General features: G+C 65.7%; 94 protein-coding genes, 1 tRNA gene, 3 rRNA genes and 1 pseudogene (1 of these 99 running past the window's edge). 63 read left to right on the forward strand and 36 right to left on the reverse strand.

What is annotated here, in order from left to right; genetic code table 11:
• Window positions 1-408: 408 nt before the first annotated feature.
• From A5753_RS11680 to A5753_RS11705, 6 genes are all read left to right on the forward strand, one after another.
• Complete coding sequence (locus tag A5753_RS11680; protein WP_067127489.1) at window positions 409-933, forward strand: general stress protein; 525 nt, start codon at window positions 409-411, stop codon at window positions 931-933.
• A 24-nt stretch (window positions 934-957) separates the two neighbouring features.
• Entirely contained in the window at window positions 958-2,370 is a 1,413-nt protein-coding gene (locus A5753_RS11685; protein ID WP_067127492.1) for an extracellular solute-binding protein, read from the forward strand.
• Between the two features lie 62 nt (window positions 2,371-2,432).
• Complete coding sequence (locus tag A5753_RS11690; RefSeq protein WP_067128001.1) at window positions 2,433-3,320, forward strand: carbohydrate ABC transporter permease; 888 nt, start codon at window positions 2,433-2,435, stop codon at window positions 3,318-3,320.
• Window positions 3,310-4,149 (forward strand): carbohydrate ABC transporter permease, encoded by an 840-nt coding sequence (locus A5753_RS11695; protein WP_067127495.1) that lies wholly within the window; start codon window positions 3,310-3,312, stop codon window positions 4,147-4,149. Before A5753_RS11690 ends, A5753_RS11695 begins: the two co-directional genes overlap by 11 nt.
• 4 nt (window positions 4,150-4,153) lie before the next feature.
• Window positions 4,154-5,332, forward strand: coding sequence for an ABC transporter ATP-binding protein (locus A5753_RS11700; protein WP_067127499.1), 1,179 nt, complete (start codon window positions 4,154-4,156; stop codon window positions 5,330-5,332).
• A gap of 2 nt (window positions 5,333-5,334) precedes the next feature.
• Complete coding sequence (locus A5753_RS11705; RefSeq protein WP_067128004.1) at window positions 5,335-5,916, forward strand: suppressor of fused domain protein; 582 nt, start codon at window positions 5,335-5,337, stop codon at window positions 5,914-5,916.
• Between the two features lie 14 nt (window positions 5,917-5,930).
• On the opposite strand, the gene corA is transcribed toward A5753_RS11705, so the two are convergent.
• Complete coding sequence (gene corA / locus A5753_RS11710; protein WP_067127502.1) at window positions 5,931-7,031, reverse strand: magnesium/cobalt transporter CorA; 1,101 nt, start codon at window positions 7,029-7,031, stop codon at window positions 5,931-5,933.
• Between the two features lie 190 nt (window positions 7,032-7,221).
• Here corA and A5753_RS11715 point away from each other — a divergent pair, with 190 nt between their 5' ends.
• The 3 genes from A5753_RS11715 to A5753_RS11725 all read left to right on the forward strand — a co-directional run bounded on the left by A5753_RS11715 (window position 7,222) and on the right by A5753_RS11725 (window position 10,361).
• A complete protein-coding gene (locus A5753_RS11715) occupies window positions 7,222-8,211 on the forward strand; it encodes a malate dehydrogenase (protein ID WP_067127505.1) in 990 nt (329 codons plus the stop codon).
• Between the two features lie 75 nt (window positions 8,212-8,286).
• Window positions 8,287-9,495 (forward strand): NADP-dependent malic enzyme, encoded by a 1,209-nt coding sequence (locus A5753_RS11720; protein ID WP_067127508.1) that lies wholly within the window; start codon window positions 8,287-8,289, stop codon window positions 9,493-9,495.
• A complete protein-coding gene (locus tag A5753_RS11725; protein WP_067127511.1) occupies window positions 9,492-10,361 on the forward strand; it encodes a glycine betaine ABC transporter substrate-binding protein in 870 nt (289 codons plus the stop codon). The genes A5753_RS11720 and A5753_RS11725 overlap by 4 nt, the downstream gene beginning before the upstream one ends.
• Window positions 10,362-10,364: 3 nt before the next feature.
• On the opposite strand, the gene A5753_RS11730 is transcribed toward A5753_RS11725, so the two are convergent.
• The 3 genes from A5753_RS11730 to A5753_RS11740 form a co-directional block, all read right to left on the reverse strand.
• Window positions 10,365-11,192, reverse strand: a complete 828-nt coding sequence (locus tag A5753_RS11730) for an SDR family oxidoreductase (protein WP_067127514.1) — start codon at window positions 11,190-11,192, stop codon at window positions 10,365-10,367.
• A gap of 88 nt (window positions 11,193-11,280) precedes the next feature.
• Window positions 11,281-15,006 carry a multifunctional oxoglutarate decarboxylase/oxoglutarate dehydrogenase thiamine pyrophosphate-binding subunit/dihydrolipoyllysine-residue succinyltransferase subunit gene (locus A5753_RS11735; protein ID WP_067127517.1) on the reverse strand — a complete coding sequence of 1,242 codons (3,726 nt, stop codon included), beginning with the start codon at window positions 15,004-15,006 and terminating at the stop codon, window positions 11,281-11,283.
• Window positions 15,007-15,189: 183 nt separating this feature from the next.
• A complete protein-coding gene (locus A5753_RS11740; protein ID WP_197694666.1) occupies window positions 15,190-15,969 on the reverse strand; it encodes a hypothetical protein in 780 nt (259 codons plus the stop codon).
• A 278-nt stretch (window positions 15,970-16,247) separates the two neighbouring features.
• On the opposite strand from A5753_RS11740, the gene A5753_RS11745 reads away from it, so the two are divergent.
• On the forward strand, window positions 16,248-18,227 hold the full coding sequence (locus A5753_RS11745) for an MFS transporter (protein ID WP_197694667.1): 1,980 nt from the start codon (window positions 16,248-16,250) through the stop codon (window positions 18,225-18,227).
• A 4-nt stretch (window positions 18,228-18,231) separates the two neighbouring features.
• Here A5753_RS11745 and A5753_RS11750 read toward each other — a convergent pair whose 3' ends face one another.
• Window positions 18,232-21,645 (reverse strand): TM0106 family RecB-like putative nuclease, encoded by a 3,414-nt coding sequence (locus tag A5753_RS11750; protein WP_067127526.1) that lies wholly within the window; start codon window positions 21,643-21,645, stop codon window positions 18,232-18,234.
• 51 nt (window positions 21,646-21,696) lie between these two features.
• The gene (locus A5753_RS11755) at window positions 21,697-22,281 is read right to left on the reverse strand and encodes an LppP/LprE family lipoprotein (protein ID WP_369829310.1); all 585 of its coding nucleotides are present in this window, start codon (window positions 22,279-22,281) and stop codon (window positions 21,697-21,699) included.
• A gap of 174 nt (window positions 22,282-22,455) precedes the next feature.
• Between A5753_RS11755 and A5753_RS11760 the strand changes: the two genes are divergently transcribed.
• Both A5753_RS11760 and A5753_RS11765 read left to right on the forward strand, forming a co-directional pair.
• Window positions 22,456-24,159 carry a DEAD/DEAH box helicase gene (locus tag A5753_RS11760; RefSeq protein WP_067127532.1) on the forward strand — a complete coding sequence of 568 codons (1,704 nt, stop codon included), beginning with the start codon at window positions 22,456-22,458 and terminating at the stop codon, window positions 24,157-24,159.
• Window positions 24,156-25,334 carry an acyltransferase gene (locus A5753_RS11765; RefSeq protein ID WP_067127535.1) on the forward strand — a complete coding sequence of 393 codons (1,179 nt, stop codon included), beginning with the start codon at window positions 24,156-24,158 and terminating at the stop codon, window positions 25,332-25,334. The genes A5753_RS11760 and A5753_RS11765 overlap by 4 nt, the downstream gene beginning before the upstream one ends.
• On the opposite strand, the gene A5753_RS11770 is transcribed toward A5753_RS11765, so the two are convergent.
• The 4 genes from A5753_RS11770 to A5753_RS11785 form a co-directional block, all read right to left on the reverse strand.
• Entirely contained in the window at window positions 25,309-25,890 is a 582-nt protein-coding gene (locus tag A5753_RS11770; protein ID WP_067127538.1) for a TetR/AcrR family transcriptional regulator, read from the reverse strand. The genes A5753_RS11765 and A5753_RS11770 overlap by 26 nt on opposite strands.
• Entirely contained in the window at window positions 25,890-27,131 is a 1,242-nt protein-coding gene (locus tag A5753_RS11775) for a cytochrome P450 (protein ID WP_197694668.1), read from the reverse strand. The genes A5753_RS11770 and A5753_RS11775 overlap by 1 nt, the downstream gene beginning before the upstream one ends.
• A gap of 110 nt (window positions 27,132-27,241) precedes the next feature.
• Window positions 27,242-28,609 (reverse strand): FAD-binding oxidoreductase, encoded by a 1,368-nt coding sequence (locus A5753_RS11780; protein WP_067127545.1) that lies wholly within the window; start codon window positions 28,607-28,609, stop codon window positions 27,242-27,244.
• Entirely contained in the window at window positions 28,606-29,871 is a 1,266-nt protein-coding gene (locus A5753_RS11785; RefSeq protein WP_067127548.1) for an MFS transporter, read from the reverse strand. The genes A5753_RS11780 and A5753_RS11785 overlap by 4 nt, the downstream gene beginning before the upstream one ends.
• 59 nt (window positions 29,872-29,930) lie before the next feature.
• Between A5753_RS11785 and A5753_RS11790 the strand changes: the two genes are divergently transcribed.
• From A5753_RS11790 to A5753_RS11800, 3 genes are read left to right on the forward strand one after another with little or no spacing between them, the layout of a single operon-like run.
• Window positions 29,931-30,758 (forward strand): uracil-DNA glycosylase, encoded by an 828-nt coding sequence (locus tag A5753_RS11790; RefSeq protein WP_067128007.1) that lies wholly within the window; start codon window positions 29,931-29,933, stop codon window positions 30,756-30,758.
• Complete coding sequence (locus A5753_RS11795) at window positions 30,755-31,885, forward strand: FAD-binding protein (RefSeq protein WP_067127551.1); 1,131 nt, start codon at window positions 30,755-30,757, stop codon at window positions 31,883-31,885. Before A5753_RS11790 ends, A5753_RS11795 begins: the two co-directional genes overlap by 4 nt.
• 43 nt (window positions 31,886-31,928) lie before the next feature.
• Window positions 31,929-32,960: an LLM class flavin-dependent oxidoreductase gene (locus A5753_RS11800; protein WP_067127554.1), complete on the forward strand. Its 1,032-nt coding sequence runs from the start codon at window positions 31,929-31,931 to the stop codon at window positions 32,958-32,960.
• A gap of 33 nt (window positions 32,961-32,993) precedes the next feature.
• Here the strand turns inward: A5753_RS11800 and A5753_RS11805 are convergent, their stop codons facing one another.
• Complete coding sequence (locus A5753_RS11805) at window positions 32,994-33,428, reverse strand: HIT family protein (RefSeq protein ID WP_067128009.1); 435 nt, start codon at window positions 33,426-33,428, stop codon at window positions 32,994-32,996.
• Between the two features lie 84 nt (window positions 33,429-33,512).
• On the opposite strand from A5753_RS11805, the gene A5753_RS11810 reads away from it, so the two are divergent.
• A complete protein-coding gene (locus A5753_RS11810) occupies window positions 33,513-34,898 on the forward strand; it encodes an amidase (protein ID WP_067127557.1) in 1,386 nt (461 codons plus the stop codon).
• A 4-nt stretch (window positions 34,899-34,902) separates the two neighbouring features.
• Here the strand turns inward: A5753_RS11810 and A5753_RS11815 are convergent, their stop codons facing one another.
• Window positions 34,903-35,415 (reverse strand): DNA-deoxyinosine glycosylase, encoded by a 513-nt coding sequence (locus A5753_RS11815; RefSeq protein WP_067127560.1) that lies wholly within the window; start codon window positions 35,413-35,415, stop codon window positions 34,903-34,905.
• A gap of 40 nt (window positions 35,416-35,455) precedes the next feature.
• Here A5753_RS11815 and A5753_RS11820 point away from each other — a divergent pair, with 40 nt between their 5' ends.
• Window positions 35,456-36,577 (forward strand): adenylate/guanylate cyclase domain-containing protein, encoded by a 1,122-nt coding sequence (locus A5753_RS11820; protein ID WP_197694669.1) that lies wholly within the window; start codon window positions 35,456-35,458, stop codon window positions 36,575-36,577.
• Window positions 36,578-36,910: 333 nt separating this feature from the next.
• Entirely contained in the window at window positions 36,911-37,492 is a 582-nt protein-coding gene (locus A5753_RS11825) for a hypothetical protein (protein ID WP_067127563.1), read from the forward strand.
• Between the two features lie 32 nt (window positions 37,493-37,524).
• Here A5753_RS11825 and A5753_RS11830 read toward each other — a convergent pair whose 3' ends face one another.
• The 5 genes from A5753_RS11830 to A5753_RS11850 form a co-directional block, all read right to left on the reverse strand.
• The gene (locus A5753_RS11830) at window positions 37,525-39,387 is read right to left on the reverse strand and encodes a serine/threonine-protein kinase PknH/PknJ (RefSeq protein ID WP_067127566.1); all 1,863 of its coding nucleotides are present in this window, start codon (window positions 39,385-39,387) and stop codon (window positions 37,525-37,527) included.
• A 173-nt stretch (window positions 39,388-39,560) separates the two neighbouring features.
• A complete protein-coding gene (locus A5753_RS11835) occupies window positions 39,561-40,700 on the reverse strand; it encodes a BTAD domain-containing putative transcriptional regulator (protein WP_067128015.1) in 1,140 nt (379 codons plus the stop codon).
• 228 nt (window positions 40,701-40,928) lie between these two features.
• Window positions 40,929-41,273 carry a DUF732 domain-containing protein gene (locus A5753_RS11840; protein WP_067127569.1) on the reverse strand — a complete coding sequence of 115 codons (345 nt, stop codon included), beginning with the start codon at window positions 41,271-41,273 and terminating at the stop codon, window positions 40,929-40,931.
• A gap of 135 nt (window positions 41,274-41,408) precedes the next feature.
• A complete protein-coding gene (locus A5753_RS11845; protein WP_067127572.1) occupies window positions 41,409-43,322 on the reverse strand; it encodes an ABC transporter ATP-binding protein in 1,914 nt (637 codons plus the stop codon).
• Window positions 43,319-45,085, reverse strand: a complete 1,767-nt coding sequence (locus A5753_RS11850) for an ABC transporter ATP-binding protein (RefSeq protein WP_067127576.1) — start codon at window positions 45,083-45,085, stop codon at window positions 43,319-43,321. Before A5753_RS11850 ends, A5753_RS11845 begins: the two co-directional genes overlap by 4 nt.
• Before the next feature lie 182 nt (window positions 45,086-45,267).
• Here A5753_RS11850 and A5753_RS11855 point away from each other — a divergent pair, with 182 nt between their 5' ends.
• Together A5753_RS11855 and A5753_RS11860 are read left to right on the forward strand one after the other, a co-directional pair.
• Complete coding sequence (locus A5753_RS11855; protein ID WP_067128018.1) at window positions 45,268-45,825, forward strand: DUF3558 domain-containing protein; 558 nt, start codon at window positions 45,268-45,270, stop codon at window positions 45,823-45,825.
• Between the two features lie 8 nt (window positions 45,826-45,833).
• Window positions 45,834-46,394 carry a DUF3558 domain-containing protein gene (locus tag A5753_RS11860; RefSeq protein WP_067128021.1) on the forward strand — a complete coding sequence of 187 codons (561 nt, stop codon included), beginning with the start codon at window positions 45,834-45,836 and terminating at the stop codon, window positions 46,392-46,394.
• 7 nt (window positions 46,395-46,401) lie between these two features.
• Here the strand turns inward: A5753_RS11860 and A5753_RS11865 are convergent, their stop codons facing one another.
• On the reverse strand, window positions 46,402-46,905 hold the full coding sequence (locus A5753_RS11865) for a histidine phosphatase family protein (RefSeq protein WP_156656071.1): 504 nt from the start codon (window positions 46,903-46,905) through the stop codon (window positions 46,402-46,404).
• A 1,085-nt stretch (window positions 46,906-47,990) separates the two neighbouring features.
• Here A5753_RS11865 and A5753_RS11870 point away from each other — a divergent pair.
• The 3 genes from A5753_RS11870 to A5753_RS11880 all read left to right on the forward strand — a co-directional run bounded on the left by A5753_RS11870 (window position 47,991) and on the right by A5753_RS11880 (window position 53,100).
• Window positions 47,991-49,142, forward strand: coding sequence for an exonuclease SbcCD subunit D (locus A5753_RS11870; protein WP_067127579.1), 1,152 nt, complete (start codon window positions 47,991-47,993; stop codon window positions 49,140-49,142).
• A complete protein-coding gene (locus A5753_RS11875; RefSeq protein ID WP_067127582.1) occupies window positions 49,139-51,757 on the forward strand; it encodes an ATP-binding protein in 2,619 nt (872 codons plus the stop codon). The genes A5753_RS11870 and A5753_RS11875 overlap by 4 nt, the downstream gene beginning before the upstream one ends.
• Before the next feature lie 98 nt (window positions 51,758-51,855).
• Window positions 51,856-53,100, forward strand: coding sequence for an alpha/beta hydrolase (locus tag A5753_RS11880; RefSeq protein WP_067127585.1), 1,245 nt, complete (start codon window positions 51,856-51,858; stop codon window positions 53,098-53,100).
• Here the strand turns inward: A5753_RS11880 and A5753_RS11885 are convergent.
• The 4 genes from A5753_RS11885 to A5753_RS11900 are packed head-to-tail and all read right to left on the reverse strand — an operon-like array spanning window position 53,087 to window position 58,497.
• Window positions 53,087-54,772 (reverse strand): ABC transporter family substrate-binding protein, encoded by a 1,686-nt coding sequence (locus A5753_RS11885; RefSeq protein ID WP_067127588.1) that lies wholly within the window; start codon window positions 54,770-54,772, stop codon window positions 53,087-53,089. The two genes, A5753_RS11880 and A5753_RS11885, sit on opposite strands and share 14 nt — an antisense overlap.
• Window positions 54,765-56,600: an ABC transporter ATP-binding protein gene (locus A5753_RS11890; RefSeq protein WP_067127590.1), complete on the reverse strand. Its 1,836-nt coding sequence runs from the start codon at window positions 56,598-56,600 to the stop codon at window positions 54,765-54,767. Before A5753_RS11890 ends, A5753_RS11885 begins: the two co-directional genes overlap by 8 nt.
• Window positions 56,597-57,523 carry an ABC transporter permease gene (locus A5753_RS11895; RefSeq protein ID WP_067127592.1) on the reverse strand — a complete coding sequence of 309 codons (927 nt, stop codon included), beginning with the start codon at window positions 57,521-57,523 and terminating at the stop codon, window positions 56,597-56,599. The genes A5753_RS11890 and A5753_RS11895 overlap by 4 nt, the downstream gene beginning before the upstream one ends.
• A complete protein-coding gene (locus tag A5753_RS11900; RefSeq protein ID WP_067128026.1) occupies window positions 57,520-58,497 on the reverse strand; it encodes an ABC transporter permease in 978 nt (325 codons plus the stop codon). Before A5753_RS11900 ends, A5753_RS11895 begins: the two co-directional genes overlap by 4 nt.
• Before the next feature lie 201 nt (window positions 58,498-58,698).
• On the opposite strand from A5753_RS11900, the gene A5753_RS11905 reads away from it, so the two are divergent.
• Window positions 58,699-59,190, forward strand: a complete 492-nt coding sequence (locus tag A5753_RS11905) for a carbonic anhydrase (protein WP_067128029.1) — start codon at window positions 58,699-58,701, stop codon at window positions 59,188-59,190.
• Between the two features lie 77 nt (window positions 59,191-59,267).
• On the opposite strand, the gene A5753_RS11910 is transcribed toward A5753_RS11905, so the two are convergent.
• Window positions 59,268-59,705, reverse strand: a complete 438-nt coding sequence (locus A5753_RS11910; RefSeq protein WP_067127595.1) for a PaaI family thioesterase — start codon at window positions 59,703-59,705, stop codon at window positions 59,268-59,270.
• Window positions 59,706-59,904: 199 nt separating this feature from the next.
• Here A5753_RS11910 and cysD point away from each other — a divergent pair, with 199 nt between their 5' ends.
• Genes cysD through A5753_RS11925 form a run of 3 tightly spaced genes read left to right on the forward strand, consistent with a single transcriptional unit; the run spans window position 59,905 to window position 63,219 of the window.
• Entirely contained in the window at window positions 59,905-60,834 is a 930-nt protein-coding gene (cysD, locus tag A5753_RS11915; RefSeq protein ID WP_067127598.1) for a sulfate adenylyltransferase subunit CysD, read from the forward strand.
• Window positions 60,834-62,675: an adenylyl-sulfate kinase gene (cysC, locus tag A5753_RS11920; protein ID WP_067127601.1), complete on the forward strand. Its 1,842-nt coding sequence runs from the start codon at window positions 60,834-60,836 to the stop codon at window positions 62,673-62,675. Before cysD ends, cysC begins: the two co-directional genes overlap by 1 nt.
• Window positions 62,676-62,733: 58 nt before the next feature.
• On the forward strand, window positions 62,734-63,219 hold the full coding sequence (locus A5753_RS11925; protein ID WP_067127604.1) for an RrF2 family transcriptional regulator: 486 nt from the start codon (window positions 62,734-62,736) through the stop codon (window positions 63,217-63,219).
• Window positions 63,220-63,237: 18 nt separating this feature from the next.
• Here the strand turns inward: A5753_RS11925 and A5753_RS11930 are convergent, their stop codons facing one another.
• Both A5753_RS11930 and A5753_RS11935 read right to left on the reverse strand, forming a co-directional pair.
• Window positions 63,238-63,627 carry a VOC family protein gene (locus A5753_RS11930; RefSeq protein ID WP_067127606.1) on the reverse strand — a complete coding sequence of 130 codons (390 nt, stop codon included), beginning with the start codon at window positions 63,625-63,627 and terminating at the stop codon, window positions 63,238-63,240.
• Window positions 63,628-63,671: 44 nt separating this feature from the next.
• Window positions 63,672-64,085: a VOC family protein gene (locus A5753_RS11935; protein WP_067128032.1), complete on the reverse strand. Its 414-nt coding sequence runs from the start codon at window positions 64,083-64,085 to the stop codon at window positions 63,672-63,674.
• 66 nt (window positions 64,086-64,151) lie between these two features.
• Between A5753_RS11935 and A5753_RS11940 the strand changes: the two genes are divergently transcribed.
• Window positions 64,152-65,030, forward strand: coding sequence for an LLM class flavin-dependent oxidoreductase (locus A5753_RS11940; protein WP_067127609.1), 879 nt, complete (start codon window positions 64,152-64,154; stop codon window positions 65,028-65,030).
• 33 nt (window positions 65,031-65,063) lie between these two features.
• Here A5753_RS11940 and A5753_RS11945 read toward each other — a convergent pair whose 3' ends face one another.
• The gene (locus A5753_RS11945; RefSeq protein WP_082971285.1) at window positions 65,064-66,794 is read right to left on the reverse strand and encodes an NAD-binding protein; all 1,731 of its coding nucleotides are present in this window, start codon (window positions 66,792-66,794) and stop codon (window positions 65,064-65,066) included.
• A 435-nt stretch (window positions 66,795-67,229) separates the two neighbouring features.
• Here A5753_RS11945 and A5753_RS11950 point away from each other — a divergent pair, with 435 nt between their 5' ends.
• On the forward strand, window positions 67,230-68,135 hold the full coding sequence (locus tag A5753_RS11950; protein WP_067127612.1) for a sensor domain-containing protein: 906 nt from the start codon (window positions 67,230-67,232) through the stop codon (window positions 68,133-68,135).
• Window positions 68,136-68,167: 32 nt separating this feature from the next.
• Here A5753_RS11950 and A5753_RS11955 read toward each other — a convergent pair whose 3' ends face one another.
• Entirely contained in the window at window positions 68,168-68,539 is a 372-nt protein-coding gene (locus A5753_RS11955) for a nuclear transport factor 2 family protein (RefSeq protein WP_067127615.1), read from the reverse strand.
• Window positions 68,540-68,573: 34 nt separating this feature from the next.
• Here A5753_RS11955 and A5753_RS11960 point away from each other — a divergent pair, with 34 nt between their 5' ends.
• Both A5753_RS11960 and A5753_RS11965 read left to right on the forward strand, forming a co-directional pair.
• Window positions 68,574-69,140 (forward strand): NUDIX hydrolase, encoded by a 567-nt coding sequence (locus A5753_RS11960; protein ID WP_197694671.1) that lies wholly within the window; start codon window positions 68,574-68,576, stop codon window positions 69,138-69,140.
• A 143-nt stretch (window positions 69,141-69,283) separates the two neighbouring features.
• A complete protein-coding gene (locus A5753_RS11965) occupies window positions 69,284-69,724 on the forward strand; it encodes a hypothetical protein (RefSeq protein WP_082971294.1) in 441 nt (146 codons plus the stop codon).
• 14 nt (window positions 69,725-69,738) lie between these two features.
• Here the strand turns inward: A5753_RS11965 and A5753_RS11970 are convergent, their stop codons facing one another.
• Entirely contained in the window at window positions 69,739-70,425 is a 687-nt protein-coding gene (locus A5753_RS11970; RefSeq protein WP_067127624.1) for a glycoside hydrolase, read from the reverse strand.
• Window positions 70,426-70,511: 86 nt separating this feature from the next.
• Between A5753_RS11970 and A5753_RS11975 the strand changes: the two genes are divergently transcribed.
• Together A5753_RS11975 and A5753_RS11980 are read left to right on the forward strand one after the other, a co-directional pair.
• A complete protein-coding gene (locus A5753_RS11975) occupies window positions 70,512-71,012 on the forward strand; it encodes a nitroreductase family deazaflavin-dependent oxidoreductase (RefSeq protein WP_067128038.1) in 501 nt (166 codons plus the stop codon).
• Between the two features lie 360 nt (window positions 71,013-71,372).
• Window positions 71,373-71,702, forward strand: coding sequence for a hypothetical protein (locus A5753_RS11980; protein WP_067127627.1), 330 nt, complete (start codon window positions 71,373-71,375; stop codon window positions 71,700-71,702).
• Between the two features lie 176 nt (window positions 71,703-71,878).
• Here A5753_RS11980 and A5753_RS11985 read toward each other — a convergent pair.
• A tRNA-Arg gene (locus tag A5753_RS11985) sits at window positions 71,879-71,951 on the reverse strand.
• A 127-nt stretch (window positions 71,952-72,078) separates the two neighbouring features.
• On the opposite strand from A5753_RS11985, the gene argS reads away from it, so the two are divergent.
• The 21 genes and pseudogenes from argS (at window position 72,079) to A5753_RS12090 (ending at window position 93,815) form a co-directional block, all read left to right on the forward strand.
• A complete protein-coding gene (argS, locus tag A5753_RS11990; protein WP_067127630.1) occupies window positions 72,079-73,731 on the forward strand; it encodes an arginine--tRNA ligase in 1,653 nt (550 codons plus the stop codon).
• On the forward strand, window positions 73,728-75,146 hold the full coding sequence (gene lysA, locus A5753_RS11995) for a diaminopimelate decarboxylase (protein WP_067127633.1): 1,419 nt from the start codon (window positions 73,728-73,730) through the stop codon (window positions 75,144-75,146). Before argS ends, lysA begins: the two co-directional genes overlap by 4 nt.
• Window positions 75,147-75,149: 3 nt before the next feature.
• Entirely contained in the window at window positions 75,150-76,475 is a 1,326-nt protein-coding gene (locus tag A5753_RS12000; RefSeq protein WP_067127636.1) for a homoserine dehydrogenase, read from the forward strand.
• Window positions 76,472-77,554, forward strand: coding sequence for a threonine synthase (gene thrC / locus A5753_RS12005; RefSeq protein ID WP_067127639.1), 1,083 nt, complete (start codon window positions 76,472-76,474; stop codon window positions 77,552-77,554). Before A5753_RS12000 ends, thrC begins: the two co-directional genes overlap by 4 nt.
• Before the next feature lie 142 nt (window positions 77,555-77,696).
• Window positions 77,697-78,641: a homoserine kinase gene (gene thrB / locus A5753_RS12010; protein WP_231990063.1), complete on the forward strand. Its 945-nt coding sequence runs from the start codon at window positions 77,697-77,699 to the stop codon at window positions 78,639-78,641.
• A 327-nt stretch (window positions 78,642-78,968) separates the two neighbouring features.
• Window positions 78,969-80,768 (forward strand): transcription termination factor Rho, encoded by a 1,800-nt coding sequence (gene rho, locus A5753_RS12015; RefSeq protein ID WP_369829312.1) that lies wholly within the window; start codon window positions 78,969-78,971, stop codon window positions 80,766-80,768.
• A 178-nt stretch (window positions 80,769-80,946) separates the two neighbouring features.
• On the forward strand, window positions 80,947-81,174 hold the full coding sequence (gene rpmE / locus A5753_RS12020; RefSeq protein WP_067127645.1) for a 50S ribosomal protein L31: 228 nt from the start codon (window positions 80,947-80,949) through the stop codon (window positions 81,172-81,174).
• A gap of 99 nt (window positions 81,175-81,273) precedes the next feature.
• Window positions 81,274-82,347, forward strand: a complete 1,074-nt coding sequence (gene prfA, locus A5753_RS12025; RefSeq protein ID WP_067127649.1) for a peptide chain release factor 1 — start codon at window positions 81,274-81,276, stop codon at window positions 82,345-82,347.
• On the forward strand, window positions 82,344-83,222 hold the full coding sequence (prmC, locus tag A5753_RS12030; protein WP_067127652.1) for a peptide chain release factor N(5)-glutamine methyltransferase: 879 nt from the start codon (window positions 82,344-82,346) through the stop codon (window positions 83,220-83,222). Before prfA ends, prmC begins: the two co-directional genes overlap by 4 nt.
• Window positions 83,215-83,874: an L-threonylcarbamoyladenylate synthase gene (locus tag A5753_RS12035; RefSeq protein ID WP_067127655.1), complete on the forward strand. Its 660-nt coding sequence runs from the start codon at window positions 83,215-83,217 to the stop codon at window positions 83,872-83,874. The genes prmC and A5753_RS12035 overlap by 8 nt, the downstream gene beginning before the upstream one ends.
• Before the next feature lie 28 nt (window positions 83,875-83,902).
• A pseudogene (locus A5753_RS12040) lies at window positions 83,903-85,112 on the forward strand (glycosyltransferase family 4 protein); the annotation flags it as partial.
• A 215-nt stretch (window positions 85,113-85,327) separates the two neighbouring features.
• Window positions 85,328-85,819, forward strand: a complete 492-nt coding sequence (locus A5753_RS12045) for an ATP synthase subunit I (protein WP_067127661.1) — start codon at window positions 85,328-85,330, stop codon at window positions 85,817-85,819.
• Window positions 85,816-86,577, forward strand: coding sequence for a F0F1 ATP synthase subunit A (atpB, locus tag A5753_RS12050; RefSeq protein WP_067127664.1), 762 nt, complete (start codon window positions 85,816-85,818; stop codon window positions 86,575-86,577). The genes A5753_RS12045 and atpB overlap by 4 nt, the downstream gene beginning before the upstream one ends.
• Window positions 86,578-86,664: 87 nt before the next feature.
• Window positions 86,665-86,910, forward strand: a complete 246-nt coding sequence (locus A5753_RS12055) for a F0F1 ATP synthase subunit C (protein WP_065052998.1) — start codon at window positions 86,665-86,667, stop codon at window positions 86,908-86,910.
• Between the two features lie 9 nt (window positions 86,911-86,919).
• Window positions 86,920-87,450, forward strand: coding sequence for a F0F1 ATP synthase subunit B (locus A5753_RS12060; protein ID WP_067127667.1), 531 nt, complete (start codon window positions 86,920-86,922; stop codon window positions 87,448-87,450).
• A gap of 6 nt (window positions 87,451-87,456) precedes the next feature.
• On the forward strand, window positions 87,457-88,797 hold the full coding sequence (locus A5753_RS12065; protein WP_067127670.1) for a F0F1 ATP synthase subunit B/delta: 1,341 nt from the start codon (window positions 87,457-87,459) through the stop codon (window positions 88,795-88,797).
• Between the two features lie 57 nt (window positions 88,798-88,854).
• Window positions 88,855-90,558, forward strand: a complete 1,704-nt coding sequence (gene atpA / locus A5753_RS12070; protein WP_067127673.1) for a F0F1 ATP synthase subunit alpha — start codon at window positions 88,855-88,857, stop codon at window positions 90,556-90,558.
• 6 nt (window positions 90,559-90,564) lie between these two features.
• On the forward strand, window positions 90,565-91,473 hold the full coding sequence (locus A5753_RS12075) for a F0F1 ATP synthase subunit gamma (protein ID WP_067127676.1): 909 nt from the start codon (window positions 90,565-90,567) through the stop codon (window positions 91,471-91,473).
• A 21-nt stretch (window positions 91,474-91,494) separates the two neighbouring features.
• Window positions 91,495-92,964: a F0F1 ATP synthase subunit beta gene (gene atpD, locus A5753_RS12080; protein ID WP_067127679.1), complete on the forward strand. Its 1,470-nt coding sequence runs from the start codon at window positions 91,495-91,497 to the stop codon at window positions 92,962-92,964.
• A gap of 35 nt (window positions 92,965-92,999) precedes the next feature.
• The gene (locus tag A5753_RS12085; protein WP_067127682.1) at window positions 93,000-93,365 is read left to right on the forward strand and encodes a F0F1 ATP synthase subunit epsilon; all 366 of its coding nucleotides are present in this window, start codon (window positions 93,000-93,002) and stop codon (window positions 93,363-93,365) included.
• Between the two features lie 6 nt (window positions 93,366-93,371).
• A complete protein-coding gene (locus tag A5753_RS12090) occupies window positions 93,372-93,815 on the forward strand; it encodes a DUF2550 domain-containing protein (RefSeq protein ID WP_067127686.1) in 444 nt (147 codons plus the stop codon).
• Between the two features lie 32 nt (window positions 93,816-93,847).
• On the opposite strand, the gene A5753_RS12095 is transcribed toward A5753_RS12090, so the two are convergent.
• Window positions 93,848-94,432 carry a cob(I)yrinic acid a,c-diamide adenosyltransferase gene (locus tag A5753_RS12095; protein ID WP_067127689.1) on the reverse strand — a complete coding sequence of 195 codons (585 nt, stop codon included), beginning with the start codon at window positions 94,430-94,432 and terminating at the stop codon, window positions 93,848-93,850.
• A gap of 68 nt (window positions 94,433-94,500) precedes the next feature.
• On the opposite strand from A5753_RS12095, the gene murA reads away from it, so the two are divergent.
• The 4 genes from murA to rrf all read left to right on the forward strand — a co-directional run bounded on the left by murA (window position 94,501) and on the right by rrf (window position 101,244).
• The gene (gene murA / locus A5753_RS12100; RefSeq protein ID WP_067127692.1) at window positions 94,501-95,754 is read left to right on the forward strand and encodes a UDP-N-acetylglucosamine 1-carboxyvinyltransferase; all 1,254 of its coding nucleotides are present in this window, start codon (window positions 94,501-94,503) and stop codon (window positions 95,752-95,754) included.
• 372 nt (window positions 95,755-96,126) lie between these two features.
• Window positions 96,127-97,657: ribosomal RNA gene (locus A5753_RS12105) — 16S ribosomal RNA — on the forward strand.
• A 283-nt stretch (window positions 97,658-97,940) separates the two neighbouring features.
• Window positions 97,941-101,050 (forward strand): 23S ribosomal RNA (locus A5753_RS12110).
• A gap of 81 nt (window positions 101,051-101,131) precedes the next feature.
• A 5S ribosomal RNA gene (gene rrf / locus A5753_RS12115) occupies window positions 101,132-101,244 on the forward strand.
• Together the 16S, 23S and 5S rRNA genes form the textbook arrangement of a ribosomal RNA operon.
• Window positions 101,245-101,304: 60 nt before the next feature.
• Here the strand turns inward: rrf and A5753_RS12120 are convergent.
• The 3 genes from A5753_RS12120 to A5753_RS12130 form a co-directional block, all read right to left on the reverse strand.
• Window positions 101,305-101,808, reverse strand: coding sequence for a methylated-DNA--[protein]-cysteine S-methyltransferase (locus tag A5753_RS12120; protein ID WP_067127695.1), 504 nt, complete (start codon window positions 101,806-101,808; stop codon window positions 101,305-101,307).
• Complete coding sequence (locus A5753_RS12125) at window positions 101,805-103,292, reverse strand: DNA-3-methyladenine glycosylase 2 family protein (protein ID WP_067127698.1); 1,488 nt, start codon at window positions 103,290-103,292, stop codon at window positions 101,805-101,807. The genes A5753_RS12120 and A5753_RS12125 overlap by 4 nt, the downstream gene beginning before the upstream one ends.
• Before the next feature lie 280 nt (window positions 103,293-103,572).
• Complete coding sequence (locus A5753_RS12130) at window positions 103,573-105,183, reverse strand: adenylate/guanylate cyclase domain-containing protein (protein ID WP_067127701.1); 1,611 nt, start codon at window positions 105,181-105,183, stop codon at window positions 103,573-103,575.
• Window positions 105,184-105,228: 45 nt separating this feature from the next.
• On the opposite strand from A5753_RS12130, the gene nucS reads away from it, so the two are divergent.
• Window positions 105,229-105,900 carry an endonuclease NucS gene (gene nucS / locus A5753_RS12135; RefSeq protein ID WP_067127704.1) on the forward strand — a complete coding sequence of 224 codons (672 nt, stop codon included), beginning with the start codon at window positions 105,229-105,231 and terminating at the stop codon, window positions 105,898-105,900.
• A 22-nt stretch (window positions 105,901-105,922) separates the two neighbouring features.
• Window positions 105,923-106,231, forward strand: coding sequence for a hypothetical protein (locus tag A5753_RS23820; protein ID WP_082971289.1), 309 nt, complete (start codon window positions 105,923-105,925; stop codon window positions 106,229-106,231).
• 11 nt (window positions 106,232-106,242) lie between these two features.
• Here A5753_RS23820 and mce read toward each other — a convergent pair whose 3' ends face one another.
• The gene (mce, locus tag A5753_RS12140; RefSeq protein WP_082971290.1) at window positions 106,243-106,710 is read right to left on the reverse strand and encodes a methylmalonyl-CoA epimerase; all 468 of its coding nucleotides are present in this window, start codon (window positions 106,708-106,710) and stop codon (window positions 106,243-106,245) included.
• Window positions 106,711-106,799: 89 nt separating this feature from the next.
• Here mce and A5753_RS12145 point away from each other — a divergent pair, with 89 nt between their 5' ends.
• Both A5753_RS12145 and A5753_RS12150 read left to right on the forward strand, forming a co-directional pair.
• Entirely contained in the window at window positions 106,800-107,981 is a 1,182-nt protein-coding gene (locus A5753_RS12145) for an acetyl-CoA C-acetyltransferase (RefSeq protein WP_067127711.1), read from the forward strand.
• 178 nt (window positions 107,982-108,159) lie between these two features.
• Entirely contained in the window at window positions 108,160-109,077 is a 918-nt protein-coding gene (locus A5753_RS12150; RefSeq protein WP_067127714.1) for a co-chaperone YbbN, read from the forward strand.
• A gap of 8 nt (window positions 109,078-109,085) precedes the next feature.
• On the opposite strand, the gene glgB is transcribed toward A5753_RS12150, so the two are convergent.
• Together glgB and A5753_RS12160 are read right to left on the reverse strand one after the other, a co-directional pair.
• Complete coding sequence (glgB, locus tag A5753_RS12155) at window positions 109,086-111,281, reverse strand: 1,4-alpha-glucan branching protein GlgB (protein ID WP_067127717.1); 2,196 nt, start codon at window positions 111,279-111,281, stop codon at window positions 109,086-109,088.
• Between the two features lie 23 nt (window positions 111,282-111,304).
• Entirely contained in the window at window positions 111,305-113,398 is a 2,094-nt protein-coding gene (locus A5753_RS12160) for an alpha-1,4-glucan--maltose-1-phosphate maltosyltransferase (RefSeq protein WP_231990064.1), read from the reverse strand.
• A 224-nt stretch (window positions 113,399-113,622) separates the two neighbouring features.
• Here A5753_RS12160 and glgP point away from each other — a divergent pair, with 224 nt between their 5' ends.
• Window positions 113,623-115,343: the 5' portion of an alpha-glucan family phosphorylase gene (gene glgP, locus A5753_RS12165; protein ID WP_067127723.1), read on the forward strand. 928 nt of this gene lie beyond the right edge of the window; 1,721 of the gene's 2,649 nt are visible here — the first part of the coding sequence; it begins with the start codon at window positions 113,623-113,625; its stop codon lies beyond the right edge, outside the window.

Genomic DNA, 115,343 nt, shown 5'->3' on the forward strand with positions numbered 1-115,343 from the left:
GGGGTAGGGCGGCGGCGCCGATTCGGTCGGCGGTGGCGATTCGGGCGGCGGCGGCGCGGCGGGTGGATGCCAGGGCGCGGTCGCATCCGGCGGCTCGCCGGGTCCGCCGCCGGCGGGCGAGTCGGCCTTGTCGTCGTGGCCGCTCTCGCCGAAGCCGCGCCCGGGAGCTGTCATGGTGTTCAACCTAGCCCATGCGCAGGTGGCGGGTGCCGCCGCGAATCGCCGACGGACACACGAAAATGCCGCGACGGTTTCGGCTCTGGCAGTGACGAAGCCGCGGCTCGTCGTGGCACCGGCGCGACATTGCACCGCAGGCGCACCAGGTTTTCGCAGGTGGCGAAAGATCGGTGGATAGGGTGGGGAGGCCTGAGATGAAACGACGGCCGACGCGGAGGACAATGAGCGGCGATGACTAATCCTTTCCAGCCAGGGCAGGTTCCCGGCGCAACGCCTTCGGGTGCGGCGGGGCGCCGTGGGACGCCCGGACTGCCGACGCCGCCGCGAGGCTGGCCGGTCGGGTCCTATCCCACCTACGCCGAGGCGCAGCGCGCCGTCGACTATCTCTCCGACCAGCAGTTCCCGGTGCAGCAGGTAACCATCGTCGGCGTCGACCTGATGCAGGTGGAGCGGGTCACCGGCAGGCTGACGTGGCCCAAGGTGCTCGGCGGCGGCGTGCTGAGCGGAGCGTGGCTGGGGTTGTTCATCGGGCTGGTGCTGGGTTTCTTCAGCCCGAACCCGTGGGGGGCGCTGGGCACGGGTCTGGTCGCCGGTGTCTTCTTCGGCCTGATCACTTCCGCTGTCCCCTATTCGATGGCCCGTGGCACAAGGGATTTCAGCTCGACCATGCAGTTGGTAGCCGGGCGCTACGACGTGCTCTGCGATCCACAGAACGCGGAGAAGGCGCGGGACCTGTTGGCGCGTTTGGCGATCTGAGGCGCGCGCGAGAGGTGTGAATCAGTGGTGAGTCGGCGCGGGCGCGTGCGCCGGACGGGCGCAATCGCGCTGGCGACTGTGCTCATCGCCGGGACGATAGCGGCGTGCGGTTCCGGGGGTCACGGGCTGGTCATCAGCTTCTACACGACGGCCGCCGACGGTGCGACGTTCACCGCCGTGGCCCAGGACTGCACGAAACAGTTCAATGGCCGCTTCGCCATTCACCAGATCAGCCTGCCCCGGGCCCCCGGCGAGCAGCGTTTGCAGCTGGCCCGCCGGCTGACCGGACACGACCGCACGCTCGACGTGATGTCGCTTGACGTGGTGTGGACGGCCGAGTTCGCCGAGGCAGGTTGGGCGGTGCCGCTGTCCGGCGATCCAGAAGGGCGAGCCGAGGCCGACGCGACGGTCGACGCGTTGCCGGGCCCTCTGTCGACGGCGCGCTGGCAGGGCAAGCTGTTCGGAGCGCCCGTCACCACCAACACCGAATTGCTTTGGTATCGGCCCGATTTGGTGTCTCAGCCGCCGCACACCTGGGACGACATGGTGTCCGAGGCCACCCGATTGCACGACGCGGGACAGCCCAGCTGGATCGGCGTACAGGCCAACGAGGGCGAAGGTCTGGTGGTCTGGTTCAACACGCTGCTGGTGAGCGGGGGCGGCCAGGTGCTCTCCGAGGATGGCCGCCGCGTCACGCTCACCGACACGCCGGTGCATCGGGCGGCCACCGTCAACGCGCTGCGCATCCTCAAGTCGGTGGCCGTCGCGCCCGGCGCCGATCCGTCGATCAGCCGGACCGACGAGAGCACTGCCCGGTTGGCGGTCGAACAAGGTCGGGCCGCGCTCGCCGTCAACTGGCCGTATGCGCTGGCGTCCATGCTGGAGAACGCGGTCAAGGGCGGGGTGCCCTTCCTGCCGCTCAACCGGAATCCTGAGCTGGCCGGCAGCATCAATGGCGCCGGCACGTTCATGCCGAACGACCAGCAGTTCCGTATCGCATTACAAGCCAGCCAGAAGGTCTTCGGCTTCGCGCCGTATCCCGGTGTGGCGCCGGGCCGTCCGGCCAAGGTGACGATCGGCGGGGCGAACCTGGCGGTGGCGAGCACCACCCGTCACCGCGCCGAAGCATTCGAAGCCATTCGCTGCCTGCGTAATCTGGCGCATCAGAAGTACGTATCGATCGAAGGCGGCCTGCCGCCGGTACGCACCTCGCTGTATTCCGATCCGCAATTCCAGAGCAAATACCCGATGTACACCATCATTCGCCGGCAGCTCACCGATGCCGCGGTGCGCCCGGCGACGCCGGTCTACCAGGGTGTGGCCATCCGGCTCGCCGCGACGCTGAGCCCGATCGCCCAGATCGACCCCGAGCGGACCGCTGACGAGCTCAGCGCCCAGGTGCAGAAGGCGATCGACGGCAAAGGGTTGCTGCCGTGACGCGCACCGCCACTGAAACACGCACCGTCACTGAAACGCGCACCGGGCGAACATCTTCCGCGATGCCACGATTGCGCGGGCGGACGCCCGAACAGCGGCTGGCGCTTCTTCTGGTCGCACCGGCGGCGACCTTGATGCTGGCGGTGACGGCCTATCCGGTCGGCTACGCCGTGTGGCTGAGCCTGCAGCGCAACAACCTTGCCGTTCCCAATGACACCGCGTTTGTCGGCCTGGACAACTACGTGACGATCCTGACCGACCGTTACTGGTGGACCGCGCTGGCGGTGACGCTGGGCATCACGGTGGTTTCGGTATCCCTGGAATTCGTGCTGGGCCTGGCGCTGGCGCTGGTCATGCACCGCAGCCTGATCGGAAAAGGTTTGGTGCGCACCGCCGTCCTGATCCCGTACGGCATCGTCACCGTGGTCGCGTCGTACAGCTGGTATTACGCATGGACGCCGGGCACCGGTTATCTGGCGAACCTACTGCCGCACGGCAGTGCGCCGCTGACCGATCAGATCCCGTCGCTGGCGATTGTCGTCCTCGCCGAAGTGTGGAAAACCACGCCGTTCATGTCGCTGCTGTTGCTGGCCGGCTTGGCGCTGGTCCCAGAAGATCTGCTGAAAGCCGCCCAAGTCGACGGGGCCGGCGCGTGGCGGCGGCTCACCCGAGTCACGCTGCCCATCATCAAGCCGGCGGTGGTGGTCGCCCTGTTGTTCCGGACACTGGACGCGTTTCGCATCTTCGACAACATCTACGTGATCACCAACGGCGCCAACAACACCGGCTCGGTGTCGATGCTCGGCTATGACAACCTGTTCAAGGGCTTCAACGTCGGCCTCGGCTCGGCCATCAGCGTGCTGATCTTCCTCTGCGTCGGCCTGATCGCGCTACTGTTCGTCAAGGTATTCGGTGCGGCGGCGCCCGGCTGTGACGTCGATGGCCGCTGACGGGGCGGGCGCCCGGCGCACTGCGATCTGGGCCGTCATCGACACCCTGGTGGTGGTGTATGCGCTCCTTCCGGTCTTGTGGATCTTCAGCCTGTCATTGAAGCCGAGCTCAGCGGTCAAGGATGGCAAGCTGATTCCGTCGTCGGCCTCCCTGGACAACTATCGCGGCATCTTTCGCGGCGACTTCTTCACCTCGGCGCTGATCAACTCCATCGGGATCGGGTTGATCACCACGGTGATCGCGGTGGTACTCGGTGCGATGGCGGCGTATGCGATTGCCCGCCTTGACTTTCCTGGCAAGCGGTTGCTGGTCGGGGCCGCCTTGTTGATCAGCATGTTTCCCGCGATCTCGCTGGTGACGCCGCTGTTCAACATCGAACGATTCATCGGCTTATTCGATACGTGGCCGGGTCTGATCCTGCCGTACATCACCTTTGCGCTGCCGCTGGCGATCTACACGCTGTCGGCCTTCTTCCGGGAGATCCCCTGGGATCTGGAGAAGGCGGCGAAGATGGACGGTGCCACGCCGGCTCAGGCATTCCGTAAGGTGATCGTGCCGCTGGCGGCACCGGGCGTGGTGACGGCGGCGATCCTGGTCTTCATCTTCGCCTGGAACGATCTGCTGCTGGCGTTGACGCTGACGGCCACCAAAGCGGCCATCACCGCACCGGTGGCGATCGTGAACTTCAGCGGCAGTTCACAGTTCGAGGAGCCGACCGGCTCGATCGCGGCCGGCGCCGTCGTGATCACGGTCCCCATCATCGTTTTTGTTTTAATCTTTCAACGACGAATAGTCGCCGGGTTGACCTCTGGCGCGGTGAAGGGATAACTCGATGGCCGAGATTGTGCTGGACCACGTGAGCAAGAGTTACCCCGACGGCGCCACGGCGGTGCACGACCTGAACCTCACCATCGCCGACGGCGAATTCCTGATCTTGGTAGGCCCTTCCGGTTGCGGCAAGACCACTACGTTGAACATGATCGCGGGGCTGGAGGACATCTCGTCCGGCGAGCTGCGCATCGGCGGCGAACGGGTGAACGAGAAGGCGCCCAAAGATCGCGACATCGCGATGGTTTTCCAATCTTATGCGCTGTACCCGCACATGACGGTGCGGCAGAACATCGCCTTTCCATTGACGCTGGCCAAGATGAAGAAGTCCGAGATCGCCCAGAAGGTCGAAGAGACCGCGAAAACGCTTGACCTAAGCGATCTTCTGGACCGTAAGCCATCTCAGTTGTCGGGCGGTCAGCGGCAGCGGGTGGCGATGGGCCGCGCCCTCGTGCGCCACCCCAAAGCGTTTCTGATGGACGAGCCGCTATCCAACCTGGACGCGAAATTGCGCGTCCAGATGCGCGGCGAGATCGCCAGGCTGCAGAAAAGGCTGGGCACCACGACGGTATACGTCACCCACGATCAGACCGAGGCCATGACGTTGGGCGACCGCGTGGTGGTGATGCATTCCGGTGTTGCGCAACAGATCGGGGCACCGGACGAGCTGTACGAGCATCCGGCCAACCTGTTCGTCGCGGGCTTCATCGGTTCGCCGGCGATGAATTTCTTCCCCGCCACCTTGACGCCCGTCGGGCTCAAGCTGCCGTTCGGCGAGGTGATGCTGAGCCCGGAGGTCCAAGAGGTGATCGTCCGGCATCCGCAGCCCACAAACGTCATCGTCGGGGTCCGGCCTGAGCATCTGTCCGACGCCGGGCTGATCGACGGTTACCAGCGCATCAGGGCATTGACCTTCGAGGTGAAGGTCGACCTGGTGGAGTCGCTGGGCGCGGACAAGTACGTCTACTTCTCCACCGCGGCGTGGGCCGCGCACTCGGCCCAGTTGGACGAGCTGGCCGCCGAGTCGAATGCCCACGAAAACCAGTTCGTCGCAAGGGTTCCCGCCGAATCGAAGGCGGCCATCGGGCAACCGATCGAGTTGGCGTTCGACACCACCAAACTGGCGGTCTTCGATGCGGATTCCGGCGCCAACCTGACCCTCGCGCCGTCGGAGACGCCGTGACGTTGGATCGGGTGCGCGCGCATCTGCGGGCTCACTTCACCGATGCCGAGCCCGATGCCGCGAGCGTGACATTTCTGGGCACCGAGACCATCGAGGTGCTGCGTTTCCGTGAGCCAGACGCAACGGTGCATTACGTCACGCTCGGCTGCTCGCGCCACCCGATGACCGAACCGGCGCTCGACCTTGCCGATCCGTTGCGCGGCCCGCGCGCCGAAATCGTGCTGCAGTTGCGCGATCCCGGCCCGATCACCGGCATCGCGCGCAGCCTGGCGATCCTGGCGGCGGCGCCCACCGTCGACGGTGTGGTATTGGGGCCCGACGCGCTGATCGATCTCGGCTCGCCGCTGTGGGCGTCCCCGTCGTCGCGGGTGCCGTTCACCGCTGTGCTGTTGGGCCGCAGTGGGATTGACGATCTGCCACTGGACCCGCCGCGCGACCCGGTGCAGTTCCTGTCGGCGACGCCGATCACCGCAACCGAAGCGGCGTGGGTGCGGCTCAAGGGTGCCGACGCGATGCGTCAGGCGTGGGACAACGACGGCGTCGATGTCCTGGATCCGAACCGCCCAGCCGCACAGCCGAATTGACGCTCGCCGAAACGCTACAGCCAGTTGTTGCGGCGGAACTGGAAATACAACCCGACGCAGGTGACAGCCATCACGGCCATGATCGCCGGATAACCCCACGTCCAATCCAGCTCGGGCATGAAATGGAAGTTCATCCCGTAGATGGCGGCAACCATGGTGGGAACCGCCAAGATACCGGCCCAGGCCGCCATCTTGCGCATGTCGTTGTTCTGCTGCATGCCGACCCGAGCGAGCGCCGCCTGGATCAGCGAATTGAGCGTGTCGTCATAGCTGGCGATCTGGTCCGCCGCCTCGGAGTGGTGGTCGGCGACGTCGCGCAGATAGCGCCGCAGCTCTTTGGAGATCACATCCTTGTTGTCCATCTGGATGCGATGGAACGCCGCCGACAGCGGATTGACGCACCGGCGCAGTTCGACCACCTCGCGCTTGAGCAGATAGATCGGTTCGACGTCGATCTTGCTGCCCGGAGCGAACGCCAACCCCTCGATACCGTCGATGTCGGACTGCATCAGACTGCTCACCCCAAGGTAGTGGTCCACCACATGGTCGGCGACCGCGTGCATCACCGCGTAGGGGCCCAGCCGCATCTGCTCCGGGTCGCCATCCATCCGCTTACGCACGTCGGACAGTCCGCCGTGTTCGCCGTGGCGCACCGTGACCACGAAATCCCTGCCGACGAAGACCATGATCTCGCCGGTCTCGACGATCTCGCGGGCCAGCACCACCGATTCGTGGGGCACGTAATTGACGGTCTTGAGGACCAGGAACAGGGTGTCGTCGTAGCGCTCCACCTTGGGCCGCTGATGGGCGCACACCGCGTCTTCCACGGCCAGCGGGTGCAGCCCGAAAACGTCGGCCACTTCCTGCATCTCGGACTGGTTGGGTTCGCGCAAGCCAACCCACACGAACGCGTCGTGCCCCGACGTTTCGATCTCACGCACTTTGTCCAGGGCGGCCGCGTAGCCGAGCTTGCCCGGCAACCGCTCGCCGTCGGCGTAGACGGCGCAGTCAACCAGTGTCTCCTTGGGCGGCTCGGGAGTCGGGTCCGGCTTGGGATGCGGTTCGTGCGCAAGGGGCCGAAGCGCTTCGGGCAATGCGTCAAATCCTTGGAACACATTTACCTCCCACCGCGCGCGGGTCCGACCAGGCGGTGGTCCATGGTACGCGTTCCGGCTGTTCAAAACGCGACGATCAGGCGTCGGGAAAGGCCTGGTAGCGGACCGGAGATTGGCTGCGCAGCGCGGTGCGCTAGTTTCGAGCCGAAACCCGAATCTGCACGACCTTCTTTACGAGGAGTACATCGACGTGAGCGCAAGTCCCCTCAAGGTCGCCGTCACCGGCGCCGCCGGCCAGATCGGCTACAGCCTGTTGTTCCGCCTGGCGAGTGGCTCGTTGCTGGGTCCCGACCGCCCGATCGAGCTGCGCCTCCTTGAGATCGAGCCCGCCCTCAAGGCGCTGGAGGGCGTCGTGATGGAACTCGACGACTGCGCGTTCCCGTTGCTGTCCGGCGTCCAGATCGGAGCGGACGCGAACAAGATCTTCGACGGCGTGAACCTCGCGCTGCTGGTCGGGGCGCGGCCGCGCGGCCCGGGCATGGAGCGCAGCGACCTGCTGGAGGCCAACGGCGCGATCTTCACCGCGCAGGGCAAGGCACTGAACTCCGTCGCCGCCGACGACGTCCGCATCGGCGTGACCGGCAACCCGGCGAACACCAACGCGCTGATCGCGCTGAGCAACGCCCCCGACATCCCGAAGGAGCGGTTCTCCGCGCTGACCCGCCTGGACCACAACCGGGCGATCTCGCAGCTGGCCAAGAAGACCGGCGCCGCGGTCACCGACATCAAGAAGGTGACCATCTGGGGCAACCATTCGGCCACCCAGTACCCCGACATCTTCCACGCCGAGGTCGGCGGCAAGAACGCCGCCGAGGTGGTCAACGACCAGAACTGGATCGAGAACGACTTCATCCCGACGGTCGCCAAACGCGGTGCGGCGATCATCGACGCGCGCGGCGCCTCCTCGGCCGCCTCGGCCGCCTCGGCCACCGTCGACGCCGCCCGCTCCTGGCTGCTGGGCAGCCCGGACGGCGACTGGGTGTCGATGGCGGTTTACTCCGACGGCTCCTACGGCGTGCCCGAGGGCATCGTGTCGTCGTTCCCGGTGACCACCAAGGACGGCAACTGGTCGATCGTGCAGGGGCTCGAGATCGACGAGTTCTCCCGTGGCCGCATCGACAAGACCACCGCCGAGCTGGTCGACGAGCGCAGCGCAGTCACCGAGCTCAAGTTGATCTGAACAGGGGCGGGTCGGCCTGGTATGACCCACCTCACTAATTAGGGCTACTACTGGGTAGTCAGTACGCTGAAGCGCGTGTCCGAATTGCTTGAATCGATACAGACGCAAGCCGTGAACGGCGTGATCACCGACGCGGAGATCTTCGAGGCACATGTGGGCGGCAAGCTTTCCGTAGGTCTGAGGTCCCCGCTGGACACCCAGCGCGCACTGTCGATCGCTTACACACCTGGCGTGGCACAGGTAAGCCGTGCGATCGCCGCCGACCACGCCCAGGCTGCGCGGTACACCTGGGCGAACCGGCTGGTGGCCGTGGTCAGCGACGGCAGCGCGGTACTGGGCCTGGGCGACATCGGGCCGTCGGCGTCGCTGCCGGTGATGGAGGGCAAGTGCGCCCTGTTTCAGGCGTACGGCGGGCTGAACGCCATCCCCATCGTGCTGGACACCAAGGATCCCGACGCGATCGTGGAAACCCTGGTGCGCCTGCGCCCGACGTTCGGCGCCGTCAACCTCGAGGACATCTCGGCGCCGCGTTGTTTCGAGATCGAGCGTCGCCTCATCGAGGCGCTGGACTGCCCGGTGATGCATGACGACCAGCACGGCACGGCGATCGTGGTGCTGTCCGCGCTCATGGGCGCCAGCAAGGTGCTCGGTCGCGACATGGGCTCGCTGAAGGTGGTGGTGTCCGGGGCCGGTGCGGCCGGTGTCGCTTGCGCCAATCTCCTTATGGTGATGGGTGTTTCGGATATCACCGTGCTCGACTCGCGCGGAGTTCTGCACACAGGTCGCGACGACATGAACGACGTCAAGGTGGCTCTGGCGCGGCGCACCAACCCCGCCGGCGTGACCGGCAGCCTCGCCGAAGCCATCCGGGGCGCCGACGTGTTCCTGGGATTGTCGGGGGGCGTGGTTCCCGAGGAGATGATCGCCACCATGGCGCCCGACGGGATCGTGTTCGCGCTGTCCAACCCCGATCCGGAGATCCACCCACAGATCGCGGCCAGATACGCCGCGGTGGTGGCCACCGGCCGTAGCGATTTCCCGAATCAGATCAACAATGTGCTTGCCTTCCCCGGGGTGTTCCGCGGCGCGCTGGAAGCCGGCGCCCGCCGGATCACCGAAAAGATGATGGTCGCGGCGGCCGAGGCGATCTTCTCCGTCGCCGGCGCCGACCTCGCGCTCGACCGGATCGTCCCGAGCCCGCTGGACACCCGGGTCGGGGAAGCGGTCGCCAAGGCGGTGGCACTTGCCACGGAAGCCTCAGACACTTCCGTCGCCGGGGGGTGAGAACCGGCAGGCTGGCGGTGCCGCTGCTCGCCGCCGCACTCGCTGTTGCCGGTTGCGCACCCGCTACCGGCGACCGTCGTGCCGGTGCCGAAGTGGTGGTCGGATCCCGCGCTGACGCCGATTCGGCACTGCTGGCCGGCGTCTACGTCGCCGCCCTGCGCTCATACGGTTTCGGTGCGCGGGCGGCGACGGCGGCCGACCCGAAACCCCAATTGGATTCCGGCGCATTCACCGTCGTCCCCGCCTTCACCGGCCGCACGTTGCAAGCCTTGCAGCCCGGCGCGACCGCCATGTCGGACAAAGACGTCTACCGCGCGATGATCGCGGCGCTGCCCGAGGGAGTGGTGGCGGGCGATTACACGACGGCCGCCGAAGACAAGCCCGTGTTGCTGGTCAGTCGGCCCACGGCCAAGGCGTGGGGAGGTAGTGATGTCAGCGCGGACTTGAGCACGCTGCCCCGCCACTGCGACGGCCTCGTTGTCGGGACCGTCGCCGGGCATCAGGAACCGTCGACGGTCGGTTCCTGCCGGCTTGCTCAGCAGCGCGAATTTCCCGATGGCGCAACAATGTTCGCCGCAATTCGGGCCGGGCAGCTGACGGCGGGATGGACCACATCGACAGATCCGGACATTCCCGGTGACCTGGTCGCGCTGACCGACGGCAAACCCGCACTGATCCGTGCCGAGAATGTGGTGCCGCTTTATCGCCGTAACGCGCTCAGCGAGCGGCAGTTGCTGGCGATCAACGAAGTGGCCGGCGTGCTGGACACCGCGGCGCTGGTCGAGATGCGACGGCAAGTGCGTAGCGGTGCCGACCCGCAGGCGGTGGCGGGCGGCTGGCTGGCCGAGCACCCGCTCGGCCGCTGAGGCTCAGACTTTCGGCATCAACCGGCCCATGACCGGGCCGAAGAGCTGCTGGTAATACGGGCCCGCCACCCGCACCATCACGTCCAGGAGTTTGGCATCCGTGCCGACCAGGACCCGGGCCTTCTTCTTGCGGACCGCGTCCAGGATGATCTCGGCGGCGCGTTGCGGGCTGGTCCTGGCCAGCCGCTTGTCGAACAGCTTCGCCAGTTGCTCGGGGTCGAGCCCCTCGGCGGCCGTCGCGTTGCGCGCGATCGCGGTCTTGATGCCACCCGGGTGCACCGTGGTCACCGCCACCGGGTGGCCGGCCGCGGCCATCTCCTGGCGCAGCGCCTCGGTGAAGCCGCGCACGGCGAACTTGGCCGAGTTATAGGCCGCCTGCCCGGGCACCGAGAAGAGCCCGAACACGCTGGACACGTTGACGACGTGCCCGTCGCCGGAGGCGATCAGGTGCGGCAGGAACGCCTTGGTGCCGTTGACGACGCCCCAGAAGTCGACGTCCATCACCCGTTCGATGTCCTTGAACTGACTGACTTCGACGTCACCGGTGAACGCGATACCGGCGTTGTTGTAGATCTGGTTGACCTTGCCGAAGTGCTCCTTGACGCCGTCGGCGTAGGCCAAAAATGCCTCCCGCTCGGTCACGTCGAGGCGATCGGACTTGAACGACGCGCCGATCGCCTTGAGCTGTTCCTCGGTGTGGGCCAGGCCCTCCAGGTCGACGTCGCTGATCGCCACTTTGGCGCCCGAGCGGGCCAGCTCCACCGCCAGCGCCTGCCCGATACCTGATCCCGCGCCCGTCACCACCGCGACCTTGCCGGCGAACCCTTGCATGAGCACCCTTCCTTATCGGCACGTTTGCGTCGAGGCTAGCCGGTACCAGCGGTCCCCGATTCCCGCGGGGTCGCAGATCCAGCCCCGGTCAGCCGAAGGCCGTGTCGATGATCTCCTGCTGCTCGACCGCGTGCACCTTCGATGAGCCCGACGACGGGGCCGACATCGCCCGGCGCGAGATCCGCTTGATCCCGGTCAGCCTGTCGGGCAACAGCTCCGGCAGCTCGAGCCCGAACCGCGGCCACGCACCCTGGTTGGCCGGCTCCTCTTGCACCCAGAAGTATTGGTTGACGTTCGGGTAGCGGTCCAGCGTTTCGCCCAACCGGCGCTTGGGCAGCGGGGCGAGTTGCTCGATCCGCACGATCGCCACGTCTTCGCGGTTGTCCTTGGCCTTGCGGGCCACCAACTCGTAGTACAGCTTGCCGCTGGTCAGCAGGACCCGGGTGACCTTGCTGCGATCACCGATGCCTTCCTCGTAGGTCGGCTCTTCGAGCACCGAGCGGAATTTGATCTCGGTGAAGTCGCGGACGTCGCTGACCGCCGCCTTGTTGCGCAGCATCGACTTCGGCGTGAACACGATCAGCGGCCGCTGCACACCGTCGAGTGCGTGGCGCCGAAGCAAGTGGAAGTAGTTCGACGGCGTAGAAGGCATCGCGATCGTCATCGAACCCTCGGCCCACAGCTGCAGGAAGCGCTCGATGCGGCCCGAGGTGTGGTCGGGGCCCTGGCCCTCGTGACCGTGCGGCAGCAGCAGCACGACATTGGACAGCTGTCCCCACTTGGCCTCACCCGAGCTGATGAACTCGTCGATGATCGACTGTGCGCCGTTGACGAAGTCGCCGAACTGGGCCTCCCACAACACCAGAGCGTCCGGATTACCCACCGTGTAGCCGTACTCGAAGCCGACCGCGGCGTACTCCGACAGCGGTGAGTCATAGACCAGGAACTTGCCACCGGTGGGGGTGCCGTCCGCGTTCGTCGCCAGCAGTTGCAGCGGCGTGAACTCCTGGCCGGTGTTGCGGTCGATGATCACCGAGTGCCGCTGGGAGAACGTCCCGCGCTTGGTGTCTTGACCCGACAGCCGCACCAGCTTGCCTTCGGCTACCAGCGAGCCCAGCGCCAGCAGTTCACCGAAGGCCCAGTCGATCTTGCCCTCGTAGGCCATCTCCCGCCGCTTTTCCAGCACCGGCTGCACCCGCGGGTGTGCGGTGAAGCCGTCCGGGGTGCCCAGGAAGGCGTCACCGATGCGGGCCAGCAGCGCCTTGTCCACCGCCGTGGCCAGGCCCGCCGGCAGCATCTGGTCGGCCTCGACGGATTCGCTCGGTAGCGCGCCGTGTTTCTCGAGCTCGCGGACCTCGTTGAACACCCGCTCCAGCTGGCCCTGGTAGTCGCGCAGCGCGTCCTCGGCTTCTTTCATCGAGATGTCGCCGCGGCCGATCAGGGCTTCGGTGTAGCTCTTGCGGACGCCGCGCTTGATGTCGACGACGTCGTACATCGCCGGGTTGGTCATCGACGGGTCGTCGCCCTCGTTGTGCCCGCGCTTGCGGTAGCACAGCATGTCGATGACGACGTCTTTCTTGAACTCCTGCCGGAAGTCGACGGCCAGCTTGGCCACCCACGCGCAGGCTTCCGGGTCGTCGCCGTTGACGTGGAAGATCGGCGCCCCGATCATCTTCGCGACGTCGGTGCAGTACTCACTGGACCGCGAGTACTCCGGCGCGGTGGTGAAGCCGATCTGGTTGTTGGCGATGATGTGAATGGTGCCGCCGACGCGGTAGCCGGGCAGGTGGGTCAGGTTAAGGGTTTCGGCGACCACACCCTGACCGGCGAACGCGGCGTCGCCGTGCAGCATCATCGGCACCACCGAGAACGCCTTTTCGTCGCCTTGGTCTTCGGCGCCGTGGTCCAGCAGGTCCTGCTTCGCCCGGACCAGGCCCTCCAGCACCGGGTCAACGGCTTCCAGGTGCGACGGGTTGGCGGTCAGCGAGACCTGAATGTCGTTGTCGCCGAACATCTGTAGGTACACGCCGGTGGCGCCCAGGTGATACTTGACGTCCCCGGAGCCGTGCGCCTGTGCCGGGTTGAGGTTGCCCTCGAACTCGCTGAAGATCTGCGAATATGGCTTGCCGACGATGTTGGCCAGCACGTTGAGCCGGCCGCGGTGCGGCATGCCGATAACCACCTCGTCGAGTCCGTGCTCGGCGCACTGGTCGATCGCAGCGTCCATCATCGGAATGATGCTTTCCGCACCTTCCAGCGAAAACCTTTTCTGGCCAACGTATTTGGTCTGCAGGAAGGTCTCGAAAGCCTCGGCCGCGTTCAGCTTGCTCAGGATGAACTTCTGCTCGGCCACCGTCGGTTTGACGTGCTTGGTCTCGACGCGCTGCTGCAGCCATTCCTGTTGCGACGGTTCGAGAATGTGGGTGTACTCCACGCCGATGTGGCGGCAGTAGGCGTCGCGCAGCAGTCCCAGCACGTCGCGCAACTTCTTGTATTCGCTACCGGCGAAGCCGTTGACTTTGAACACCCTGTCGAGATCCCACAGCGTCAGACCGTGGTTGAGGATCTCCAGATCGGGGTGGCTGCGGAACCGGCTGCCGTCCAAGCGCAGCGGGTCGATGTCGGCCATCAGGTGACCGCGATTGCGGTAGGCCGCGATCAACTCCATCACCCGGGCGTTCTTGTCGACGATCGAGTCGGGGTTGTCGGTGCTCCACCGCACCGGCAGGTACGGGTTGCCCAACTCGCGGAAGATCTCGTCCCAGAAGGCGTCCGACAGCAGCATCTCGTGGATGGTGCGCAAGAAGTCGCCGGACTCCGCACCCTGGATGATGCGGTGGTCATAGGTGGAGGTCAGCGTGATCAGCTTGCCGATGCCCAGCTCGGCGATGCGTTCCTCGCTGGCGCCTTGGAACTCCGCGGGGTACTCCATGGCGCCGACACCGATGATGGCGCCCTGGCCGTTCATCAGCCGCGGCACCGAGTGCACGGTGCCGATGGTGCCCGGGTTGGTCAGCGAAATGGTAACGCCGGCAAAGTCTTCGGCGGTCAGCTTGCCGTCGCGGGCGCGCCGCACGATGTCTTCGTATGCGGTGACGAACTGTGCGAACCGCATGGTCTCGCAGCCCTTGATCCCGGCCACCACCAGGGAACGCTTGCCGTCCTTGCCCTGCAGATCGATGGCCAGGCCGAGGTTGGTGTGCGCCGGCGTCACCGCGGTGGGCTTGCCGTCGATCTCGGCGTAGTGCCGGTTCATGTTCGGGAACTTCTTGATCGCCTGCACCAGCGCATAGCCCAGCAGGTGGGTGAACGAGATCTTGCCGCCGCGGGTGCGCTTGAGCTGGTTGTTGATCACGATCCGGTTGTCGATCATCAGCTTGGCAGGGACGGCGCGGACGCTGGTCGCCGTCGGCACGTCCAGCGACGCCGACATGTTCTTGACGACGGCCGCCGCGGCGCCGCGCAGCGTCTGTAGCTCGTCGCCTTCCGCCGGCGGGGGAGTTGCGGCTTTCGACGGTCGTGGCGCGACACCATTGCCCGCGACAGGGGCCGTGGGTTTGGCCGTCTCGGTGGTCTGCGGGGTTGCCGGAGCCGGCTTTGCCGGGGCCGGTTTCACCGGGGCGGGCGCGACGGCCGGCTGGCCATCACCGCTGGTCGGGGCGGCAGGCGTGGGTTCGCCTGCGGGCTCGGGGTTGTAGTCGACCAGGAACTCGTGCCAGCTCGGATCGACTGACGAGGGGTCGTCGCGGAACTTGCGGTACATCTCCTCGACCAGCCATTCGTTCTGCCCGAATGGTGAACTTATGTTGCTCACGTCCGCAGTTCGCCTCAATCCTTCTGTTCCGCAAGCGCATTCCCGCGGCGCCTGCACCCTTGTCGGCCACGGATGGCCTGGCACCTCACACCCATGCCGGTACCCATTGTTTCCGCCCTATAAAGGCTAACCTTTCGCCACCGATCCGCGAGGCTGACCGGGAGACACGAGGACGGCCCAGCGCTAGCCGGCTTCGTGGGCCGGAGGCACGAGGTGCAGCGCGCGGGGCCACCTTGCGGGCGGGGCGCCGAACGCACGGTTGGCGTTGCGGATCATCTTCTTGCCGGCGAGGTAGTTGCCGATGGCGCCCACCACGACCCCGATGCCGACCGGCAGCAGTTTGCCGAACAACAGGGCGCCGCGCCGCACGGTGTACTTCCGGACCCACGACTTGAGTAGGCGTGAGTTCAGCTTCGACATCGACGACAGGGGCAGGGCGGCCAGGCCCTCGGAAATCCAGCCGCCGTTGGTGCGGCGCGGACCGATCAGCTCGGCGACGGCGTGCTCGCTGTTGTCGCCGGCGAGGACCGCCAGCACCAGCGCGCGGCGGCGTTCCCGGTGATCGGCCGGGATGTCGTGAACCACCGCCACCGCCAACACGAAGAACGCGGTGGCCTCCAGGAACGTCACCGTTTCCGCGGCGGCCGCGGACAGGGCGCTGATGGTGCCGATGCCGGGGACGGTCGCGGCGGCGCCCACCGCAACACCGCCCGCGGTCACGATGGCCAGGTATCGCTTCTGCAGCTTGGCCAGGATCTCCGCCGGACTGGCATTCGGGTTCGCGTTGCGTAGCCGGGTCACATAGGCCTCGGCGGCCGGGCCCTGCAACCACGAGCTACGCTCGATGACCTGCGCCAATGCCCGCGCGGACATCTTGGGTCGACCGTTGTTGGCGGTCGGCTGCTCGTCCGCGTTGGACATGGTGAAGAACCGGTTCGGCGACCTTTTCCGTCGACCCCGCATATTCTCTCTCCTGCAAATGGCGTTACCCCAGGCTAACGCGCCCGTGGCAAATCCTGACGCGCCATGCACCCCGACCGGGTCCTTGGCTGCCGGCCTATTGCCTCACCGGGAATAATGCAGGCTGGATGTCTGCGACGGTCCTTGCCGTTCGCCGGTCCTCATGCCGTTTAGCGCGCCGCGCGTGGTGTATCACCTTGCGTGGGTCGGACCGGTCGACGCACCGGGTCGATACGGCTGAGCAGCATCTGCGGGAGCGACAGCGAAACGAGGTGGGGTGGATGACGACGGCTACGCCCCGCATGCCCGGGGGGCGCGCGAGACCGGGGCCGGCCCGGGCCGCCAACCGCTGGGACTTTCTCACCCGGAGCTCACCGCAGTCGCAGAACCCCTGGAACCCACTGTGGGCGATGATGATCGGCTTTTTCATGATCATGGTCGATTCGACCATCGTCGCCATCGCGAACCCGACCATCATGACCAGCTTGCGCATCGGCTACGACACCGTGGTCTGGGTGACCAGCGCGTACCTGCTGGGCTACGCCGTCGTGTTGCTGGTGGCCGGGCGGTTGGGTGACCGGTTCGGCCCCAAGAACCTCTATTTGATCGGCCTGGTCGTGTTCACCGCCTCCTCGGTGTGGTGCGGGTTGGCCGGCAGCGCCGCCGTCCTGATCGCGGCGCGCGTCGTCCAGGGCGTCGGCGCGGGGCTGCTCACCCCGCAGACCCTGTCGACCATCACCCGGATCTTCCCGTCCGAGCGACGCGGCGTCGCGGTGAGCCTCTGGGGTGCCACCGCCGGTGTCGCCAGCCTGGTGGGCCCGTTGGCGGGCGGTGTCCTGGTCGACGGGCTGGGCTGGCAGTGGATCTTCTTCGTCAACGTCCCCATCGGCGTCATCGGGCTGGCGTTGGCGTATTGGCTGATCCCGGTGCTGCCCACCCAGTCGCACCGCTTCGACCTGATCGGGGTTGCGCTTTCCGGCGTCGGCATCTTCCTCATCGTGTTTGGGCTGCAACAGGGACAGGCCGCGCACTGGCAGCCATGGATCTGGGCGTTGATCGTCGCCGGCGTCGGATTCATGACGGCCTTCGCGTTCTGGCAATCGCTCAACGCCCACGAGCCGCTGATTCCGTTGGTCATCTTCAGCGACCGCGACTTCACTCTGTGCAACGTCGGGGTGGCCATCATCTCGTTCACCGCCACGGCGATGATGCTGCCGCTGACGTTCTACGCGCAGGCCGTGTGCGGGCTCTCACCGACGCGCTCGGCCTTGTTGATCGCGCCGATGGCGATCGCCAACGGAGTCTTTGCGCCCTTTGTCGGCAAAATCGTCGACAAATACCATCCCCAGCCCGTCCTCGGTTTCGGTTTCTCGGTGCTGGCCATCGCGCTGACCTGGATCACCTTCGAGATGACACCGACGACGCCGATCTGGCGGCTGGTTTTGCCGTTCTTCGCGATGGGCGTCGGGATGGCTTTCGTGTGGTCACCGTTGACGGCTACCGCGACGCGCAACCTGCCGCCGCAGTTGGCCGGCGCGGGCTCCGCGGTGTACAACTCGGTGCGCCAGCTCGGCGCGGTGCTCGGCAGCGCGGGCATGGCCGCGTTCATGACGTGGCGGATCACCGATGAGATGCCGCGCCAGCCGTCCGGCGACGCCGTCGGCGAGGACGCGCTCACCCTGCAGCTGCCCGGGTTCCTGCGCGATCCGTTCGCGGCCGCGATGTCGCAATCGGTGCTGCTGCCGGCGTTCATCGCGCTGTTCGGCATCATCGCCGCGCTGTTCCTGGTGGGCTTTGCGCCGCGGCCGGGCAAGGGCGATGGCAGGGGCGGCGACGGTCCGCTCGGCCCTGACGACGACGTCGTCGACGACGACTACGACGACGACGAATACGTCGAATTCGTTCTGGTGCGCGAATCCGACGTCGAGCGAAGGAGCGGTTCCGAGCCGCCCCGGCAACCGGTCGAACGTCCGCGCCCAGCGTCCACCGCAGCGCCGCGCAGTGACCCCCCCGCGCAGGCTCAACCGATCGGCCACGCCCACAACGGGTCTCGCGTGGACAGCGGCAAACGCCTTCGCCAGGTGGCGGTGCGGCGCCCGACTAAATCCGCCCCGCCCGGCGATCGGCTCACCCGGCCGCCGCGCCGCCAGCACCCGACGGGGCGGCACTTCTCCGAGCGTGAATCGCTGCGAGGCCAGCATCATCGCCCCGATCCGGACGACGACCCCACCGGTTCGGGCCGGCACTCGTCAACCGGTTAGCCGGTCACCGCAGGTCGGGCTGCGTGAGCGCCAGGAAGGCGCCCAGGTCGATCAGACCCTCGGGGCTGGACGGCAGATATTCCGTCAGCGCCGGGGAGCGCACGATCACCGCCGCGTACTGAGCCCGGCTTACCGCGACGTTGAGCCGATTCCTGTTGAGCAGGAAGGAGATTCCGCGGGGCACGATGTCCATGGACGACACCGTCATCGAGATGAAAACCACCGGTGCCTGCGCGCCCTGGAATTTGTCGACCGTACCGACCCGCACTCCAGCGAGCCCCGCGGCGGTCAACCGGTGACGCAGCAGCGCCACCTGGGCGTTGTAGGGCGCCAGCACCAGCACATCGGTGGCGGCCAACGCCCGCGTGCCGTGTTCGTCGGTCCACGACGCGCCGAGCAGCCGGTTGATCTCGGCGATGATCGCGTCGGCCTCCTCAGGGCTCTCGGTCGAATTGCCCTGATGCTCAACCAAACTCAACTGCACGCCGGGCTGACGGCGGTCGAGGCGGCGGCTGGCGGTGCACTCATGGGAACGCAGCCTGTCCTCGTAGGACAGCGCCGAAACCGCGGCGCAGACCGCCGGATGCATGCGGTACGAGAGGTCCAGGAAGTAGCCGCGTTCGTCGGGCAGGGTGCGCTGGCCGTCGACCAGCCACTCCAGCGCAGAGGCGTCCACCGGCTCGGGATGAGTGCCCTGGCTGACTTGCGGCAACTGTTGGGGATCCCCGAGCAGCAGCAGGCTTGCGGCGGCCGGGGCCACGGCGATCGTGTTGGCCAAACAGAATTGGCCCGCTTCGTCGACTACCAGCAGATCCAGGCTCCCCGGCGGTATTCGATTGGCGTTGGCGAAATCCCATGCCGTTCCGCCGATCACACAGCCCGGCGTGTCGGCGAGGAACGCGGCGTAGGCGCCGCCGTCGATCTCCCGCCAGCGCGGTGCCCGGTGGTCGTTGCGCTTCTTGGCGATCCGTTGCGGATCCAGACCGGCGTCGATCACACAGTCCAACACGTTCTCCACGGTGGCGTGCGACTGCGCGACCACACCAACCCGCCAGCCGTGTCCGATCACCAGGTCGCGAATCACACGGGCCGCGGTGTGCGTCTTGCCGGTGCCGGGCGGACCGTGCACCGCCAGGTATGACGAATCCAGATCCAGTAGCGCGGCGGTGATGTCGGCAACCGTGTCGTCGCTACGGGGGAGTGGAGTGCCGCTTCGCGTTCGGGGCGCGCGGCGCAACAGCACGTCGACGATGGCGCTGCGGGGCAGTTGCGGCAACCCGGCCGCCACCCGCGTCGCGGTCGCCTCGATCGACTCCCGCAGGGCCGTCGTCGGAATGGGCGGGCCCGGGGTCAGCGCGAACGGCAGCTGGTGAAAAGTCTTGCCGTCGCTGCCAACTCGTTCGAGCATCACGACTTCGGTGGGGACCGCCGGATCGTCGGCCTCCATGAGCGAGACCCGCCCGGCCGCCCGCCGGTCCGGGCTGTCGGTCATGGCCGGCGGCGCCGGCGGGTGGTAGAGCGCAAAGACGTCGCTCTTCAAGTCGCCGCGCGCCAGCTCGCCGCGCAGCCGCAGCCGCCGCTGCGGTTTGCGCGCGCGAGGAGGCGTGTGCCAGTCGACGCTGACCGACGCGTGCTCGGCGACGAACACATCGGTGTTATCCGCCCACTCGTCGATGGGAAAGTTCAGCCGATCGAAGTGCGCCCACCAGAAGGGTTTGTCCTCGCGCCGGTGGTAACCGCGCGACGCGGCCAGCAGCGCCACCGCCGTCTGTTCAGGCGTGCGGTCGTCGACGCCGGCGGCTCCGGCGAACGCCGACAACGTCACCGCCAACTGGTCGCGATCATCGACGGTGTTGCCCTCGGCAACGGCCTGGGCGCCAATCGGCAGCACGCCGGATTCGTAGGCGCGCAACATCAGCCAGTTCCGCAGTTCCTGAGTCGACCGGCAGTCGTAGTGGTTGTAGTCCTCGATCTCCTTGAGCACCGATGCGGCCTCGTCACCGCGGCCGTCCGCTTGGAGTTCGCAGTAGCGTGCGTAGGAGGTGATCGATCCGGTGGCCGTGGTCACGTCACCTACCCGCAGTTGGGCTCCCATGTAGAGCGGCTCCAGCGCCTTGAGGCTGAATGACTCGGCGCCGGTGCGAATGCTCCTGCGTACCAACGGGTAAAGGTCGACCAACGTACCGCTGCGCAGCAGCTCGTCGACTTGGTCCTCGCCCACTCCATAGCGTCCGGCGAGTCGCAACAACGCGGTCTTCTCGTAGGGCGCGTAGTGGTAGATGTGCATGTTGGGGCGGCGCTTGCGGCGTTTGGCCACCAACGCCAGAAAGTCGATCAGCGCCTTGCGTTCGTCGGCCCGGTTGTGCGCCCACAACGGGCGGAACTTCCCCGTCGGCCCGGCTTCCAATACACCGAACAGATATTCCAGGCCCCACTCGCGGCCATCGACGGTCCACAGCGGGTCGCCTTCGAAGTCGAAGAACAGGTCCCCGGGGTCGGGCTCGGGGAGCAGGGTCAGCGGCTGCGGGTCTATGACCTCGACCTGCGGAATGCCGGTTTCACGTTGGCGGACTTGCAGTTTGGCCTGGACGGCCAGTTTGTTCAGCACGCTGGCCGCCAGGCCGGGAACGGGTGCGCGAAGATCGGCCAGGTCGGCGACGGTGATCACGCCAGCGTCAAAGAGCTTGTCGCGCTGGCTCACTCGCATTCCGGCCACCAGTAGCACGTCGTCGGCCGCCCGCAGCTGCTCGAGGCATAGCGGACAGTGAAAGCAGGCGGCCACGCCCTCGTCGTCCCAGCGCACCGCCGCCCCGCCGGCGTAGTGGTCGTCGAGGAGGCGCTGCAGCCGGGCGCGCTGGGAGCGGTAGACGGGGATCAGGTCGCAGACCCGGTGCCGCACCGCGGTCCCGTCGCCCAGTCGCAGTTCGGCCTCCGGCGCGACCGGGACGCCCGAGGCGGCCAATGCGTCGGCGTAGGCGGCCACCTGCAACAGCGCGGTGACCTTGGCTGAGCGGGCCAGTTTGGTGTCCACGACCCGATATCGCTCGCCGTCGCGGACCAGAAAGTCGGCGAAGCCGGCGAAGCGGCCGTCGAACATGGCGGCTTGATAAATCACCGGCGCGCGGTCGGAGACGGCGCGGCGGGTGGCGTCCGCGGCCGCGGTCAGGCCGGCGGGCGTGTAGGCGGGGCGGCCGATAATTGCGACGTCCTGCCCCAACCGGTCGCGCAGCGAGGCCAGTTCGCGCCGCTCGTGTTCGCTACCGAGGGCGGCCGTCCGCGTGAGCAGTTCGTCCTCGACGGTGACCGCGGGGCCGCGGCCCAGCTTCGCGTCGAAATCCCGCAGCAGCGCGTATTCGCAGCGGGCGGCCGCGGCCAGATCCGATGCGCTGTAAACGATGCTGTCGCCGGAGACCAACACGCGAGCCACAGTAGGCCAGCGCCCCGACAGGAGGGCGGCGCGCGCGCCGAATCAGTGGGCGGGCGTGTTGCCGATGAGTTCGACGGCGTTGCCGTTCCAGTGGAATTTCACATTGGTGTTCAGGCCGTTGATCCCGCTGGGGTAGGTCAGCGCCACGGTGTCGCCCGTGGTCTGCGCCGGGTCGACGCCGTTGAATCCGTAGGTGTCGGGCACGCCCTGGGGAATGAATTGGCCGAGGTGAAAAAGCACTGCACGGGTGGTCGGGCTGACCGCGTTGGTGTTGGCCTTGATGATGACCGCCGACAGCTGCGCGCACTGGTTGTAGTTGCCAGCCAGCGGTTCGGGGTTCCAGGGCTGCTGGCTGCGCGGGTCGCGGGGTAGCTCGGACACCACCTTCGCGATGGTCGGCGCGGCGAGGTTGACCGCGCAGGGATCGGCCGGTGGGGCGTTTCCGGGTGGCGCGGCCGCCGACGGGGTGGCCGGAGCCGTGATTGACGCCGTCTCCGAAGTCGTCCGGGCCGGCGGCGTCTTGGCGACGGTCGAGTCCCCCGATCCGCAGCCGGTCATGGTGAGGGCGATCAAGGCGACAGCGGCCGAGCAGGTCAGTGGCTCGGTACGACATGGCGGCGACCACACATCGGGCACCGTACCTTCAACCGGTCCGGGACTGTGGCAGGCAGGCCGGGTGTGCCCATGATCACCCGCAGCGCTCAGCGTCCGCTGAGCTCGCGATCACACTGGGTCTTATGGTGGTGACCCGCAGCGCTCAGCGTCCGCTGAGCTCGCGATCACCACTAGACTCCTTGGACGATGACCCTCTCGGACAGCTCGACTGAAGCTGCCTCAACGACGTTTGCCGACCTGCAGATCAATCCCTCGGTCTTGCGGGCGATCGCTGACGTCGGCTACGAGTCGCCCACCGGCATTCAGGCGGCGACGATCCCGGCGCTGATGGCCGGCTCCGACGTCGTCGGGTTGGCCCAGACCGGCACCGGCAAGACCGCCGCGTTCGCGATCCCGATTTTGTCCAAGATCGACGTCACCAGCACCGCCACCCAGGCCCTGGTGCTCGCCCCCACCCGGGAACTGGCCCTGCAGGTGGCCGAGGCGTTCAGCCGGTACGGGGCCCACCTGCCCAAGATCAACGTGCTGCCGATCTACGGCGGCTCCTCCTACGGCGTGCAGCTGGCCGGGCTGCGCCGGGGCGCCCACGTGGTGGTCGGCACGCCGGGCCGGGTCATCGACCATCTCGAGCGCGGGACGCTGGACCTCTCCCACGTCGACTACCTGGTGCTTGACGAGGCCGACGAGATGCTCGCCATGGGCTTCGCCGAAGAAGTCGACCGCATTTTGTCCGAGACCCCGGAATACAAACAGGTGGCGTTGTTCTCCGCGACGATGCCGGCCGCGATCCGCAAGATCACCACCAAGTATTTGCACGATCCGCTCGAGGTCAGCACCAAATCGAAAACCGCTACCGCCGAGAACATTTCGCAGCGCTACATTCAGGTTGCCGGCCCGCGCAAGATGGACGCGCTGACACGGGTCCTGGAAGTCGAGTCGTTCGAGGCGATGATCATCTTCGTCAGGACCAAACAGGCCACCGAGGAAGTCGCGGAAAAGCTCAGGGCCCGAGGGTTTTCCGCGGCCGCCATCAACGGGGACATCCCACAGGCACAGCGCGAGCGGACCGTCGCCGCCCTGAAGGACGGCAGCATCGACATCCTGGTTGCCACCGACGTGGCCGCGCGCGGGCTGGACGTGGAGCGGATATCGCACGTGCTCAACTACGACATCCCGCACGACACCGAGTCTTATGTGCACCGGATCGGGCGCACCGGCCGGGCCGGCCGTTCGGGAACCGCGCTGCTGTTCGTCTCCCCGCGCGAGCGCCACCTGCTCAAGGCGATCGAAAAGGCCACGCGGCAAACCCTCACCGAAACCGAATTGCCCACCGTCGAGGATGTCAACGCGCAGCGGGTGGCCAAATTCGCCGATTCCATCACCACCGCGCTCGGTTCGCCCGCAATCGACCTGTTCCGCAAGTTGGTCCAGGACTACGAACGCGAGCACGACACACCGATGGCCGACATCGCCGCCGCGCTGGCCGTGCAGTCCCGCGACGGCGACGAATTTTTGATGTCGCCCGAACCACCACCGGAGCAGCGCGAGCGCCGCGCAGAACGGCGTGATCGCCCCGAAAGGCCAAGGAATGCACGGCCATTGGCCACCTATCGCATCGCGGTGGGCAAGCGGCACAAGATCGGGCCGGGCGCGATCGTCGGCGCCATCGCCAACGAGGGAGGGCTGCATCGCAGCGATTTCGGCCACATCTCGATCGGGCCGGATTTCTCGCTGGTGGAACTGCCGGCCAAGCTGGGCAAGGCCACGCTAAAAAGGCTTGAGCACACCCGCATTTCGGGGGTGCTGATCAACCTGCAACCCGAGCGGTCGTCCACCAACAAGCCCCGCGGCCGAGACGGTGGGAAGCCGCGCAGGAAACACGGCGGATGACGCTGTCCGAAGAGCAAGACGCGCAGGGCGGGCTCGAGCAGACCTCTCGCGTCGACCGGATCGCCTCCCTGACGGGGATCCGCGCGGTCGCGGCGCTCCTCGTCGTCGGCACCCATGCGGCATACACCACCGGCAAATACACCCACGGGTATTGGGGTCTGGTCGGTTCCCGGATGGAGGTCGGGGTGCCGATCTTCTTCGTGCTCTCCGGCTACCTGTTGTTTCGCCCGTGGGTGAAGTCGGCGGCGGAGAGCGGCGCACCGCCGTCGCTGAGTCGCTATGCGTGGCACCGGGTTCGGCGCATCATGCCCGCCTACGTGATCACCGTGTTGTTCGCCTATGTGCTCTACCACTACCGGGATGCGGGGCCAAACCCCGGGCACAGCTGGCTGGGGCTCGCGCGCAACCTGACGCTGACGCAGATCTACTGCAATGGCTACCTCGGCAAGTATCTGCACCAAGGGTTGACCCAGATGTGGAGCCTGGCGGTGGAGGGCGCGTTCTACGTCGTGCTGCCGCTGCTGGCGTACCTGCTGTTGGTGGTGATCAGCCGACGGCAGTGGCAGCCGAAACTCGTGCTGGGCGCCCTGGCGGGGATGGCGTTGATCAGCCCGGCCTGGTTGGTGCTGGTGCATACCGATCACTGGTTTCCCGACGGCGCAAGGCTATGGCTGCCCACCTATCTGGCGTGGTTCCTCGGCGGCATGATGCTGACCGTGCTGCAGGAGATGGGCGTGCGCGCCTATGGGTTCGTGGCCGTACCGCTGGCGGTCGTCTGCTATTTCATTGTGTCCACGCCGATTGCCGGCGCGCCCACGACATCCCCGGCGTCGCTGAGCGAAGCGTTGTTCAAGACCTGCTTCTACGCCGTCATCGCCGCACTCGCGGTGGCGCCGCTCGCCCTGGGTGGCGCTCCCAGTATCCAAGGCTGGTATTCCCGAATGCTGGCCAGCCGCCCGATGGTGTGGCTGGGCGAGATCTCCTACGAGATCTTCCTGATCCACCTGATCACCATGGAATTCGCGATGGATTACATCGTGGGCGCTCGTGTTTACACGGGTTCGATGCTGTACTTGTACGTCGCGACGCTGGTTGTGACGATCCCGCTGGCGTGGCTGCTGCACCGGTTCACCCGCGTGACTGAGCCGCCTAGCCGCTCGCGGCGACCGGCGTGACGATCGGGACGACGAACTCTTCGATCATCGCTCGCTCGTCGGCTTCGTCGTGGCCCGGGTGGGTCAGCAGCGAAACGATCACTCGCACCATCCAGCGACCGCGACGTTCGATGACGGCGGGATCGTCGGGTCCCAGCGAATGAAGGAACGCCACCGCCAACGCCGCGATGACTTCGGACTGTCCGGCCAGTTCGCCACCCACCGGCGGGCGGGTGGTGGCGAACCAGGAAGCCAGCGCCGGGCTTTCGCGAACCATCCTCAGTGTGACCAGGATGCTCGCGATCAGCCGTTCGCGCGGGTCCTCGATGTCGCCGGTGCGCGCGATGATTTCGCGACCCAGCCGGTGGGTTTCGCGGTGGACGTAGGCGGTTCGCAGCGCCTCGCGGTTCTCGACATACCGGTACAACGTCGCGCGGGAACAGCCCGCCGCACGGGCGATTTCGTTCATGCCAATCGAGTCGGAATCGCGCTGGGTGTAGAGCCGCTCGGCGGCGTCGAGGATCCGGTCCGCTGCCGCCTCGGTCCGGTGCGTACCCAGCCAGTCGCTCCCGGGCATCAGGGCTTCATCCGAATCGGCACCGACAGCGGTCGCCGGACGTAGCTGCCGCCGGCCCAGATGATGCCGGATTCGTCCACCTCGAAGCTCGGGCAGCGGGTCAAAAGTTCGGTCAGCGCCACGCGGGATTGCATCCGCGCGGCGGCGGCGCCCAGGCAGTGATGTGCGCCATGGCTGAAAGTCAGGATGTTGCGGGGGCAGCGAGTCACGTCGAGTTCGCCTGCGTCCGAACCGTATTGGCGTTCATCGCGGTTGGCCGAACCGTACAGCAGCAACACTCGGCGGCCGGCCGGGATGGTGGTCTCCTCGACGGCCACGTCACGGGTGACGGTGCGCGCGAGTCCCTGCACCGGTGAGGTCATCCGCAGCAATTCCTCGACCGCATCCGGGATGCGGTCGAGGTCGTCCACCAGCAGCTGACGTTGGTCAGGTCGTTCGTGCAGCAGCGGCATCGAGCCGCCGAGCATGCCGGTGACGGTGTCGTTGCCGCCGGTGACCATCGTGAACGTGAATGCCAGGATCGACAGCGTGCCGGCGATGTCGCCGTCGGCCCCGACGCCGGCGGACACCAGGTGGGAGATGGTGTCGTCCTCGGGTTCGGTGCGCCGCCGTTCGATCAGCGCGGTGAAGTAGGCCATCATCGACCCGACCGCATCGCCGACGGTTTCCAGCGCACCGGCGACGCCGCCGTCGGCGGTGTTGGCCGCGACGATCGCCTGGGTCCAGCCGTCGAATTGGGCCCAGTCTTCCTCCGGCACACCGAGGTAGTGCGCCACCACCATCGACGGCAGCGGCTTGAACAGCTCCGCGACGATGTCGCCGCCGCCGGCCGAGCGCAACCCCTCGATGCGCTCAACGACGAACTCCCGCACCTTGGGCTCCACGGCCTCGACCTGCCGCGGCGTGAAGCCGCGCGAGACCAGCTTGCGGAATTGCGTGTGCACCGGAGGATCCTGCATCACGAACGGTGGATTATCCTGCAGCCCAATCATTTCCAGGTCGCCGTAGTTGACGGTCAACCCCTGAGCGGAGGAATAGGTTTCGTGGTCCCGAGCCGCGGCCCACACGTCGGCGTGCCGGGACAGCACGTAGTAGTCATCCTCGGGATGGTTAGCCGGCACGACGTGGTGCACGGGATCGCGGTCGCGCAACGCGCGGTACATCGGCCAGGGATTGGGCCAGGTGTCGGCGGTGGCCAGCTCGAACTTGACCGGCGCGTCGTGAGACATAACGGCAACCATGTCTCATTCGTACGACAGCGCCAGCAATATGTCAAGAACTCCCGACACCGAGCGCCCCGCCGGGGCTATCGACACCGACTCCCCGGCCAGCCGGGCGCCCGACAACGAAACTAGATAGCCGCGCCGGGGTTGAGGATGCCGTCGGGATCCAGCGCCTGTTTGATGCGCCGGTTGAGCTCCATCACGTCGGGGCCGAGATACCCGGCCAGCCACGGCCGCTTCAACCGGCCGACGCCGTGTTCCCCGGTGATGGTGCCGCCCAGTCCGACGGCCAAGTCCATGATCTCGCCGAACGCCAGGTGGGCGCGTTCGGTCATGTCGGCGTCGGCGGGGTCGTAGACGATCAGCGGGTGGGTGTTGCCGTCGCCGGCGTGCGCGATCACCGAGATCATCAGGTCGCGCTCGGCGGCGATGCGCGCGATCCCGGTGACCAGCTTGTCCAGCGCCGGAAGCGGCACCCCGACATCCTCGAGCAGTAACGATCCCTTGGCCTCGACGGCCGGGATGCAAAACCGCCGTGCGACGACGAACGCCTCGCCCTCGTCGGGGTCGTCGGTCGAAAATACTTCCGTCGCAGCGTGTTCCGCGAAAACCTTGGCCATGATTTCGGCGTCCTCGCTGCCGGCGCGGCCGCGCTCGTCGGACCCGGCCACCAGCATGGCGGCCGCTCCGCGGTCCAGATCCATGCGCAGGGTGTCCTCGACGGCGTTGATCGCCACGGAATCCATGAACTCCAGCATCGAGGGGCGAAGCCGCGCGGTGACGCCGAGCACCGCCTCGACCGCGTCCTCGACGGTCGCGAAGCTGGCCACGACGATGCTGGACGCGTTCTGCTTGGGCACCAGCCGCAGCGTCACTTCCGTGACGACGCCCAGCGTGCCCTCGCTCCCGACGAACAGTTTGGTCAACGAAAGCCCCGCGACATCCTTGAGACGCGGGCCGCCCAGCCGCACCGCGGTGCCGTCGGCCAGCACCACCTGCATGCCCAGCACGTAATCGGTCGTTACGCCGTACTTGACGCAGCACAGCCCGCCGGCGTTGGTGGCGATATTGCCGCCGATGCTGCAGATTTCGAACGACGACGGATCCGGCGGATACCACAGGCCGTGCTCGGAGGCGGCCTTCTTCACCTCAGCGTTGAACAGCCCGGGCTGGCATACCGCGGTGCGCGTGACCGGGTCGACGGCGATGTCGCGCATCTTCTCGGTGGAAAGCACGATTCCGTTGTCCAATGCGGTCGCCCCGCCGGACAGGCCGCTGCCGGCGCCGCGCGTCACGACGGGCACTCGGTGTGCGGCGGCCCAGCGCAGCACGGTCTGCACCTCTTCGGTGTGCCGCGGCCGCACGACGGCCAGCGGCTTGCCCGCCGACGGGTCGAACGCGCGGTCCTGGCGATAGCTCTCGGTCACTGTGGGGTCGGTGACGACCATCCCGTCCGGCAGGTCGGCGATCAGGCTGGCGAGGGCGTCAGAGCTCACGGCCCGATACTAAGCCCGCCCGACTGGCCCGCGTCTTCCGCGAGCTCCGGCGCACGGTCCAGTTCGTGCAGCGACGGCAGCCGGCACGCGACGAGGCCGATCAGCAAAATCGGTACCGCCAACACCAGGAATGTCACCTTCAGCCCGGCCGCGTCGGTCAGCGGACCGGCCACCAGCAGGCCCAACGGGCCCGCCGCGTAGGTCAACCCCGTCATCACCCCGACCACTCGGCCGCGCAGCCGGTGCGGTGCCCGCGTCTGCATCATGTAGTTGTAGATCGGCTGGATCGGTCCGTAGACCACGCCGGTGACCGCGCACAGCACCAGGATCACCGGCAATGGCGGCAGGAACGCGACCCCGACGGTCGCCGCCCCGAAGGTGAGGGTCGCCATCAGCACGGCCGTGCGCCGTCGCAGCCGTCTCGACAGCGCGGCATAGCCGAGCGCTCCCGCTACGCCGCCGAACCCGATCGCCATCAACGCCCACCCGAGTTGCGCGGGTTGGTGGTGGTCGGAGAAGTACTTCGGAAACAGCACGCTTTCCATCGGCAGGTACAGCGCGGTGACGGCCAGGTCGATCAAGCCCAACGTCCGGAGCACCCGGATGTGCCAGACGAACCGTAACCCTTCGGCGATGCCGGACATCCAACCGCCGGACCGGGTCTCACGCTCGGGCTTTCCGCTGCCCTCGAGCCGCAGCGAAGCGATCGTCAGGATGGACAGCCCGAACAGCCCGGCCGTCGTCCACATGGTGTTGATGCCGCCGACGGTAGCGATCATCAGGCCGCCGATGCCCGGGCCCACGATGAACCCCAGGTTGAGAATCGCCTCGTAAATGCTGTTGGTGCGGGCCAGCGACCAGCCCGCCCGGGCGGCGGCCTCGGGCAGCATCGACTCGCGGGCCGTCGTCCCGGCCGGGTCGAACGCGGCCGCGAAGAAGGCCAGGACGGCCAGCACCGCGAGGTTGAGCGCGTCCGCACCGAGCCCCCACGAGATCAGCGGCACGGCAATCACCGCCGTCCCGGACAGTGCATCGGAGATCAGCGACACCCGGCGGCGTCCGAAGAAGTCAACGGCGGTGCCGGCGACGAGAGTCGACAGCACCAGCGGCAGCGTCATCGCCAGGGCCACGGCCGAGGCGTCGCGCGCGCTGTTGTGGTGCTGCAACGCCAGCCAGGGGAACGCGACTATCGAGACGCCGCTACCCGCCGTCGCCATCAACGTGGCGAACAGGATCAGGAATGCTGGGCCGCCGCTTTTCATCGGAATATCGCCGCTGAATGTATGCCAATGCGGTATTTGCGGCGACCGATTTTTTACTCATGCAGGATGTTCATGTGCTCGCCCATCCACGTACCGGCCAGGCGTTCAGCTCTCCGGTTGGCGCCGGCACCGGATGGCCGGGCGATCCGGCAACACCGCAGACACCGGTGGCCGCCGATGCCGGCGCCGTCGCCGACCTCGCCGAGCACGCCGGCTCGATTCCCGAAATCGACGCTCTGGTCAGCGTCTGCCGGGCCTGTCCGCGGTTGATCAGCTGGCGCGAGGACGTCGCGGTCGTCAAACGCCGAGCCTTTGCCGACCAACCGTATTGGGGGCGACCGGTGCCCAGTTGGGGGTCGGCGCGCCCACGGCTGCTGATCGTCGGATTGGCGCCCGCCGCGCACGGCGCCAACCGCACCGGACGGATGTTCACCGGCGACCGCTCGGGCGACCAGTTGTACGCGGCGCTGTACCGGGCCGGGCTGGTGAACCAGCCGACCAGTGTCGACGCCGCGGATGGGTTGCAGACCAAGAAGATTCGCATCGTCGCCCCGGTGCGGTGCGCGCCTCCCGCCAACGCGCCGACGCCGGAGGAGCGAGACGCCTGCTGGCCGTGGCTGCGGGCTGAATGGCGGTTGGTGTCCGAGGATGTTCGCGTGGTCGTGGCCCTGGGCGGGTTCGGCTGGCAGATCGCGTTGCGGTTGCCGGGCACCTCGACCGGGCGCAAGCCTCGGTTCGGCCACGGCGTCGTTGCCGACCTGGCGCCAGGTGTGCGGTTGCTCGGCTGCTACCACCCGAGCCAGCAAAACATGTTCACCGGTAGGTTGACACCAGCAATGCTTGACGACGTCTTCCGCAACGCAAAGGAACTGGCAGGGATCAAGTGACGGAGGTTCTGGTATCCGGCGCCAGCGTGGCGGGTGCGGCGGCCGCTTTTTGGCTTGGGCGGCATGGTTTTTCGGTGACCGTGGTCGAGCGCCATCGGGGGCCGAGGCCGGGCGGTCAGGCGATCGACGTGCGAGGGCCGGCGCTGACGGTGCTCGAGCGCATGGGCCTGTTGGGCGCCGCCCAGAAGCGCAAGACGCAAATCCAGGGCTCCTCGGTGGTGGACCGCGACGGCAACGAGTTGTCCCGGGACACCGAATCGACACCCACCGGTGGGTCCATCGACAACCCGAACATCGAGCTGCTGCGCGACGACCTTGTCGAATTGCTTTACGGCGCAAGCCAATGGACAGCCGAATATCTTTTCGATGACACCATCACTGCCGTGGAGGACGATGGTGCGGCGGTTCGCATCACCTTCGAGCGCGCCGCGCCGCGCAGTTTCGACCTCGTCATCGGCGCCGACGGATTGCACTCCAATGTGCGGCGTCTGGTGTTCGGGCCGGAAGAGAACTTCATCGAGAGGCTGGGCACGCACGCGGCGATCTTCACCGTGCCCAACTTCTTGGACCTGGACTATTGGCAGATGTGGCACTACGGCGACTCCACCATGGCCGGCGTCTACAGCGCCCGCAACAACGCCGAGGCGCGGGCGATGGTCGGGTTCATGGATACCGACCTGCGCATCGACTACCGCGACACCGCGGCGCAATTAGCCGAGCTGGAGCGGCGGATGGCCGGTGACGGCTGGGTGCGCCCGCAGTTGCTGGAGTACATGCGGGCCGCACCGGACTTCTACTTCGACGAGATGTCGCAGATCAAGATGGATCGCTGGTCGCGGGGCAGGGTGGCGCTGATCGGCGACGCCGGATACTGCTGTTCGCCCCTGTCGGGTCAGGGGACCAGCGTTGCGCTGTTGGGCGCCTACATCCTCGCCGGTGAGCTCAAGGCGGCCACCCGAGACGAGACGGTCGACTACGAAGCCGGCTTCGCCAACTATCACCGTGAGTTCAGCGACTACGTCAAGCGCAATCAGTGGCTGGTCGTGGACAACATCCCGGGCGGCGCGCCGATACCGCAAGAGGTGTTCGACCGCATCGTCGCCTCGATAACGCTCAAGGAGTACTGAGCCGAGCGGGAACGTTTGCCGCCCCGCACGCGTTGACGCCATCGTGCGTCTTTCCGTCCTTGATCTCATTCCGGTGCGCACCGACCAGACGACCGGTGGCGCGCTGGCGGCCACCGTGCAGCTCGCGCAGGCCGCGGATCGGCTGGGTTTCACCCGCTACTGGGTGGCCGAGCACCACAACATGCCGTCGGTGGGTGCCACCAGCCCGCCGGTGGTGCTTGCCTACCTGGCCGCGCAGACCTCGCAACTGCGGCTCGGCTCGGGTGGTGTGATGCTGCCCAACCACGCACCGCTGGCGGTGGCCGAGCAGTTCGCGCTCCTGGAGGCCGCCGCCCCGGGCCGGATCGACCTGGGCATCGGCCGGGCGCCCGGCTCCGATCCGGTGACCTCGTACGCGCTGCGCGGCGGCCGGGACGATCGCGACATCGAGAACTTCCCGGAATATCTCGACGACGTGGCCGCGCTGATGAGCGCACGCGGCGTTAGGGTTCCGTTGCGCTCGGGTGATTACACGCTCAAGGCCACCCCGGCCGCCGCGGGCGAACCGCGCCTGTGGCTGCTGGGTTCGTCGATGTACTCGGCGCACCTGGCCGCCGCCAAGGGATTGCCGTATGTGTTCGCGCATCACTTCTCCGGCAACGGAACCGACGAGGCGCTCGAGGTCTACCGTTCGCGATTCAAGCCGAGCGCGCTGACGGCCCAGCCGCTGACCTTTTTGACGGTGAACGCCGCAGTGGCCGAAACCCGGGAAGAGGCAACGGCATTGATGTTGCCGAACCTGCAGATGATGGCCCGGCTTCGGACCGGGCAGCCGCTCGGGCCGGTTCCGCTGGTCGAGGAGGCCTCGGTTGCCGAGTTGACCGGACAACAACAGCGGATCGTCGAAAGCGGCTTCCAGCGTGCCGTTTTGGGGGCGCCGGCCGAGGCCGCCGACCAGATCCGAGCACTGGCCGACCGGTTCGGGGTCGACGAAGTCATGGTGAACCCGGTGGCCTCGGCCCGCCGCGGAACCGATCAAGACACCGCGCCGGGGCGGGTCGCGACGCTGGAGCTACTGGCCAAAGAGCTGTTCTAGCCCGCGTTCTATCGCGCCCGCCGAACGATGGACTCAATCAGACTGATTCGCATCGATGCGGGCCAGCGCGGTGCGCAGGATCTGGCCCGTACCCTCCCGGTCGGGGTCGCGGCGCAGCAGCAACCCCTTGGCCACCGACAGCTTGTCGCCGTTGCGTCGGGGCAAAACGTGCAGGTGAATGTGGAACACGGATTGGAAAGCGGCGTTGCCGTCGTTGACGGCGATGTTGGTCGCGTCGGCCAAGTCGGTGGTGCGGGCGGCCCGGGCGATGCGCTGGCCCAGCGTGACCATCCCGGCCAGTGTTTCCGGCGCAGTGTCGGTGAGGTCGACGCTATGGCGTTTCGGCACGACCAGCGTGTGACCTCGGGTGAACGGGCGAACATCGAGGATGGCCAGGTAGTCGTCGTCTTCGTAGATCCGGATGGCCGGGGCCTCGCCGGCGACGATCGCACAGAACACGCAGGACATGTCGCCCACGGTACTGGTTGCTGCGTTATAGCCGCGCCGAGACTTAATCGGGGCCTGCCACGAATGGGGGGATACGCTGCCGCGATGAACGATCTCGCGTTCGCAGGCGCGGCGGCACACGCACGCATGCTCGCCGACGGTGAACTGACCGCACCGGAGCTGCTCGAGGTCTACCTGGAGCGGATCGCGCGGCTGGACAGCCAGCTGCGCTGCTACAGAGTGGTGCTCGCCGATCAGGCTCGCTATGAGGCCGCGGTGGCGCAGGAGCGCCTGGATGCGGGCGAGCGGCTACCGCTGCTCGGGGTGCCGATCGCGATCAAAGACGATGTCGACGTCGCCGGCCAGGTGACGACGTTCGGCAGCGGCGGTCATCGGCCCGCCGTCACCTCCGACGCGGAGGTGGTCCGCCGGTTGCGTTGCGCGGGTGCGGTCATCATCGGCAAAACCAATGTGCCCGAGCTGATGATGCTGCCCTACACGGAGTCGACGTCCTTCGGAGCCACCCGGAATCCGTGGAATCTGACCCGCACTCCGGGCGGCAGCAGCGGAGGGAGCGCCGCCGCGGTCGCTGCCGGCTTGGCTTCGCTGGCACTGGGATCCGATGGGGGCGGGTCGATTCGCATCCCGGCAACCTGGTGTGGCCTGTTCGGTCTGAAGCCGCAACGCGATCGCGTTTCGTTGGAACCGCACGACGACGCGTGGTACGGGCTGAGCGTGAACGGCCCGATCGCGCGAACGGTGATGGACGCGGCCGTGTTCCTGGATGCGACGTCGACCGTGCCCGGACCCGAAGCCGAGTTCGTGAGCGCGGCGGGCCGCAGTCCCGGCAGGTTGCGAATTGCCTTGAGCACCAAGGTCCCAACCCCACTGCCGGTCAGGGTCGGCAAGGCGGAGCTGGCGGCGGTCGGCCAGGCCGGTGCCTTGCTTCGCGACCTCGGCCATGACGTCATCACTGCCGACCCCGAATATCCGATTTCGACGATGCTCACCAACTACCTGCCCCGCTATCTGCGCGGAATCTGTGACGATGCGGACGCGCTCGCCCACCCGGAGCGGCTGGAACCGCGCACCCGCACCATGGCCCGCTTGGGGTCGTTCTTCTCAGACCGGCGAATGGAGGCCATCCGGGCGAACGAGGATGCGGTGGTCTCGCGGATTCAGGCGATCTTCGACGATGTCGACGTCGTCATCACACCCGGGACCGCGACAGGCCCGTCCCGTATCGGCGCCTATCAACGCCGCGGCGCCGTGTCGACGCTGCTGAGGGTGGGACAGTACGTTCCCTATCAACAGGTTTGGAACCTGACCGGACAGCCCGCAGCGGTGGTGCCGTGGGACTTCGACGGGGACGGCATGCCGATGTCGGTTCAACTCGTCGGCAGGCCATATGACGAAGCGACCCTATTGTCGCTGTCGGCGCAGATCGAAGCGGCTCGCCCGTGGGCCCTTCACCGGCCGCCGGTGTCATAGGCGTCTACGCTTCGCCTGCCTGCGCCGCGCTCGCGATCACCCGCCAGGCCGCCAGCTTGGCACCCGGCCGCATCGCGTTGGCCGGGCTGGTCGACGGCAGGCGCTGATACCCGATGCGATCGGGCGCCGTCGCCAGCCGAGCGAACAGGTCGGCGGCCTTGGCTCCGTTGAAGTACACCGTCGTGACGGTGGGGTACTGCGCGAACAACTCGCCAAAATCGTTGACTGCCAGACTTTTCAGGTCAATCGCCGAGTCGGCGCTGCCGACCCGGCGGCACGCGTGAAGCACATCCCAAAGAGCGACACCATGGGACTGCAGGGCAGCCAGCCGTGCGTCGTAGCGTGCGGTCGCCTCGAAACCGTACAGCTCACCGGTTATCGACCAGAACGCGTTGCGCGGATTGGCGTAGTACTGGCACACCTCCAGCGATTGGGCACTGGGAAACGAACCCAGGATCAGCGTCTCAGCGCGCTCATCGACGACCGGCGGGAATCCTCGCAGCAGTGGTGTGCTCATCACCTCACATCATTGCTCGCCCGCGTTGTACGTTGGCGACGTGCAGGACGGGGCCGACGACACCATCGACGATCTGCTCGAGGGGCTCGAGGGAAGTGCACGCACCGAACGGGCCGAACTCGTGAAATGGCTGTTCGAGCAGGGCGTGACCGCCGAGGAGATCCGCACGACGAATCCGCCCCTGCTGCTGGCCACGCGCCACCTCATCGGCGACGACGGCACCTACGTGTCTGCCCGCGAGATCAGCGAGTCCCATGGCATCGACCTCGGGCTGTTGCAACGCGTGCAACGCGCAATCGGCCTGGCCCGCGTGGACGACCCAGACGCGGCGGTGCACATGCGCGCCGACGGTGAGGCCGCCGCCTTCACCCAGCGGTTCGTGCAGCTGGGACTGGATCCCGAACAGCTGGTTCTCGTGGTCCGGGTGCTGGCCGAGGGCCTGTCGCGGACGGCCGAAGTCATGCGGTACACGGCGCTTTCGGCGATCATGCGTCCCGGGGCCAGCGAGCTCGAAATCGCAAAGGCGTCAAAGGCTTTGGTGACCGAGATCGCGCCCATGCTGGGCCCGATGGTCGAGCACATGTTGTTCATGCAGCTGCGGCACATGATGGAGACCGAGGCGGTCAACGCCGCGGAGCGCGCGGCCGGTAAGCCGCTGCCGGGGGCGCGCCAGATCACCGTCGCCTTCGCGGACCTCGTCGGCTTCACCCGGATCGGCGAGGCGGTGACGCCCGAAGAGCTTGGCCACCTTGCCAACCGGCTGGCCATCCTCGCCCGGGACATGACCGTCCCACCGGTGCGATTCATCAAGACCATCGGTGATGCGGTGATGTTCGTCTGCCCCGATCCGCTGCCGTTGCTCGACGTCATCCTCAAACTCGTCGAAGCCGTCGACACAGACAACGACTTTCCCCGATTGCGAGCGGGATTGGCCTCCGGCATGGCGGTGAGCCGGGCCGGCGATTGGTTCGGCAGCCCGGTCAACGTGGCAAGCCGCGTCACCAACGTGGCTCGGCCGGGCACCGTCGTGGTCGCGGATTCGGTTTGGGACGACATCGGCGACAGCGGTGAGTTCTCCGCGTCGTACGCCGGCGCCCGCCACCTCAAGGGCATCAAGAACGAGGTAAAACTCTTTCGCATCCGGCGGGGCGGTGGTGACTGACTAGCACGCTGACCGGCGAGCGAAGGGTTGTTGGCACATGGGCAGGCCCGGCGCGACTCCAGGGGGCGTCTGACTCCGTCTTACGCGTGTCCTACGCGGCCGGATTCCTACCCCGTACTCCGGCGCTTCGAATTGGTCGCTTCCGGGCCTGCTTCGCTACCCAAACTACGCCGTCGAACAGCCCAGATCAACGGGTTTCCGCGGCCGGCTTGTGCCCTCGGAAACGCCCAACACCGGAGCCGGACCGCGGGAGGAGGCTCTTCCTCTCGTCCGTTGTTTCGCCGCCGGAGAAACACCTTTCCCTGGCTCGTGCAACAGTGTAATCATGTAATCATGAAGGCTCATCACACTCAGAGGCGCTACGGACGTCCCGGAGGCTGGCAGCAAGCCCAGCAACCCGATGCCACCGACGCGGCAGAATGGTTCGCCGGACGTCTGCCGGATAGTTGGTTCGACGGCGACCCCACGGTGATCGTGGACCGCGAAGAAATAACCGTCATCGGCAAGCTCCCGGATTCGGCGAGCACCGAAAGCGAAGCGAGCGAGGCCCGCGCGGCCGGGCGAGCTTCACGATTCCGCGAGGACACCCGGTCGGAGCGAATGCGTATCGCCGACGAAGCGCAGGATCGCTATGGACGCAAGGTTTCCTGGGGCGTGGAGGTCGGCTCCAAGACAGGCCCCGAGCGAATCCTGTTCACTCACATCGCGGTACCGGTCATGACGCGGCTGAAGCAATCCGAGCGCCAGGTGCTGGATACGTTGGTCGACGCCGGCGTGGCCCGCTCCCGCGCCGACGCCCTCGCGTGGTCGGTGAAGCTGGTTGGTGAACACGCCGACGAGTGGCTGGCCCGATTGCGCGACGCGATGTCGGCGGTCGACGACCTACGCGCCCAGGGGCCCGACCTTCAGTCGTGACCAAGCCGCCAGCGCTTTGACCGTGCGGTCGGTCAGCCTTCCGGCTTCTCGCCGTCGATCTTGGTGACGATCTTGTCGGCGATCTGGCCGCCCTGATCGCTGATGTGGTAGCCGCACGCGTTGATGTCGACGACCACGTTGTTGGCCACGCTGAGCGCGCGCTGGCACTCCCAACCGTCCGCTGCCTCTTGGGTGTCCATCAGCGTGACCTTCGGTGGGGCGCCCTGAACCTGGGCGAACGTCCACCGATAGGTCTTGCTCTTGTTCGTGACGGTCACCGTCTTGCCGGCGCAACCCTTCCACTTCTCCGCGGAGTTCTCCACGAAACTCTTGGCCTTGTCGGCGGACGGAAACAACACCACGGCCTGGTTGACCCAGTGATCGTAGTTATCGCCCGCCTCCGAAGACACCAGTCCGCTCACTGCCGAGTAGCCGGTGCCCGCATATACCGGATCCTGGGTGGTGTAGAGGGCGCTCTGGCAATCGGGCACGGACACCGTCACCGAGGAGGTGTCCGTCGACGTGATCGGCTTGCCCGGTTGCATCGATGACGAGCCCATCACGGTATTGATATCCGCCGGGCTCAGCAGCAGCGCGCTGAGGCGGTCGGGTCCCAAGGGCGCGGCCTGCGGTGGTGCTGGTTTGGGTCGAACGGCCAGCCAGATACCGACCCCGCTCGCGATGACCACGAGCACCACGGCGACGGCCGCAATGATGGGCCAGACGTTGCGGTGCGGCTTGGGCGCGGGCTGACCCCATGGCGTCGAGTTGGTGAACTGTGGCGGGCCGCCCCAATTGGCATTGCCGCCTTGGTAATAGGGCGGCGCGGGTTGTCCGGCCGCCGGGATCGGGCCGCTGGTCGGGGTCCACGCGTGCGCGCTCTGTGACGGTATTGGACCGGAACTGGGCGCCGACGGCGGGTCGAATGGTGATGGTGGCGGCGTGTTGAACGTGGGCTGGTACGCCGGTGTGGCGTGGGCCTGCGCGTTGGGATATTCCGCGGTGGGCAGTGCGGCTTCCTGGCTGCGGCGCAGGATGGTGGCGGCGCGGTCTTGGTCGGGGTTGCTGAGCGCTTCCTTGGCGGCCAGGGCCAGGTCACCCGCGCTGGCGTAGCGGTCCTCGGGCTTTTTGGCCATGCCGCGCGCGATCACCGCATCGAAGGCTTTGGGGACGCCCGGGCGCAGCTCGCTGGGCGCAGGGATGGGGTCCATCATGTGGGCGGAGACCAGGACGCCGGCGCTGTCGGCCCGATAGGGCGGCGACCCGGTCAAGCACTCGAACAGGACGCAGGCCAGCGCGTAGATGTCGGCACGGTAGGTGACCTCTGCATCGGAAAACCGTTCTGGCGCCATGTATTTCCAGGTGCCGACCGCGGTGCCGAGCTGCGTGAGCTTGTCGTCGGTGGTTGCGCTGGCGATGCCGAAGTCGACCAGGTAGGCGAAGTCGCCACGGGTGACCAGAATGTTCTGCGGTTTGATGTCGCGGTGCATCACTCCGGCGGCGTGGGCGGCGTCGAGCGCGGACGCGATCTGGGTGATGATGGCGACCGCGCGGGGAGGGGTCAGCGGGCCGAAGCGTTTGAGCACGCTGTCCAAGTCGGTGCCCTCGACCATGCGCATCTCGAGGAACATCTGGCCATCGATTTCGCCGTAGTCGTGCACCGGCACGACGTGCGGTTCCTGCAAACGACCGGCGGTGCGGGCTTCGCGTTTCAATCGTTCGCGAAACACCGGGTCTCTGCTGAAACTTTCGGAGAGGAGTTTGACCGCGACCGTCCACTCCTTAACGGTGTGTTCGGCCTCGTAGACCTCACCCATCCCCCCGCGGCCCAGTAGCCGCTTCAGGTGGTAGGGGCCGAACATCGACCCCGCCCGTGAGGACTGCTCGTCACTCATTCCTCATCCTTCCAACCCAACCCCTGGCCTGCCGGTCTCATCCAAGACTTGCGGACAGACACATGATCGCAACCCGTGACTGAGCAATCATGACGGTAAGCGCGTAGGCGTCCCACCGCACGATAACGGGAACAATTGCCGCGCGTGTCAGCGCGGGTCGGCTTGCCGAGGTCTCATCCCTCGTTGCCGTCGTCAGCGGCGATTTGGAAGGTGAATACGCGGTCGCAGATCCGGACGCGGTCGCCGTCTCGCAAGGTCGCGGCCGAGCGTATTCGTTGGTCCTGCACGTGCACGCCGTTCGAGGACCGCAGGTCGTCGATGATGTAGCCGGTTCCGGTGTCAACGATGACGGCGTGGCGGCGGCTCACCTTGGGGGAATCTAGGACGATGTCGTTGTCGCCAAGCCGCCCAATCGTTGTCGATTCTCGCAGCGGATACCGGCGCCCGGACGCGTCGTGCAGGTAGGCGACCGCCTTGTTGTCTGACGTGTACTGCTCGAGGACGGTGATCGCGACCGCCGCGGTCGTCATGGCGTTCTTCTCGGCGTCCAGCGGTTCTTGGCGCAGGATCCGGTCATTGAGGGCACGCAAGTTCTGGCCCGGGTCGATTCCGAGGTCGTCGGCAAGCGATTTTTGCACGCGGCGGTAGGCCGCCAGCGCGTCCGATTGGCGATCGGTGAGGTAGTAGGCGGTCATCAACTGAGCCCACAGCTGCTCGCGGTAAGGATGTTCGACAGTCAGGGCTTCCAATTCGGTGATCACCATGAACGCACGTCCGCAGGCGATTTCGGCCTCGGCCAGCGCCGTGTGGGCCAGGATCTTCTCCTCGACGAGGGACGTGGTGAATGCGTTGACGAACTGGAAATCTTCCAGGTCGCCGAGCACCGGCCCGCGCCATTCGGCCAAGGCGGCCGACAGGTGCCGGGCGGCCAGCTCGAAGCTGCCCGCGGCCGCCGCATGCACACCGGCGGTCTTCTCGGCGGTGAAGCGGCCGAGATCGCAGGCGTCATCGGGGATGTTGAGCCGATAACCCGGCGGCGCCGCGATCAATACGGTGCGCGAGTCGACACCCGCACCGGTCAGCAGTTTGCGCAAATTGGACACGTAAGAGTGAATGCTCGCCCGCGCCCCCGACGGCGGCGACTCGTCCCACAGTGCGCAGATGAGCCGGTCGACGCCGACCGGCCTGTTGCGGTTCATCAGCAGCATGGCCAGCACCGCTCGCTGTTTGGGCGTGCCCAACGGCACCAGAGCACCGTCAACGCTCATCTCCAACGGTCCAAGCAAACCGAATTCGAGACGTTGGTCCGCCATCGCGCCTACCAGCCTGTCCGCGTCCGCGGCGTCGGATGCCATGAGGTCACATTTGTGATTGTGACGCCAAGCGCGCGGATTCGTTGACGATCCCGACAAACCGTCGGGCTCTGACGGCAGGTCGTCGAATTGATCGGCCCGCCGGGGCACCGGGTTGGGATAGCTGATGACTGAAATGTGTTCTGACGCAGCGTGAGGCGCGGGTTTGCTCTAGTGCCCGTTGATCGCCTAGGCGGGCTGTCCGGAGAATTGCGGGCAGTAGGCGTTGGTCGCCGCGGTGACCACGTTTGCCGCCTGCGGCGGAGTCAGGTTGGTGTGACGAAAGATTTGGACGGTGACGGCGATCCGGCTCTGGCCGGCGGCCAGGTCGGTGCACACCTGGTGGCCCGCTCGCACGGCATCTTGCGTCGACGGGAAAGTGACGCCGAGGCTCTGCATCTGAGTGAGGAACGCCTCGTCGCCGGTCTGCACCGAACTCGCTGCGGCGGTGTCTGCCGTGCTCACGGCGGAAAGCCCGATGGCGACGGCGCCGAGGGCGGTAGTGGCAATCGTCGTGATGCGGCCTCTGGACATTGCTGCCATCCCTTCAGGTGATCTGTCTTGAAAAGACAACGCAAGCGTCTCACCTATTCCTGCAAGCATTCTCGGGCTCTTGGCAATGGCGCGGCCGTCCTCGGGGTCCGCGCGGCACGGTGCGATGCGCCGGCGCTAGGCCTGGGTCATCGCGTAGTACGCGCCGCGCCGGGCCAGCAACTCGGCATGATCGCCCTGTTCGACAATCCGGCCGGCCTCGACCACCAAGATTCGGTCGGCATCGCGGATCGTTGAAAGCCGGTGCGCGATGAGGAAACTCGTGCGATCGCGACGCAGTTCACACATCGCGTGCTGAATAAGCGCTTCGGTGCGGGTATCGACCGAACTGGTTGCCTCGTCGAGGATCAACAATTGTGGGCGGGCGAGAAATGCGCGTGCGATGGTGATCAGTTGCTTTTCTCCGGCGCTGATGTTGCCTCCATCGCCGCTGATTCGGGTCTGATAGCCGGCCGGTAACGTCCGCACAAAACGGTCGACGTAGGCGGCCTTGGCGGCGTCGAGAACCTCGTCTTCGCCGGCGTCGGGACGTCCGTAGGCGATGTTCTCCGCGATCGTCCCTTCGTAAAGCCAGGTGTCTTGCAGCACCATGCCGATTCGCGACCGCAGCGTCTGGCGCTCCATCGTGGTGATGTCGACACCGTCGAGCAGGATCTGGCCCGCGTCGACGTCATAGAACCGCATCAGCAGGTTCACCAGTGTGGTCTTGCCCGCTCCGGTGGGCCCGACGATGGCGACCGTGCTGCCGGGTTCGGCGACCATGGACAGGTCCTCGATCACCGGCGTGCCCGGGCGGTAGGCGAAGCTCACGTGCGCGAATTCGACGCGTCCACCCCGCTGCGGCGCGGTGCCGCCCGGGCTGGGTTGGGCGGCAGATGCGGCATCCGGCGATTCCTCGGGTTCGTCGAGCAGCGTGAAGACGCGTTCGGCGCTGGCCGCCCCGGATTGCAGGGTGTTGTACATCCCGGCCAGCTGGCTCAGCGGTGAATTGAATTGCCGCACATATTGAATGAACGCCTGGATGTTGCCCAGGGTGATCTGGCCGGTGGCCACCTGCAGGCCGCCCCCCACGGCGACGGCGACGTAGCCGAGGTTGCCGATGAACGTTGTCGCCGGTGCCACCAACCCGGAGAAGAATTGAGCGCCGAAGCTCGCGTTGTAGACGTCCTCGTTGAGGGCGCGGAATTGCTCGCGCGCCGCCGCCTGGTGGCCGAACGTCCTGACCACGGTGAAACCGCTGTAGGTCTCCTCGATGTGGGCGTTGAGGCGGCCGATGCTGGTCCACTGGGTGACGAACAGCCGCTGGGAACGTCGCGCGATCGCCCGCGTCGCCAACAGCGACAACGGCACCGTCAGCACCGTGATCACCACCAGCAGCGGCGAGATGGACAGCATCATCGCCAGTACCGCCACCACCGTCAGAACAGATGTCAGCAGCTGGCTGATCGTCATCGACAGCGACGATTGGATGTTGTCGATGTCGTTGGTGACGCGGCTCAGCAGCTCACCGCGCTGGCGGCCGTCGAAGTAGGACAACGGCAACCGATGGATCTTGTCCTCGACATCGGAACGCAGCGCCACCATGGTGCGCTGCACGGTGACGTTGAGTAGCCGCGCCTGCGCCCAAATCAGCACCGCGGAAACGAGGTAGAGGCCCAGCGCCAGCGTCAGGGTTCGGGCAACCGCCCCGAAGTCCACGCCTTGGCCCGGTACCACGTTCATTCCGAAAAGCAAGTCGGCGAAAGTGTTGGCGCCCCGGCTGCGTGCGGCGGCGACGGCCTGCGCCTTGGTGATTCCGGCGGGGAGCTGGCGTCCGATGACGCCGTTGAATAGCAAATCGGTGGCATGCCCCAGGATCCGCGGCACGACCACCCCGATGGCCGTGCCGGTGATTCCCAGGATGATCACCGCGACGCACAGCCGTCGTTGCGGCGCAAGCTGTTTGACCAGGCGGGTGGACCAGCTCCAGAAGTCATGCGAGCGGGTGGCGGGCGCGGGCCGGCGGCTCGCTTGGGCGGTCGCTCGGGTCACGGCGGGCCCCCGAGTTGACCCGACCGCACGGCGCCGACCGACTGCGAGTCGGCGAATTCGGCGTAGGTCGTGCAGTCGGCCAGCAGTGACTCGTGCGTACCCGCGCCCACCAGGTTCCCGTTGTCGATCACGATCACCTGGTCGGCTTTGGCCGCGATCGAGATACGTTGTGTGACAACGATGATGGTGGCATCGCCGGCGGCCGCCTGCAGGGAGGCGCGGACCCGGGCATCGGTGCGCGCGTCGAGCGCGGCGAATGAGTCGTCGAATAAATAGATCGCCGGGCGGCGGATTACCGCCCGGGCGATGGCGAGTCGTTGCCGCTGCCCGCCGGAGAAGTTGATCCCGCCCTGGGCCACGCGCATGTGCAGCCCGTCATCGTGGGCTCGCACGAAATCGTCTGCGGCGGCTAGCCGTAACGCCTCCCACATCTGTTCGTCGGTGACTTGCTGGTGTGGGGCGGCGCCATAACGCAGGTTGTCGGCGATCGTCCCGGAAAACAGGTAGCCGCGCTGGGGAACCAGTCCGATCGCCGACCACAGCCGCTCGGTCTGGTAATCGCGGACGTCGATGCCGTCGACCGTGACGGCACCGCCGGTCACGTCGTAGAGCCGGCAGATCAGCGAGACCAGCGTCGACTTGCCCGAGCCGGTGCTGCCGACGATCGCGGTAGTGGTTCCCGGCAGCGCGGTCAGGGAAATACCTTGCAGCAGTGGCCGATCGGCGCCCGGATAGGTGAACGTCGCCTCGTCCAAACGCACCGTTCCGGTGATCGCGCCGCGTGGGGATCGCGGATTCGAAGGGTCGGTGACGGCGGGGTGGGTGGCAAGCACCTCGGTGATCCGCTCGGCGCAGACGGAGGCCCGCGGCAACACCACCAGCGTCATCGTCGCCATCAACACCGCCATCAGGATCTGGGTGAAGTAAGCCAGGAACGCGGTCAACGAGCCGACCTGCATCTGGCCGCGGTCGATGCGCAACCCGCCGAACCAGATCAGCGCGACGCTGGACACGTTGATGGTCAGTGTGGTGACGGGCAGCATCAACGCCTGCCAGTTGCCCGCGGTCAGTGCGGTCTTCGACAGCGCTGTGTTGGCGCGAGCGAAGCGGTCCCGCTCGAAATCCTCCCGGGCGAACGCCCGGACGACCCGGACGCCGGCCAACTGGTCACGCATCACTCTGTTGATGCCGTCGATCAGGCCCTGCATGCGGCGTAACAGGGGCAGCATGTGCGACATCACCCAGTAGTTGGCCACCGCCATGATCGGCACGCTGACCAACAGCAGCCACGTCAGCGCGGCCTCCTGGCGGATGGCCATGTAGATCCCGCCGAGGCACATGATCGGGGCGGTCACCAGCACCGTGCCCGTGATCTGGACCAGGTATTGGATCTGCCGCACGTCGTTGGTGCTGCGCGTCAGTAGCGTCGGCGCTCCGAATCGGGCGGTCTCGCGCTCGGAAAAGCTGGTGACGTGTTCGAACATCGCCGCGCGCAGGTCGCGTCCGAAGCCCATCCCGGTGCGGGAGCCGAAATACACCGCCCCGACCGAGCACAACACTTGCAATGCGGTGATCCCGAGCATCGCCATGCCGAGCCGGACGATTGTGGTGGTGTCGCCCTTGGCAACGCCCTCGTCGATGATTGCGGCGTTCACGGTCGGCAGATACAGCGACGCGAGGTTGCTGATCAGCTGCAGCGCCATCAGCACCGCCACCAGCCGTCGGTACGGCCGGATGTACTGGCGCAGCAGTGCCAGGAGCATTGGGTAACTGTCGCATACCGCCCGCCCGGCCGTCCCCGTCAACCGCCGGACGGTCAAAGTCCGCGCCGCACTTGTTGGCGGCTTCGAATTGCCTGCTCAGGCGCGTCGGTGGTTGACCCGCTGGGCTGCCGCTACAGTGCATCGTGTGGACCAGCAGCGGGCGGAACGGAAGCAGGGCAGCGGTGCGGCGTGACACGAGGGCGCTGGCCCTTGTGGCGTCAGCATTGACGATCCTGATCCCCGCGGCCGCGGGTTGCTCGGATTCCGGCGACAACAAACCGGGGGCGTCGGCGTCGTCGACGCCGCAGAACGGCCAGGGCAGCCATGGTGCGATGTTCCCGCAATGCGGCGGGATCAGCGACCAGACCGTAGCGGAGCTCACCAAGGTCACTGGACTGATCAACACCGCCCGCAACTCCGTCGGATGCCAGTGGCTCGCGGGCGGCGGCATCCTCGGGCCGCACTTCTCCTTCTCTTGGTATCGCGGTAGCCCCATCGGACGCGAACGCAAAACCGAGGAACTCTCGCGTGCCAGCGTCGATGACATCAACATCAACGGCCACGGCGGTTTCATCGCCGTCGGCAACGAACCCAACCTGGGCGACTCGCTGTGCGAGGTGGGCATTCAGTTCCAGGACGACTTTATTGAATGGTCAATCAGCTTCAGTCAGAAGCCGTTCCCGCCGCCGTGTGACATAGCGAAAGAACTGGCTCGTCAATCGATTGCGAACTCGAAATGATGGCCGCGATGCGTGCCGAATCGCGCAGCAGGCGGACTGCCCGCATTGCCGCGGCCGTAGTGGTCGCCGCGCTGCTGGTGTTGACTGGCTGTTCCCGCTCGATCGGGGGCAACGCGGTCAAGGCGGGTGGCAATGTGCCCCGCAACAACAACTCCCAGCAGCAGTATCCGAACCTGCTCAAGGAATGCGAGGTCTTGACCAGTGACATCCTGGCCAAGACCGTGGGCGCCGACCCGCTCGACATTCAGAGCACGTTCGTTGGTGCGATCTGCCGCTGGCAGGCGGCCAACCCGGCCGGCCTGATCGACATCACCCGGTTCTGGTTCGAGCAGGGCAGCCTGTCCAACGAGCGCAAGGTCGCGGAATTCTTGAAATACAAGATCGAGACGCGTTCGATCGCCGGCATCGACTCGATCGTGATGCGGCCCGACGACGCGAACGGTGCGTGCGGCGTGGCCAGCGACGCGGCCGGGGTGGTCGGATGGTGGATCAACCCCCAGGCTCCGGGCATCGACGCGTGCGGACAGGCCATCAAGCTGATGGAGCTGACGCTGGCCACCAACTCCTGATCGAGGCTCATCGCGGCACCTCGAAGTCGATCAGCGTCGCCACGCCGAGTTCCACGTCTTTCCAGGCGCCCGGCACGGTAAGCACCGCGATCGCAGACGTCGGAAATTTGGCCGAAATCCGTTTCGCGGCGCCGACATTCGTGTCTCCGGCGTCGCGCAACCCCAGCGCCAGGGTTGACATCGTCGGCTCGTGTCCGATGACAAGCAGCGTGCTGACGTCGTCGTCCACCGTGTTGATCTCGTCGATCAGCGTGCCGGGAGTGCTCGCATAGAGGCGCTCGCTGTAGCGCACCGGCGCATCGATGCGGGTGTTCAGCAGGGTCTCGCGGGTGCGTGTCGCCGTGGAGCACAGCACGTGGTCAATGGTGGGTGCGTGGGCACGCAGCCAGTCGCCCGCCAGCCCGGCCTGCCGGATGCCGCGCGGCGCCAACGGCCGATCATGGTCGGCGACGCCGGGCGGGTAATCGGACTTCGCGTGCCGCATCAACAGCAAGGTGCGCTGGTCAATCACGAGCAATCAGATTAATCAGTGCGGCCGCGAGTTGTCGCCATCACCAATGGGGACGAATCCTAAATCCTCTGCGAATTTGTCCCGGGCGTTGTAGAACTTGGAATAGCAGTCCCCGCTCGAGGCACGCGCTGCCATTGCCGAAGCCAGAAGGCGTTTACAGTGAAAGAGTCGTTGCGCACGGGAATTAGATTACTTGCGGCACTGGGGGTCGCCTTGTGGGCAATCCTCGATTCGCCGGTGGCCTGGGCCGGGCCGGGCGGCAACCTTCCGGGCCCCGGCGTGTGCGACTATCCCGGTGTTGGCGGAAGCACTTTCGAGGCGGGGGCCACGACGTACTACTGTGATTTTCCCGTCGAAGAGAACAGCACGCACTGGCACTGCGAATATGGCGGATGGAATATGGGTGGCCCAGGTGGCAATGCCCCCATCGGGGGAAGTTTCATGGGCTTCGGGTTGACTATTCCTGCAGGCGATTTCGGGGGTGCTTCCGGTAGCTGTTCATGGCGCTGGCCGGATAACACTATCGGCCCCGCACCGAATCCGCCGGGGGCGTGGAAGAACTACTTGGTGCCCAAGCCGCCACCGCCCGAACATCGGGCACCCCCGACTCCACCGGCTGAGCCAGAGTCCGGACCACCACCGGTAATGAACCCGATTCCCAGCGATGAGCCACAGACGCCGGCCTACACCAACCCGGCGTTTCCGAATCCCGGCCGGCCTCAGAACCCGCCAAGTTAGCTTGTCGCAGCCACAACGGCCTCAAGCTCGTTGGGTTTCGTGGGATCGTATCGGAAGTGTTGTTCGCCAATGTGGTTCGAAGCGGGCCCCGGATGCTGAGCTTGGCTGATTGCAGAGGCTTGTACATGACGCGACGTAGATTCGTACTCGCACAACTCATTTGAAGAATGGGTCGCGAGCAGTTCCCGAAGGTTGCCTTCGGCCGGTGTTGCCCGATTCGGCGCGTTTATCAAGAGCTAGATTTCTCAGACCAAGACCTGCCGGCCGAGGTCCCGCGTCTTGTCGGTGCGCAGACCTAAACTCGCGATGCCCTGGTAAACACGCACTTCGAAGGGGGTCAAGCGGGCATGCGATTCCTGCACACAGCCGACTGGCAGCTGGGCATGACCAGGCACTTCCTCGCTGGTGACGCGCAGCCGCGCTATTCGGCGGCGCGCCGTGACGCGGTTGCCGGTCTGGGAGTGCTGGCCGCGGAAGTCGGCGCCGAGTTCGTCGTGGTCTCGGGTGATGTCTTCGAACACAATCAGCTTCCGCCCAAGGTGATCGGGCAATCTCTGGAAGCCATGCGCGCCATCGGAATTCCGGTGTACCTGTTGCCGGGCAACCACGATCCCCTGGATGCCTCATCGGTGTATACCAACGCATTGTTCACCGCCGGACGTCCCGACAACGTCGTTGTGCTCGATCAGGGCGGGGTGCATCAGGTGCGCCCCGGGCTGGAGATCGTCGCCGCCCCGTGGCGGTCGAAGGTGCCGACCGCCGACCTGGTCGCCGACGTCCTCGAGGACCTGCCCGCGGGTGCGAGCACTCGCATCCTCGTCGCGCACGGCGGTGTCGACGTGTTGGATCCCGATCGGGACAAGCCCTCGCTGATCCGGCTCGCCAAGGTCGACGGCGCGCTGTCCCGCGGCGCGGTGCACTATGTGGCGCTGGGGGACAAGCACTCACTCACCCAGGTCGGCGGCAGCGGTCGGGTGTGGTACTCCGGCTCCCCGGAAGTCACCAACTTCGACGATGTCGAATCCGACCCCGGTCATGTCCTGATCGTCGACATCGACGAAGACGACCCGCAGCGGGCGGTCGCCGTCACACCACGGCACGTCGGACACTGGCGGTTCGTCACGATGCACCGGCAGGTCGACACCAGCCGCGACATCGCCGACCTCGACATGAATCTGGACCTGATGACGGAGAAGGAGCGAACCGTCGTGCGCCTGGGGCTGACCGGTTCGTTGACAGTCACCGACCGCGCCGCACTGGACGCCTGCCTGGACAAATACGCGCGGTTGTTCGCCTGGCTGGGCCTGTGGGAACGCCGCACCGAACTGGCGGTGATCCCGGCCGACGGCGAGTTCAGCGATCTCGGCATCGGAGGCTTCGCCGCCGCGGCGGTCGAGGAGCTGGTGGCCACGGCGCGCGAGGAGGGCTGCGCTACCGCCTCCGATGCGCAGGCGGCACTGGCGTTACTGCTGCGCCTCACCGAGCGGGGCGCGGCGTGAAGCTGCACCGGCTGACCCTGACCAATTACCGCGGCATTTCGCACCGCGAAATCGAATTCCCCGACCATGGCGTCGTGGTGGTGTGCGGCGCCAACGAGATCGGCAAGTCGTCGATGATCGAAGCTTTGGACCTGCTCCTGGAAGCGCGGGACCGCTCGACGAAGAGGGAAGTCAAGCAGGTCAAACCGACCCACAGCGATGTTAGTTCGGAAGTATCCGCGGAAATCAGTTGCGGGCCTTATCGTTTCGTCTATCGCAAGCGGTTCCACAAGAAGTGCGAAACGGAGCTGACGGTCATCCGGCCGTGCCGCGAACAACTGACCGGCGACGAAGCCCACGAACGGGTCCGGGCGATGCTGGCCGAGACGGTGGACAGCGACCTGTGGCACGCCCAGCGGGTGCTGCAGTCAGCCTCGACGGCAGCGGTGGACTTGTCCGGGTGCGACGCGCTCTCGCGGGCGCTTGATGTGGCCGCCGGCAACAGCGGGGGGCTGTGCGGCACCGAGCCTTTGCTGATCGAGCGCATCGACGCCGAATACGGGCGTTACTTCACCGCGACCGGACGGCCGACGGGCGAGTGGGCCGCCGCGATCACCCGCCTGGCCGACGCCGAGGCCGCGGTCGCCGAGTGCGCGGCGGCCGTCGCCGAGGTCGACGACCGGGTGGCTCGCCATGCCGTGTTGACCGAGCAGGTGGACGACCTCTCGCAGCGCCGAATTGCCGTCGGGCCGCGGGTTGCCGCCGCGCAGGAAGCCGCCGACAAAATCGCGGCGCTAACCGCGCAGCGGCGCGAAGCTGAGCTTGTCGCCGGGGCCGCTGCCGCCACCGCGGCGGCGGCGAACGGCGCCCACACCGCGCGCCGGCAACTGCTCACCGAAATCGACACCCGCGCGAGCGCTGTGGCCGAAATACGAACGCAGACAATGGAAGCCGTGGAAGCCCAAGCCGCCGCGAGCGTGGAGGCGGAAGCGGCCGGCGCCGCTCTGCAACAGGCCACCGAGGCCCTTGCCGAGCTGCAACGCCGAACCGAATCTGCGCGGTGCACGGTCGACCAACTCGCCAACCGCGATGAGGCCGAGCGGATAACCGCCCGCCTAGCCAAGATCGATGCCATCAAGCGGGAGCGCGAGCGGATTGGCGCCGAGCTCGGCGCCATCGCCGTCACCGCGGCGGTGCTGCGACGAATCGAGGATGCCGCGGCCGCCTTTGATCGCACCGGCGACCAGCTGACGCTGACCTCGGCGGCCGTCGAATTCAGTGCTGCCGCAGACATTCAACTGGTCGTCGCCGGCCGGCAGATCTCGCTGCCGGCCGGGAAGAGCTGGTCGATCACCGCCGCCGGACCCACCGCGGTGGAGGTGCCCGGCGTCCTGACCGCCAGGGTCACCCCGGGCGCGACCACACTGGACATCCACGCCAAACACGCCGCGGCACAAGAGGAGTTGGCAGCGGCGCTGGCGGCCGGTCAGGTGTCCGACCTCGCCGCGGCGCGATCCGCCGATCAGCGTCGTCGCGAGCTGCAGAGCACACGCGAGCAGCTCACCGCGACCCTGGCCGGTCTATGCGGTGACGAACGGGTCGAGGAGCTGCGGTCGCGGCTGGCGCAGCTGCGCGCCGACGTCGCCGGGGCCGAACTCGTTCTCACCGATATCGGTGCCGCCCGCGCCGAGCTCGCCGCGGTCCTTCAGGCCCACGCGGCCGCATCGAAGGAATGCGACGCCCTCCGTCAGGCCGCCACCGCCGCCGCGAGCGGGCTCGCCGAGTTGTCCACGCGGGCAACGGTTCTGCAGAACAGCTTACAGACTCAGCGCGCCGAGCTGGACGCCGCTGCCGGCCGGCTGGCGACCGAGCGCGCGTCGGCCGGTGACGACGAACTCGCGGCCTCTTCAGCCACTGCGACGGGTGCTGCGCAGGCCGCGCAACAACGAGTCACCGAACTCGCCGACGCGCTGGCGGCGGCCGCGCCCGATGCGGTCGCCATCGAATTGGCCGATGCCAAGAAGGAAGCCGACTCGGTGTGCGAGCGCTACGAGGAAGCCGCCCGCGCGTTGCGTGAAATCACCATCGAACTCTCGGTGTTCGGCAGTGAGGGGCGGCAGGGCAAGCTCGACGCCGCCGAAACAGAACGCGAGCACGCCGCCACCGAACACAGCCAGGTGGGCGGTCGCGCGCGGGCCGCGCAGCTGCTGCGCTCGGTCATGACGCGCCACCGCGACACCACCCGGCAGCGTTACGTCGAGCCCTACCGCGCCGAACTGCAGAGGCTCGGCCGCCCGGTGTTCGGCCCGAGTTTCGAGGTCGACATCGACAGCGACTTGTGCATCCGCAGCCGCACCCTGAACGGCATCACGGTGCCCTACGAATCGTTATCGGGCGGCGCGAAGGAGCAACTAGGCATCCTGGCGCGGCTGGCCGGCGCGGCCCTGGTCGCCAAGGAGGACGCTGTCCCTGTGGTGGTCGACGACGCCCTCGGTTTCACCGACCCGGACCGGTTGACCAAGATGGGGGAGTTGTTCGACACCGTGGGAACCCACGGGCAGGTAATCGTGCTCACCTGTAGCCCCGATCGCTACGACGGTGTCAAGGGCGCCCACCGCATCGTGCTCAGCGCTTAGGCCCGGCGGCCGCCCACAGCGGCACCGCTGGTCCAAGCGACTTTGTGCGGCTCGCTGTCGCCTTGCCTGCAGAATGGGCTCATGGTGGACCCACACTGATGACGATGAACGCGAAGCGCAGCCGGATACAGGAGAAGCTGGCGGAACTGCCGGGCGTGCGGCCCGTGCGTCGGCCGATCTCGCCGCACAGCGGCGAAGAGTTCGATCTGTACTACGTCCGCGCCGGCCGCAAGTCCGCCCATCCGCTGGTCATCATCCCCGGCGGGCCGGGAGTCGCCTCGGTGCAGATGTACAAAGGGCTACGGCGGCGCGCCGCAGCGGCCGGTCTCGACGTCATCATGATCGAGCACCGCGGGGTGGGGATGTCGCGCCACGACGATTCGGGCGCCGACCTGCCGCCGCAATCGATGACCGTGAACCAGGTGGTCGACGATGTCGCCGCGGTACTCGACGACGCCCAAGCCGAGTCGGCTGTCATCTATGGGGCCTCGTACGGCACCTACATCGCAGCGGGCGTCGGGGTGCGTCATCCGCACCGGGTTCGCGGCATGGCGCTCGATTCACCGCTGCTGTCCCGGCATGACATCGTCATCGTGCGCCGCGCGATTCGCCGGCTGCTGTTGAAGGGAGACAGCCCCGAGACCGCTTCGTTAGCACCGAAAATGCGCAAACTCGTCGACGCAGGCGTCATGGATGCGACCGCGACCCAAGTCGTGGCGTCAATCTATGGCTATGGCGGAACCGACCTGCTCGAGCGTCAACTCGACCTGCTACTCGATGGACGAAAACTGGTGTGGTGGGCGCTGTCCCGGTTCACCACCCTGGGCAACCTGCCGTTCCGCTACGAAGAAGACTTGGTGAGCCGCATTGCGTTTCGCGAACTGGACTACGCAGCCGAACCCGACGGCCTACCGCTCGACCCCGCGGTCGCCGAAAGTAGAACACGCACGCAGCGGGTGACTTTCGAGGACGAGCCCTACGACCTGCCGGCCGAGATGCCGAAATTCGACTGGCCCACCGCGGTGATATCGGGAGGCCGTGACCTGATCACCCCGCCGGCCATCGCGCAACGTGTCGCGTCGCTGCTGCCTGATGCGGTGCTCCTGAGTTTGCCGAACATGGCACACAGCGCGCTGGACTTCCGTGAGCCCGTGGCGCTCGCCAGTGCCGACGCGGTTCGGCGAGGCGACCTGAATGGCCTTGCGGCACAAGCATCGGCGCTGGACGCGCTGCCGCCGCGCCCGGAGGTGCGGCTGCTGTGGAAGGCGCTGGGAGCGGCGGCATTCGCCGAGGGCGCCCTGCCGATCCCGAACCGGCTGCGGAGACGGCTCAGCCGCGCGTGAAACCGATGGCGGTGTAGTCGAGGTCGGCGAGACCGGCTGCGCCGAAATTGGCGAGCGAGCTGCGCACCGCGACGTCACCGGGCGACTGCGTCAGCGGAAGGCTGAACCCCTCCGCCCAGATCATCTTGTCCAGATCGTTGGCAAACGCTCGCGCCTTGGCCGGATCGAGTTCTTCCAGCGTGTTTTCGATGGCGGCGTCGATCTGCGCACTGCCGACCTTGCCGAAATTGCTTTCCCCGTCGGACTTGTAAATCTGGGTCAGCGACGAAAGTGGGAAAGCATCGCCGAGCCAACCGAATTGGGCGATGTCAAAGTCCCCGACGTTGACGTAGTTGGTGAAGAAGCCGGTGCCCGGCCGAGAGACGAGTTCGAGTTTGACGCCGATCTGGGCGAGGCTGTGCTGGGCGATCTGGGCGAACTGCCGGCTGCCCTGGGCGTCGTAGAACAAATCGCGGATGACCAGTTGCCGGCCGTTCTTCTCCCTGAACTGTCCGGCCCGCTTCCAGCCCAACGCGTCAAGCTCTCGGCTGGCCGCGGCGGGGTCGTAGGGCACGACCGAGCTGTTGTCCTGATAGCCCTGCTGCCCGGCGACATAGATGTGGTTGCCCAGCGCAACCGGATCGCTGGTGAGGCCGTACTGGACGACCTTGGCGATGGTTTGCCGATCGATCCCCTTGGCCACCGCGACGCGCAGCGCCTTATCGGCCAGGATCGAGCCAGGTGCGCCGTTGAACGTGAAGTGGGACCAGGCCGGAGCCGGCGCGCGCCGGATCGCGATCCCCTTGGTGCGCTGCGCGATGGTCAGCTGGTCGATCGTGCCGACCCCGGTGGCGTCGATCGTGTTGTTCTGCAGCGCCGGGAGCCGCGCGGCATCGTCGAGCACCAGATAGGTGATGCTGTCCAGGCGAGGCCGCGCTCCCCACCATTTCGGGTTGCGGCTCAACACGATTCGCTGCGTGGTCCGATCCAGCGACGAGACGACGAACGGGCCGGCCGACGGCCCGGGCCCCTCGAGCTGGCCCTTGTTGAAGGCCTCCGGGGTGGCCGTCATGCTCTTGGGTAGCAGCATTCCGTTGCCCGCGAACATGCCCCGCCATTCGGCGTAGGGCTTGGCGAAGGTCATGATGGCCTGCCTGTCGTCGACACCACGGGTCACCGACGCAACGCGGTCGGCGCCGCTGGGCCCGGCGATCTCGAAGGTCTTGTCGGCGCCGCTTAGGGCGTGGATCTGGCTGGCGATGTCCTCCCAGGTGATCGGCGTGCCGTCGGACCACACCGCCCGGGGGTTGATCGTGTACGTAACCACCTGCGGCGCAGTGCCAGTGAGCTCGATGCTGGTGAAGTAGTCGGTGTCGACCCTCGTCGAGCCGTCCGGCCCGATGACGAAAGCCCGCGGCAGCGTCGCCTTCATCATCGCGGAGACGTCGGCCGAATTGCCGTCGATGTGCAGAATGTTGAAGTTCGGCGGGAAGTCGGTCAGCGCGAGTCGCAGGTTGCCGCCGTCGGACAAAGTGGCCGGGTCGCGTGGGTTGATGTCGCTCGTCGAGCCGATCTGCGCGTTATGGCCGGTTTCGGGGATCAGGTTGACGGCCGGTGAGCAGCCGGCTAGCGCCAGCGCGATCGGGAGAAACACCGCCGCGACCCGACCCACTCTGACAACCCGGCTAGGCACGTCTACCCGGATCCGGTTGCGGCACCGCGTTGAGCAGCCGCCGAGTGTATTCGTGTTGCGGATCGGCGAAGACCTGACGGCTGTCGCCCTGTTCCACGATCGCACCGGCATACATCACCACGACCTGGTGCGCCAGGTGCTTGACCACCGAAAGATCGTGGGAGACAAATAGATAGGACAGGTTCAGTCGCTCTTGCAAGTCGAGCAGCAGGTTGATGATCCCGGCCTGAATGGAAACGTCGAGCGCGGAAACTGGTTCGTCGAGCGCCAGAATCTTCGGTTGCAATGCCAGCGCGCGGGCGATGCCGATGCGCTGCTTTTGCCCGCCGGAGAATTCGGCGGGGTAACGCACTGCGTCGGCACGACGCAGTCCCACGATCTCGAGCAGCTCGGCGACTCGCATGTTGGTGCGGCCCTTGTCGAACCCGTTGGCCCGTAGGGGCTCCGCGAGCAGATCAAACACCGGTAGCCGCGGGTCCAGCGAGGCGACCGGGTCCTGGAACACGACCTGAATGTCGCGCCGCAGCGATCGTCTGCTCGCGGCGCTCAGCGCGGTGACATCGGTGCCCAGCACTTCGATCGAACCCGATTGCGGCCCGGTGAGTTCCAAGATTTCGTGCAGGGTGGTCGACTTGCCCGAACCGGATTCGCCGACGATGCCCAGGGTGCGGCCCTGCCGCAATTCGAAACTGACTGCGTCGACGGCGCGAACCTCCCCGGCGCTGCGACGGAACACTCCTGTGGTCAGCCGGTAGGTCTTGGTCAGGTCACGCACCCGAACGACGACCGATGTGTCGGCGGATTCCGCCTGGCGGGCTTCGGTGCTCACGCCGTAGATTGCCGCGGCGCTTCGCCCGTCGACCTCGTCGGTGCGGATGCAGGCAGCCCGGTGATCGGCGCCCACGGAAAGCAAACTCGGCTCCTCGAGCCGACATTCGTCGATGGCCAGCGGGCAGCGCGGAGCGAAGGGGCACCCGGGCCCCAGGGCCGCCAGCGATGGCGGTGCTCCCGGTATCGGCACCAGCCGGGTGCCCTGGGCGGCGTCGAGCCGCGGTACCGAGCCCAGCAGCCCGACGGTGTACGGCATTCGGCGATCCCGGTAAAGGTCATGCACGGAAGCGGATTCGACGACTCGCCCGGCATACATCACCAGGGCGCGGTCGGCGAACTCGGCGACCACGCCGAGGTCGTGCGTGATGATGAGCACCCCGGCACCGGTGATGTCGCGAGCCGTTTTGAGCACCTCGAGGATCTGCGCCTGCACCGTGACATCCAGCGCGGTGGTGGGTTCGTCGCAGATCAGCAGGTCGGGGTCGTTGGCAATCGCGATGGCGATGACCACCCGTTGTCGCTCCCCGCCCGATAACTCATGCGGGAACGCGCGGGCGCGTCGCTCCGGCTGCGCTATCCCCACCAGTTCGAGCAATTCCACTGCGCGCCGGCGGGCGGCCTTCTTACCCACCCGCGGCTGGTGGATCTCGATCGCCTCGGCGATCTGGTCGCCGACGGTGTAGACGGGCGTCAGCGCCGACATCGGATCCTGGAATACCGTGCCGACCGTCTTGCCGCGAAACCGCGACATCGCGTCGTCGCCGAGGCCCAGCAGTTCGGTGTCGTGCAACCGCACCGAACCGCGCACCTGCGCGTACTCGGGCAACAGGCCGATGGCCGCCATCGCCGACACGGATTTCCCCGAACCGGATTCGCCGACCATCGCCACGACTTCTCCGGGTTCGATGCGGTAGCTGACACCGCGCACAGCGGCCACCGGCGCGCCACCCGTTGGGAAGGTGACCGCCAGGTCGGTCACCTCGAGCAGCGCGCTCACCGCCCACCCCCGCCCAGCACCGCGCTGCCTGGGTCGAGCGCGTCCCGCAGACCATCACCCGTGAGATTGGCGCACACCAGGATCAGCACCAGCACTCCCGCGGGAAACAGAAACACCCAGGGAAAGGTGGTCGCCGATTGGGTGCCGTTGGCGATCAACGTTCCCAGCGACACGTCCGGTGGCTGAATGCCGAAACCGAGGAAGCTCAAACCGGTTTCGGCCAGGATGGCCGAGGCGACGTTGAGCGCGGCGTCGATGATCAGAATGGAAGCCACATTGGGCACAACGTGGCCGACGATGATGCGACGGCTGGATACGCCCATATACCTTGCGGCCCGGATGAATTCGCGTTCACGCAGACTCATGGTCATGCCACGCACCATGCGTGAGCTGACCATCCAGCCGAAACCGGCCAAGAGCAGAACCAGCATCAAGACATTGGCCGAGTTCTTGATTCGTGGTGTCACGATGGCGATGAGGATGAAGCTGGGCACCACCAACAGCAGGTCGACCACCCACATCAGCACGCGGTCGCGCCAGCCGCCGAAATAGCCTGATATCGACCCGACGGTGGCGGCGATGCCGGTGGAGATCACCGCGACGCACACGCCGATCAGCATCGACTTCTGCATCCCGCGCAGGATTTGCGCCAACAGGTCTTGGCCCAGGGCGTTGGTGCCCAGCCAGTGGCGCGCGTTCGGCGGCTGCAACAGCGCGGTGAAATCGAGGTCTTCGTAGGAATAGGGCAGCAACGCGGGCAGCGCGTAGCAGCCGATGAACAACAGCACCAACAACGTCAGGGACGCCACCGCGAATCGGCTGCGGGCAAACCGTCGTAGCACCAGGGTGCGCCGTGAGGTGAAGTCCGCGACTTCGTGACCCGAAAAACCATGGGCGCCATCGACGTTCGCCTGGGCGGTCATGACACCCGGACCCGCGGATCAAGAGCTGCGTAGAACACGTCCGAAAGCAGACCGGCCAGCAGCACCGCCGCGCCGGAGAACAAGGTGATCGCCGCGATGATGTTGGTGTCCTGAGTCGCAATGCCCTGCACCAGCCATTCGCCCATGCCGTGCCAGCCGAAGATCTTCTCCACGAACACCGCTCCCGTGACCAGACCGGCCACCCCGTAAGCGAACAGGGTGGCCAGCGGGATCACCGCGGTGCGCAGACCGTGCTTGACCAGCGCCCGCCGACGGGTGAGCCCTTTGGCGCGCGCGGTGCGGATGAAGTCCTGGCCCAGGACGTCCAGCATCGCGTTGCGCTGGTAACGGCTGTATCCCGCCGCGGCCGCCAGGGCCAGGGTCAGCGACGGCAAGACCAGATGCCGTAACCGGTCGAGCAGCTGCGGGCCGGTCCCACCGCTCACCCCCGGTGAGGTCTCCCCGGTGTAGTCGAAAATGTGAATGCCCACGGCCCAGTTCACCCGCAGCGCGCCAAGGATCAGCAGGCTGGCGATCACGAAGGTCGGCGTGCTGAGAACCAGCAACGCCACCATGGTGACCACGCGATCGCTGAGTCGATACTGGCGAATGGCGCCCCACGCCCCGGCCGCTATGCCCAGCACGGTGCCCAGCAGCGAACCAATGACCAGCAGGCGCAGGGTTACCCCGATGCGACGCCACAGCGTCGTTCCGACGGGTTGCCCGGTGACGGTCTTGCCGAAGTCTCCGCGCAGGGCGTGCGCGGCCCAATGCGCGTAGCGGATGGGTATCGGCTCATCCAGGCCCAGCGTGTGGGCCCTGGCGTCGATCACGGCCTGTGGCGGGCGCGGATTGCGCTGCAACAGGCTGTCCAGGGGCTTGAAGGCCACCGACGTCAGGCAAAACGTCAGAAACGATGCCAGCGCCAGCAGTACAAGGTAGTTGAGCAACCGGCGTGCCAGGAACCGAATCATACCGGCCCGCACACCCCACGTCGCATTGGGACAGGTTATCGAGCCGACGGTGCAGCGGTGCCCGGCGCGTTGGTTTCGCCTTCGGATCCGGTTGATTCTCACCCCTGAATCGCGTGTGATCGGTTGTTAGGATCCACCGCGGTGCGAGCCGTTCAGCAAACGCAGCACGGCTCGGGCCGCGACACTGTCAAGGAGGCCTGCGTGACGATTACCGATGAATACCTGGCCAACAACGCCGATTATGCGAGCACTTTCGAGGGTCCGCTGCCGATGCCGCCGGGTAAACATGTCGCGGTCGTCGCATGCATGGACGCCCGGCTCGACGTCTATCGCATCCTCGGGCTCAACGAGGGAGAGGCCCACGTCATCCGCAACGCCGGCGGAGTCGTCACCGACGATGTCGTCCGCTCGCTGGCCATCAGCCAGCGCCTGCTGGGGACGCGGGAGATCATCCTGATCCACCACACCGATTGCGGCATGCTCACCTTCACCGACGATGACTTCAAGCGCAGCATCCAGGAGGAGACCGGGGTCAAACCGCCTTGGGCGGCAGAGGCTTTCGGCGACCTTGCCGAAGACGTTCGCCAATCGCTGCGCCGCATCGAGGGCAACCCGTTCGTCACCAAGCACGTCTCCGCGCGCGGATTCGTCTTCGACGTGGCCACCGGCAAGCTCAACGAGGTCACCCTCTAGAAGCATTCGCCGAGGTGCAGCCACGGCGAAAAATTCGCCCGCCTAATCCTCGACCTGGTTGCACGTTCGGCGAGGCCTCAACCCACCTTGTAGGTCGCCAGCGCCTTGGCCACCAGCGTCCCCTGTAGGTCGACGATCTCGGCTTCGCAATTGACCAGTGACCGTCCGCGCCGCAGCACCCGGCCGACGCCGATCAGGTCGGTGGCCCGGGCCGGCGCCATGAAGTCCAGCGTGATGGACACCGTCACGCCTCGCAGCTCAGGTGGCGCCTGCACGCCGCACCACGCCGCCGCCATGACGGTGAGATCTGCGAGCGTGGCGATGGCGCCGCCGTGGACCATGTCGCCGATGGTCACGTTTGAGGGGTCCCACGGCAGTCGCAGCCGCACTTCGTCCTCTTCGAGCCGGTCGGCGACGATGCCCAGCTTGACGACGAACGGGGATGCGGGGAGGAACTGCGCGATGACGTCGCGGCCGCTCGGTGTGGACGGGACCGGTTCGGGGGAGGCAGGCATCCGTCCATGTTTTCGCACCCCCACCCGGCCGCAAAAGTGTCGCCGCGACTCTTGGCGCGATGTGTCCGGTGGCCGGCCTGCGCGCCACGCGGGTCGGGCGCCGCAGGCCCCGAGGTTGACAGCGGCGAGCCAGGCTGGTCTTATAGCTCATTAAGCTACTAAATATGGTCAGTTCTACCAGGTTTAACCGAAGGAAGCTATGACCGGTGATCTGAAGGTGGCCCCCGCCGCCGGACAGTACGAATTGAGTCACCTGCGCTCGCTGGAGGCGGAGGCGATCCACATCATTCGTGAGGTTGCCGCCGAGTTCGAGCGGCCGGTGCTGCTGTTCTCCGGCGGCAAAGACTCCATCGTCATGCTGCACCTGGCGCTGCGGGCATTCCGTCCCGGCCGGCTGCCCTTCCCGGTGATGCACGTCGACACCGGGCATAACTTCGACGAGGTGATTGCGACACGTGACGAGTTGGTGGCCGAGCACGGCGTGCGCCTGGTGATCGCCTCGGTCCAGGAGGACATCGACGCCGGGCGCGTGGTCGAGCCCCGCCAGGGACGCAACTCGATTCAGACGGTGACGCTGCTGCGGGCTATCGGGGAGAACAAGTTCGACGCCGCGTTCGGGGGAGCGCGCCGCGACGAGGAGAAGGCTCGCGCCAAGGAGCGCGTGTTCAGCTTCCGCGACGAGTTCGGTCAGTGGGATCCGAAGGCTCAGCGCCCCGAGCTGTGGAACCTCTACAACGGCCGCCATCACAAGGGTGAGCACATCCGGGTGTTCCCCCTGTCCAATTGGACCGAATTCGACATCTGGTCCTACATCGGCGCCGAGAACATCGCACTGCCCTCGATTTATTACGCGCACCGGCGCAAGGTGTTTCGCCGCGACGGCATGCTGCTGGCGGTCGACCGCAACATGCAGCCGGGTGCCGACGAGCCGGTGTTCGAAGCGACCGTGCGCTTCCGCACCGTTGGGGACGTCACGTGCACCGGATGCGTGGAATCGCAGGCCGCCACGGTGGATGAGGTCATCGCCGAGACCGCGTTGTCGCGGTTGACCGAACGCGGGGCCACCAGGGCTGACGACCGGATCTCGGAGGCAGGCATGGAAGACCGCAAACGGCAGGGCTATTTCTGATGACCACGTTATTGCGCTTGGCGACTGCGGGTTCCGTCGACGACGGCAAGTCCACCCTGATCGGTCGCCTGCTGTATGACTCCAAGGCCGTCATGGAAGACCAGTGGGCGGCGGTGGAGCAGACGTCCAAGGACCGCGGACACGACTACACCGATCTGGCGTTGGTGACCGACGGACTGCGGGCGGAGCGCGAACAGGGCATCACCATCGACGTCGCCTACCGCTACTTCGCCACGCCCAAGCGGAAATTCATCATCGCCGACACCCCCGGCCACATCCAGTACACCCGCAACATGGTGACCGGCGCGTCGACCGCCCAACTGGTGATCGTGCTGGTCGACGCGCGGCATGGCTTGCTCGAGCAGTCCCGCCGGCACGCTTTTCTGGCGTCCCTGCTGGGCATCCAGCACATCGTGCTCGCGGTCAACAAGATGGACCTGATCGGTTGGGACAGAGAGAAATTCGAGTCGATCCGGGACGAATTCCACGCCTTCGCCGCCCGCCTGGACGTGCACGACGTGGCCACCATCCCGCTTTCGGCGCTGCACGGCGACAACGTCGTGACCAAGTCGGACCACACCCCTTGGTATGAGGGCCCGGCGTTGCTGTCGCACCTCGAAGAGGTGTACATCGCGGGCGACCGCAACATGGTCGACGTGCGGTTCCCGGTTCAATACGTGATCCGCCCGCACACTCGCGAACACCAGGACCACCGCAGCTACGCGGGCACCGTTGCCAGCGGGGTCATGCGTCCCGGCGATGAGGTGGTGGTGCTGCCGGTCGGCAAGCGGACCCGCATCACCGCCATCGATGGGCCGAACGGTCCGGTGGACGAGGCCTTTCCGCCGATGGCCGTTTCGCTGACCCTGGCCGACGAGATCGACATCTCGCGCGGCGATTTGATCGCCCGCACCCACAATCAGCCCCGGGTCGCGCAGGAGTTCGATGCGACGGTGTGCTGGATGGCCGACGATGCGGCTCTCGACCCGGGGCGCGACTACGTCATCAAGCACACCACCCGCACCACACACGCCAAGGTGACTGCGCTCGACTACCGGCTGGACGTCAACACGCTGCACCGCGACAAGACGGCACCGGCGTTGCAGCTCAACGAACTCGGCCGCATCTCGCTGCGCACCCAGGTGCCGCTGCTACTTGACGAGTACACCCGCAACCCCAACACCGGGTCGTTCATCCTCATCGACCCGCACACCAACGGAACGGTGGCGGCCGGCATGGTGTTGCGCGATGCGTCGGCACAGGCCGCTAGCCCGAACACCGTGCGGCACAAATCATCCGCCATCGCCGAAGTCCGTCGGAGGGGCAAGACGGTGTGGTTCACCGGTCTGTCTGGCTCCGGCAAGTCGTCGGTGGCCATGCTGGTCGGGCAGAAGCTGCTCGAAAAGGGAGCTCTGGCATACGTTCTCGACGGTGACAATCTGCGGCACGGCTTGAACGCCGACTTGGGCTTCAGCATGGCCGATCGAGCCGAAAACCTGCGCAGGCTGGCCCATGTGGCGGCGCTGCTGGCCGACTGCGGCAACGTCGTGCTGGTGCCGGCGATCAGTCCGCTGGCCGAGCAACGCGCACTGGCCCGCAATGTGCACGCCGACGCCGGCTTCGATTTCTTCGAGGTGTTCTGTGACACCCCGATCGAGGAGTGCGAGGAGCGCGACCCCAAGGGGTTGTACGCCAAGGCGCGTGCGGGGGAAATCAGCCAGTTCACCGGCATCGACAGCCCTTACCAGGCGCCGGTGCAGCCCGATCTTCGGCTCACCCCGGACGAGACCGTCGAGGAGCAGGCGCAGCGGGTCATCGACCTGCTCGAATCATGCGGGTAGCGCACCAGATCAGCCAGGCTGCGCCGAAATCGTGTCGTCGGGTGGCACAATCCTGTGCGTGCGCATGTCGGCGAAGGCGGAGTATGCCGTGCGGGCGATGATCCAGCTCGCCACGGTGCCCGACGGAACGCTGGTGAAGACGGACGATCTAGCCCACGCCCAGGGCATTCCGCCGCAATTCCTCGTCGACATCCTGACCAACCTGCGTACCGATCGGCTGGTGCGAAGCCATCGCGGTCGCGAGGGTGGCTACGAATTGGCCCGCTCCGGCAAGGACATCAGCATCGCCGACGTCCTGCGCTGTATCGACGGACCGCTGGCCAGCGTCCGTGACATCGGGCTCGGCGACTTGCCGTACTCGGGACCGACGGCGGCGCTCACTGATGTCTGGCGCGCGCTGCGGGCCAGCATGCGGTCGGTGCTGGAAGAGACGACGCTGGCCGACGTCGCCAGCGGCGGCCTGCCCAAGCACGTCGTGCAGCTGGCCGACGACTATCGCGAGCAGGAAAGCCGGCGGCACGGCACAGCGCGTACCGGAGACTAGGGCGCAGCGCTCGCTCGCTCAGCCCGCAGATCCATACGGGCTGGTGAGGATCTCCATGGCATGGCCGGAGGGGTCCGGGAAATAGACCCCGCGCCCGCCGTGGTTGTGGTTGATCTCGCCGGGACGCTTGGCGCCCGGGTCGGCCCAGTGCTGCAGACCGCGTGACCGGATCCTGTCGTAGATGGTGTCGAACTCCTGCTCTGACACCAAGAACGCGTAGTGCTGCCGCGAGATGTCCGCGCCTTCGGGTGCGTCCGCGTAGTCGAGACTTACGCCGTGCTCGAGTTCGACAACCATGAAGTGGCCGAAGGGCTTTGGGCCGGGCAGACCGAAAAGATCGGCGAGAAACTCGGCGGATTCGTGTTTGTCGCGGGATGCGACGATGGTGTGGTTGAAACTGATGGTCATAGTTCTTTCCAGTCAACCACTCCGATGCCCGGCTCGACAACGCGCTACTTCGGCGCGGTGAGCTCCAGGGCGATGTTGTCGGGGTCGCGGAACTCCAGGATATAGGACGGCCCGATGTCTTTGACTGGCTGGTGAACGACGCCGAGCTCGTCGAGATGCGCTGCCGCCGAATCCAATTCATCTTTGCTGGCGAGGCGGAAGGCAATATGGTCCAGGCCGACACGATCCTCGTCGAAGCGGTCGGCCGCGACCGGCCGCAGCCCGAGCAGCGTGCCGCCGAGGTCGTAAATGACGCCGCCGAACAGGAAGCTGAACTGATTGCGGACGGATTCGTCGGCGTTTTCGGGGACTTCCAGCAGCACCGGCCAACCGAACACGCTCTCGTAGAACTGCCGCGACCGCTCGATATCGGTGACGGTCAGTCGGACATGTGCGATGGAACTACTCGTGAACGCCATTCGGTCCATGGTTCCACTGAAAGGCCGCATGTTAAACATGCCAGAATCGCCGTCGTGCGGATTGCGATGACCATGCCGGTGATGGAACCGGATCTGGACGCGACGGTGCTCGAGACGTGGGCGCGCGCCATCGACGAGGGCCCGTTCTCGTCGCTGTGCTGGGGCGAGCGGATCGCCTTCGACAACCCGGACAACCTGACATTGCTGGGAGCGCTGGCCGCCTGGACCGACCGAGTGCGGCTGTTGACGACCGTCATCGTGCCGCAGCTGCACGATCCCGTCATGCTCGCCAAGGGCCTGGCGACCGGGGATCTGCTCAGCGGCGGCCGGTTGTCCGTGGGCATCGGGGTGGGCGGCCGGCACGAGGACTACCACGCCGTGAGTGCCGATCCGGCGACACAGACGATGCGCGGCATGGCCGAACGCGTGGCGGTGATGAGGCGAGTCTGGGCGGGGGAGAAAACTTCCGACTCGGCGCTGCCCGTCGGGCCGGCGCCGGTCCAGCCCGGCGGTCCGCCGTTGTTCGTCGGCAGTATCGGCCCGAAAACCATCCGCAGTGCGGCCGCGTGGGCCGACGGGCTGGCCGGCACCACCCTCGACCTGAACGTCGCCAAGCAAAACGAGCTGTTCGACGTGGCCCGGACAGCCTGGGCCCAGGCCGGCAAGCCGAAGCCCCACCTGATCACATCGTTCTGGTTCGCGTTCGGGTCGCCCGAGGGGTCTCGCGCCCAGATCCACCGTCATCTGCGGCGCTACATGAACTGGATTCCGGCCGAATACGTCGACGCGATGGCACCGATGACGGGCTGGGCCGGCAGCGAGGAAGAACTGCTGGACGTGTTGCGCGGCTTCGAGGCGATCGGCACCGACGAGGTCCAGCTGATCCCGACGAGCTCGGATGTCGATCAGCTTCGTCGCGCAGCGGACGTGGCGGCGCGGTTGTAGTCTCCGTCGCTTCCCTGGCCGAACCGGCACGCCTCAGGTCGCCGCTTTGTCCGTCCGGCGCTCCTCGTTCACCGCGGGCTCCTCCTGGGGTGGCTGCCCCTTGCGCAGCGTCTCCAGCAGCTCGCGGTACGGCCCCACCAGGTAGACGGTGTCGCCGCCGCGAAGCCACGCGTCCCGGCGTGGGTGCAGCTCGAGGGGTGTGTCCCGGCGGGTGATCGCGATGACACGAGTCTGGGTGGACACCTCGAACATCCGCAGCCCGTCGAGTTCGCTGCCGGCCGCCACGTGCATGGCGCCGACCATGAACGAACGCTGCCCGACCGAGAACGTCCCCAGCACCTGTAGGCCCATTGCGGCTCCGATGAACCAGGGCGCGGCCAGGTCGACGGTCGAGCGAACGTTTTCGAAACCGAACCGCTTGGCCACCGCATCGCCGAGGGTGCGGTCATAGATTCGCAGCACGATGGGCACGTCGGGCCGGTTGACCTCAGGCATCACCCGGGGACCGAGCATCTCGCGCAGCACAATTCCGGTCTCGATGTTGACCATGTCGTCCTGGGTTAGCACCGCGACGGCGCGGGCGCGGTCGACGCGGGCCGCCTCCAGCGTCTGGCGCAGCGTTGCGTCCCCGAAGATCACCGGCACGTCGAGTTTGTCCGCGGTCGACAGGAACCGGTTGTTCTCGTCGCGCTCGATCACCGCGACGTCGTATCCGGCGCCGGTCAGGTCGCCGACGACGCGGCTGCCGAATGAGCCGAGCCCGACCACGATGATGTGGTCGCGCAAATGGCGTGCCCGCCGGACCCCTGCCGACTGCAGGAAGCGGCGCGACAGCAGCAAGTCCGCCAGGAACGCGACGAGCAGCGCGGTGGTCGTCACGCCGGCGAACATCAAGGCGACGGCGAATATCCGCAACCAGGCCGATTGCTGGGCGAAGCCGAATTCGCCATAGCCCACGGTGGTGATGGTCTCCGCGGTGAAATACAGCGCGTCCAGCCAGGACAGCCGCGGCTTCGTGTAGGAGAAGTGCACGACAACCGTCGACGCCAGCAGCAGGGTGATCGCGAGCAGTATCGCCGGGAAAAGCATGGGATTGACGTCGTCGCGCATCGCCCGCGCAGCGTCCGAAATTCGCCGCATCCACGATTGTCGAGAGCGTGTCGCGCTCGGCCGGGGCGTCTTTATTCCGCGCGCGGCCAGCTCGTCGGCGCTGCCGATCATGGCTGTCCAGTCACCGGCGCGCACCTGATGGTCTCGTCCAGGACATGGCACTACCTCGGCGGGCGTGGCGGAGTTCTCGCCGTGAATCACCGCCACCGGTGCCAGGTCGCCGTAAATCTCGCGCAGTGTCGCGTCGCGTGGAGCCTCGGCTCCCGACACCAAAAAGTCGATGCCGGCCGCCTCGACCGGGTGCGTGTGGCTCGACAGGCAGGCCTCGACGACCGACGGTGCCGCGAGGTCGGCGACGTCCAGGATGGCGCCAGGACCGTTGTCGGCGGCCACCGCTTTACGCAGCACGTCGTTGCCCAGGCGGGCGACCACGCGCACGTTGGGATTCGTTTTCCTTGCCAGCAAAGCGATTTCGAGATTCTTCGCGTCGTCGGCACCCGCGCACACGATTGCGCTCGCGCGGGCAAGATCGGCACCGCCGAGCTCTTCGCTGTGCAGCTTGACGATCGTGGCGCCCGCGCGGTTCAGCTCCTCGGCGATCGTGGTCGCAAGCACGTCGTCACCGCTGACGATGATGTGGCGGCGCATGCTCATGTGCGTTCCGCCACGACGGCCCCGGCACGGTCGCGGTCGTTCCAGCGTGGTGAGTCGTCACGCATAAACCCCACCTTTGATGACATCGGCGCTCACTTGTTGTTACGACTATCGGGCACTATGCCGACTGACGCCAGCGCGACATGTCCTCAAACGCGAAGATGGTTGACCGAGGAGGTCCATCACGCGGAAAACGCGCTGAAGCCGACCAAGGGGTCGGCTGAATTCTCAAGTCCGTCAACCTCACTTAAGATCACGACATTCTGTGCTTCGCCGTCGAGCGCGCGAAGTCCGACGGGGAGGCCACGACTCTGACTACGACTCGCCCTCATGACCGCTAGCTGGCCGGGCCCCAGTTGGCCAAACCCCTTCGACCCCGGCGCACCGCCGCCTCCGCCGCCCGGCCCACCGTCCCCGCACCCGCCATCGGAGGAAGTGAACACGCTGGCGACGCTGTCGGTCGTGTTCGCATTTCTGCTGGCCCCGGTCGGAATGGTGTTGGGGCACTTCGCCCTTATAGATATCCGCCGGCGCGGTGACCGCGGCCGCAATCGTGCACTGGTCGGACTGACGCTGTCGTACGCGTTCACCATCCTGGCCGTGGTCGCGCTGGTGTTGTGGGCGACCCTCGGCAACCATCACGCCGGACAGTCGACGGCGCACTCCGGGGGAACCACCGCCGGGGGCGTGGCGAAGCCGAGTGCCACCACGACCGCACCGCCGGAACCGTCGGTGACGCCCGAGGGCCTGCAATCGCTGGTGCTCACCGGCGAAGACGTTGCCGGCCTGATCAAGGCGCCCGGCATGTACGTCAACAAGACGTGGACCCAGACGCACGAGCTGCAGCCCGGCGACAGCTTTGACCCTCCGGAATGCACTGAAGCGGTATTCAACGGCTTGACGGCGTCTTATCGCGACAGCGGTTATCGTGCGATCTACGGCGTGGACCTGGGTCAGCACACCAACGGTTTCCCGCACGGGGTTTCGGAGTTCGTCGCGACATTCGACAATGCCGCGGCCGCAGAGAGTTTCGTCACCGGCGCCGTCAATCACATCAACAGCTGCGCCGGAAGACAATTGACGTACTCGCACGGTGGCGTGTCCGGTGTCTACAGCGTCGGAACCCCGGTGCAAACCGGGCCGGTGACATCGGTTCGTAGCACCCTGGGGACCGTGCAGGACAACGGGCGGACCACCGACGTCGGCAACCAGCACACCAGCGCGCTGCGGGCCCTGGCGGCCAAGGCCAACGTCGTGGTCGACGTCGATGTCATCGGACGCGATCTCGGCGACGACGCCACCACCCTCGTGCAGGGCATCCTCGGCCGGATTCCGAGTTAAGCTGTTGGCCAACGAAATTGGCGAGGCACGATCTACAAGACCTGAACGTCCGCGGGTGACCAGAACGCTCGCATCGACGTGATCTTGGCGTCCCCGTTGAACGACATCGTGGAGATCGGCGAGATTCGCGTACGGCTGTCCCCGGCGTCGAGCGTCAGATGCCAGAAGAAGGCGGCTTGACTGCCGGAGATCCGCAATTCGGCGAGTTCGGTGTCCTTCTTCGCGTCTTGGAACCCCGCATAGAACCCGCGGATCGCGTCATGACCGCGGCGAATGTCGGATCCGATCGGATCCTCGATCGTGGCGTCGGCGGCGTAGAGCGCGACGATGTCGTCGGCGGTGCCCGTGGCGACCAGCGCGAGGTAACGATTGACGGTCTCGGTGATGGCTTCCGGGGACGGCATAGCTTCGGACGCTACTCCTCGATGTCGCCACCGTATGAGTTGTGGTACTCGGGGCGATACTGGCGTCGTGACTTTCATCGAACGCCTCGCGAGCCGCGAGATCTATCGGAACCCGTGGATGGTGCTGCGAGAGGATGACATCCGTCGCGCCGACGGCAGCGTGGGCATCTACAGCGTCGTCGACAAGCCGGCCTACGCGCTCGTCATGCCCTACGACGGGCAGCGCTTCCGGCTGGTCGAGCAGTTTCGCTATCCCCTCGATGAGCGGCGCTGGGAGTTTCCGCAAGGCACCGCTCCCGATCTGGCCCACGCCGAACCGGCCGAGCTGGCCGCACGCGAATTACGTGAGGAAACCGGATTGCGCGCAACGTCATTCGAAGCGCTCGGCCAACTCGACGTCGCACCGGGAATGACCAGTCAACGCGGCTGGGTCTTCTTGGCCACGGGTATCTCCGAGGGAGAAGCCGACCGCGAGCACGAGGAGCAGGACATGCGCAGTGCCTGGTTTTCGGGTGACGAGGTCGAGCAGATGATTCGCGAGGGCGTCATCGCCGACGCTCAGTCGATTGCCGCCTACGGATTGTTCCTGCTGCGAAAGTGATAGATCCCCGACAAGACCGCGATCGTGTCCGCGTCGAGATCACACCGCGTCATCAAACGCCCACCATTGACGCAATGCGGCCGAGGTTTCGGGTAGTTGCGGTGGCTGCCGCCGTCCTCGCGTCGGTCGTCGGCGCACCCGGCATGTGTGCGAATGCCACATCACCATCGTGGAACGGCAAATACTCGCTGGTGAGGTATGCGGTTAGCAAATCCGGCACCAGCGTCGCGGCCAAACAAGCCGAACCGACCTTCAGCGCGGATTACGTCTTCACCACCGCATGTGCGTCTGGCCAGTGCGTGGCCACTGCGACCAACGGGCCCACGCCGAAGAATCCGACGCTGCCCCAGCCTTCGCACTACACCTGGGACGGAGCCAAGTGGGTCGAGCGCTTCGACTTTCAATGGGATTGCTATATGGGCGAAGGTGTTTCGAAGGCGTGGGCACCGGCGAGCTCGTGGGCCTTTTACGCACCGCAGCCCGATGGGTCACTACGCGGCTCATGGCACACAGACATCAGCAGCGGTCCTTGCCAGGGAAGCGTCGAAATGCCGGTGGCCGCGTTCGCCGCCGGGACGGCGTAACGGGGACGCATCGATCAGTCCCGCGGCGTAGGGGTCATCGAGGCGATGTAATAGGTTTCGTGCCCGGTCGGGTAGCCACCGCCGCCGGTGGCGATGTGAACATGGTCGTAATGGTCGGCGGTCTCTGAGCCCAGGTCCGCCATCCAGTTGCCCCCGCCGACGCCCGGATAGATCTTCTGGCGCCAGATCACGTGGTTGATGCCCCATCGTTTCGCGTTCGCCAACGCGTAGCCGGCGATCTGGTTGCCGAGCTCGATGCCTTCGGGGCTATGGAAATTCGGGATCATCACGTCGATCGCCAGCCCGTTGGGATGCCACGGCAACGGGTCCTCGCGGTATCCGCCGATGGTCTTGATCTGGGGGAAGAGCACGCTGATGACGCGGGCCGCCCAAATGGTCTTGACCTGCAACCGTTCCTCGGACGCGACGCCGCGGGGCAATGGGAGCTGAAATTGCTGGCCGGCCGAAGGGGCAGGCGGCGCCATCGCCGTCAACGCTTCCACTTCCGCCGGGCCGGCAGCGCGCGGCGCGCTGGCGGGTGGCGGAGCCGCCGCTGCACTGGTGGTGGGAGCCGCCGCCGGGGCCTCGACGCAGCACCGCGGCTTGGGGCCCTGCGCGTGGATCATCGCGGCGGAGACGACGAGCGAGGCCGCGATCGCCAGCCATCGCCAGCGGCCGTTAGCGAACACTCTCACGCCCACGACCAGCAGCTTAACGACCTTTGTGACGCGTGGGGTGGGTTTTCCAATTGCTTGTTCAAGATGTGCGTGCGGACCACAATGGCACCATGCCTGCGCGATCGTTTGACGATGCGAATGCCTTTCATCGGACGATGCGCCGCTTCGCCTCCACCACCGTAGGTGCGGCGCTCCTTCGCCCGACCGCTCACCACCTCGACCGGCTCATCACCAAAACCACCGGTGGCCGCAGCAGCTTCGCCGCGGTCGCGACGGGAATCCCCGTGGTGATGCTGACCACCACCGGCGCCAAATCCGGTGAACCACGCACCGTCGCGGTGTATGGCATCCCGCATCCAGACGGCGTGAGCCTCATTGCCTCCAACTTCGGTGGCAGCAAGCATCCGGCCTGGTACCACAATCTGAAGGCAAACCCGGAAGCGACGGTCACCATCGGACGCGTTACCTGGCATGCCACCGCGCGGCTCGCGACGCCAAGTGAGCGCGACGAAATCTGGGCCAGAGGCGTAGAGCTGTATCCCGGCTGGCGAAAGTACGAAGTGCGGGCCAAAGATCGACGCATTGAAGCGTTCGTGCTGGTACGAAGCTGAGACGACCGTCGCCGAATCGGCTTTCTTTACAGCCGCTTATACGTGTGTCTAAGAAGCATTCCGAATAAGTCACGAAAAAAACACGACCAGCGAGTCTGGCGATCGATGTCCTTACAGTTAGCGAATGAACGTTACGAAAATGGCGATGACGGGGGCTATGGGGTTCGCGACCGTGATTTCTGCGGCGTCCATAGCATCTGGCTATCCGCACCAGGAGATGCCTACTCTGCTTATGCTGAATTTCTTCGGCGTCCCGACAACTTCGACTTGCTACGACAAGGCATGCCAATCACCTCTGGACAGCAATCCGGACGAGTCGGCGAGGCTACGAGCTGAGTCAGTGGCGATCGGCCCAACGCCATGACGGTGTTGTTTGCGACGGAGTGGCCCACGGAGGTATGGGCCGTCGAGCACACCAATATTCGCAACGAGCGTGTGGTAGAGGTCATGGAAGACTTGACTGCCGCTCAACGGTTTATCGAGAAGGTCGACAGGAACCATTGGGCGGAGCCAGTACTTCTCCACAGTCAGGTGAAATTCTTCCCTTGCACACCCGATCGCTACGGTCCGGGCGATATCGCCGACGAACCCAAACCTGCCAAGCGGCAATGGTCGCTGTTCAAATCGGCCGTGGGCATTACGCGTAGACATTCACGCCATAGCGGGAGCTATGCGAATATCCGCAAATGACGGTGGGAACGTGCCAGAGGCGTTGGCAGGATTGCGCTTATGAAATCCGGATCGATCATTTGCTGCCGAATACGCTGGCCGAAAAGAGCCGGAGACGAGCTGTGATCACAATCGGGCGGCCACGGCGCTAAGTCGGGTGAATCTCGCGCGGACGCGTACCTGTGCTGGTCAGGAAGTGCCCCCGGCAGGATTCGAACCTGCGGCCTTCTGCTCCGGAGGCAGACGCTCTATCCCCTGAGCTACGGGGGCGCACCGACATACCTGTTGCGCCATGGGGCTTTCGAACAAGCACGGACAGACTAACGCATTGAAGTTCTCGCCCTGCCACCGCAATGGATTCGAGGCGGGGGCACCCCAGCCAATAGGATGAACGTTCGTGACCCCCGCTGACCTCGCCGAGCTGCTCAAGACCACCGCCGCCGCGGTGCTGGCCGAGCGCGGGCTGGATGCTGCCTCGCTGCCGCAGACGGTCACGGTGGAGCGCCCCCGCATTCCCGAGCACGGCGATTACGCCAGCAACCTGGCGCTTCAGGTGGGCAAAAAGGTTGGCGCAAACCCCCGCGAACTGGCCGGATGGCTCGCCGAGGCGCTATCGCAGGCCGCCGGCATCGCGTCGGCGGAGGTCGCCGGGCCCGGCTTCATCAATCTGCGCCTCGAGGCATCGGCGCAAGCCGTCGTCGTCACCAACGTCATCGACGGCGCCGACCGCTTCGGCCACTCCGACGCGCTGGCCGGCCGCCACATCAACTTGGAATTCGTGTCGGCCAACCCGACCGGGCCGATCCACATCGGCGGGACCCGGTGGGCCGCCGTCGGCGACGCGTTGGGCCGGCTGTTGTCCACCCAGGGCGCCGAGGTGGTCCGCGAATACTATTTCAACGATCACGGCGCCCAGATCGACCGGTTCGCCAGCTCATTGATCGCGGCCGCCAAGGGCGAGCCCACCCCGGAAGGCGGTTATGCCGGCGCCTACATCAACGACATAGCCGCCCAGGTCCTGCAAAAGGCGCCAGACGCGTTGAGCCTTCCCGACAGCGAGATGCGGGAGACCTTCCGCGAAATCGGCGTCGATCTGATGTTCAGCCACATCAAAGAGTCGTTGCACGAGTTCGGCACCGACTTCGACATCTACACCCACGAAGACTCGATGCACACCAGTGGTCGGGTCGACCAAGCCATCGCCAGGCTGCGCGAGACGGGCAACATCTACGAGAAGGACGGCGCAACGTGGTTGCGCACCAGCGCCTTTGGTGATGACAAGGACCGCGTGGTTATCAAAAGCGACGGCAAGCCGGCCTATATCGCGGGCGACATCGCCTACTACCTGGACAAGCGGCAGCGCGGCTTCGACCTGGCCATCTACATGCTGGGGGCCGACCACCACGGATACATCGCGCGGCTCAAGGCCGTGGCGGCGGCCTTCGGCGACGACCCCGCCACCGTCGAGGTGCTCATCGGGCAGATGGTCAACCTGGTCCGCGACGGCCAGCCGGTCCGGATGAGCAAGCGGGCCGGAACGGTGATCACGCTGGACGACCTCGTCGAGGCAATCGGCGTCGATGCCGCGCGCTACAGCCTGATCCGTTCCTCGGTGGACACCCCTATCGACATCGACCTGGCGCTGTGGTCTTCGGCGTCGAATGAAAACCCGGTCTATTACGTGCAATACGCGCATGCCCGGCTTTCGGCGCTGGCCCGCAACGCTGCCGAACTCGGCCTGGTCCCCGACACCGGTCACCTCGAGCTGCTCGGCCATGAGAAGGAAGGGACGCTGCTGCGCACCATCGGCGAATTCCCGCGGGTGCTCGGCACGGCGGCAACGCTGCGCGAGCCCCACCGGGTATGCCGGTACTTGGAAGACCTCGCCGGCGACTACCACCGGTTCTACGACTCATGCCGGGTGTTGCCGCAAGGCGACGAGCAACCGACCGATCTGCACACCGCGCGCCTGGCGCTGTGCCAGGCGACCCGCCAGGTGATCGCCAACGGACTGGCCATACTGGGCGTCACCGCTCCGGAGCGAATGTGAACGTCCACCCCGCCGGTCCTCGGCACGCCGAAGAGACCCGCCACGCCGAAAGCCCGCTGCGCCCGCAATCCCCCGAGGAGCTGCTGCTGCTGGCGCCGAACGTATGGCCCCGCAACGTCGCTCGCGACGAAGCCGGAGTCGCCAGCGTCGCGGGGGTGGCGGTGACCGACCTCGCCCAGGAGTACGGCACCCCACTGTTCGTCGTCGACGAGGACGATTTCCGTTCCCGCTGCCGGGAAATCGCGTCGGCCTTCGGAGGCGGCGAGAACGTCCACTATGCCGCCAAGGCGTTTCTGTGCAGCGAAATAGCGCGCTGGATCGACGAAGAAGGCCTGTCACTCGACGTGTGCACCGGAGGCGAGCTGGCCGTCGCGCTGCACGCTGACTTCCCGCCGGAGCGAATCACATTCCACGGCAACAACAAATCCGTTGCCGAGCTGACGGCAGCGGTAAAAGCCGGTGTCGGCCATGTCGTGTTGGACTCGATGGTTGAGATCGAGCGCCTCGATGCCATCGCGGCCGAGGCGGGCATCGTTCAGGATGTCTTCGTTCGCCTCACGGTCGGTGTCGAGGCGCACACCCATGAGTTCATCTCCACCGCGCACGAGGATCAGAAGTTCGGGTTGTCGTTGGCGAGCGGTGCGGCTTTGGACGCCGTGGGGAGGGTATTCGAAACGCAGCACCTACGGCTGGTGGGCCTGCACAGCCATATCGGTTCGCAGATCTTCGACGTCGCCGGCTTCGAACTCGCCGCGCACCGGGTCATCGGCCTGCTGCATCAAGCCGTCGAACAATTCGGTGTCGAGAAAGCCGCGCAGATTTCCACCGTGGATTTAGGTGGCGGACTGGGCATTTCCTATCTCGCCGCCGACGATCCGCCGCCGATGGGCGAGCTGGCCGCCAAGCTGAGCGAGATCGTGCGCAACGAGTCGGCGGCCGTTGGGCTGCCGACCCCGCGACTGGTGGTGGAGCCGGGACGCGCTATCGCCGGTCCCGGCACCATCACGCTCTACGAGGTGGGCACGGTCAAGGATGTCGACGTGAGCGCCACTGCGAACCGGCGCTACGTCAGCGTCGACGGCGGCATGAGCGACAACATCCGCACCGCACTCTATGACGCGCAGTACGACGCCCGCCTGGTCTCACGGCTCAGCGATGCGCCGGCCGAACTGGCCCGTATCGTCGGAAAGCATTGCGAGAGCGGCGATATCGTGGTGCGCGATACCTGGGTCCCGGGAGACCTGCGACCGGGCGACCTGATCGGGGTGGCCGCCACCGGTGCTTACTGTTATTCCCTGTCGAGTCGTTACAACATGATCTGCCGTCCCGCGGTCGTGGCGGTGCGCGACGGGCGCGCGCGTCTGGTCCTGCGTCGTGAGACGGTCGACGATCTATTGAGTCTGGAAGTGAGGTGAACTGTGCCCCGTGACGAAAAGCCGGTCGGTGTAGCGGTACTCGGGTTGGGCAACGTCGGCAGCGAAGTGGTCCGGATCATCGAGGACAGCGCTGACGACCTCACCGCTCGTGTCGGCGCACCCGTGGTGCTGCGCGGCGTAGGAGTACGCCGCGTCGCCGAGGGCCGCGGTGTCCCCGTCGAGTTGCTCACCGATGACATCGAGGAACTCGCCGCGCGCGAGGATGTCGACATCGTCGTGGAACTGATGGGGCCGGTGGAGCCCGCCCGCAAGGCCATCCTGTGTGCCCTCGAGCACGGTAAGTCGGTCGTCACGGCGAATAAGGCGCTGTTGGCCACCTCCACCGGCGAGTTGGCGCAGGCGGCCGAAAGTGCGCATGTGGACTTGTATTTCGAGGCGGCCGTCGCCGGTGCCATCCCCGTTATCCGTCCGCTGACACAGTCGTTGGCCGGTGACACCGTGTTGCGGGTGGCCGGAATCGTCAACGGCACCACGAACTACATCTTGTCCGCGATGGACGAGACCGGTGCCGACTACGACACCGCGCTGGCCGAAGCCAGCGCGCTGGGTTACGCCGAGGCCGACCCCACCGCCGACGTCGAGGGTTACGATGCCGCGGCCAAGGCCGCGATTTTGGCGTCCATCGCCTTTCACACCCGGGTGACCGCCGACGACGTCTACCGCGAAGGCATCACCAAAGTCACCCCGGCCGACTTCGAGTCGGCCAAAGCCCTGGGCTGCACCATCAAGCTGCTGTCCATCTGCGAGCGCATCACAACCGACTCGGGACAACAGCGCGTTTCGGCCCGCGTCTATCCGGCACTGGTGCCGTTGTCGCACCCGCTGGCCACGGTGAACGGCGCCTTCAACGCGGTGGTGGTCGAGGGCAAGGCCTCGGGCCGGTTGATGTTCTACGGCCAGGGTGCCGGCGGCGCGCCGACCGCGTCCGCAGTGGCCGGTGACATGGTGATGGCGGCGCGTAACCGGGTGCTGGGCAGCCGCGGACCGAAGGAATCCCGGTACGCCCAACTGCCGGTGGCTCCAATGGGTTTCATCTCTACGCGCTACTACGTCAGCATGAACGTCGCCGACAAGCCCGGCGTGTTGTCCTCGGTGGCAGCAGAATTCGCCAAGCGCGAGGTGAGCATCGCCGAGGTCCGCCAGGAAGGCGTCGCGGACGAAGACGGACGACGGGTGGGGGCTCGCATCGTCGTCGTCACCCACACCGCCACGGACGCCGCGCTGTCTGAAACCGTCGATGCGCTGGCCGATTTGGACGCCGTGCAGAGCGTGACCAGCGTGCTGCGATTGGAAGGGACCACCCTATGAGCGCCCCGCGCACCGCCGTCCATCAGCCGTGGCCAGGTCTCATCGAGGCCTACCGGGACCGGTTGCCGGTCGGTGACGACTGGACCCCGGTCACCCTGCTCGAGGGCGGCACCCCGTTGATCGCGGCTGCCCGGCTCTCGGAAAAGACTGGCTGCACGGTCCATCTCAAGGTCGAAGGCCTCAATCCCACCGGCTCATTCAAAGACCGGGGCATGACAATGGCAGTCACCGACGCGCTGGCCCGTGGCCAGCAGGTGGTGCTGTGCGCGTCGACCGGAAACACTTCGGCCTCGGCGGCGGCATATGCGGCGCGTGCCGGGATCACCTGCGCGGTGCTGATCCCGCAGGGCAAGATCGCGATGGGCAAGCTGGCGCAGGCGGTTATGCACGGCGCCAAGATCATTCAGATCGACGGCAACTTCGACGATTGCCTGGAGCTGGCCCGCAAGATGGCCGCCGACTTCCCGACGATCGCCCTGGTCAACTCCGTCAACCCGGTGCGCATCGAAGGCCAGAAGACGGCGGCGTTCGAGATCGTCGACGCGCTGGGCACCGCGCCCGATGTGCATGCCTTGCCCGTGGGCAACGCCGGAAACATCACCGCGTACTGGAAGGGATACACCGAGTATCACCACGAGGGCCTGATCGAGAAACTGCCGCGCATGCTAGGCACTCAGGCGGCCGGCGCGGCTCCGTTGGTGCGCGGCGCCCCGGTCAAGAACCCGGAGACGATCGCCACCGCGATCCGCATCGGCGCGCCGGCGTCGTGGACGGCGGCCGTTGACGCGCAGCGGCAATCGAATGGCCGCTTCTTGGCCGCAACCGACGACGAGATCCTGGTCGCTTATCACCTGGTGGCCGAGTCCGAAGGCGTGTTCGTCGAGCCCGCCTCGGCGGCCAGCATCGCCGGCCTGCTCAAGGCCGTTGACGACGGGTGGGTGGCCCGCGGATCGACGGTCGTGTGCACCGTGACCGGCAACGGCCTCAAGGATCCCGACACCGCGCTGCGGGATATGCCGACCGTGACGCCGCTGCCGGTGGACCCGGTACTGGTGGTCGAGAAGCTGGGGCTGGCCTAGTGGCGATCGCAAGCGCGGCGAAGCCGGGCGCAGCGGGTCGGCACGCGTTGAGCCCCGTGGCGATCGCAAGCGCGGCGGAGCCGGGCGCAGCGGGTCGGCACGCGTTGAGCCCCGTGGCGATCGCAAGCGCGAAAGGCCGTTGATGACCCCGATGCTGCCTGTCGGGTTAGTGGCCAGCGCCGTGGTGTCGGCGTCCAGCGCCAACCTTGGCCCCGGCTTTGACACCCTCGGTTTGGCGTTGAGCCTTTACGACGAAATCATCGTCGAGACAACGGAATCCGGGCTGGTTGTGCTGGTCGAGGGTGAGGGTGCGGGCCAGCTGCCGGTAGGCCCCGAACACCTGGTGGTCCGTGCCGTGGACTGCGGGCTGCGCGCCGTGGGGGTCGGTGCACCGGGCCTGGTGGTGCGTTGCCGCAACGCCATCCCACATTCGCGTGGCCTCGGCTCCTCCGCAGCGGCGGTGGTCGGTGGCCTGGCCGCCGCGAATGGCCTTGTCGCACAGACAGATTGGACGCCGCTCAGCGATGCTCAACTGATCCAGCTGTCTTCGGAGTTCGAGGGTCATCCCGACAACGCGGCGGCCGCCGTGTTGGGCGGTGCCGTCGTGGCGTGGGCTGACCGCAGTGGTACTCACCCGCGGTACGCGGCGGTGCCGCTGCGGCTGCACCCCGACATCCACCTGTACTCCGCGATTCCCGAGGAACGCTCACTGACCGCCGACACCCGTGTGCTGCTGCGCGAGCAGATCAGCCACGAGGAGGCGCGGTTCAACGTCAGCCGCGCCGCGTTGCTGGTGGTAGCGCTCACTGAGCGCCCGGACCTGCTCATGGCGGCCACCGAAGACGTGTTGCACCAGTCGGAGCGCGCACCGGCCATGCCGGCCTCCGCGGAATATTTGCACCTGCTGCGGCGTCATAACATCGCGACGACGCTTTCGGGGGCAGGACCTTCGCTGATTGCGCTGACCACGGCGCCGGAGTTGCCCTCGGAAGTGATGGACTACGGGGCCACGATCGGATTCACCATCACCGAAATGACCGCTGGCGAACCAGCTCGCTGGAGCCCGGGAGTCACTGTCGTCGGCTGATCCCTGGCGCGGCCGGAGGGTTTGCTTGCTTCCAGCAGGGATGGGGGCTATCCTCGGAGCCGTCCAGCAATCGCAGCATCTGCATCTGCATCCATACTGCCTTGCCGCTAGGACAACACCAATTCTTGTGGACGAGGTTCGCCGCTTACTCCGCCGATCCAGGCGATCACCGTTGCAATGTCGATGATTGGGCGCACTCGGCAATTTGCCTGAATGCAACGAACCCCCCGTATGACCTGATCACCGGGGGAAGAAAGGAAATCCGTGACTGATACGGACCTGTTCACGGCTGGCGAAAACACTGACGCCAATCAACTTCCGAATGCCGTGACCACAGCCACTCCAGACGCGAAACCCAACGCCTCGGGCGGTGCACTGTCCACGATGGTGCTGCCCGAGCTGCGCGCGCTGGCCAATCAAGTTGGCGTCAAAGGGACGTCGGGTATGCGTAAGAACGAACTGATCGCCGCGATCAAGGAAGTCCAGGGCCAGGCCAACGGCGTTCCCGCCAACGGCACCAAGTCCACTGAGGACAGCGGCAAGTCGGACAACCAAGACACCGACAAGAACGACGACAGCGCCGAAGCGCCGGCGGCCGAGCGCGACCAGAACGGTGCGACGACCGAGGCTCCCCGTCGCGAACGACGCGGCGCTTCCCGCGATGCGGGTTCATCGGGCCGCGGCAACGACGACGCCGACCGCGAAGGCTCAGGCAGCCGTGAGGGCGCCGCCACCGGTGAGGCCGACCGCCGCGAGAAAGCCAAACACGACAACCAGAATGACGGCCGCGGCCAAGACGGCGGCAACGACCAGGAGCAAAACTCGGGCGGCGGCCAGCAGGGCCGCGGCGGTTCGAACCAGCAGGACGACGACGGTGAGGGCCGTCAGGGCCGGCGGGGACGCCGGTTCCGCGACCGTGACCGGCGTCGCCGGGGTGAGCGATCCGGTGAGGGTGGCGACGCCGAGCTGCGCGAGGACGACGTCGTTCAGCCGGTGGCCGGCATCCTCGACGTGCTCGACAATTACGCGTTCGTGCGCACCTCCGGTTATTTGGCCGGCCCGCACGACGTCTATGTGTCGATGAACATGGTGCGCAAGAACGGCCTTCGCCGTGGTGACGCCGTCACTGGCGCGGTCCGCGTGCCGAAGGACGGCGAACAGCCCAACCAGCGGCAGAAGTTCAACCCGTTAGTGCGCCTGGACAGCGTCAACGGCGGCTCGGTCGAGGACGCCAAGAAGCGCCCCGATTTTTCCAAGCTGACGCCGTTGTACCCCAACCAGCGGCTTCGCCTGGAAACCACCAGCGACCGGCTGACCACGCGGGTCATCGACCTGATCATGCCGATCGGCAAGGGCCAGCGTGCGCTGATCGTGTCGCCGCCCAAGGCCGGTAAGACCACGATCCTGCAGGACATCGCCAACGCGATTACCAGGAACAACCCGGAATGCCACCTCATGGTCGTGCTCGTCGATGAGCGGCCCGAAGAGGTCACCGACATGACCCGCTCGGTCAAAGGTGAGGTCATCGCCTCCACCTTCGACCGGCCGCCGACCGACCACACGGCGGTCGCCGAGCTTGCCATTGAGCGCGCCAAGCGCCTGGTTGAGCAGGGCAAGGACGTCGTCGTTCTGCTGGACTCGATCACCCGCCTCGGGCGCGCCTACAACAACGCGTCGCCGGCGTCGGGCCGGATCCTGTCCGGTGGTGTCGACTCCACCGCGCTGTACCCGCCGAAACGGTTCCTGGGTGCCGCGCGCAACATCGAGGAAGGCGGATCGCTGACCATCATCGCCACCGCGATGGTCGAGACGGGGTCCACCGGTGACACGGTCATCTTCGAGGAGTTCAAGGGCACCGGTAACGCCGAGCTCAAGCTGGATCGCAAGATCTCCGAGCGGCGCGTCTTCCCGGCGGTCGATGTGAACCCGTCGGGTACCCGCAAGGACGAGCTGCTGCTGTCGCCGGACGAGTTCGGCATCGTGCACAAGCTGCGCCGCGTGCTGTCGGGCCTGGATTCGCATCAGGCCATCGACCTGCTGATGTCGCAGCTGCGCAAGACGAAGAACAACTACGAGTTCCTGGTCCAGGTGTCCAAGACGACGCCCGGGGCGATGGACAACGACTAGCCCGTCCGCCGGCCGCCCGACGCGTAAACCACGCACACGACAGGCCGCGTGGGACCGCCATGCTTTACGTCTCATGCAAGCCACCCACGCGGCGGGAATGCCAAGGGGCGTCCCCGTGTTTTGGGAAGACAGTGGTTGACCTGGCATAATCACGCTCGACACGATCGAAGAGGACACGATGAAAGCTGACATTCACCCCGCCTACGCGGAGACCACGGTGCTCTGCGGGTGTGGCAACACCTTCCAGACGCGCAGCACCAAGGACGGCGGGCGCATCGTCGTCGAGGTGTGCTCGCAGTGCCACCCCTTCTACACCGGCAAGCAGAAGATCCTCGACAGCGGTGGCCGCGTGGCCCGCTTCGAGAAGCGGTACGGCAAGCGCAACGCCGGCGCTGCCGACAAATAGCTCGGATACCGACGCCCGAACTGTGCGCACCGCCGCACAGGCCGGGCGTCGGTTTGCGTTTGCGGTGATGACAGGCAAAGCGGGGCAGGAGGTGTGGCAGTGACCAAGCCGGTTCAGACCATTGATGTGCTGCTGGCCGAGCATGCCGACCTCGAGCGCCGGCTGGCAGATCCGGAATTGCACAGCAACCCCGACGAGGCCCGCAAAGCCGGACGGCGGTTCGCTCGCCTGGCCCCGATCGTGGGCACCTACCGCAAGCTGGTGGCGGCGCGCGACGACCTGGAAACGGCGCGCGAGTTTGCCGCCGACGACCCGTCCTTCGCCGACGAGGTGACGGATCTGCAAACCCAGGTGTCGGAGTTGGACACCCAACTCACCGACATGCTGGCACCGCGCGACCCGCATGACCCCGACGACATTGTGCTGGAAGTGAAGTCCGGTGAAGGCGGCGAGGAATCGGCCTTGTTCGCCGCCGACCTGGCGCGGATGTACATCCGCTACGCGGAACGGCATGGCTGGACCGTCACCGTGCTCGACGAAACCACCTCAGACCTCGGCGGTTACAAAGACGCGACCCTGGCGATCGCCAGCAAGGGTGACACCGCCGACGGGGTCTGGTCGCGGATGAAATTCGAGGGCGGAGTGCACCGGGTGCAGCGTGTCCCGGTGACGGAATCGCAAGGCCGCGTTCACACTTCGGCGGCCGGCGTGCTGGTCTATCCCGAACCCGAAGAAGTCGGCGAGGTGCAGATCGATGAGTCGGATCTGCGCATCGACGTCTATCGCTCGTCGGGCAAGGGCGGCCAGGGCGTCAACACCACGGACTCCGCGGTGCGCATCACCCACCTGCCCACCGGCATCGTCGTCACCTGTCAGAACGAACGCTCGCAGCTGCAGAACAAAGCCCGCGCGCTGCAGGTCCTGGCCGCCCGCCTGCAGGCTTTGGCCGAGGAGCAGGCACTCGCGGATGCCTCGGCGGACCGGGCCAGCCAGATTCGTACCGTCGACCGCAGCGAACGCATCCGCACCTATAACTTCCCGGAGAACCGGATCGCGGATCATCGCATCAATTTCAAGTCGCACAACCTCGATCAGGTTCTCGACGGCGACCTCGACGCCCTGTTCGACGCCCTGGCCGCCGCCGACAAGCAGTCCCGGCTGCAACAGGCATGAACGCCCTGCGGCGCGCGATCGACGATGCTGCGGTCACCCTTGCCGAAGCGGGAATCGACTCTGCGCGTTGGGATGCCGAGCAGCTGGCCGCACACCTCGCGGGAACCGACCGCGGACGCCTCGGCCTGCTGGAGTCCGCCGACGACGACTTCCTAGGGCGCTACCGCGAGGTCGTAACCGCGCGTTCGCAGCGCGTGCCGTTGCAGCATCTCCTGGGGAGCGCGCCATTCGGCCCCGTCCTGCTGCACGTGGGTCCCGGGGTTTTCATACCTCGCCCCGAGACCGAGGCCCTGCTGGAATGGGCTACCTCGCAACAACTCGCGCCGCAGCCCGTCATCGTCGACTTGTGCACCGGTTCGGGCGCTTTGGCGGTGGCGCTGGCCAACCACCGGCCCGCGGCGCGCATTATCGCCATCGATAACTCCGATACCGCGCTGGAATACGCGCGCCGCAACGCGCAGGGCACGGCGATCGAGCTGCTGTGCGCCGACGTCACCGAGCTGGCTTGCGACCCCGGACTGCTCGCCGAACTGGACGGTCGAGTCGACATGTTGGTGGCCAACCCGCCCTATGTGCCCGACGATGCGGTGCTGGACCCCGAAGTCGCGCAACACGATCCGCGCCAGGCCGTCTTCGGCGGTCCGGACGGATTGGCGGTGATCGCCCCCCTCGTCCGTCTCGCCGGTCGCTGGCTGCGCCCGGGCGGACTGATCGGCGTCGAGCACGATGACACCACCTCGGCGCAGACGGTGGAATTGTTCGACCGCACAGCGTCTTTCGAAGACGTCCAGGCCCGGCGTGATCTGACCGGCCGGCCGCGATTCGTGACAGCCCGCAGGACAGCGACACGGGGGGAGAACGGCGCAAATGACTGATGTCTTCGACTGTGCGGACCCCGCTCAGCGCTCACTTGGAATCACCGCCGCGGCGGGAGCGCTCAAGGGCGGCCGCCTGGTCGTCATGCCGACCGACACCGTGTATGGCATCGGCGCCGATGCGTTTAACAGCGCCGCCGTCTCCGCGTTGCTGTCGGCGAAGGGCCGGGGGCGCGATATGCCGGTGGGTGTGCTGGTCGGCTCCTGGCACACCATCGAGGGACTCGTCTACACCATGCCGGACGGGGCCCGCGATTTGATCCGCGCGTTTTGGCCGGGTGCGTTGAGCCTCGTGGTGAGCCAGGCGCCGTCATTGCAATGGGATCTCGGCGATGCTCGGGGCACGGTGATGTTGCGGATGCCGCTGCACCCCGTCGCGATCGAACTCCTGCGCGAAGTCGGGCCGCTGGCCGTGTCGAGCGCCAATGTCTCCGGCCGTCCGGCTGCCGTGAATGCCAACGAGGCGCGCAGCCAGCTCGGCGATCTGGTGGACGTCTATCTGGAAGCGGGCCCGTCCGATCAAGGGGCTGCCTCCACCATCGTTGATCTGACCGGTGCCACGCCGCGGATTCTGCGGCCGGGTCCGGTCAGCGCGGAGCGGATCGCGGAAGTACTTGCCGTCGATCCGGAAAGCTTGACCGCCCCAGCCTGACTGGAGCGGGTGTCGAGGTGCCAGGTTTGTCCAGTACGGTCTCGGTGATGTCCAGCGACGTGACCAACCTTGCCGGTGGGTTGCTCGCGCTGAAAGACCGCGGCGCCGGCGTTCCGCTTCGTGAGCTGGCGTTGGTGGGCTTGACCGCGGCGATCATCACGTACTTTGCGACCGGACCGGTGCGGGTGCTGGCCACCCGGCTGGGCGCGGTCGCTTATCCGCGAGAGCGCGACGTACACGTGACGCCGACACCCCGGATGGGTGGGCTGGCGATGTTCCTCGGCGTGATCACGGCTGTCTTTCTGGCCTCCCAATTGCCCGCCCTCACCCGCGGGTTCGTCTACTCCACCGGTATGCCCGCGGTTTTGGTGGCCGGTGCGGTCATCATGGGCATCGGCCTGATCGACGACCGTTGGGGTCTCGATGCTTTGACCAAGTTCGCCGGTCAGATCACTGCGGCCAGCGTGCTGGTCACCATGGGCGTGGCATGGAGCGTCCTGTACATCCCCGTCGGCGGTGTCGGCACCATCGTGCTCGACCAGGCCTCGTCGATCCTGCTGACCCTGGCGCTGACCGTGTCGGTTGTCAACGCGATGAACTTTGTCGACGGTCTCGACGGTCTGGCCGCAGGCCTGGGACTGATCACCGCGCTGGCGATCTGCATGTTCTCGGTCGGCCTGCTGCGCGACCACGGCGGTGACGTCCTCTTCTATCCGCCCGCGGTGATTTCGGTGGTGCTCGCCGGCGCCTGCCTGGGCTTTCTGCCGCACAACTTCCATCGCGCCAAGATTTTCATGGGCGACTCCGGCTCCATGCTGATCGGTCTGATGCTGTCGGCCGCGTCGACGACGGCCGCCGGCCCGGTCTCGCAGAACGCCTACGGCGCCCGGGATGTGTTCGTGCTGCTGTCCCCGTTCCTGCTGGTGGCCGCAGTCATTTTTGTACCGATGCTCGATTTGCTGTTGGCGATCGTGCGCCGTACCCGCGCGGGCCGCAGCGCGTTCAGCCCGGACAAGATGCACCTGCATCACCGGTTGCTGCAGATCGGCCATTCGCACCGCCGGGTGGTGTTGCTGATCTATCTGTGGGTCGGGATCGTCGCGTTCGGCGCGGCCAGCACGATTTTTTTCCGCCCGCGCGATACCGCCGCAGTGATGCTGGGCGCCATCGCCGTGGCCGGCATCGCGACGGCAATCCCGCTCCTGCGCCGCCGGGATGAGTACTACGACGAGGAGTAGTAGTGGGGTTGTCGGTGTGGTACGGTGCTGGTAGAACCCCAAAAAGCCGCGCAGGCTACCGGTCCATCGGAGGCTGATCCGAGCGGGCTGGATCAAGACCGGCCTCGGGATGTACCCGTTGGGTGATTCAACTGTGACGTGCGATACGCTCGGCGGATCACCGATCAGTCGGTCGGGGGGTTCCCGTTCTACCAACCTGGGATTGAGGTGCTGCAGTGACGACACCAGCGCAGGACGCGCCGTTGGTGTTCCCCTCTGTTGCTTTCCGTCCGGTTCGGCTCTTCGCGATCAGCGTTGCCATCACCGCGGTGGCGGTGCTCGCCGCCGCGCTGACCGGCCATCCGATGGTCGGAGTCTTCTTCGGTGTCGGACTTCTCCTGGGTTTGCTCAATGCGGTGCTGGTGCGCCGCTCGGTTGAATCGATCACCGCGAAGGATCACCCCCTGAAAAGGTCGATGGCGGTCAACTCGGCGTCACGGCTGGCCATCATCACCGTCGTCGGGCTGATCATCGCCTACCTCTTCCGGCCCGCCGGCCTGGGTGTCCTGTTCGGATTGGCGCTTTTCCACGTCCTGCTGGTGGTCTCGACAGCGCTTCCGGTATGGAAGAAGCTGCGCGCCGGCGACTGGGCGGAGTCTTCGGACGGTGTCGAAGGCGGCGTGATCACGGGATCGGACGGAACGGAAGGTAAGGAACAGCAACGATGACTGGGACGACGTCGTTCCTGGCCGAGTCGGCGATCGAGGTCGGCGAGCACAACAAAGCCACGTGGCTTGGCCTGACCGTCAACACCGACACGATCCTGTCGACCGCGATCGCCGCGGTGATCGTCCTCGGGCTGGCCTTCTTCTTGCGTGCGAAGATCACCTCCAAGGGCGTGCCCAGTGGCGTTCAGCTGTTCTGGGAGGCGATCACCGAACAGATGCGCGGACAGATTGAAAGCGCTATCGGCATGCGGATCGCCCCGTTCGTGCTGCCGTTGGCCGTCACCATCTTCGTGTTCATTCTGATCTCCAACTGGTTGTCGGTGCTTCCGCTGCAGTACAAAGACAAATCCGGGCACGCCTCCGAGCTGCTGAAGTCGGCGGCGGCGGACATCAATTACGTTCTGGCGCTGGCCCTTTTCGTCTTCGTCTGCTATCACGTGGCGGGCATCTGGCGCCGCGGGATCATCGGGCACCCGCTGGCGGTGGTTAAGGGGCATGTGGCGTTCCTGGCGCCGATCAACCTCGTTGAAGAGCTCGCCAAGCCCATCTCGCTGTCGCTCCGACTGTTCGGCAACATCTTCGCGGGCGGCATCCTGGTCGCGCTGATCGCGATGTTCCCGCCGTACATCATGTGGGCGCCCAACGCGATCTGGAAGGCCTTCGACCTGTTCGTCGGGGCGATCCAGGCCTTTATCTTCTCGATCCTGACCATCCTGTACTTCAGTCAGTCGATGGAGATCGAGGATCAGCATGACTGAGACAACCACGAATCATTTTGACCCACACATCATTACAAAGGCCTGGTAGACCCCTACCAGTTATCAAGGAGGAAAAGAATGGCAGGCATGGACCCTCAAATCGCTGCCGCCGCTCTCATCGGCGGAGGCCTGATCATGGGTGGCGGTGCGATCGGCGCCGGCATCGGTGACGGCATTGCCGGTAACGCGCTGGTTTCGGGTATCGCCCGGCAACCCGAGGCGCAGGGCCGGCTGTTCACGCCGTTCTTCATCACGGTCGGTCTGGTCGAGGCGGCCTACTTCATCAACCTGGCGTTCATGGCGTTGTTCGTCTTCGCTACCCCGGTCAAGTAATTCGCCGCAATGCGTGACGCGAGTCTGAGCATTTTGGCATCTAGCCAGGTGGTGGCCGAGGGAGGCAACAACTTCCTCGTCCCCAACGGCACCTTCTTCTTCGTGCTGGCCATCTTCCTGATCGTGCTAGCCGTCATCGGCACATTCGTCGTGCCGCCGGTGATGAGAGTGCTGCACGAGCGCGAGGCCATGGTCGCCAAGACGGCTGCCGACAACAAGAAGGCGACCGAGCAATTCGAAGCGGCCAAGGCCGACTACGAAGAAGCCCTGAGCGAGGCGCGGGTTCAGGCGTCGTCGTTGCGCGACAATGCCCGCGCCGAAGGTCGTAAGGTGATCGAAGACGCGCGCGCCCGTGCCGAACAACAGGTGATGTCGACGTTGCAAATGGCATCCGAGCAATTGAAGCGGGAGAGGGACGCCGTGGAACTGGATCTGCGTGCCAACGTGGCGTCGATGTCGGCGACCTTGGCAAGCCGCATCCTCGGCGTCGACGTCGCCCCCGCCGCAACCACATCCGCAACCAAGACATCCGGACGGTAAATACGTATGTCGACTTTCATCGGCCAGTTGGTGGGCTTTGCGGCCATCGTGTTCCTGGTGGTGCGCTACGTCGTGCCGCCAGTGCGTCGGCTGATGGCCGCGCGGCAAGACGCCGTGCGCCAACAGCTGAAAGATGCTGCGACGGCAAGCGATCGGCTGACCGAGTCGACCACGGCGCACAACAAGGCCGTGGAAGACGCGAAGACTGAGGGCGAACGGGTCGTCGAGGAGGCCCAGACCGACGCGGGCCGCATCGTCGAGCAGCTGCGGGCCCAGGCGGACGTCGAGGCCGAACGCATCAACACACAGGGCAGCCGTCAGGTCGATCTGTTGCGCACCCAGTTGAGCCGACAGCTCCGGTTGGAACTCGGCCACGAAGCGGTGCGCCAGGCGGGCGAGTTGGTGCGCAACTACGTCGCCGACACCGAACAGCAGTCGGCCACCGTCGACCGGTTCCTCGACGAACTCGACGAGATGGCGCCCGTTGCGGCCGACGTCCAGTATCCGCTGATGACCAAGATGCGCTCGTCGAGTCGCATCGCACTGGGCAACTTGTCGGACAAGTTCAACAACCTAGCCAAAGACCTTGACAACAAGGGGCTTTCGACTGTCTCCAGTGAGCTGGTAGAAGTTGCCCAGATGCTGGACCGCGAGATCGTCGTCACACGGTATCTGACCGTTCCGGCCGAGGATGGAGCCCCCAGGGTCCAGTTGATCGAGCGGCTGCTCTCCGGCAAGGTCGGCGACGTCACCCTCGACGTGCTGCGCTCGGCCGTATCGGAGCGTTGGTCAGCAAACTCCGACCTCATCGACGCCATCGAACACCTGTCTCGGCAGGCGTTGCTCGAAGTAGCCGAACGTGAGGACAAAGTCGACGAGGTCGAAGAACAGCTGTTCCGGTTCTCCCGCGCCCTCGACGCGGAGCCGCGGTTGGCGATCCTGCTGGGCGACTACTCCGTTCCGGTGGAGGGGCGAGTCGGCCTCCTGCGCAAGGTGTTTGACAGCGCAAGCGGCCGGGTCAATCCGATCACGATGGCGCTGCTGGCCCAGACTGTGGAGCTGCTAAGGGGCCAGAACGCTGACGAGGCCATTCAGTTCCTGGCGAAGGTTGCGGTGGCGCGCCGAGGCGAAATCGTGGCGCAAGTCAGCGCGGCAGCCGAACTCAGCGATGCGCAGCGCACCCGCCTCATTGACGTGCTCGGCCGCATCTACGACCACCCGGTGGCGGTGCAACTCCAGATCGATGCCGAACTATTGGGCGGGCTGCTCATCTCCGTGGCCGACGAAGTGATCGACGGGACGCTCGCTTCTCGACTTGCCGCGGCCCAGGCTCAATTGCCCGACTGACCACCATCGACCAATCACAATCACGCGAACCACGATCAAGTAGGAAGACGAAAAGCCATGGCCGAGTTGACCATCTCCGCTGAGGACATCCAGAGCGCCATCGAGGAGTACGTAGACTCCTTCACCTCCGATACTGCCCGCGAGGAGGTCGGCTCGGTCATCGAGGCCGGGGACGGCATCGCGCACGTCGAGGGTTTGCCCTCCGTCATGACCCAGGAGCTGCTCGAGTTCCCCGGCGGAGTCCTCGGCGTCGCCCTGAACCTCGATGAACACGACATCGGCGCGGTGATCCTGGGTGACTTCGAGAAAATCGAAGAAGGCCAACAGGTCAAGCGCACCGGCGAGGTCCTGTCGGTGCCCGTAGGCGACGCGTTCCTAGGGCGCGTGGTCAATCCGCTCGGCCACCCGATCGACGGCCAGGGCGACATCGATACCGACATTCGCCGCGCGCTGGAGATCCAGGCGCCGTCGGTGGTGCAGCGGCAGAGCGTGAGCGAGCCGCTGCAGACCGGGATCAAGGCCATCGACGCGATGACGCCGATCGGGCGCGGCCAGCGCCAGCTGATCATCGGTGACCGTAAGACGGGCAAGACCGCCGTCTGCGTGGACACCATTCTCAACCAGCGGGAAAACTGGGAGAGCGGTGACGAGCGCAAGCAGGTGCGCTGCGTGTACGTGGCCATCGGCCAGAAGGGCACCACGATCGCCTCGGTCCGACGTGCGCTCGACGAGGGCGGCGCGATGGACTACACCACGATTGTGGCGGCGCCGGCGTCAGACTCCGCCGGTTTCAAATGGCTTGCGCCGTATACCGGTTCGGCGATCGCTCAGCATTGGATGTACGAGGGCAAGCACGTGCTGATCGTCTTCGACGACCTGAGCAAGCAGGCCGAGGCCTACCGCGCCATCTCCCTGCTGCTCCGCCGCCCGCCGGGTCGCGAGGCCTACCCGGGCGACGTGTTCTACCTGCACTCGCGCCTGTTGGAGCGTTGCGCCAAGCTTTCCGACGATCTCGGCGGGGGTTCGCTGACCGGTCTGCCGGTTATCGAGACCAAGGCGAACGACATCTCCGCCTACATTCCCACCAACGTCATCTCGATCACCGACGGCCAGTGCTTCCTGGAGTCCGACCTGTTCAACCAGGGTGTGCGGCCGGCCATCAACGTCGGTGTGTCGGTATCCCGCGTGGGTGGTGCGGCGCAAATCAAGGCCATGAAGGAGGTGGCCGGCTCGCTGCGACTCGACTTGTCGCAGTACCGCGAACTGGAATCGTTCGCCGCCTTCGCCTCCGACCTGGATGCCACCTCGAAGGCGCAATTGGAGCGCGGCGAGCGGCTGGTCGAACTTTTGAAGCAACCGCAGTACCAGCCCATGCCCGTTGAGGAGCAAGTGGTTTCGATCTTCTTGGGCACCGGCGGTCACCTGGACTCCGTGCCGGTCGAGGACGTTCGGCGTTTCGAGACCGAGCTGCTCGACCACATGCGAGCTTCGGAGGAAAAGTTCCTCAGTGGTGTGCGCGACAGCGGGAAGCTCTCCGAGGAAGGCGAGAACCAGCTCACCGACATCATCAACAACTTCAAGAAGGGGTTCGCGGCCACGGGCGGCGGATCGGTGGTGCCTGACGAGCACGTCGAGGCCTTGGACGAAGAGGATCTGGAAAAAGAGTCCGTACGGGTCAAGAAGGAAAAGCCAAAGGACACAAAGGGGTCCAAGGACACCAAGAAGGAATCCGCCAAGGCCTCCGGCAAGGACAAGAAGTAGCTACCGATGGCGGCAACACTTCGCGAATTACGCGGCCGGATTCGTTCGGCGGGGTCGATCAAGAAGATCACCAAGGCCCAGGAGATGATCGCGACCTCGCGCATCGGCAAGGCGCAGGCTCGGCTGGAATCCGCCCGGCCTTACGCATTCCAGATCACCTCGATGCTCACGACGCTGTCCTCCGAAGCGGCATTGGACCATCCACTCTTGGTCGAACGAGAGGAGCCGAAGCGCGCCGGCGTCCTGGTCGTGTCCTCGGACCGTGGTCTGTGCGGCGCGTACAACTCGAGCATCTTCCGCCGCTCGGAGGAATTGTTCTCCCTGCTGCGAGAGGAAGGCAAGACACCCGTCGTCTACACGGTGGGCCGAAAGGCGCAGAACTACTTCAAGTTCCGCAACTGGGACATCACTGAATCCTGGACGGGTTTTTCCGAGCAGCCGCAGGTGGAAAACGCTCGGGAGATCGCGTCCACGTTGGTCGACAGTTTCATGGCCGGGGCCGGCGATGACGAGTCACAGGACGACCAGGGCGTCGACGAACTGCACATCGTGTACTCGGAGTTCAAGTCGATGATGTCCCAAGCCGCGGTGGCCCACCGCATCGCTCCGCTGGTCATGGAATACGTCGAGGACACCGACGAACTCCACACGCTCTACTCGTTCGAACCAGACGCCACAACGCTTTTCGATGCGTTGTTGCCGCGGTATGTGACGACCCGGGTGTACGCCGCGTTGCTCGAGTCGGCGGCATCGGAGCTGGCGTCGCGTCAACGAGCAATGAAGTCGGCGACCGACAACGCCGACGACCTGATCAAAGAGTTGACGTTGATGGCAAACCGCGAGCGGCAGGCCCAGATCACCCAAGAGATCAGCGAAATCGTCGGCGGCGCAAACGCGCTCGCCGACGCTCAGTAGCACACGAGGAAGAAGAAAAATATGGCTGCTACTACTAAAAGCACCGAGAAGACCGACAAGAAGTCGACCAACGGCGACACCAGCGGCCGCATCGTACGGGTGACCGGCCCCGTCGTCGACGTCGAGTTCCCGCGCGGCTCGGTACCCGAGCTGTTCAACGCGCTCAACGCGGAGATCACCTTTGAGGAGCTCAAGAAGACCCTGACACTCGAGGTTGCGCAGCACTTGGGCGACCACCTCGTTCGTGCCATCTCGCTGCAGCCCACCGACGGCTTGGTGCGTGGTGTTGAGGTCACTGACTCCGGCAAGTCGATCTCGGTGCCGGTCGGCGAGGGCGTCAAGGGTCACGTCTTCAACGCCCTGGGCGACTGCCTGGATAAGCCCGGGTACGGCGAGGAGTTCGACCACTGGTCGATTCACCGCAAGCCGCCGCCGTTCGAAGAGCTCGAGCCCCGCACGGAAATGCTGGAGACCGGCCTCAAGGTCGTCGACCTGCTCACTCCGTACGTGCGCGGTGGCAAGATCGCGCTGTTCGGTGGTGCCGGCGTCGGCAAGACGGTGCTGATCCAGGAGATGATCAACCGTATCGCCCGAAACTTCGGTGGTACTTCAGTTTTCGCCGGCGTGGGGGAGCGCACCCGTGAGGGCAACGACCTGTGGGTCGAGCTGAAGGAAGCCGACGTGCTCAAGGACACCGCGCTGGTGTTCGGTCAGATGGACGAGCCGCCCGGCACCCGTATGCGGGTGGCGTTGTCCGCGCTGACCATGGCCGAGTGGTTCCGCGACGAGGCCGGCCAGGATGTGCTGTTGTTCATCGACAACATCTTCCGATTCACCCAGGCCGGTTCGGAGGTTTCGACGCTGCTCGGTCGTATGCCGTCCGCGGTGGGCTACCAGCCGACGCTGGCCGACGAGATGGGCGAGCTGCAGGAGCGCATCACCTCGACGCGAGGCAAGTCGATCACGTCGATGCAGGCCGTCTATGTGCCCGCCGACGACTACACCGACCCGGCGCCGGCAACGACATTCGCGCACCTGGACGCCACCACCGAGCTGTCTCGAAATGTGTTCTCCAAGGGCATCTTCCCCGCCGTGGACCCGCTCGCGTCGAGCTCGACCATCCTGGACCCGAGTGTTGTCGGCGACGAGCACTATCGGGTGGCCCAGGAAGTCATCCGAATCCTGCAGCGGTATAAGGATCTTCAGGACATCATCGCGATCCTTGGTATCGACGAGCTCTCGGAAGAGGACAAGCAGCTCGTGCAGCGCGCACGGCGCATCGAGCGGTTCCTCTCGCAGAACATGATGGCGGCCGAGCAGTTCACCGGCCAGCCCGGCTCGACGGTGCCGCTGAAGGAGACCATCGAGGCGTTCGACCGGCTGACCAAGGGCGATTTCGACCACATCCCGGAGCAGGCGTTCTTCTTGATCGGTGGCCTCGATGACCTGGCTAAGAAGGCCGAAAGCTTTGGCGCCAAACTGGATTCCTGAGGCATGAGCGAAAAGGCTCCGAAAGGCTCTGTGGTATGGCGGATTTGAACGTCGAAATAGTCGCCGTCGACCGAAAGATCTGGTCGGGTGAGGCAACGTTCCTGTTCACCCGCACCACCGTCGGTGAGATCGGCATCCTGCCGCGACACATCCCGCTGGTGGCGCAGTTGGTCGACGACGCAATGGTGCGCGTCGAAAGAGAGGGCGAAGACGATCTGCGGATCGCGGTGGACGGCGGATTCTTATCTGTCACCGAGGAGTCGGTGACGATCCTCGCCGAATCCGCCGAGTTCGAGTCGGAGATCGACGAGAGCGCCGCCAGAGAGGCTTCTGAGTCTGACGACCCGCGCATCGCCGCCAAGGGGCGCGCGAGATTGCGTGCCGTCGGCGCGATCGACTAATCGCCGATGAGCGCGCCCATGGTCGGCATGGTCGTGCTCGTCGTCGTGCTGGCGAGCGCCGTAATCGCATTGAGTTATCGGCTGTGGAAGCTGCGCCAGGGCGGCACGGCGGGGATCATGCGAGACATTCCTGCGGTCGGAGGCCACGGCTGGAGGCATGGCGTAATCCGTTATCGCGGTGGCGAAGCCGCGTTTTACCGACTCTCGAGTCTGCGGTTGTGGCCCGACCGGCGGCTGAGCCGGCGAGGCGTGGAGATCGTGTCGAGGCGGGCACCGCGCGGCGACGAGTTCGACATCATGACCGACGAGATCGTCGTCATCGAGCTGCGCGATACGACCCAGGACCGCAGGTCTGGTTACGAGATCGCCTTGGACAAGGGTGCGTTGACCGCGTTCCTGTCCTGGCTGGAGTCGCGCCCGTCACCTCGTTCCCGTCGGCGCAGCCTGTAGACCCCGTCAACGGTTGGGCAGACGGTCGCCGGCTAACTCGTGGCGGCATTCTCGCCACCCGGTTTCCACAGCACGTCGCCGCCGGGGTTGGCCACGCGCGACAGGATGAAAAGCAGATCCGACAGGCGGTTCAGATATTTCGCGGGCAGGACGTTGACCTGCGCGGGCGCGGCATCGACGGCCGCCCACGCCGAGCGCTCGGCTCGACGAACGACGGTCCGGGCGACGTGCAGCAACGCCGACAACGGCGAACCACCGGGCAGCACAAACGAATTCAGCTTCGGCAACGGCTCGTTGTATGCGTCACACCATTTCTCGAGCCGATCAATGTAGGGCTGGGTGACGCGCAGCGGCGGATACTCGGGGTTCTCGACGACGGGCGTCGACAGATCCGCGCCGGCGTCGAACAAGTCATTCTGGATCTGCCGCAATACGCCGGCGAGCTTCTCGTCCGGCTGACCGACGGCGACGGCTACGCCGATCGCCGCGTTGGCTTCGTCGCAATCGGCGTAGGCCACCAGCCGAGGATCGTTCTTGGAAACCCGGGAGAAGTCGCTCAATCCCGTCGTGCCGTCGTCGCCGGTTCGTGTGTAGATGCGAGTCAGGTGTACAGCCATGAGCAAACCGTACTCGGGTGTGGGTCGGCCGACTGACAAGCCGATACCGCTTCACTAGACTGACGCGGGTGGCTGAGCGATTCGTGGTGACCGGCGGTAACCGGTTGGCAGGCGAAGTCGCAGTAGGGGGCGCCAAGAACAGCGTTCTCAAGCTGATGGCCGCGACGCTGTTGGCCGAAGGCACCAGCACGATCACCAACTGTCCGGACATCCTGGATGTGCCGCTGATGGCGGAGGTGCTGCGCGGCCTGGGCGCAACGGTCGAATTGGACGGCGATGTCGCCCGAATAACCTCTCCGGACGAACCGAAATACGACGCAGACTTCGCCGCGGTGCGACAGTTCCGCGCGTCGGTGTGCGTGCTGGGACCGCTGGTCGGCCGGTGCAAGCGCGCCCGCGTCGCGCTGCCGGGCGGCGATGCGATCGGATCACGCCCGCTGGACATGCATCAGGCCGGCCTGCGCCAACTCGGTGCGCAGTGCAACATCGAGCACGGATGCGTAGTGGCACAAGCCGATACGTTGCGCGGCGCGGAGATCGAGCTGGAGTTTCCCTCGGTGGGGGCCACCGAGAACATCCTGATGGCCGCGGTCGTGGCCGAGGGCGTCACCACCATCCACAATGCGGCGCGCGAGCCCGACGTCGTGGATCTCTGCACGATGTTGAACCAGATGGGCGCGCAGATCGAGGGCGCCGGTTCGCCGACGATGACCATCACCGGCGTTCCGAAGCTGCACCCGACCGAGCACCGGGTGATCGGCGATCGCATCGTCGCCGCCACCTGGGGGATCGCTGCGGCGATAACCCGCGGGGACATCACGGTGACGGGCATTGACCCGGCCCACCTGCAGGTGGTGCTGCACAAGCTGCACGACGCCGGCGCTACCGTCACGCAAACCGACTACAGCTTCCGGGTGGCGCAGTACGAGCGCCCAAAGGCCGTCAATGTGGCGACCCTGCCGTTCCCCGGATTTCCCACCGACCTGCAGCCGATGGCGATCGCCCTGGCCTCGATCGCGGACGGCACGTCGATGATCACCGAGAACGTATTCGAGGCTCGCTTTCGTTTCGTTGAAGAAATGATCCGCCTCGGTGCCGACGCCCGAACCGACGGGCATCACGCCGTCGTTCGGGGCTTGCCGCAATTGTCGAGTGCACCGGTGTGGTGTTCGGACATTCGGGCGGGCGCCGGCCTTGTGCTGGCCGGGCTTGTCGCCGACGGAGACACCGAGGTCCACGACGTCTTCCACATCGATCGCGGTTACCCGCTGTTCGTGGAAAACCTGGCGATTTTGGGAGCGGAGATCGAGCGGGTACAGTAACCAAAGTCAGTGCCCCACAAGCGCGGTCACCTACGCGAAGGTGGACGAAAGCGGGGCCTTGACCCCTCGCTGGATTGGTACTAGCCTGGCACGGCTGCTCCCGACACGGTCTCTAGAAGATCAAAACTGGGAGTTGACTAACCTGCCGGGCCTGTATTAAGCTGGCAGGGTTGCCCCAAAACGGGCGAAACAAGTGTTGTTTGAGAACTCAATAGTGTGTTTGGTGTTTATTATTTGTTGTTGTTTTTTTGGCCATACCTAACACCCCCCGTGTGTGGGTATGGTCGTAATTTTGATGCCAGTTATTTGGTGTCTTTTTGTTAGGTCAGATTTTCTCTGATTGTGAATTCACCTCGTTCTGCGGGGAGTTTTTGTTTGGAGAGTTTGATCCTGGCTCAGGACGAACGCTGGCGGCGTGCTTAACACATGCAAGTCGAACGGAAAGGCCTCTTCGGAGGTACTCGAGTGGCGAACGGGTGAGTAACACGTGGGCAATCTGCCCTGCACTTCGGGATAAGCCTGGGAAACTGGGTCTAATACCGGATAGGACCTTTAGACGCATGTCTTTTGGTGGAAAGCTTTTGCGGTGTGGGATGGGCCCGCGGCCTATCAGCTTGTTGGTGGGGTGATGGCCTACCAAGGCGACGACGGGTAGCCGGCCTGAGAGGGTGTCCGGCCACACTGGGACTGAGATACGGCCCAGACTCCTACGGGAGGCAGCAGTGGGGAATATTGCACAATGGGCGCAAGCCTGATGCAGCGACGCCGCGTGGGGGATGACGGCCTTCGGGTTGTAAACCTCTTTCACCATCGACGAAGGTCCGGGTTTTCTCGGATTGACGGTAGGTGGAGAAGAAGCACCGGCCAACTACGTGCCAGCAGCCGCGGTAATACGTAGGGTGCGAGCGTTGTCCGGAATTACTGGGCGTAAAGAGCTCGTAGGTGGTTTGTCGCGTTGTTCGTGAAATCTCACGGCTTAACTGTGAGCGTGCGGGCGATACGGGCAGACTAGAGTACTGCAGGGGAGACTGGAATTCCTGGTGTAGCGGTGGAATGCGCAGATATCAGGAGGAACACCGGTGGCGAAGGCGGGTCTCTGGGCAGTAACTGACGCTGAGGAGCGAAAGCGTGGGGAGCGAACAGGATTAGATACCCTGGTAGTCCACGCCGTAAACGGTGGGTACTAGGTGTGGGTTTCCTTCCTTGGGATCCGTGCCGTAGCTAACGCATTAAGTACCCCGCCTGGGGAGTACGGCCGCAAGGCTAAAACTCAAAGGAATTGACGGGGGCCCGCACAAGCGGCGGAGCATGTGGATTAATTCGATGCAACGCGAAGAACCTTACCTGGGTTTGACATGCACAGGACGCGTCTAGAGATAGGCGTTCCCTTGTGGCCTGTGTGCAGGTGGTGCATGGCTGTCGTCAGCTCGTGTCGTGAGATGTTGGGTTAAGTCCCGCAACGAGCGCAACCCTTGTCTCATGTTGCCAGCGGGTAATGCCGGGGACTCGTGAGAGACTGCCGGGGTCAACTCGGAGGAAGGTGGGGATGACGTCAAGTCATCATGCCCCTTATGTCCAGGGCTTCACACATGCTACAATGGCCGGTACAAAGGGCTGCGATGCCGTAAGGTTAAGCGAATCCTTTTAAAGCCGGTCTCAGTTCGGATTGGGGTCTGCAACTCGACCCCATGAAGTCGGAGTCGCTAGTAATCGCAGATCAGCAACGCTGCGGTGAATACGTTCCCGGGCCTTGTACACACCGCCCGTCACGTCATGAAAGTCGGTAACACCCGAAGCCAGTGGCCTAACCTTTTGGAGGGAGCTGTCGAAGGTGGGATCGGCGATTGGGACGAAGTCGTAACAAGGTAGCCGTACCGGAAGGTGCGGCTGGATCACCTCCTTTCTAAGGAGCACCACGAAAAGCATCCCAATTGGTGGGGTGCGAGCCGTGAGGGGTTCTCGTCTGTAGTGGACGAAAACCGGGTGCACAACAGCAAATGATTGCCAGACACACTATTGGGCCCTGAGACAACACTCGGTCGATCCGTGTGGAGTCCCTCCATCTTGGTGGTGGGGTGTGGTGTTTGAGTATTGGATAGTGGTTGCGAGCATCTAGATGAACGCGCAGTCCTTCGGGGCCGGCGTGTTCATCGAAATGTGTAATTTCTTTTTTAACTCTTGTGTGTAAGTAAGTGTTTAAGGGCGCATGGTGGATGCCTTGGCATCGAGAGCCGATGAAGGACGTGGGAGGCTGCGATATGCCTCGGGGAGCTGTCAACCAAGCATTGATCCGAGGATTTCCGAATGGGGAAACCCAGCACGAGTGATGTCGTGTTACCCGTATCTGAATATATAGGGTGCGGGAGGTAACGCGGGGAAGTGAAACATCTCAGTACCCGTAGGAGAAGAAAACAATTGTGATTCCGTCAGTAGTGGCGAGCGAACGCGGAACAGGCTAAACCGCACGCATGTATAACCGGGTAGGGGTTGTGCGCGCGGTGTTGTGGGAGTGATATGTCTCAGCTCTACCTGGCTGAGGGGTAGTCAGAAAGTGTCGTGGTTAGCGGAAATGGCCTGGGATGGCCTGCCGTAGACGGTGAGAGCCCGGTACGCGAAAACCCGTCACCTACCTTGTATCAGTTCCCGAGTAGCAGCGGGCCCGTGGAATCTGCTGTGAATCTGCCGGGACCACCCGGTAAGCCTAAATACTTCTCGATGACCGATAGCGGATTAGTACCGTGAGGGAATGGTGAAAAGTACCCCGGGAGGGGAGTGAAATAGTACCTGAAACCGTGTGCCTACAATCCGTCAAAGCCTCCTCGTGGGGTGATGGCGTGCCTTTTGAAGAATGAGCCTGCGAGTCAGGGACACGTCGCGAGGTTAACCCGTGCGGGGTAGCCGCAGCGAAAGCGAGTCTGAATAGGGCGCATCCCCTTTGGGGTGTAGTGGCGTGTTCTGGACCCGAAGCGGAGTGATCTACCCATGGCCAGGGTGAAGCGCGGGTAAGACCGCGTGGAGGCCCGAACCCACTTAGGTTGAAGACTGAGGGGATGAGCTGTGGGTAGGGGTGAAAGGCCAATCAAACTCCGTGATAGCTGGTTCTCCCCGAAATGCATTTAGGTGCAGCGTTGCGTGGTTCACCACGGAGGTAGAGCTACTGGATGGCCGATCGGCGCTACTAGGTTACTGACGTCAGCCAAACTCCGAATGCCGTGGTGTAAAGCGTGGCAGTGAGACGGCGGGGGATAAGCTCCGTGCGTCGAGAGGGAAACAGCCCAGATCGCCGGCTAAGGCCCCTAAGCGTGTGCTAAGTGGAAAAGGATGTGTAGTCGCAGAGACAACCAGGAGGTTGGCTTAGAAGCAGCCACCCTTGAAAGAGTGCGTAATAGCTCACTGGTCAAGTGATTATGCGCCGATAATGTAGCGGGGCTCAAGCACACCGCCGAAGCCGCGGCACATTCACGTTTACGTGGATGTGGGTAGGGGAGCGTCCCCCATTCAGCGAAGCCTCCGGGTAACCGGTGGTGGAGGGTGGGGGAGTGAGAATGCAGGCATGAGTAGCGATAAGGCAAGTGAGAACCTTGCCCGCCGTAAGACCAAGGGTTCCTGGGCCAGGCCAGTCCGCCCAGGGTGAGTCGGGACCTAAGGCGAGGCCGACAGGCGTAGTCGATGGACAACGGGTTGATATTCCCGTACCCGTGTATAGGCGTCCCTGATGAATCAGCGGTACTAACCACCCAAAACCGGATCGACCATTCCCCTTCGGGGGCATGGAGTTTCGGGGCTGCGTGGGACCTTCGCTGGTAGTAGTCAAGCGATGGGGTGACGCAGGAAGGTAGCCGTACCAGTCAGTGGTAATACTGGGGCAAGCCTGTAGGGAGAGCGATAGGCAAATCCGTCGCTCATTGATCCTGAGAGGTGATGCATAGCCGATTGAGGCGAATTCGGTGATCCTCTGCTGCCAAGAAAAGCCTCTAGCGAGCACATACACGGCCCGTACCCCAAACCAACACAGGTGGTCAGGTAGAGAATACCAAGGCGTACGAGATAACTATGGTTAAGGAACTCGGCAAAATGCCCCCGTAACTTCGGGAGAAGGGGGGCCGGAATACCGTGAACACCCTTGCGGTGGGAGCGGGATTCGGCCGCAGAAACCAGTGGGTAGCGACTGTTTACTAAAAACACAGGTCCGTGCGAAGTCGCAAGACGATGTATACGGACTGACGCCTGCCCGGTGCTGGAAGGTTAAGAGGACCCGTTAACCGTAAGGTGAAGCGGAGAATTTAAGCCCCAGTAAACGGCGGTGGTAACTATAACCATCCTAAGGTAGCGAAATTCCTTGTCGGGTAAGTTCCGACCTGCACGAATGGCGTAACGACTTCCCAACTGTCTCAACCATAGACTCGGCGAAATTGCACTACGAGTAAAGATGCTCGTTACGCGCGGCAGGACGAAAAGACCCCGGGACCTTCACTACAACTTGGTATTGGTGTTCGGTACGGTTTGTGTAGGATAGGTGGGAGACTTTGAAGTACAGACGCCAGTTTGTATGGAGTCGTTGTTGAAATACCACTCTGATCGTATTGGACACCTAACGTCGAACCCTTATCGGGTTCACGGACAGTGCCTGGCGGGTAGTTTAACTGGGGCGGTTGCCTCCTAAAATGTAACGGAGGCGCCCAAAGGTTCCCTCAACCTGGACGGCAATCAGGTGTTGAGTGTAAGTGCACAAGGGAGCTTGACTGCGAGACCTACAAGTCAAGCAGGGACGAAAGTCGGGACTAGTGATCCGGCACCTCTGAGTGGAAGGGGTGTCGCTCAACGGATAAAAGGTACCCCGGGGATAACAGGCTGATCTTCCCCAAGAGTCCATATCGACGGGATGGTTTGGCACCTCGATGTCGGCTCGTCGCATCCTGGGGCTGGAGCAGGTCCCAAGGGTTGGGCTGTTCGCCCATTAAAGCGGCACGCGAGCTGGGTTTAGAACGTCGTGAGACAGTTCGGTCTCTATCCGCCGCGCGCGTCAGAAACTTGAGGAAACCTGTCCCTAGTACGAGAGGACCGGGACGGACGAACCTCTGGTATACCAGTTGTCCCACCAGGGGCACGGCTGGATAGCCACGTTCGGACAGGATAACCGCTGAAAGCATCTAAGCGGGAAACCTTCTCCAAGATCAGGTTTCTCACCCTTTTAGAGGGATAAGGCCCCCCGCAGACTACGGGATCGATAGGCCAGACCTGGAAGCCCAGTAATGGGTGCAGGGAACTGGCACTAACCGGCCGAAAACTTACCAACACGCAATCGCAACCACAATCCAGTTCACGACAGCAATGTCGTGTAACGCCACACCCCCCACCAAACAAATTTAAATAGAGTTACGGCGGCCACAGCGACAGGGAAACGCCCGGTCCCATTCCGAACCCGGAAGCTAAGCCTGTCAGCGCCGATGATACTGCCCATACGGGTGGAAAAGTAGGACACCGCCGAACATACACAAAAACACCCCCGGCAGCGGGGGTGTTTTTGCATTCGCAGATTAATGCGAATTCCTAATCGAACAGCGTTAATTCCGCATGGACGGTCGTGTGGCTCCGCTCCATATCGAGAAGCGTTCGTTTTCGGTCGAGTCCGCCGCCGTAGCCGGTAAGTCGGCCATTGGCGCCGATGACCCGGTGACACGGAACGACGATCGCGATCGGGTTGTGTCCGTTGGCCAGACCGACCGCGCGAGCGGATCCGCGAGCGCCGATCTGATCGGCGATCTGGCCATAGGATCGCGTCTGCCCATACGGAATGGTCAGCAGTGCCTGCCATACCCTGCGCTGAAACTCGGAGCCGCGCAGGTCGAATTCGAAGTCGAAGTCGGTGCGCTCGCCGGCGAAATACGCGCCGAGTTGCTCGACGGCCTCGCCGAACGCCTGCGGGTTCGGCGACCAGTCGGCTCGGCTCGGCTCATAGGTCTGGTCGACCATGCGAAGATTCGTCAGCACCGAGCCACGACCGGCCAGGGTCAGCAGTCCGATCGGGCTGTCGATGGTGCGGTACTCGATCATGCGACCTCCTGTGGCGGCCATTGGTTGACCGGATGTTCGAGAGTGGTCCAAAGGTATTGCGTGGCATAGGAACGCCAGGGTCGCCACCGCGCACTCCGCGCGACGAGCGAGCGTTCGTCGGACGGCAGGCCCAGCTGTTTGGCGGCCAGGCGCAGGCCCAGATCACTGGCGGGGAACGCGTCGGGGTCGCCGAGGCCGCGCATCGCTATCACTTCCGCGGTCCATGGGCCGACACCGGGCAGGGCCAGCAATTGCGTTCGGGCGCTTTGCCAATCGCATCCGGTGCTCAGCTCGACACTTCCGGCGGCGAGGCCGGCGACCAAAGCATTCAGCGTCCGTTGCCGGGCTCGGGGCACCGCCAGGTGGGTGGGATCGATATCCGCGAGCTGCTCGACGGAAGGGAAGGTGTGGGTCAACGTCCCCTCGGGATCGTTGATCGGCTGCCCGTAGGCGGCGACCAGCCGGCTCGCATGGGTGCTCGCTGCCTTGGTGGACACCTGCTGGCCAAGCACCGCGCGCACCGCCAGTTCGGCCTCGTCAACCGTGCGCGGGATCCGCTGCCCCGGCGCCTTGGCGACAACGGCGCACAATTCGGCGTCGTCGCTTAGGGCCTCGTCCACCGCGTCCGGGTCGGCATCGAGGTCCAGCAGCCGCCGGCAGCGCGCGATAGCCGTTGTCAGATCACGAAAGTCGTCGAGCACGAGCACGCACCGGACATGATCGACGGCGGGCGTCAGGGTGACGATGGCGTTGCCAAACGGAAGGCGCAGACTGCGTCGGTAGGCACCATCGCGGACTTCCTCGCAACCGGGCACCGTGCTCGCCGCCAGATGACCGAAGACACCGCCGTAGCCGAACGGCGTGCGCGCCGGGAGCCGAAGGCACACGGTGCCAGGGGAATTCGGGGTCGAGCCGGAGCGGGTTGCCGCACGCTGGCGCAGCGCGCGCGGTGTGTTCTCGAAGACGGAACGCACGGTGTCGTTGAACTGACGGATGCTGGAAAATCCCGCGGCGAAGGCGACATCGCCGAAGGGCAGGTCCGTGGTTTCGATCAGTACCCGGGCGGTCTGAGCCCGTTGCGCGCGGGCCAGCGCGAGCGGGCCGGCCCCGACCTCGGCCTGTAACAGCCGCTCCAGCTGCCGCGTGGTGTAACCGAGGTGCGCGGCCAGACCACCGACCCCTTCGCGGTCCACCGTCCCGTCGGCGATCAGGCGCATCGTTCGTGCCACGACGTCACCGCGCACATTCCACTCCGGCGACCCCGGGGACGCGTCGGGGCGGCATCGCTTGCATGCTCGAAAGCCCGCTCGCTGAGCGGCCGCCGCCGTCGGGTAGAACCGCACGTTACGCGCGAACGGTGGCCGTACCGGGCAGCTGGGCCGGCAGTAGATGCGGGTGGTCAGCACTGCGGTGACGAACCATCCGTCGAACCGGGCGTCCTTGGACTGGACGGCCCGGTAACAACGTTCGAAATCGTCGTGCACGTTTCCAGGTTTACACCCGCCCACCGACAAAACTGGCGGAAAAGCGACATCGTCGTGGAAGGTGTCCCCAGTCGCCAGGGCCAGATAGCGGTTGGGGTCCCGATGACCGAGGGCGACGGACGCACGTAGCCGTAGCCAAGGCATGTGCGCCCTGGATACCGGTGTGGCCAAACCGCCCGACTCGGCCGCGAGACCGCTCGTCCTCGCCGCGGTTACCCGAAGCGTTGGAGCGGAGGTCAGGCAGTTGTCGCTGCGCTGACTTCGGCTCGAAACCGGGCATTCACGAGTCGACCGGCGACGCCAGCTGACAGGGGCGCTCATGCCCGCGCAGGGTCACGGTATCGCCCATCGACCAACGCGCCCGCTCATTTTCGCTTGCGCCCTCGACGGCGTCGGCCGTCGCGAGAAGCCGGCTCGAGTGCGACTTGGCAAGCTCGCACAGGCGGGCCGCCTCGTTGACCGGCTCACCGATCACGGTGTATTCAAAACGCTCTCTGGCTCCGACGTTTCCGGCGACGGCACGACCCGCCGCCACGCCGATGCCGGCCGACAGCTCAGACATTTCCTCGGCCAGTCGCTTGGTAATGCAGCGGGCGGCGGCGAGCGCCGCGTCCTCCGGGCTGTCCAGGCGGTTCGGTGCTCCGAAGATGGCCAGCGACGCATCGCCTTCAAACTTGTTGACCAGCCCGCAATGTCGATCCACCTCTTCGACGACGATGGCGAAAAATCGGTTGAGCACACTGACGACTTCGGCCGGCGGGCGGTTCGTCACCAATTGCGTGGATCCGATGATATCGATGAATACGACCGCGACGTGGCGTTCCTCGCCGCCCAGCTTCGGCCGTTCACGCTCAGCGGCCAGGGCGACTTCGCGACCGACATGCCGGCCGAAAAGGTCGCGGACGCGTTCGCGTTCGCGCAAGCCGTCGACCATCGCGTTGAAACCGCGTTGCAACTCACCGAGTTCGGTTCCATCGAACACCACCAGGTCGCCGCGAAGGTTTCCCCGCTCGACGCGCCGCAGCGCGTCGCGAACGACTCGTACCGGGGTCGCGGTGAGCCACGCGAGGATCCACATCAAGACGCAGCCGAAGATGAGTGTGGCGATCGACACGATCAGCACGCCGACCGCGAACTGCGTCTCGGTCAGGTTGCGCATCATGATCTGGAAGCTCGCCAGGAAGGCGATGCCGAGGACGGGCATGCCCGAGCCGACGAACCAGACCATCATGGTTCGGCCCATCAGGCCCGCCGCCAACCGGCGCGGCGGCGGTCCCGCCTCGAGCGCCTGGGCCGCCACCGGCCGCAGCGCGAACTCGGCGAGCAGGTAGCTGCCGGTGGCGACCAGGACGCCGCAGATGGTGACCGCCACCAGGAAGCGCGGGATGAACAGCGTGTTGGCCATGCCGAAGAGCGTCGTCAACACCACCGCGCCGATGCCCCACAGGACGAGGTCGAAGACGGCGATCCGCCAGGGCGCGAGGAACGTATTGCGTTCATCCTGTGGGCTGGGAGCGCGCTCCTCGATCGCCCAGCGCAGCGCGATGACGGTCCGGCGGGTGATCCAATAGGTGCCCACGGCCAGGGCGAGGGCGATGTACGCCGGTGAAGCCGCCCAGGTGATCCACGCCGGCGCGTCGTCGAACACGCTCGGTTGCGGAATGGCGACCGTCACGATGAGCAACGCGACGCCGATCCCGATCAGGTTGGCTCCCAGGACGAGCACCGTCATGATGACCTGAATGCGGATGCGGCGCCGCCCCTGGCTTTCCGACACCCGGCCCAGCAACAAGGAGCCGTACGCCGGGGTTTCTGGCAGCCGGCCACTCTGCCGGGTGACCCTTTCGAGCACCCTGCCCAGGCGTTTTGCAATGTTCTGGTTGGCCAACATGGTGGCGTCAGCCTATGTCTTCGGCCAGGCTCTAAGGTGAGTCGGGTGCGTCTAGTGATCGCTCAATGCACGGTTGACTACGTCGGCAGGCTCACCGCGCATCTGCCATCCGCCCGCAGGTTGCTGCTATTCAAGGCCGATGGATCGGTCAGTGTGCATGCCGATGACCGCGCCTACAAGCCACTGAATTGGATGAGCCCGCCATGCTGGGTGACGGAAGAGACCGGTGATCAGGCCCCGGTATGGGTGGTTGAAAACAAAGCGGGCGAACAATTGCGCATCACCGTCGAGGAGATCGAACACGACTCCAGCCACGAGCTTGGCGTCGATCCCGGGTTGGTCAAGGATGGCGTCGAGGCGCACCTGCAGGCGCTGCTCGCCGAGCACGTGCAACTGCTGGGCGAGGGATACACGCTCGTTCGCCGCGAGTACATGACGGCCATCGGCCCGGTCGATCTGCTCTGTCGTGACGAACGCGGCGGTTCGGTTGCGGTGGAGATCAAGCGTCGCGGCGAGATCGACGGTGTCGAACAGCTCACCCGGTACCTGGACCTGCTCAACCGCGACACGGTGCTCGCGCCGGTAAAAGGGGTGTTCGCCGCCCAGCAGATCAAGCCGCAGGCCCGCACACTGGCCACCGACCGCGGCATCCGTTGTCTGACATTGGATTACGACAAGATGCGCGGGATGGACAGCGACGAATACCGGCTGTTCTGACGAGTCGCACTAGACTGAGTCCATGGCTCGGCGCCCTACCCCGCCACGTCGGCAGCGGCCGCTGGCGCCGCCGCCGGCACTGCGCCGGGTGGAGCTCGGGCCCGATGGCCACGAGTACGAAGTCCGTCCCGTCCCGGCGGCCCGTGCGGTCAAAACCTATAGGTGTCCCGGCTGCGATCACGAAATACGCTCCGGCTCAGCACATCTGGTGGTATGGCCGATCGATTCGATGCTCGGCACAGGCCCGGGGCAAATCGACGACCGCCGGCACTGGCACACGCCATGTTGGGCGCACCGGGCTACCCGCGGTCCAACCAGGAAGTGGTCGTGACTATCGAAGTCTCAGGCGGCCGATTCGACGAGTTCGATGAGAACGCCGCCGCCGTCCTTGGGGTGGATGAAGTTCATCCGGGAGTTTGCCGTACCGCGCCGGGGTGCGTCGTAGATCAGGCGCACGCCTTGCTCGCGGAGCTGTTCGGAAAAGGTGTCGAGGTCACTGACCCGAACGGCCATCTGCTGGAGGCCCGGACCGCGCTTGTCGAGGAACTTCGCGATCGTCGAGGACTCGTCGATCGGGGCCATCAACTGAATCTGCGCTGTGCCCGCCGGGGCGCCGCGCACAGCCAGCATGGCTTCGCGGATTCCCTGCTCCTCGTTGACTTCCTCGTGCACCAGGATCATCCCGAGGGTGTCGTGGTACCAGGCGATGGCGGCGTCCAGGTCGGCGACTGCGATGCCGACGTGATCGATCGCCGTCACCAGTGAGGTGGCCAGGATCTGACGGGCGTCAACTTGATCGGTCGTCATCACATAACGGTAACCTGGCGGCAAAGATTGCGCTTCTCCGGGAGGCCGAAACGGCCATCGAGGGGGCGCCTAGCAGGCCTTAGGAGACAGTCATGACGACGTCGGTGATCGTTGCTGGAGCACGGACACCCATCGGCAAGTTGATGGGTTCGCTGAAGGATTTTTCCGCCAGCGATCTGGGGGCCATCGCGATCGCGGGAGCGCTGGAAAAGGCCAAGGTTCCGGCATCCGCGGTCGACTACGTGATTATGGGCCAGGTTCTGACGGCCGGAGCCGGTCAGATGCCGGCCCGCCAGGCGGCCGTGGCCGCGGGCATCGGCTGGGATGTTCCGGCGCTGACCATCAACAAGATGTGTCTGTCCGGGATCGACTCCATCGCGCTGGCTGACCAGCTCATCCGCGCCGGGGAATTCGACGTGGTGGTGGCCGGCGGCCAGGAATCCATGACCAAAGCGCCTCACCTGCTGATGGACAGCCGCTCGGGCTACAAGTACGGCGACGTGACGGTGCTCGACCACATGGCCTACGACGGCCTGCACGACGTGTTCACCGACCAGCCGATGGGCGCTCTCACCGAGCAGCGCAACGACGTCGACAAATTCACCCGGCAGGAGCAGGACGAGTTCGCTGCACGGTCGCACCAGAAGGCGGCCGCGGCGTGGAAGGACGGCGTCTTCACCGACGAGGTGGTGCCGGTCAACATCCCGCAGCGCAAAGGTGATCCGCTGCAGTTCACCGAGGACGAGGGGATTCGCGCCAACACCACCGCCGAGTCGTTGGCCGGCCTCAAGCCGGCATTTCGCCGCGATGGCACCATCACCGCCGGTTCGGCCTCCCAGATCTCCGACGGCGCGGCCGCGGTGGTGGTGATGAGCAAGGCCAAGGCCCAAGAGCTGGGGCTGAGCTGGCTGGCCGAGATCGGCGCGCACGGCGTGGTGGCCGGACCGGACTCCACCCTGCAGTCGCAGCCGGCCAACGCGATCAAGAAGGCGATCGCTCGTGAGGGCATCTCGGTGGACCAGCTCGATGTCATCGAGATCAACGAGGCGTTTTCCGCGGTGGCGCTCGCGTCGACTCGTGAGCTGGGCGTGAATCCCGATCTCGTCAACGTCAACGGCGGCGCGATCGCCGTGGGCCACCCCATCGGAATGTCGGGAGCGCGGATCACGCTGCATGCCGCCCTGGAGTTGTCCCGACGCGGCTCCGGATACGCGGTCGCGGCGCTGTGCGGGGCCGGCGGGCAGGGCGACGCCCTGATTCTGCGCGCGGGTTAGCCGGCTCCAAGGGGCTTGCGCCGACGTTGCTGGCACGACGCGCCGACGACAAATTGTGATCTTCGTCATATTTGCCATTCACGACCCTGCTCGACGCGCTTTCGCACCGTCGTGGCGCTGCCTGACCGCGCCGTGACCGAGTGGAGGGGCGGCCCGGGCGCATGACAAACTTGACGGCGTGACGCGTCCGCGACCCTCTATCGGCCCCGCCCTGGCTGGTGCGGTCGATCTCTCCGGTCTCAAGCAACGGCCCCAGCCGGCGGGCGGCCCTCCCGCCGGGTCGGCGCCGACGGGCGCCGAGGGTGACCGCGGGATCATCGCGGTCACCGAGGCCAACTTCGAAGCCGAGGTGCTGCTGCGGTCCGAGGAAGTGCCCGTCGTCGTGCTGCTGTGGTCACCGCGCAGCGACGCGTGCGTCCAGCTGCTCGACACGTTCGCCGGCCTGGCCGCGCAGGACAATGGCAAGTGGTCGCTGACGACGGTCAACGTCGACGTCGCGCCCAGGGTCGCGCAGATATTCGGCGTCGACGCCGTTCCCACCGTCGTGGCGCTGGCCGCCGGTCAGCCGATATCGAGTTTCCAGGGAATGCAGCCGGCGGAGCAGTTGCGCGGCTGGTTGGACCAGATTCTCTCGGCGACCGCCGGAAAGCTCAAGGGCTCAACGGGTTCCGGTGAGGCGGACGCCGTCGACCCCGAGCTGGCCGCGGCCCGCCAACAGCTAGAGGACGGCGACTTCGAAGCGGCCAAGGCGTCGTATCAGACGATCCTGGACGCCAACCCGGCCAACGCCGAAGCCAAGGGGGCGATTCGGCAGATCGAGTTCCTCACGCGCGCAACCGCGCAGCGCCCGGACGCCGTCGCCGCTGCCGACGCCGCACCCGGCGACATTCAAGCCGCCCTCGCGGCGGCCGACGTGCAGATCCTCAATCAGGACGTCGGGGCCGCCTTTGACCGCCTGATTGCCTTAATTCGCAGCACATCCGGCGACGATCGCACCCTGGTGCGCACCCGGCTGGTCGAGCTCTTCGAGCTCTTCGACCCCGCCGATCCCGAGGTTGTCGCCGGACGGCGTAATCTCGCCAACGCGCTGTACTGACGCGGCCGTTACTCGGGTTCCAGCCACAGCGCCGACGTGGGCGGCAGCACCAACAGTGCCGAGGCCGGCCGGCCATGCCACGGGTCTTCGGTGGCGTCGACGCCGCCCATATTGCCGATACCCGAACCGTTGTAGACCGTCGCGTCGGTGTTGAGCACCTCGCGCCAGCGCCCCGCCAATGGCAGACCCAGTCGGTATCCACCGTGCTCGGCGCCCGCGAAGTTGAACACGCACGCCATCACCGAGCCGTCCTTGCCGTAACGCAGGAAGCTCAACACGTTGTTGCCGGAATCGTTGGCGTCGATCCAGGAATATCCGTCGGGCACGGTGTCCTGGCTCCACAGCGCCGGGTGACTGCGGTAGACGCCGTTGATGTCGCCGATCAGGCGCAGAATCCCGTTGGAGAACCCTTGCTCGTCGAGCTGCCACCAATCCAGGCCGCGCTCCTCCGACCACTCGGCACGCTGCCCGAATTCCTGTCCCATGAACAGCAATTGCTTGCCGGGGTGCGCCCACTGGTAGGCCAGCAGGCTGCGCAGCCCGGCCGCCTTGACGTGGTTGTTGCCCGGCATCCGGCCCCACAACGTGCCCTTGCCGTGGACCACCTCGTCATGGCTGATCGGCAGCACATAGTTCTCGCTGAACGCATACAGCATCGAGAACGTCATCTCGTGATGGTGGAAGCTGCGGTAGATCGGATCGCGGCTGATGTAGTCAAGCGTGTCGTGCATCCACCCCATGTTCCACTTCATCGAAAATCCCAGGCCGCCAAGGCTTGTCGGGCGCGTCACACCTGGCCATGAGGTTGACTCCTCGGCGATGGTGACGATGCCCGGGGCGGTCTTGTGCACCGTGGCGTTCATCTCCTGCAGGAACTGCACGGCCTCCAGGTTCTCCCGCCCACCGTAGATGTTCGGGGTCCAGCCGCCTTCTGGGCGCGAATAATCCAGGTAGAGCATCGAGGCGACCGCGTCCACCCGTAGGCCGTCGACGTGGAACTCTTCGAGCCAAAACAGCGCGTTGGCCACCAGGAAGTTCCGGACCTCCCGACGGCCGAAGTCGAACACGTAAGTGCCCCAATCGAGTTGCTCGCCCCGCTCGGGGTCCGAGTGCTCGTAGAGCGGCGTGCCGTCAAAGCGGCCCAGTGCCCAAGCGTCCTTGGGGAAGTGCGCTGGCACCCAGTCGACCAGCACGCCGATGCCGGCCTGGTGCAAGGCGTCGACCAGGGCCCGAAATTCGTCCGGTGTCCCGAATCGGGACGTCGGCGCGTAGTACGACGTCACCTGGTAGCCCCACGATCCGGCGAAGGGGTGCTCGGCGACCGGCAGCAGCTCGACGTGGGTGAACCCGTGGTCCACCACGTAATCGGTGAGCTCACGGGCCAACTGCCGATAGTTCAGACCTGGACGCCACGAACCCAGGTGGACCTCGTAAGTGCTCATCGGCTCGAACACCGGGTTGCGCTGCGCGCGCTCCGTCATCCAGTCGGCGTCTTCCCAGGTGTACTCGCTGCGCGTGACCCGCGAGGCGGTGTGCGGCGGCACCTCAGTGGCGAATGCCATCGGGTCGGCCCGGTCGGTCACGACGCCGTCGGCTCCGTGCACGCGGAACTTGTACAGCCCCTCGAGGGGGAACCCGGGCCAGAACAGCTCCCAGACGCCCGACGACCCCAGCACTCGCATCGGGGCTTCATTGCCGGTCCAGCCGTTGAACTCCCCGATCAGATTGACACCTTTGGCGTTGGGCGCCCACACCGCGAACGACACGCCGGTGACGACGCCGTCGGCCGTGGTGAACGAGCGAGGATGTGCGCCAAGGACTTCCCAGAGCCGCTCATGGCGTCCCTCCCCGAACAGGTGAAGGTCGACCTCACCCAACGTCGGCAGAAAACGGTACGCGTCGGCGACGACGTACGGCTCGGCACCTTCATAGGTGATCTGCAGCCGATAGTCGATCAGGTTGACGAACGGTAACACCACGGCGAAAAGACCGGAATCGATGTGCTGCAGAGGGAATCGTTCTTCGCCGACCAGCGCTACTACTTCGGCCGCATGTGGCCGGTACGCCCGAATGACGGTGTGGTCGTCGTATTCGTGGGCGCCCAAAATGCTGTGCGGGTTGTAGTGTGTGCCGGCGATCAGGCGCGACAGGTCGGCCGGATCGGGCGCCAAGTGCGTCCGAGCGAGTTGGTCGGCTTGGCTCATATCCCTTTCACCTCCGGTCCATTTCATCGCCTGCGTATCAGGGTCATGCATGAGTCATGCGGTATGAGTGGCATATTGATGATGTGCGCGACCGCCTGCCCGGGGTCGATGCGAACGTAATTGGCCTGCCCCCATTGAAATTCCTGGCCGGTGATCTCGTCGCGCACCCAGAACCGCTCGTAGGGCTCCATACCCAAAGCGGCCATGTCTAAAAACAGCGTCGCTTCCTCGGCTCCGTACGCGTTGAGCGTCACGACCACCAACACACAGTCGCCGGTCGCCGGGTCGAACTTCGAGTAGGCGAGCAACGCATCGTTGTCCACGTCGTGAAAATGGATCGTGCGCAGCTGCTCCAGGGCGGGATGGAGTCGGCGAATTGCGTTGAGCCGCGTGATGAATGGCTCGAGCGATCGTCCCTCGGCGAGGGCGCCCGCGAAATCGCGGGGCCGCAATTCATACTTCTCGGAGTCGAGGTATTCCTCACTGCCCTCCCGCACCGCGCGGTGCTCGAACAGTTCGTAGCCCGAATACACGCCCCAGGCGGGCCCCATGGTGGCCGCCAGCACCGCGCGGATGGCGAACATGCCGGGCCCGTTGTGCTGCAAGATGGCGTGCAAGATGTCGGGGGTGTTGACGAACAGGTTGGGCCGGCGGAAATCGGCGAGGTTGGCGATGTCGTTGCCGAACTCGGTCAGCTCCCACTTCGCCGTGCGCCAGGTGAAGTAGCTGTAGGACTGGGTGAACCCCAGTTTCGCCAGACCGTACTGCCGCGCCGGTGGCGTGAACGCCTCCGACAAGAACAGCACGTCGGGATCGGCGGCCTTGACCGTGGCGATCAGCCAGGCCCAGAAATCCGGCGGCTTGGTGTGCGGGTTGTCGACGCGAAAGAACTTGACTCCGTGGTCGATCCAGTACCGGACGACGCGTAGCACCTCGTCGTAGAGGCCGGCCGGGTCGTTGTCGAAATTGATCGGATAGATGTCCTGGTACTTCTTGGGCGGATTTTCCGCGTAAGCGATGGTGCCGTCGGGCAATTCGGTGAACCAGTTGCGGTGGTCACGCGCCCACGGATGGTCCGGCGCGCATTGCAGCGCAAGGTCCAGCGCTACCTCCATGCCCAGCTCGCGCGTCGCGGCGACGAACGCGTCGAAGTTCTCGATGGTGCCCAGGTCCGGATGGATGGCGTCATGGCCACCTTCATCGCTGCCGATTGCCCAGGGAGACCCCACGTCCCCGGGGGCGGCGGTCGGAGAGTTGTTGCGCCCCTTGCGATGTACCTTGCCGATCGGGTGGATAGGCGGCAGGTAGACGACGTCGAATCCCATTGCCGCGATGCGCGGAAGCTGGGCCGCCGCGGTGGCAAAGGTGCCGTGCACCGGATTGCCGTCGGCGTCCCACCCACCGGTCGAGCGGGGAAACATCTCATACCAGGAGCCGAACCGCGCCAGCGGCCGGTCCACCCAGACGCCGTGCTGTTCGCCGCGGGTGACCAGATCGCGCAGCGGGTAGTCCGCCAGAATCTCTTCGATCTCGGGTCCCAGCGCCAGCGCGGTGCGGGTGACCGGGTCGCCGGGCTTGCGCAGCGCGGCGGCGGCGGTCAGCAGCGGTTCGCGCAGGGGGCGCGGCACGCCCGTCGCCGCGCGCTCGAACAGCCCCGCTCCGACCAACAGATCGTTGGACAGTTCGGTCTCGCCCTGACCCGCGTCCAATTTGGCGATCAGTCCGTGCCGCCATGAATGAATCGGATCGCCCCACCCGTCGACCCGAAACGTCCACAAACCGACCTGGTCGGGGGTGAACTGACCGTGAAAAACGTAGGGCTCGAGACCCATCGTCATCGGCAGTGACAACGGCTTGATTCGTTGCTGGTTGACCTTGCCGTCGCGTTCGGCCACCGGCTTTGCCGGCGCCTGAACCGCCTTGATACGGCGGGTCTCGTTCACCTGCGGATAGCCGGACCCGAGGTAGCGCACGACTAGAGTGGCCGCGACGGCCTCGTGGCCCTCACGCCATACCGCGGCGCTGACCGGCACGACTTCGCCGACCACTGCTTTGGCGGGATACGCGCCACAGGAAACGACCGGTTGGACGTTATCGATCTCGACACGACCGGGCACCAGCACTCCGTTCCGATTGTGTGCGGCCAACCGCCGCGACGTGCTCCGTGCGGATTGACGCTCGTCGGGAAATTTCCTGTCGTGGGGAACTTTCTGCGCGGGGAGGCATCGTTGCGACCCCGATAACTACCCGATACCCACCCTAGTCTTCGGTCACACACCGGCGCGGAAAAGCGATGCTTCCCGCCGTGCGGGGGCGGAGAACCTCAGTAAGGTATTAACGCGTGAAAGCCCTCCGCCGGTTTACCGTCCGTGCTCACCTTCCCGAGCGTCTGACTGCGCTGGACCAGCTGTCGACCAATCTGCGATGGTCCTGGGACAAGCCCACCCAAGAGCTGTTCGCAACCATCGACCCCGACCTTTGGGAGCGGTGCGGCAGTGATCCGGTGGCGTTGCTGGGCGCGGTGAAGCCGGCGCGGCTCGACGAGTTGGCGCTCGACGAGGCGTTCTTGGGCCGGCTCGACTCGTTGACCGCCGATTTGAACGATTACCTGAGCCGGCCGCTGTGGTACCAGCAACAGCAGGAGCACGGCGCCGAAATGCCGGTCGCGATCGCCTATTTCTCGATGGAGTTCGGCATCGCCGAAGTGCTGCCCAACTACTCCGGTGGCTTGGGCATTCTTGCCGGCGACCACCTGAAGTCCGCGTCCGATTTGGGTGTGCCGCTGGTAGCGGTGGGCCTTTACTACCGCTCGGGGTACTTTCGTCAGTCGTTGACGGCCGACGGCTGGCAGAACGAGACCTACCCATCGCTGGACCCGCAGGGCCTGCCGTTGCGGCTGCTGACCGATGCGACCGGCGAGCCCGCCCTGGTCGAGTTGATGCTGCCGGACTCCGCGCAGCTGCACGCGCGGATCTGGGTCGCTCAAGTGGGCAGGGTGCCACTGCTGTTGCTGGATTCCGATGTCCCCGAAAACGAGCACGATCTGCGCGGCGTGACCGACCGCCTGTACGGGGGTGACCAGGAACACCGGATGCGGCAGGAGATTCTGGCCGGCATCGGCGGGGTGCGGGCCATCCGTGCCTTCACCGACATTCACGGCCTGCCCGCGCCCGAGGTGTTCCACATGAACGAGGGCCACGCGGGTTTCCTCGGAGCCGAACGCATCCGCGAGCTGATGACCGGTTCCGGATTGGATTTCGACACCGCGCTGACGGTGGTGCGCTCCAGCACGGTGTTCACCACGCACACCCCGGTGCCCGCCGGCATCGACCGGTTCCCCATCGACATGGTGCGGTTGTACTTCGACGACCACGCGGGCGACGAATCCGACAGGAAGGTCGCGACATCCGACGCCTCGCCGGTGTTGCTGCCGGGGGTGCCGACGGCTCGCATCCTGGCGCTCGGCGCCGAGGACGATGCCACCAAATTCAACATGGCTCACATGGGTCTGCGGCTGGCCCAGCGCGCCAACGGTGTGTCGTCGCTGCACGGAAGAGTGAGCCGGTCCATGTTCAACGAATTGTGGCCCGGCTTCGATGCGAGCGAGGTGCCGATCGGCTCGATTACCAACGGAGTTCACGCGCGTACCTGGGCGGCGCCGCAGTGGTTGCAGCTGGGCCATGAGCTAGCCGGGTCGGATTCGTTCAGCGATCCCGGGGTTTGGCTGCGCCTCAAGCAGGTCGACGCGGGGCATCTGTGGTGGATCCGCTCGCAGCTGAGGTCCCTGCTGGTCGACGACGTCCGGCAGCGGCTACGTCGATCGTGGCTGGAACGGGGTGCCTCTGAGGCCGAATTGGGTTGGATAACAACGGCATTCGATCCAGAGGTGCTGACCATCGGGTTCGCGCGGCGGGTGCCGACGTATAAGCGCCTGACGCTGATGCTGCGTGATCCCCATCGGCTGGAACAGCTGCTGCTCGACCAGGAGCGGCCCATTCAGCTGATCGTCGCCGGGAAATCGCACCCGGCCGACGACGGCGGCAAGGCGCTGATTCAGCAGGT

Source organism: Mycobacterium sp. 852002-51971_SCH5477799-a, assembly GCF_001667145.1.
Taxonomy (GTDB): Bacteria; Actinomycetota; Actinomycetes; order Mycobacteriales; family Mycobacteriaceae; genus Mycobacterium.

What these genes read in the sequence shown, in the direction of transcription:
- A5753_RS11680 (WP_067127489.1), top strand. Translation starts at nt 409, where the DNA reads ATGACTAATCCTTTCCAGCCAGGGCAGGTTCCCGGCGCAACGCCTTCG.
- A5753_RS11690 (WP_067128001.1), top strand. Translation starts at nt 2,433, where the DNA reads ATGCCACGATTGCGCGGGCGGACGCCCGAACAGCGGCTGGCGCTTCTT.
- A5753_RS11695 (WP_067127495.1), top strand. Translation starts at nt 3,310, where the DNA reads ATGGCCGCTGACGGGGCGGGCGCCCGGCGCACTGCGATCTGGGCCGTC.
- A5753_RS11700 (WP_067127499.1), top strand. Translation starts at nt 4,154, where the DNA reads ATGGCCGAGATTGTGCTGGACCACGTGAGCAAGAGTTACCCCGACGGC.
- A5753_RS11730 (WP_067127514.1), bottom strand. Translation starts at nt 11,192, where the DNA reads ATGCAAGGGTTCGCCGGCAAGGTCGCGGTGGTGACGGGCGCGGGATCA.
- A5753_RS11740 (WP_197694666.1), bottom strand. Translation starts at nt 15,969, where the DNA reads ATGCGGGGTCGACGGAAAAGGTCGCCGAACCGGTTCTTCACCATGTCC.
- A5753_RS11745 (WP_197694667.1), top strand. Translation starts at nt 16,248, where the DNA reads ATGACGACGGCTACGCCCCGCATGCCCGGGGGGCGCGCGAGACCGGGG.
- A5753_RS11760 (WP_067127532.1), top strand. Translation starts at nt 22,456, where the DNA reads ATGACCCTCTCGGACAGCTCGACTGAAGCTGCCTCAACGACGTTTGCC.
- A5753_RS11765 (WP_067127535.1), top strand. Translation starts at nt 24,156, where the DNA reads ATGACGCTGTCCGAAGAGCAAGACGCGCAGGGCGGGCTCGAGCAGACC.
- A5753_RS11770 (WP_067127538.1), bottom strand. Translation starts at nt 25,890, where the DNA reads ATGCCCGGGAGCGACTGGCTGGGTACGCACCGGACCGAGGCGGCAGCG.
- A5753_RS11775 (WP_197694668.1), bottom strand. Translation starts at nt 27,131, where the DNA reads ATGGTTGCCGTTATGTCTCACGACGCGCCGGTCAAGTTCGAGCTGGCC.
- A5753_RS11785 (WP_067127548.1), bottom strand. Translation starts at nt 29,871, where the DNA reads ATGAAAAGCGGCGGCCCAGCATTCCTGATCCTGTTCGCCACGTTGATG.
- A5753_RS11790 (WP_067128007.1), top strand. Translation starts at nt 29,931, where the DNA reads ATGCAGGATGTTCATGTGCTCGCCCATCCACGTACCGGCCAGGCGTTC.
- A5753_RS11805 (WP_067128009.1), bottom strand. Translation starts at nt 33,428, where the DNA reads ATGTCCTGCGTGTTCTGTGCGATCGTCGCCGGCGAGGCCCCGGCCATC.
- A5753_RS11810 (WP_067127557.1), top strand. Translation starts at nt 33,513, where the DNA reads ATGAACGATCTCGCGTTCGCAGGCGCGGCGGCACACGCACGCATGCTC.
- A5753_RS11815 (WP_067127560.1), bottom strand. Translation starts at nt 35,415, where the DNA reads ATGAGCACACCACTGCTGCGAGGATTCCCGCCGGTCGTCGATGAGCGC.
- A5753_RS11825 (WP_067127563.1), top strand. Translation starts at nt 36,911, where the DNA reads ATGAAGGCTCATCACACTCAGAGGCGCTACGGACGTCCCGGAGGCTGG.
- A5753_RS11830 (WP_067127566.1), bottom strand. Translation starts at nt 39,387, where the DNA reads ATGAGTGACGAGCAGTCCTCACGGGCGGGGTCGATGTTCGGCCCCTAC.
- A5753_RS11835 (WP_067128015.1), bottom strand. Translation starts at nt 40,700, where the DNA reads ATGGCGGACCAACGTCTCGAATTCGGTTTGCTTGGACCGTTGGAGATG.
- A5753_RS11840 (WP_067127569.1), bottom strand. Translation starts at nt 41,273, where the DNA reads ATGTCCAGAGGCCGCATCACGACGATTGCCACTACCGCCCTCGGCGCC.
- A5753_RS11850 (WP_067127576.1), bottom strand. Translation starts at nt 45,085, where the DNA reads ATGCTCCTGGCACTGCTGCGCCAGTACATCCGGCCGTACCGACGGCTG.
- A5753_RS11860 (WP_067128021.1), top strand. Translation starts at nt 45,834, where the DNA reads ATGCGTGCCGAATCGCGCAGCAGGCGGACTGCCCGCATTGCCGCGGCC.
- A5753_RS11870 (WP_067127579.1), top strand. Translation starts at nt 47,991, where the DNA reads ATGCGATTCCTGCACACAGCCGACTGGCAGCTGGGCATGACCAGGCAC.
- A5753_RS11880 (WP_067127585.1), top strand. Translation starts at nt 51,856, where the DNA reads ATGACGATGAACGCGAAGCGCAGCCGGATACAGGAGAAGCTGGCGGAA.
- A5753_RS11895 (WP_067127592.1), bottom strand. Translation starts at nt 57,523, where the DNA reads ATGACCGCCCAGGCGAACGTCGATGGCGCCCATGGTTTTTCGGGTCAC.
- A5753_RS11900 (WP_067128026.1), bottom strand. Translation starts at nt 58,497, where the DNA reads ATGATTCGGTTCCTGGCACGCCGGTTGCTCAACTACCTTGTACTGCTG.
- A5753_RS11910 (WP_067127595.1), bottom strand. Translation starts at nt 59,705, where the DNA reads ATGCCTGCCTCCCCCGAACCGGTCCCGTCCACACCGAGCGGCCGCGAC.
- cysD (WP_067127598.1), top strand. Translation starts at nt 59,905, where the DNA reads ATGACCGGTGATCTGAAGGTGGCCCCCGCCGCCGGACAGTACGAATTG.
- cysC (WP_067127601.1), top strand. Translation starts at nt 60,834, where the DNA reads ATGACCACGTTATTGCGCTTGGCGACTGCGGGTTCCGTCGACGACGGC.
- A5753_RS11930 (WP_067127606.1), bottom strand. Translation starts at nt 63,627, where the DNA reads ATGACCATCAGTTTCAACCACACCATCGTCGCATCCCGCGACAAACAC.
- A5753_RS11935 (WP_067128032.1), bottom strand. Translation starts at nt 64,085, where the DNA reads ATGGCGTTCACGAGTAGTTCCATCGCACATGTCCGACTGACCGTCACC.
- A5753_RS11940 (WP_067127609.1), top strand. Translation starts at nt 64,152, where the DNA reads ATGACCATGCCGGTGATGGAACCGGATCTGGACGCGACGGTGCTCGAG.
- A5753_RS11945 (WP_082971285.1), bottom strand. Translation starts at nt 66,794, where the DNA reads ATGAGCATGCGCCGCCACATCATCGTCAGCGGTGACGACGTGCTTGCG.
- A5753_RS11955 (WP_067127615.1), bottom strand. Translation starts at nt 68,539, where the DNA reads ATGCCGTCCCCGGAAGCCATCACCGAGACCGTCAATCGTTACCTCGCG.
- A5753_RS11960 (WP_197694671.1), top strand. Translation starts at nt 68,574, where the DNA reads ATGAGTTGTGGTACTCGGGGCGATACTGGCGTCGTGACTTTCATCGAA.
- A5753_RS11965 (WP_082971294.1), top strand. Translation starts at nt 69,284, where the DNA reads ATGTGTGCGAATGCCACATCACCATCGTGGAACGGCAAATACTCGCTG.
- A5753_RS11975 (WP_067128038.1), top strand. Translation starts at nt 70,512, where the DNA reads ATGCCTGCGCGATCGTTTGACGATGCGAATGCCTTTCATCGGACGATG.
- A5753_RS11980 (WP_067127627.1), top strand. Translation starts at nt 71,373, where the DNA reads ATGACGGTGTTGTTTGCGACGGAGTGGCCCACGGAGGTATGGGCCGTC.
- thrC (WP_067127639.1), top strand. Translation starts at nt 76,472, where the DNA reads ATGAGCGCCCCGCGCACCGCCGTCCATCAGCCGTGGCCAGGTCTCATC.
- thrB (WP_231990063.1), top strand. Translation starts at nt 77,697, where the DNA reads ATGACCCCGATGCTGCCTGTCGGGTTAGTGGCCAGCGCCGTGGTGTCG.
- rpmE (WP_067127645.1), top strand. Translation starts at nt 80,947, where the DNA reads ATGAAAGCTGACATTCACCCCGCCTACGCGGAGACCACGGTGCTCTGC.
- prmC (WP_067127652.1), top strand. Translation starts at nt 82,344, where the DNA reads ATGAACGCCCTGCGGCGCGCGATCGACGATGCTGCGGTCACCCTTGCC.
- A5753_RS12035 (WP_067127655.1), top strand. Translation starts at nt 83,215, where the DNA reads ATGACTGATGTCTTCGACTGTGCGGACCCCGCTCAGCGCTCACTTGGA.
- atpB (WP_067127664.1), top strand. Translation starts at nt 85,816, where the DNA reads ATGACTGGGACGACGTCGTTCCTGGCCGAGTCGGCGATCGAGGTCGGC.
- A5753_RS12055 (WP_065052998.1), top strand. Translation starts at nt 86,665, where the DNA reads ATGGACCCTCAAATCGCTGCCGCCGCTCTCATCGGCGGAGGCCTGATC.
- A5753_RS12060 (WP_067127667.1), top strand. Translation starts at nt 86,920, where the DNA reads ATGCGTGACGCGAGTCTGAGCATTTTGGCATCTAGCCAGGTGGTGGCC.
- A5753_RS12065 (WP_067127670.1), top strand. Translation starts at nt 87,457, where the DNA reads ATGTCGACTTTCATCGGCCAGTTGGTGGGCTTTGCGGCCATCGTGTTC.
- atpA (WP_067127673.1), top strand. Translation starts at nt 88,855, where the DNA reads ATGGCCGAGTTGACCATCTCCGCTGAGGACATCCAGAGCGCCATCGAG.
- A5753_RS12075 (WP_067127676.1), top strand. Translation starts at nt 90,565, where the DNA reads ATGGCGGCAACACTTCGCGAATTACGCGGCCGGATTCGTTCGGCGGGG.
- atpD (WP_067127679.1), top strand. Translation starts at nt 91,495, where the DNA reads ATGGCTGCTACTACTAAAAGCACCGAGAAGACCGACAAGAAGTCGACC.
- A5753_RS12085 (WP_067127682.1), top strand. Translation starts at nt 93,000, where the DNA reads ATGGCGGATTTGAACGTCGAAATAGTCGCCGTCGACCGAAAGATCTGG.
- A5753_RS12090 (WP_067127686.1), top strand. Translation starts at nt 93,372, where the DNA reads ATGAGCGCGCCCATGGTCGGCATGGTCGTGCTCGTCGTCGTGCTGGCG.
- A5753_RS12095 (WP_067127689.1), bottom strand. Translation starts at nt 94,432, where the DNA reads ATGGCTGTACACCTGACTCGCATCTACACACGAACCGGCGACGACGGC.
- A5753_RS12120 (WP_067127695.1), bottom strand. Translation starts at nt 101,808, where the DNA reads ATGATCGAGTACCGCACCATCGACAGCCCGATCGGACTGCTGACCCTG.
- A5753_RS12130 (WP_067127701.1), bottom strand. Translation starts at nt 105,183, where the DNA reads ATGTTGGCCAACCAGAACATTGCAAAACGCCTGGGCAGGGTGCTCGAA.
- A5753_RS23820 (WP_082971289.1), top strand. Translation starts at nt 105,923, where the DNA reads ATGGCTCGGCGCCCTACCCCGCCACGTCGGCAGCGGCCGCTGGCGCCG.
- A5753_RS12145 (WP_067127711.1), top strand. Translation starts at nt 106,800, where the DNA reads ATGACGACGTCGGTGATCGTTGCTGGAGCACGGACACCCATCGGCAAG.
- glgB (WP_067127717.1), bottom strand. Translation starts at nt 111,281, where the DNA reads ATGAGCCAAGCCGACCAACTCGCTCGGACGCACTTGGCGCCCGATCCG.